Genomic DNA, 110,100 nt, shown 5'->3' with positions numbered 1-110,100 from the left:
AGATAGCGTCAAGCAACTGGTCATTAACAGCTTTGTCGACCTGTGCCGGCCGCTTGGCGAAGAAAGGAGCTGTTACTGCCCCGCCACTGTTCGAGCCCTCCACAGTGCGAAGCAGCTTGAGCAGTCCTTCCCCACCACCCGGGTTGGTTTGCGCGACAGCCTCGGGACCGGAAAGCTTTACGCCCGTTTTGTTCGCTTGTAGCTGACGTGCGGCATTCCAATCGATCTTGTTAGCGTCGCCGACCGCGCTTCTGACCACGCTCTCGGGCGAGCGGAAAGCCTCGACGGCAGCCGGCCCCATATTACCGATTAGCGCTCCGAACAGACGGGCTAGCGGTTCCGCGTCCGGGTACACCTTCTGCGCAACCTTCCCAGCTGTCTCAGACGTTACACCTGGCAAAACCGCGTATTTGAGCATATTGGACGGCGAGATGCCGCCAAAGGCAGCCGCAGCTGGGACGAAGCTCGTAGTTGTCTTGAAATATTCACCGATTGGCGTTTTGGGGGCGTAATTCTCGGATCCAATGGCATTCACGGCCTGATTAACATCACGAGAAGTTGGCGAAGCGAGCGGCGTTTCCGCGTCATTGCCAGCAAGCCAATTATAGCCCTTGCGCATCAGCCACGTGGGCGCGCCGGAGACGACATCGGCTCCGGCCTTGGCATATTCGCCGGCTTGCTTCGCTTCCTCGGGCGAGCCCACATAACTGACAATCTTGCTCACGATGCCGCCGAGTGCATTCGGAACATCGCCAAATTGCCCGACGAGCCCTTCAGCACCTTCGTGCAGGCCTTGCTTCGATGAAAGTGCGACATCCGCGGCTGTGGATCCGAGAGCGGCCAGCTTTTGTGTTACCGTTTGGCCCGCGTTGATGGCATCAGCCCTCTGCTGCGTTGGGCTCGCTTGTTTTCTAGCCTCGGTCTGAGCCTTGGCGACGCGGGCTATTACAGCCGGGTCTGTCCCATCAGGAAAGTTCAGAACGGTCCCGTCGAACAAAGTAGCTTTTGTCATTGGACCAAATTCCCTTCAGCGTCGAAGTGCATTTCAGTGGAGCCCGCAGCAGGCGCTGCAATCGGAGCCGGTTGGCCATCTGGCGTAGGCGCGCGGAACCCGTCGGAAGCGGGTGCTATCTTGCCAAAATCGACGCCCGGATATTTCCGCCGCAACACGGTCGCCAGTTCTTCCGGAACCGCCAAGCCTTTGGCGGCCATCATGGATGCGACCTTGACTGCTGCCTCGCCCGACGTTCCCTGTAACGCAGCGATAGCCAATCGGCGTGCTTCCGACTTGGCCTGCAACAATTCGTCGCCGTCCCCAGGAAGCGGGATGAAAACATCGGAATAATCGGCGAATTCCTTATCTCCGAACGCCGCGCCGGTATCCGGGCGGAGAATGGACATCATAAAATCCTTGGCGTTACGGAAGAAGATTTTGCCTTCTTCCGTCTGTATCATCCGTTTGCCCGTCTGCGGCACCCCGCTAAGCGCCCCGAGCGCAGTCTCGAAATCGCCCGCTCCTGGCCGGTAGCCTGCATTAAGGGCATTATCCATCGCATCGCTGGCAGGCGTGGCGCGAGCGGCAAATGCCGCGTTTTTGGCCTCGACTTCGGTGTTCTTTCCGCCGAAATCCGCCGTGTTGGGCGTGTTCACCTTGCCCGTGACCGTGCCATTCAAAGGAATATCGTTGCCTTGCTCATCGAGCAGACGACCGTCTGGAGTTGCCCGCGCCGTACCCTGGCGCCCATCCGCTGTCTTGTAATTGACCAGATCGGTCTGGCCAGACGGAACCGGCTGCTGGCCGACGGCATCGCTGCGATATTTGATGACGGGTTTGTTGGTGGCAGGGTCTAGCACGGTCTCGACATTGGCCGCGGACAGCGCAAGAGCGCGCTGCTGTTCCGGCGCCAACGCCGACAGGATATCGCCTTTGACTTCAGCCTCGCTCCTTGGGCTCACGATACCGGTTGTGCGCGCTCCGTTGGGGGCGACAATAGTTTGGTCCTTGTTGACCAATACTGGCCCATCCTGGGTCTCGGGCATGCCATATTCCTTTGCGAGCTGCGGTGGCAGCGTCCTGACCGTGTTCGCTGCCTGGGGATCAATAAGCTTCAGTGTTACATCCTTGTCGTTATTCATGGCGGTTGTCCGAAGCGTCGTTCGCGCGTCAACGTCCGTGTTGTAGCGGCGATCGCCGCTCTCGATGTCCTGGCCACGGATAGTCAACTCACGGCCCTGATTTGGCGCGTAGACGCCCAACACCTGTAAGAGCTGGTCTGCCTGCTCCGGGCTTACCGTGCCGCTCTGGACGCCTGAATACACGGCGCCAATCCGGTTGTTGGCGTCATTGGTCTGCCGTGCCTTGGCGATCGAGTACGCGTCGGCCGCGTCCGGGGGAGCGAACAGGCCGGCTAGGTTCTCGAAGGCTTGACCCAATGCCGGGTCTGAATAGTGTCTATTTTGACGGATGGGCATTTTGCGTTGTCCCTTTCAATGCAGCGGAATTGACGGATCGTATGGGGCGTTCATTGCGAGGCGGCACGTCACGAGCCGTTTCAGGAGGTGGCCGCGATGCGCCAACAAGTTCCGGTGATGAAAGGCGGTCAGTTCGGCCAGGAGTACTACTGCCAAGCTGTACCTGTCCTGTCCGAGCCCATCATCTGGACGCAGGAGCCAACCAGCGGCCCCGAGCCCCCACTGAACAAGATTGTTGGCCACCCGCGGAGCGACGATTTCAGCGACGGTTGGCGACACTTCCGCAAGCAGCGCACGCAGCTCGAGTTCCAGATCGGCGATCTCGGTCGGGATTTCGGAATTGGCAGCCCATCGAATGGCGTCGAGCGCCACGATAGTATTGCCAAGCGGGCAGTTCCCGCGTGCAGCCTTGCGGAGCGACTGGAGCGCAAATTCGATATGCTCGAGTGCCGTGTTTTGTGGCTGCTCAGTCATGAAAATATGCTCGGCGTATTGTCTGGCTCGATAGGAGCGGAAAGCCCCATCTCGAGAAAGGAAATCGTTTTCAAACGGGGCTTTTCCAGGCCGTGCAATTCCTCTGCCAGGGCTACGATTTCAGCCACGGCCCGCAGTATCCGTGCGTTGGCGAAATTGGGATAAAAGCCAGCCGCGTCCAGATCGTAACGCTCGGGGTTCGCGCTACCCCAATACTCTATGACCTTGTCTATCGCCTCGAGCGCGGGAGCTGATGTGCAGATGTTCCGCAGGCCCCAAAACGACCGTTCGATCTCGGGCAAAACCTCGGGCAGTGCGTATCTCACTTCTGTCAGCGCCTGCCGCAGCGAGGCCACCTGATGCGGTGCGGGGCGCTGGTCGACGTTTTGTTGTGCATTTGAGAGAATGATGTCTAGCGCCCTATGAAGGTGAAAGGCGGGCTCGCGCCGCAGGCTAACTTTGCTCAGATCGCTACGGGTCTGCTCGACAGCAAAATCCATTTCGGCGCGTACAATCTCTGGGTGGGATCGGGGATACATTTTCGCTCTCAACCGTGTTTCACTCGACTGAGTTTATGGGCTAATCAGATGCGAAAATATGGGGGTCTAAAGTGTCGTATTTCGCATCTACACACGGGACCGCTGTTGGGACACGGGGTCCAGAGGTCCCGATTTGGAGAAAATTCCTCCGCGTATCAGGCGACGTTTTCGACAATGCATCCGAGGTGCCACCAGGGGGTGGCCCGGGGGTGCGGCGGGAGCCAGGTGGCCGCCATGTCTCGTTTGATCCAACGTCTCAAAATGTAAAGAATATGAGAACGTCTATTGACGTGTATCAATTCATGTCTCATAAATGAGTTATCAAAAAGTCTTAAGGAATTAGAGACATGGCAAAGGTAGCATATATTCGCGTGAGCTCAGTCGGACAGTCGCTCGAAGTGCAGCGCGACAAGATGCTGGGCCTGTGTATCGATCGGGAGCACATCTTCGAAGAAAAGCGCAGCGGGCTCGATAACGCCCGTCCAGCATTGCGCGATGCCATTCGCTTTGCCCGCAAGGGTGACGAGTTCGTCGTAAGCCGGATCGATAGGCTTGCCCGCTCAGCATCGGATCTTTTGAATATCGTCAAGGAGCTGGAAGCCAAGGGCGTTACGTTCCAAGTGCTCGATCAACAGATCGATACCAGCACCTCGACGGGGAAGCTTTTGCTGGGGATGCTGGCGCTAATCGCCGAATTCGAGACGGCCATCCGAAAGGAACGCCAAATGGATGGGATCGCCAAGGCGCGCGAGAAGCACGTTCAGTTCGGCCGCAAGAAGCTTGCTACTCCCACGGTCGTTTCGGAGATCGCCACCATGCGCAAAGACGGGATGCTGATCAAGGATATCATGAAAGCCACTGGATTGAGCAAGGCGAGCGTCTATCGCTCTTTGGCTGAAGCGGGAACGGACGCGTAAAACGCTCCAAAAACGGTCATGGAGCGCGTTTTAGCGGTTTCGAGCTGAAACTGGGCTTTGGCCGTTCAAACGCTTCTTGGCGGGCCAACCTCGTGGCCCCAATTAATTGAAAATGCTGTCGTCTGCATCGCGGCGTTGTAGCTGTTCTAGGGACGCGGCTACTTTTGCATACGCGGCGTCCGGTTGAGCCGGCGTCATTTCGGCATACGAGATATCTGGCTGGTCGGTCTCTTTCCGGTCCATATACCCCGCTGCGCGAAGCAAGTTGGCTGCTGCTGAGGCCTTTGCCGCGGCGCTCGCGGACGCGCTTCCACAAATGGCTATACAGCATTCCAGAGCGATGCGCGCGCCATCCTTGAGCAGGGCGTCCGTCTTCTCATCTTCGTCATTATTTGCCATTCGTCAGCTCCAAATTTCGTGCTCTTGGGCAGTCAGTTGATCGAGTGCCGATCTTAGTGCCGCCGCCTGGGCCTCCAGCGCGGCCATACCAGCGGTTTGAGGTCGAGGTGCACTTGACGCCTGCCGCAATGTCTCTCGCATGCTAACGGCCTTCTCTGCCTCGCGGCGAGCCCGCGCTCTCGCTTTCGGATCGCCAGGCTGATGGGTGCGCTTCCACCGTAGATAGGCCGCCCGTTGATCGGGGTCGAACTGCGAGACCTCCTTCTCACGCTTCTCGCGCGAATTAGCCAAGGCATCGAGCTTGCGCTGCATCCGAGCTACGGCCGTTTTTGATTTAAGGTCGAACCGCGGCTTGTGCCACCCGGCGCCCGACGGCGTTCGCCCACCATGAAATCGGCAGGTTCCGTTGGCCATGGCGGGCTGCTGGCAAGGCCCACCCGTAGTCTTCGAACGGGCTGAGCAACGAGGCTTCCTGCGCTTCGCTTCATTCCACGCAAGACACTGCAAGCGAGCCTGCATCCGGTGCTCTGCACTCCCGACCCAGGGGTTCTTTGGACGCGTTTCTCGCAACGCCTATTCTCCTGACAGATATCTAAAGGTATCTCTGCGTAATTTTATACCATAACATTTCCTGACTGCAAAATAGCCACCCATGACCATAGCAGCGTCCCATAGCGTCGCCCCCGTCTCGCTCTGTGTTCCGTCATATGGTGCCCGCATGGTAGCCTCGTTCGACGGTTTCCCTTCTTTTCCGCGCCCGCGGACATTGCGGCTTGCGCGCATGCAAAGATAGATAGATTGAGCAGGAAAGTGGGAGATAGGGAGCGAGTTAAATAAAGAGAGAGTGAAAAGGCTATTTACCTCTGCGTACGCAAGCCGCGATGTCCGCGAATTGCCACCATTTTCAATATTTTTGGTCATTTTCGTCCTCTAGGGACAGTTTGTCCTCGCTAATCAGCGCTTTTTTGGCTGTTGCAGCGGCAATCAATTTGCGCTGTCTGGTTTCGCGATCAGTCTTTTCCCATGCCGCACGCTCAGCAAAACGCTGGTGAACCTTGGGATTGATTGCCCATTTATTCGGACCGGACGCATCGGACGAAACAATACGGACCCACTGCGCCGTATCCAGCTCGGCCATGGCAGACTTCAGAAGACCGGCATCGTCACGGTAGAGCTTGCGAGCGTCGTAAAGGGTTTTCCTGGTTATATGTGCCAAGTCGGGTTTGGCCAAGATGTGCCCGGCAATCCAAACTGCTTCCGATCCTTTTTCTGATTTTCCGAAAAAAGTCTCGTAAAATTTGAGGCTGTGAAGCAGGAGGAAACGGGCGAACTTGACAGCCATCCGTACGGTGCTCTCTTCGACGGGTAGCTCGGGAACGACGCCTTCCAGGGGCCCATTCCACTGCGCGATTGCGTGGAATGCCAAAGTAATGCGGGTTAGGAACTTCGGCCATTTGGCGATATGTCCACGCCACGCCGACGACGCACCCGGCAGATTGGCCAGAGCCTTGATGTCGGCAAGCGCCGCGTTAAACTGTTTATAAGCCGCCGGAGCAAGCTTGATCGGGTTCGAGGTGGAGTAGGTCGTTTCGGCAAAATGCCTAACCATCTCGTAGTAGCCCTTGATTGCTTCAGCATCGGGCGCCTCGTCCAGGTCGGGGCGTTCTACACCGTCGTCCATGATAAAAATAAAACGCTGAAGAACACCGTCCGCACTGAGGTCTTTGACCAGCATTTTTATCTTTTCCGGTTGCGTGCCGGCGATGGTGGACATGAGGGCTGTTTTGGCGCGGGTAGTACCCCGCCCGATACGATCCACGGTAATAGGGCGGCCTTCAAACAGTCGCAAAAATTGGCTGCGATCGCCCTCGCCGCTCTTTTTGTAAGCGCCGAAATCGCCGAGCATGCTCATGAGTTCGTCGGGCGACCGGAGCAAACCGCGCGGATTGTCCGCATGCACCTGGATTTGCTTCTCGGGTGTGACGGCATCGACAAGAATACGTGTGATTTTGGGCTCAGGACGGTCCGGGGCGCCTTTCGGCTTTCGCTTCTGCTCCGCTTGCCAAGCCGCGTGAAGTGCCTCGCCAACGTTTCCACGGAGTTCGTCAAACGCCTGAATGGGCTGCGTTGCCGCCGAGATGATCGGGCTTTTGCCCGCACCTGGCTCGGCGACCAGCGCTGTCCACAAACAACATGGCTCAGCCCAGCCATCGTCTTTTAATCTCGGGCTCAGTTTCAAACTAGTACCGATCGCCGACGCGACTACGGTCAATCCTGATGCTGCGGCAGAGGCTACTGATACGCCTTTCCGGCGCGCCTCACTTGTGGCCCAACTCAAGAGCGGTTCGGGCAATGAACCTTCTGGGGGTGTACCTAAGTTTACGGGGCTTTCGTCGTCAAAGATATCGAACGGCTCTGGCCACGTCGTGGAAGCGGTCCCCGCAACATGCTGGTGATCGCCGTCGCCCTCATCCTCCGATGGCTGCTTTTCAATCACCTCAAACCAAGCGCTCGGTTCATCAGGAAGCAGATACTTGATGCCGCCATGGGCCTGGCTCGAGATGTGGCAGCCGTGCGCTCCGTCTGTGTAAACAATAGCCACGTTGCGACCGCTGCCGTATTCGGGCTCGTTAGGATCGGCGCACGTTGCCCGATTGTACTGCTTGGGGTTGCGCAAAATCTCGCGAACTTCGGTTGGGCCAAATTCATCCAGCTCTATGATGAAATCGCCCGAAAGCTGGTGAACATCGACCGCCTTAGTAACGAGCTTGCGCGCGACGTCGGGCGCTGTGCCCCGTTTAACTAGTTCGGCGACGCGCTTTGTCTCGTAAGCCTGGCGCGCTTCTATCGCTTTCGAGCTGGTCTTGGCGCGCTCCATTGCCGCTTCCTTGATCTCGGCCAGTCGCTCGCGTTCCTCGCTGCTCAAGGGTAGCATCGCAGCAATATCCAGCAGTCCACCTGGTCGGCAACTTGGCTCACGGACGCTGCTCTTATGGCCCAATCGGTCATCGTTGAGGACCGCATCGGCTTCGTAGACCAGCCGCGCCTTGCCTGAGCTTGCGGCTACATCGAAGAGCGTGCGCTCCAACGGTGTACCGGTCTTCGCGATGTAGTGCCAGAGATATCCGGCAAGCATCAATCGATCGGCGAGCGCCCCAACGAATTCACCGATCTTCTGGCCGTCTGAAACGACGAAGTACAGATGATAGCCCGATGAGGTTGGTTCGCCGCCATCGAGAACTATTCCCGAACCGGACGACGCGCGCACCATCATCGAAGCCGTTTCGAATGGTGGGTAGATCATTGCCAAGATGTTTGGGATTTCCTCGTGGGAGCCGATTTTGGCATTGAACGCCGCATCGAATTCCTTGGCGTCGATATCAAGCACAAGAAGCGCGGGGCCACTTGGGTCTGCGAAAAACTTGTCCGTGCGCGTAATCTCGTCCGAATTATTACTATATTCCTTCTCGGTGACGATCTTGCACTTCGCTCGACAATCTGCCGGTGGGGCACAGATGATCGCTTGGTTCGAGCTGAGGGATGCAAGATGAGCGCCGAGCTGCTTCAGGATCGCATCGGGCATGCCGCTCAGCTCGGACCGCGTAGCGGTGCCTTTATAGAGGCTCACGCTGTTCTGTTTCTTTATCCTGCCAGTTCCATCAACGCTCACCGATTTGGTAAGCCGGTCAATGCTTTCCACCGTCGTGAAGGACACCGAGCATTCAGTGCCTTTTAGGGCCAAAGTCACGCTGGAACCTTGCGCAAACGCGCGTTCTGATATATCATCACATTGTTTCACAGTAATGCCTTTCTTTTGAGCCGGTCACGTCATCGCAACGTGGCCGGCTTCTCGTTCAGGTGTTGTCTACGGCGAGCCGAATTCGTGGCTGTTGTGGTTTCAATTTTGACGCGCGCTGCGCCATGCGCTGTTTCAGGGCCATCAGGCTATCGCGGGTCACAGCGGGCTGGCCATTGATTTCCGATGGCACTAAAGGGCCGTGGTTGCGATAAGTGCGGACCCAGGTAATCGAGCGCTTCGCTTCCTTGGCGGCATCCGCAATCAGAAGGCTTTCGTCGGGTAGGACAGAGTGAACTAGTTTCATTTGGAAATCTCCGGTCATGAGACTGAAGAGTGTGCCGCGGGTAGCGCTGCGAAAATAGCCATCTGTTACGAGGCACATTTCGCATATTCCCCGCCCCCATCGTCGGGGTTGATCGGCGTACGCGGGTATTTCTGGAGGTACCGTTTTCTCTGTTCGACCCGACGGATTGCTTGTTTGCAAAAAATCGCCACTGCCGCGGGGTAAAGGCGCCGCTCTATGCTGGCTTCCACCTCACTCCGCCATTCGAACACCAGGCCGCTCTCGATTGCGGCATCGAGCGTAGCAACGTCATATGGTCCCTGACCGGTCTCGGTGAGGCGTTTCCACATCCCCAATAATACTCTGGCTTCTCTGATCATCCCGGAAACGCAGGCAAGGAGCAGCAGACTATGCGAGGATCGAAATGCTACTTGAATGCCGTTACTCCACATAAAGCCATCTATTGCGTTGCGGATATTCCCGCCGTTCACACCGGGCACCGTCACCTGTTTTCTTGTCCCGTCCTCGGCGTTCACAAGCTTTGTCGCGGGAACTCCCCTGTTGAACAAATCTGCGATCGCTTTTCGGTTCGGTTTCCCGAGGAAAAAGCACACTACGAGATGTTCCATTACCTCGCGCTTCGTCTTGTTCGCAGCCGGTTGATAGTGTGCATTCAGGGCGTGCACATATTGAAGCAGCAGGGCGTGTCGCTCTATTAGCGCGTCCTTGCCCCGCAACTCGGCGGCCGTGAGGTGCTGTGAAAGGTCGGTAACGGCAAGGTGGCGAAACCAGTCGAGTTTATGCACGGCTACCGATGCATAATAATTGCGAATTCTGACGGACGCGACATCCTCTGGCTCTGGATAGAAGATGAACTGCCCGTCGCCCATAAGACCATCGTAGCGCGCAAAAACCCTTCCAACTCGGAGCAAGAAATCATTGAACGAGCCAGGTTCGGGTTCGATGAGACTACCTGACATGCGAATGGTCGTACGCGTTGTTTTCCCCATTATGCTGCTCTTTCGACCATTTGGCTCATCCAAGCCTGCACGGCCTTTAGCGACCAGCGCGACGAGCTGCCCAGTTTGGCCGGCCGCGGAAATTCGCCTGCCTGGGCGAGCGCGTAAACCTGGCTGCGGGACAGCCCCACCATCTGCTTCACCTCATCAATTCGCAGGAAGCGATCGGGAGTATCCATGGCTCACTCCCCTCTCGCGCTGCGCTCTGCCGCCCGCTTGGCAACACGGATGGCAGTTGCAGCCTTTGTGCGGCTTTGTGGCGTCCAGTCGACCGCATTGTCGAGAAGGTTGATGAGACTGGCCGTATCGATCATTGTACGGCCTGCGACTGATTTGAATTGCAGATGGCCCAGCTTGGCCTGGCGATAAAGCGATGCGATCGAAACTCCGCTCACTTCAGCGGCCAGTTTCGTCGGCAGAACGGGTCGATCTCTCCAATGAATGGGAGTGGTTGGTAGTTCGGACATATGCCTTCCTTCCCGCGTCCTTGAGAGGGGGCGTGGCTTAAGTTGGCTTCTGGTCAGGAAGCTGGAAAATGTCCTTTCAGGGGTCTGCGAAAGATACTATCCAGAACGTGAATTCACGTCAAGTACCAGTTGACGTTAAGTTATTGATATTAAAGGAAAAGTGACATACACTCGATATACGATTGATATACATATTGCGGAATAAGTGATTGAAATAGCGGCGTGATAAATAGTCCAAAACGGCCAAAATAAATTTTGGCTTACGAGAAAATATCGTGCGTTGGCATACGGAGCTCGTCTAATTCATCCGCCCACCAAGCTGCCATTTTCACCCTCTCATCCCAATATTGAGCGCGGTGGTACGCACGGCGCACGAGGTCAGCGCCAACATGTGCCAGCTCGGCCTCGATAGCGTCCGGGGAGAACTGGCCATTCTCGTTGAGCAGCGTAGATGCCGTTGCACGAAACCCGTGCGCCGTCGCCTCGTCCGTCGCGTAACCCAGCCGGCGCAATGCTGCATTCATCGTGTTCTCAGAGATGGCTCGCACGCGCGATCGAACCGATGGAAAGACCAACTTCCCATCCCCGTTGTGCTTATGCAGTTCGCGCAAAATTGAGATAGCTTGCTTTGGAAGCGGTTTGGTGTGCTGGCGCCGCATCTTGGTGCGGCTCGCGGGAATGGTCCACACGCCCTTATCCAAATCGAACTCTGACCACTCCGCTAAACGCAGCTCCGCGGGCCGAGGGTACAGGCAGGCCATGAGTTGAAGACAAGCGCGCGTCTCGAACTGCCCCTCATAGCCCCAGATCGATCGCAGCAAACCGCTCAATTCGGTTCGAGTGGTAACGGCCGCGCGGTGGGTTATCCGCGGCGTCGTCAATGCGCCGCGCAATCCGAAGGTGGGATCGTTCTCGGCTCGTGAGGTGGCGATCGCATAGCGATAGACCTGACCGATGGTTGAGCGCAGACGTACAGCACTCTCGTAGTTGCCCTTTGCCTCGACCTTGCGGAGCGGGACCAATATCTCCGCTGCGGTAATTTCCTTGATCGGACGGTCGCCCAAGTCGGCCCGAGCCAAGTCGACCAGCCAGCGCACCTTGGACATCGTAGCTTCCGCGCGACCTTCCTTCTCTATCTTTGCCAGCCACTCGTCTGCGATCAGTCCGAACGTCTTCACCTTGTCCGCTTCGGCCTGGAGCCGATCATCCTTCTGCTTCCGAGAGGGATCGATCCCTTTCGCCAGAACGCCCCTCGCCTCGTCCCGCTTTGCCCTTGCATCGGCAAGCGAAACATCGGGGTATTTTCCGAATGCCAGCAATTTTTGCTTGCCATCATAGCGATACGCCATGCGCCAGAGTTTCGATCCGGAAGGGGTTACAAGCAGATGCAGACCTCCTCCATCGCTGAATTTTTTAGCGGCAGGCTGCTTCTTGATGTTCTTTATCTGGGTATCGTTAAGGGCCATTGTTGGTATCGTTGGTATCGCTGAGCGGGTGCTGAGCGTATGGTACCAGCAATGATACCAACAAAATTTATGGCTGCAAGTGGACGCGTATGGACGACGACGGACGGTGACCCCGACAAAAGCCCGTAATTACTGGCCTTTGAAAGCGCGTTAGGCATTCGGTGGATGGGTGTGGATGGGTCTCTGGTGCCCCCTGCCGGAATCGAACCAGCACTCCTCTCGGAACCTGATTTTGAGTCAGGCGCGTCTACCAATTCCGCCAAGGGGGCCGCAAAAGCGTCGGGTGCGGCGAACCGCACCGTCAAAGCCAAATACATGCTGGAGCGGCCCTCGGTCAACACCATTCCGCCAATTTCTCGCGATAACGCACTCGTGTGTTGCCGGTCGCGCAGGCCACAAGTAGAGGCGAAGCAGCCTGGCTGGCAAAAATCGACTGCAGCGATTCCATTTGGGTGAAGTTTGCTCTAAGGATCACCGACTTTCTCGAACAACTTCCCCGGACAGGAACCGCCATATGCTTCGCAAACTCTATGATTGGACGATGTCGCTCGCCGCGCGCAAATCCGCGGAAGTCTGGCTCGCCATCATCGCCTTCGTGGAGAGTTCGGTTTTCCTCGTTCCCGCCGACGTCCTCTATCTTCCCATGGCGCTGGCACGGCCGGAGCGCGCCTATCGTTATGCGCTCGTGGCGACGGTCGCCTCGGTGCTCGGCGGTATTGCCGGCTGGCTTCTCGGCTATTACGCCTATGAGACACTGGCAAAACCCATTCTCGAAATGTACGGCAAGCTCGATGCTTTTGAGGCGCTGCGCGGCTCGACCAGCGCAGATGCGATCCTCCTGCTGCTCATCACCTCCGGCCTTGCGCATCTGCCCCCGATCAAGGTGGTGACGATCCTCTCCGGCGCTGCTGCGATCAACATCTGGGTATTCATCGGATCGGCAATTCTCGCACGCGGGGCGCGGTTCTTCTTCCTCGCCTGGCTCCTGCGCCGCTATGGCGAACCGATCCGCCATTTCATCGAAAAGCGGCTCGGCCTCATCGCCGGTGCAGCCGCTGCGGTGCTGATTTTGCTCTACGCCGTATTCCACTATTATCATCTATAGTTCGAGGACGCTTCGCGCATCATGACAATGGCAACGGCACCCGCGATGAGTTCGACGCATTTCCGGACCGCTTTGTTCCTTCTCGCCGCAATGATAGTGACGGTCGGGTCGGCGCTGGCCTTCCAGTATGTGGGCGGCTACCTGCCCTGCAAGCTCTGCCTCGAGCAGCGCTATCCCTACTATGCCGGCATACCGCTCATGGCGCTTGCCGTCGTCGCCTCTCTCCTGCGCTGGCCGTCAGGCTTGACACGGCTGCTGATCGCATTGGGCGGCATCCTCATGTTGATCGGGCTTGGCCTTGCAATCTTCCATGCAGGCGTCGAGTGGAAGTTCTGGGCGGGACCGACGGATTGCACCGCGGTCGCAATGTCCATCACCACCGATGCCGGCAATCTGCTAAGTGACCTCAACGCAGTCCATCCACCGGCATGCGACACCGCCGCCCTGCGCGTGCTCGGCCTGTCATTTGCCGGCTGGAACGCCATCGCCAGCCTTATTCTGGTTGTCGTGGCGTTTCGTGGAGCGATGAGGCGGGGTTAAGCCCTTGCCAATCTGCTGAGCAAATTATGCATCGCAGAGAGCTCAGCAAAAAATAGCCAGGCTCGGCGCAGGGACCGACTGCCGGAACCCTCAAGGCTCCAGTTCGACATCCCAGTAGAGATAATCCATCCAGCTGTCGTGCAGGTGGTTTGGCGGGAAGAGCCGTCCATTGTTGTGAAGGTCGTGCACCGTCGGCTGGAATGGCTTCTGCCGCGGCCACATTTTGGCGCGGTCTGGCATCAGCCCGCCCTTGCGAAGGTTGCACGGCGAACAGGCGGCGACGACATTTTCCCAGATCGTCTCACCACCGGCGCAACGTGGGATCACATGATCAAAGGTCAGGTCTTCTTCCGAACCGCAATACTGGCACTCGAACCGGTCACGCAGGAAGACGTTGAACCGGGTAAAGGCAGGGTTGCGCGACGGCTTGATGTAGGTCTTCAGCGAAACGACGCTCGGCAGCCGCATGGCAAAGGAAGGCGACGACACCTCGTGCTCGTACTCGGCGACGATGTTCACACGGTCGAGAAACACCGCCTTGATCGCGTCCTGCCATGACCAGAGCGACAAGGGATAGTAACTGAGCGGACGATAATCCGCATTGAGCACCAGTGCCGGCAACCCGTCCGGCGAGACGGCTATTGTCAAGGAATCAACTCCAATCCAACCATCAGGCCCTATTATTGTAAGCTGGACGTGACAAGAATGTGAAGCGAATTGCTCGCTTATGCAGCGAAAAACGCCGCTATATCAAATTCATGCGATTGGTGTGCCGTCGCGGCCACGCGTCGCGGCATAATAGGCCCAGAAAAGCCGGGCCGCCACCCCGCGCCAGGGCGACCATCTTTCGGCAAAACGCTGCAGCGCCTTGGAATCGGGCCGGGCTGATTCGCTGTAGGCGTGGGCATAGGCATGCTGCAGGGCAACGTCGCCGGACGGGAACACATCCGCATGCCCGGCCGAGAACAGGAGGTAGACCTCCGCCGTCCACGGCCCCACGCCCTTGATGCGCGTCATCAGCGCCATGGCCTCCTCGATCGGCCGTTCGCAAAGATCGAGAAGGTCGAGCTCGCCGGCAATGATCGCCTCGCTGATCCGCGCGAGGGTCTCCTGCTTGGCGCGTGAAAGGCCGGCCGCGCGCCACGCCTGCTCGCCGGCCGCAAGGTAGTTTTGCGGCGTCAGCGGGTCGATGAGCCCTATGAGCCGCGACCATATCGATGCGGCGCTCGCCTTGGAAACCTGTTGCGAAACGATGACCGAAGCAAGGCTGGGAAAGCCGGGCTCGGAGCGTCGCAGCGGCAAAGGCCCTGCCCGTTCCGCAACTGCCGCCAGCTCCGGGTGAGCCTTGAGCAATGCGGTCAGGCCTTCGGCCACGTCATCGAGCGTATCTATCCTGCGCATGTCGTCACTTTGAATCGTCGGGAAAACACAGTATCAACCCGCGCATATGGTCACGCAAGGACACCAGTTCACGCTCATGACAGTTCCTGTCTTTCGCTTTGCGCCTAGCCCCAATGGATACCTGCATCTCGGCCACGCCTATTCGGCACTTCTCAACCAGAAGATGGCGCGCGAAAGTGGCGGCCGCCTGCTTCTGCGCGTCGAAGACATCGACCGCGAGCGCTGCTCGCCGGAACTCGAAGCGGCCATGCTCGAGGACCTGCGCTGGCTTGGCATCACCTTCGAGGAGCCCGTTCGCCGCCAGTCGGAGCATTTCCCGGTCTACCAGCAAGCGCTGCAGCGGTTGACCGATATGGGTTTCGTCTATCCGGCGTTTCTCAGCCGCGGTGAAGTCAGGCGGATTGCCGAAACGATTGGAGGCGGCATTCAGCATTGGTCGCGCGATCCGGACGGCGCATTGCTCTATCCGTCCAATGACCGGAAGCTTTCGCAGGACGAGCGTACTCGGCGCATCGAAGACGGTTCTCCCTATGCGCTGCGCCTCGACATGGAGCGGGCGCTGGCGGCGATTCCGGCTCCGCTAAGCTGGCACGAAGAAGGAGCTGGCGAAAGCAGTGTCGAAGCGCGTCCGCAGGATTGGGGCGATGTCATTATTGCCCGTAAGGATGTGCCTACGAGCTACCATCTGTCGGTTGTCATCGATGATGCTGCGCAGGGAGTAACCCATGTCGTGCGCGGCAGGGATCTCTTCCAGAGCACCAGCGTCCATAGGCTCTTGCAACATTTGCTGGAGATTGAGCCGCCGGTCTACCACCATCATACGCTGATACTTGACCGTGACGGCGAGAAACTGTCGAAAAGCCGCAAGGACACGTCTTTGCGGGAATTGCGCCAAGCGGGAGTGACGCGTCAGCAGATTTTCGCCATGGTCGGCCTCTGACCTTTCGCTACGCATCGTTCGGGTATAAACAGCCCTGCTATCCTCGTTCCGCCGGTCTCCCGACATGCCCGTTCGTCTTTTCCCTGCACTTTTCGTTCTGCTCTGGGCCACAGGCTTCATTGGCGCGCGCTATGCGATGCCGTATATGGAGCCGTTCCTGTTCCTGACGCTGCGGTTTCTTATCGCTGGCACAATCCTCGGGGTCTGGGTCGCGCTCACGGGCAATGCATGGCCGGGCAGGCGCGGGGCGATGCATGCCATCATTGCCGGTTGTCTCATCCACGGTGTCTATCTCGGCGCCGTGTTCTGGGCTATTCACCAGGGCCTGCCCGCCGGTATGTCGGCGCTGGTCGTCGGCCTGCAGCCGCTCATCACCGCGCTGATTGCCGGTGTTGCCCTTGGCGAGACTATCCAGCCCCGCCATTGGGCCGGTCTGGCCGTCGGTTTCGCCGGCGTCGCCATGGTGCTCTGGCCGAAGCTCTCTATCTCGGCGGACGGGATCACGCCCGCCACTGTTACCGCATCGATCGTCTCGGTTATCGCCATCAGCGCCGGCACCGTATGGCAAAAGCGCTTCGTCGGCGCGATCGACCTGAAGGCAGGGACGGCTCTGCAATATTTCGGCGCCGCGGTGCTGATGGGGTTGCTGTCCCTGGTCCTTGAAACGCATCAAGTCACCTGGGTCGCCCCGCTTGCCTTTGCGATGTTCTGGCTGGTCTTCGTGCTTTCGATCGGTGCCGTGCTGCTTCTCATGATCCTGATCAAGCAAGGCGCCGTTTCCAAGGTCGCTTCGCTGTTCTATCTCGTGCCGGGCGTCACCGCGCTCATGGCCTATGTATTGTTCGGCGAAACGCTGACGCATTTCCAGCTCATCGGCATGGCGATTGCCACGCTCGGAGTGGCGCTGTCGACGGGTCAGAGACGTTCCGCTGCCTTGCCTTCCCGGTAGCGGATGATCGCCGCATTGACCTCAGCGCCGATGATGAAGATCGCGGCGATGATATAGAGGAAGACGATAGCGACCATGATCGAGGCAAGACCCGCATAGGTCGTCACATAGGAGGCGAAGGTCTCGAGATAGCTTGCGAAAATGGTCGCACCGACGGTCCATGCGATCAGGGTGATGAGAATGCCCGGCAGGATGTCGACGAAGCGCCGCTGCCCGGCCGGCAGCCAGAGGTGCACGACGAGGAGACCTACGACAAGAACGGCTGTGGCAATGACATAGCGCCAGAAGACAATCGTACCCGATACGAGCACAAGTTCCGGTATCCAGCGTGTTGCAATGCGCAGAGCGAGCGGTGCAAGCACGAGCAGGAAACTGATCGCCATGATGCCGATCGTCGCGACCATGACGAAACCGAGACTTTGCAGCCGGCAGAAAATGATCGAGCGCGTATCGATGACGCGGTAGGCGCGGTTGAGGGCAACGCGCAGCGCTTCGATGCCATTGGAGGCGAAATAGGCCGCCGCAATGACGCTGACCGTGAGTAGTCCGCCGCGCTGCACGTTGAGGACGTTGCGGACCTCCTGCGCGATCGGTCTAGCGATGACGTCAGGCCAGGTATCGAAGATGACGTGAACGGCCGTATCGGTGAAGGCGCTAGCGCCAAGAAAACTCGCAAGCGACGTCGCAAAAATTAGGAACGGGAACAGCGCCAGGATGCCGGAAAGGGCGACATGGCTGGCAAGCGCCCAACCGTCATCGGTCAGGAAATGCCCCAGCGCATCGGCGACCACACGCCGGAGAAACCCAAACACTTTACGCATCGGCGATGATTGCCCCCTGTGAAGCCCAAGATTGCAAGGCGCGGTCGAATATGTGAAGTCTTTTCTTGTCTTGGATCAAACGAACAATTTGAAAACATTCAGCAACATGGCCGATTCCAGAACGATTCTCCTTACCGGATGTTCCAGCGGCATCGGCGCGCATTGCGCAAGGGCACTGAAGGCCGACGGATGGACTGTGTTCGCAACCGCGAGGCAACCCGCCGATATCGAAGCCCTCGATGCAGCCGGCCTCACAGGCCTCTACCTCGACTACCGGGAACCGCAATCGATCGCCGCCACCGTCGATGCTGTGTTTTCCCGCACGGGCGGAAAGCTCGGCGCCCTGTTCAACAACGGCGCCTATTCGCTGCCCGGCGCGGTGGAGGATTTGCCCATTGCCGCCTTGCGCGAACAGTTCGACGCCAATTTCTTCGGCTGGCACGAATTGACGCAAATGGTGGTTCCCGCCATGCGCCGACAGGGACACGGACGGATCATCCATTGCTCCTCCATCCTCGGCTTGTTGCCGATGAAGTGGCGCGGCGCCTATGTCGCCTCGAAGTTTGCCGTCGAGGGCTTGATGCTCGTGCAACGCATGGAACTTGCGGGATCCGGCATCGAGGTGTCCCTCATCGAGCCGGGGCCCATTGCAACACGTTTTCCCTTGAACGCGCTCAAGCAATTCGAGACGCATATCGATGCGGAAAAATCGGTGCATCGCGATGACTACCGCAAACTCGTAAGCCGGCTCGGCGGTGGCGGAACTAAATCCCGCTTCAAGCTTGGTCCGGACGCGGTTTATGCAGTGCTCAAGGACGCCTTGGAAAATCCACGCCCGAGGCCGCATTATATCGTCACTCGCCCGGCAAAAATTAGCGCATTCGCAAGCAGATTTCTCAGCGCACGTGCGCTATACGCCATGCTTGCACGCCAATCATAATGAGATCAGCCTATAGTCTGGCCGGTCTGAAAGGAAATGCATCATGGATATTATCTTCAAGTTTCTGGCGGTCGTTGCCATTGCGGCGGTCACGATCGTTCTTCTCATCGGACTGCGCAACATGATGAAGGGAGGCGATGCCAACTTCTCCAACAAGATGATGCAACTGCGCATCTTCCTGCAGTTGATCGCCATCATCCTCATCGTCGGCGCACTCTATTTCCATCGTGCGGCAGGCTAGGTTTCACAAATGGTCAAGCTCAACAAGATCTACACGCGCACGGGCGACGACGGCAGCACGGGTCTTGGCAGCGGCGAGCGGCGCTTGAAGCATGACCTTCGCGTGGAAGCCTACGGTACCGTCGACGAAGCGAATTCCTGCATCGGGCTTGCACGCATCCACACGGGCACCTTCCCGGAGCTTGATGCAATGCTCGCACGCATCCAAAACGATCTGTTCGATCTCGGCGCCGACCTTTCAACGCCCGATACCGGCGAGACACTTGCCTACGAGCCGCTACGCATCATCGACAGTCAGGTCCAGCGCGTCGAGGCAGATATAGACGCGCTCAACGCCAACCTTGCACCCCTGCGCTCCTTTGTGCTTCCCGGCGGATCGCCAGCATCGGCGGCACTTCACCTGGCGCGCACCGTCGCAAGGCGCGCCGAGCGTCACATGGTAGCGCTGTCGCAGAAACCGGACGAAACCGTGACACCGGCGGCGCTCAAATACATCAACCGCGTTTCCGACTTTCTCTTCGTCGCCGCACGGGTCGTCAATGACAATGGCGCGAAGGACGTGCTATGGGTCCCCGGGCATAATCGCTGAGTGCGGAGGGGATAGAGGCGCCGATGTTCATTCCACTGCATGACGCCAACCCTGATTGGCATCAATGTCCTGGTTTTCGCGGTGATGAGCGTTGCCGGCGACGTATCGCAGGCCGCCGCGATCGGCCTAGGTTACATTCCCGCCGTCATCCACCATCTGGTCAACCTCCCGGCGAATTACGATTTCGTGCCGCCGGATGCGACCTACATCACTTATGCCTTCCTGCACGCCGATATCTTCCACCTCGGTGGCAACATGCTGTTCCTCTGGGTGTTCGGCGACAATGTCGAGGACGCCCTTGGACATGTGAAGTTCCTGATCTTCTATCTCCTTTGTGCGGCGGCGGGTGCGTTTCTGCACGGCGTCATACTGCCTGCTTCGGAAATGCCGCTCATCGGCGCGTCGGGGGCAATCGCCGGCATTGTTGCGGCCTATCTGCTGCTCCACCCCCGTGTTCGCGTCTGGGTATTGGCCTTCGGGCGAATCCCGTTGCGCATCCCCGCTATCTACCCGCTCGCGCTGTGGGTGGCGACGCAATTTCTCATGTTGGGGTTCGGCGGCGCTGAACAGGTTTCCTGGCCGGCCCATGTCGGTGGCATCATTGCGGGTGCGCTTCTGATCATCATAATAAAGCGCCGCGGCGTGCCGCTTTTCGACAGGGCGATTGTCTCTCCAAAGGCAGTCATAACCGAAAAGGCGCCCGAGCAGGCAACCTCAAATGTGCCACCGGTCCGTTGGGGGCGTTAGCACCCGAGACATGAGATTTATTCAATCGTTTGAACTTAAAAATCGCCCGCCGCACCAATTGACCTTTACTTCCCTCATATTTACGGTCCGGCGCAATTCCGGCACCTGACGTGTCGTTTTTTTCACCTCAATGTCGGCATCCGGCAAGCGGGTACTATATTGAGGCAGTTAAATCTGCCTTTCTTTTTTGAAGAGGGAGTCCCCATGAAAGTCCTCGTACCGGTAAAGCGGGTAGTCGATTACAACGTGAAGATCAGGGTGAAGGGCGACGGCTCGGGCGTTGAGCTTGCCAACGTCAAAATGTCGATGAACCCGTTCGACGAAATCGCGGTCGAGGAAGCGTTGCGGCTGAAGGAAGCCGGCAAGGTCGAGGAAATCGTCGTTGTCTCCATCGGCCCGGCGCAGGCGCAGGAGACGATCCGTACCGCGCTCGCCATGGGCGCCGATCGCGGCATCCTCGTCAAGGTCGACGACATTGTCGAGCCGCTTGCCGTTGCCAAGATCCTGAAGGGTGTCGTCGAGGCCGAACAGCCCAAGCTCGTCATCCTCGGCAAGCAGGCCATCGATGATGATGCCAACCAGACCGGCCAGATGCTTTCCGCGCTGCTCGGCTGGAGCCAGGGAACCTTCGCCTCCAAGCTTGAACTCGGAAGCGACGACGCCCAGGTGACCCGCGAAGTCGATGGCGGCCTGCAGACCATTGAAATCAAGCTGCCGGCGATCGTGACCACGGACCTGCGCCTGAACCAGCCGCGCTATGCCTCGCTCCCGAACATCATGAAGGCGAAGAAGAAGCCGCTCGACGAGAAGTCGGCCGCTGATTACGGCGTCGACACCAAGCCCCGCCTCAAGGTCATCAAGACCGAGGAACCGGGCGGCCGCAAGGCCGGCGTCAAGGTCAAGGACGTCGCCGAACTCGTCTCCAGGCTGAAGAACGAAGCCGGCGTTCTCTAAGATTTAGGAAAGGAACATAAAATGGCTATTCTTCTGTTTGCCGAACACGACAACGAGACCCTTTCCGACCAGACCGCCAAGGCGTTGACGGCCGCCCTCGCCATCGGCCCCGAAGTGCATGTGCTTGTCGCCGGCAAAGGCGCCAAGGGCGTTGCGGAGCAGGCCTCCAAGCTTGGCGGCGTCAAGAAGGTTCTCCTCGCCGAAAGCGACGATCTTGCCAACCGCCTTGCCGAGGCAAGCGCCGCGCTCATCGTTTCGCTTGCCGGCAACTACGACACGATCATTGCCGCTGCCACCACCAACGGCAAGAACATCCTGCCGCGCGTTGCAGCGCTCCTTGATGTCATGCAGGTCTCGGACATCATCGAAGTCGTATCGCCCGACACCTTCAAGCGTCCGATCTATGCCGGCAACGCCATCCAGACCGTGCAGGCCACCGATGCCACGAAGGTCATCACCGTGCGCACCGCAACGTTCGCCGCCGCCGGTGAAGGTGGTTCGGCATCGGTCGAAAGCGTCAATGCCGCTGCCGATCCCGGCCTGTCGAAATTCATCGAAGCCAAGCTTTCGGGCGGCGACCGTCCGGAACTGACCTCGGCGAAGATCATCATCTCGGGTGGCCGTGCGCTCGGCTCCAACGAGAAGTTCAAGGAAGTGATCCTGCCTGTTGCCGACAAGCTCGGCGCAGCGGTGGGTGCGTCGCGCGCCGCCGTCGATGCCGGCTACGCCCCCAACGACTGGCAGGTTGGCCAGACGGGCAAGGTCGTGGCTCCTGACCTCTATATCGCGGTCGGCATTTCCGGTGCGATCCAGCATCTTGCCGGCATGAAGGATTCTAAGGTCATCGTCGCCATCAACAAGGACGAGGAAGCACCGATCTTCCAGGTGGCAGATTACGGCCTCGTCGGCGACCTCTTCACCATCCTGCCGGAACTCGAAAAAGCGCTTTGAGATCCTTCAAAATTTGAAATGAAATTATCTGGCCGGGGTAGACGATACTACCCCGGCCATTTAGTTTGTATGGTACATATAACAATCGGATGGAAACATGGCTGGCACGATCAAGACTGTAGGCATTATTGGCGCAGGGCAAATGGGTTCGGGCATTGCCCAGGTTTGCGCAGTCGCCGGTTACAATGTTTTGATCCATGACCAGTCTGCCGAACAGATCGAGAAGGGCATCGCCACGGTCAACGGCAACATGGCTCGTTCGGTTTCCCATGGCAAACTCGAGGAATCCGCCCGCGTCAAAGCGCTGTCGCATATCCGTCCCGCCCTGAGCATGGAGGATCTGGCCGGCGTGGATCTCGCCATTGAGGCGGCGACCGAAGACGAAACCGTCAAGCGCAAGATTTTTGCCCAGCTTTGTCCGAATCTTAATCCGGAAGCGATCCTCGCCACCAATACATCGTCGATTTCGATCACGCGCCTTGCCGCCACCACCGACCGGCCCGAGCGCTTCATTGGCATTCACTTTATGAATCCGGTGCCGGTGATGAAGCTCGTCGAACTCATTCGTGGCATCGCCACCGAAAATGTGACCTTCGAGACCGCGCGGGAGTTCGTCGCCAGCCTCGACAAGACGATTACTGTCGCTGAGGATTTTCCCGCCTTCATCGTCAATCGCATTCTGCTGCCGATGATCAACGAGGCGATCTATGTGCTTTATGAGGGCGTCGGTTCGGTAGAGGCGATCGACACGGCGATGAAGCTCGGCGCCAATCATCCAATGGGCCCGCTGCAGCTTGCCGATTTCATCGGTCTCGATACCTGCCTGTCGATCATGCAGGTCCTCTATGACGGCCTCGCAGATTCGAAGTACCGCCCCTGCCCCCTCCTCGTCAAATATGTCGAAGCCGGCTGGCTCGGGCGCAAGGCGGGGCGCGGCTTTTACGACTATCGCGGCGAACACCCCGTGCCGACACGCTGATCCTCCGCCAGCCGCTTGCCGCAAAAGTATATTTCGATCAAACCCTTGCATTGGTCTCCGCCTCTTCCCAACTGAGGCAGAATTGCAGCACCGGGCCCCTCTGGCGGGAGTTACCGGCTCTCTCGTGATGTCGGAGCTGTAATCTGGAACCGATGCCGGCGGATCTTTTTCAACATGGAGCTTCTATTTACCGACGCCATGGGCCAGCCCCTGTGGATGTGGCTTGGCTTTCTCACCCTCGTTCTCGTTCTTCTCGCCCTTGATCTGGGCGTCCTCAACCGTAAAAACCACGACATAGGCATGAGCCAGAGCCTTTTGCTCTCGGCTTTTTATATCAGTCTCGGCCTCGCCTTCGGCGGGTTCATCTGGTGGGAACTCGGCCCCCAGGCCGGAATGCAATATCTCACCGGCTTCGTCGTCGAAAAAAGCCTGGCGATGGACAATATCTTCGTCATAGCGATGATCTTCGGCTATTTCGCCATCCCAAAGCAGTACCAGCACCGTGTCCTCGTTTACGGCATCCTTGGCGTCGTCGTCCTGCGCGGCATCATGATTGCCGCGGGAGCTGCCATCGTCCAGGAATACCACTGGGTCCTTTATCTCTTCGCGGCCTTCCTTGTTTTTACCGGCATCAAGATGCTCGTTTCCGGTGACGGGGAGTATGACGTCTCGGCCAACCCGGTCTTCAAGTTCATGAGCAAACGCTTCCGCGTCACGCCGGAACTGCACGGCGAGAAGTTCATCGTGCGCCGCACCGACCCGCTGACGATGAAACGCCAGACCTGGATCACACCGCTGCTTCTGGCGCTGGTCATGGTCGAACTTGCAGACGTGATCTTCGCAGTCGACTCGATCCCGGCGATTTTCGCCATCACCACCGACCCCTACCTTGTCTTCACGTCGAACATCTTTGCAATTCTTGGTCTGCGTGCGCTCTATTTCGCGCTGGCAAGCCTCATCCACCGTTTCGTTTATCTGAAATACGCGCTCTCACTCGTCCTCGTTTTCATCGGCGGAAAGATTTTCGTCGCCGACGCATTGGGGCTGGCAAAGATACCGCCGATGTGGTCACTGTCGATCACGCTTGGCATACTGCTCGCGGGTATCCTCGGTTCGCTTTGGAGCACCCGGCACGAGCATAAGGCCGAATTGTCACATGATGGAAAAGCCTCCCCAGCCGCCGCTGCCGCTGACACGCCGGGGAAGGTCTGAACCATCGAGCAGGAGGACGCGATGAACGCTGACGGAACACCGTCCGACTGGGACCCGAATGGGTCTCCTGACGAACGGCGCCTCTCTAGCGTTCTTGTCCATCTTGGCGACAGACAGGCGGACAGGATATCACTCGACGATATCCTGTCTGCACTTTCGGAGCGCAGCTTCGGCGCGCTCCTGATCTTGTTTTCGGCGCTCAACCTGGTGCCGCTTCCCCCCGGGACATCGACAATTTTCGGCATTCCGCTCGTGCTGCTCTCGATCCAGATGCTGATCGGTTTCGAGAACCCGTGGTTTCCCGCCTTCATCCGCCGCAAATCCATGCGTATCGAAACTTACCGCGCCTTCATCGGCCGGATACAGCCCATTCTGCTGCGGTTCGAAAAGCTGGCTCGCCCGCGCTACTGGCTGGTGCCGCAGATCATTGTCGAGCGCGTCGTCAGCATTGTCGCGCTGGCAATGTCACTGATCGTGATTTTGCCGTTTCCCCTGATCAACCAGATGCCTGCACTGAGTATCGTTCTGCTTTCGATCGGGCTTGGCGAACAGGACGGATTGTGGCTCGGCACCGGGCTGCTCGTTGCGGCGCTCGCTGCCGGCATTGCCATCGGCCTTGGCGCCTCCGTGGGCCTTGCCGCCTTGCATATTTTCGGCTGAACCATGACCGAGACCAACAAGATCACGATCTATGTCGATGCCGACGCCTGTCCGGTCAAGGCGGAGATATACCGTGTGGCCGAACGCCATGGCGTCAAGGTCTATGTGGTGTCGAATTCCTTCATGGCGATCCCGCGCGATCAGATGATCGAGCGCGTCATTGTCAGCGACGGGTTCGATGCGGCCGACGACTGGATCGCGGAGCGCGTCCACCGGGGCGATATTGTTGTCACCGCGGATATTCCGCTCGCCAGCCGCTGCGTCAAGGCCGGCGCCGACGCGATTTCGCCGACGGGGCGGGCTTTCACCGAGGCCTCGATCGGCAACACGTTGGCGACCCGCAACCTCATGGAGGAATTGCGCCAGGCGGGACAGATCACCGGCGGCCCGCGGCCCTTCTCGCCGAAGGACCGCTCGGCTTTTCTTTCAGCGCTCGACCTTGCCATCGTGCGTCTGAAGCGGGCGGGGTTCGTTTAGCCAACGAATCCGCGCCGCTACAGCGCTTCTAGCGCAGCATCATCACCGCCATAGGCCCTTCTGAGTACAGTCCTATAAAATGTCCGTGTGCGACCAATTTTCACCGCGCGCCTTTCCCTAATGCTTTACCGCCAACGCAAAAAACTAGATCATCGCAGGATTTCCCGAGATGGCCGAGGCGGATTGTCCGCGCGGCGAGCCGCCCGCCATTGACGAAATGCGCGATAAGCTCTACGAGGACGCAACAAAGCTATATGCGTGCCGCTCGTGCTCCCATTGACGCCGAGCCCAGACACCAGCCCAAACCCATACTTGAAAGTTCATGAATGACCATCTTCGATTCTATCGCCCCGGCGTTGTCCGGTGCATTGGCAGCCCGTGGCTATGAGACCCTGACCCCGGTCCAGACCGCCGTGCTCGCTCCAGAGGCACAAGGCGCAGACCTTCTCGTCTCCGCCCAGACAGGCTCGGGCAAGACCGTTGCCTTCGGCATCGCCATCGCACCGACGCTGCTCGAAGGGGCTGAGCGCTTCGAATCCATCGGCGCGCCCTATGCGCTGGTCATCGCACCGACGCGCGAGCTTGCGCTGCAGGTGCGGCGCGAACTCGAATGGCTCTACGAGCAGACCGGCGCGCGCATTGCTTCCTGCGTCGGCGGCATGGACATGACCAAGGAACGCCGCGCCCTGCAGGGCGGCGCTCATATCGTCGTCGGTACCCCCGGCCGTCTGCGCGATCACATTACCCGCGGCTCGCTCGACATGGCGGACCTGCGCGCCGTCGTTCTGGACGAAGCCGACGAGATGCTCGATCTCGGCTTTCGCGAAGATCTCGAATTCATCCTCGGTGAGGCGCCGGAAGACCGCCGGACATTGATGTTCTCGGCGACGGTGCCGAAGCCCATCGCCCAGTTGGCCAAGCAGTTCCAGAACAATGCGCTGCGCATTTCCGCCACGAGCGAAAAGGAACAGCACAGCGACATCGAATACCACATCATGCCGGTGGCGCCGCGCGAGCGCGAAAATGCCATCATAAACGCATTGCTCTACTACGATGCGCAGAACACGATCATCTTCGGTTCGACCCGCGAAGCGGTCAAACACCTGACCAGCCGTCTTTCCAATCGCGGCTTCAATGTTGTGTCGCTTTCCGGCGAACTCAGCCAGGCCGAGCGTACCAACGCCTTGCAGGCGATGCGCGACGGTCGCGCCCGCGTTTGCGTTGCGACCGACGTCGCCGCCCGCGGTATCGACCTGCCCAATCTCGACCTCGTCATCCACGCCGACCTTCCCAACAATTCCGAGACCTTGCTCCACCGCAGCGGCCGCACGGGACGCGCCGGACGCAAGGGCGTCTGCGTGCTGATCGTGCCGCCATCACGCCGCCGTACCGCGGAACGCCTGCTGCAGGGTGCCAAGCTCGCAACATCCATGGTCCCGCCGCCGGACGCCGCAGCCATCAACAAGCGCAATCGCGAACGTATCCTCAACGATCCGTCACTGACCGAAACCGTCGCCGAGGACGAGGCGGATTTCGTGCGCGAACTGCTTGAAAAGCATTCGCCAGAGCAGATTGCGGCCGCCTATCTGCGCCAGCAGATGGCCGCACGTCCTGCCCCCGAGGAACTGTCTTCGACGCCGTCGCATGTGCTCGAACCAATGCGCAAGGGCAGCCGTTTCGACGAGCGTCCGGAGCGGGGCGAACGCGCTGACCGCGGAGTGCGCTCGGCGCGTAATACGGAGTTCGAAAGTGGCGCATGGTTTTCCGTCAGCGTCGGCCGCAAGCAGCGCGCCGAACCGCGCTGGCTCCTGCCGCTGATCTGCAAGGCCGGTGATATCACCAAGACCGATGTGGGATCGATCAAGATTCTCGACACCGAAACGCGTTTCGAGATCACTGCCAGCAAGGCCGACGACTTCCTCGCCCGTATCAAGCAGTACGGCAGCGGCGAAAAGGGCGTGAACATTACCCGCAGCGAGGGCCCGGGCTCTGCTGGTGCGCGCCGCAGCGATGGCGGCGAATACAAGGGCAAGAAGAGCTTCGGCGAAAAGCGCGATTGGGATGACAAGCCGCGCACCCGCGACGACAAGCCGAAAGGCGATTGGGCAGCCAAGCCGGCCAAGGCGAAGCCCGAAGGCTGGACGGCCGAAAAGCCGAAAAAGCAGCCGAAGGAGCGCAAGCCCGGCGAGTTGCATGGCTTTGACAAGTACAAGGCCAAGAAGGCACGCAAAGCCGCCGCCGGCGGGGGCGAATAATAAGCGATACGCCGGGGCTGCCTTGTTCGTCAGCCCAAGGATCGCGGTAGCGATCAGGGAAGCATTTAGCCCTGACTTAGAGAGCCTTTGCCGCGTCGATAAAGCGGGCGGCGTCTTCGCCGGACCATTCGGCGGGGCCGTTCATGGCGGCGATCTGGCAGCCTTCCTTGTCGACAAGCATTGTTACGGGAAGCCCGAAGGCGAGGTTCTTGCGCTTCAGATCGTTGAAGACGACCATCGACGGATCGCGATAGAGCTCCAGCGATTTGACGCCGATTTCATTCAGGAACGTCCTCGGCTTCGTTTCGTCGCCCGTATCAATATTGATCGTCACGACCTTGAAGTCATCGCCGCCTTTCTTCGCCTGTAGCGCGTCGAGCGCCGGCATTTCCTCGCGGCAGGGCAGGCACCAGGTGGCCCAGAGATTGACCAGCAAAGTCTTGCCCTTGAAATCCTCGAGCCGCACCGGCTTCCCGTCGGGACCGGTGAAGCTGAGCGACGTCATCGATTGCGGCGTATCGGCGCCGCGCATCGCCGCCACGGCACCGGTTGCCGACTTGTCGATCGTCTTTGCATTGGCGGTTTTCAGCGCACATTGATCGCCTGTGTTTGTCGCGGTGGCAATATTGCCAGAGGGCCGCTCCATCACGTATACCGCAACCGCACCGGCAAGGATGCCAGCGAGCGCGGCAAGGGAAATGATCCTCCTGCTGCCGCTCCGTTGGGTTTTGCCTGTCTCGTCGCTGCCTGCCATTTTCTACTCTTTCGCTACTCACCAAGGCGCATCATGTCCGACAAGAAGAACAGCAATGAAATGTGGGGCGGCCGTTTTGCCTCCGGTCCCGCCGCGATCATGGAAGAGATCAACGCTTCCATCGGTTTCGACCAGAAACTCTACGCCCAGGACATTCAAGGTTCACTTGCCCATGCTGCCATGCTTGCGAAAACCGGCATAATCGCGGCAGAGGATTACGACAAGATCGCGGGCGGCCTGAACACGATTTTGTCAGAGATCGAGGGCGGAAAGTTCAATTTCTCACGCAAACTTGAAGACATTCACATGAATGTCGAGTCGAGGCTGGCCGAACTCATCGGTGCAGCGGCGGGCCGCCTGCACACGGCGCGTTCGCGCAATGATCAGGTTGCGGTCGATTTTCGCCTGTGGGTAAAGGCGGAATTCGAAAAGGTCGCGGTCGCCTTGAAGAAGCTCATCGAGGCGTTTCTTCGCCGCGCCGAAGAACATGCGGCAACACTGATGCCGGGCTTCACCCATCTTCAAACCGCCCAGCCTGTCACCTTCGGCCATCATTGCATGGCCTATGTCGAAATGTTCGGGCGCGACCTCGGCCGCGTCAAGGATGCGATTGAACGCCTGGACGAATCGCCGCTCGGCGCCGCTGCCCTTGCCGGCACCGGCTTTCCCATCGACCGTCACATGACCGCGAAGGCGCTCGGCTTCCGCGAACCAACCAGGAACTCGCTCGACAGCGTTTCCGATCGCGACTACGCGCTCGAATTTCTCTCGGTGGCGGCAATTGCCGCGACGCATTTATCACGCCTCGCCGAAGAGATCGTGATCTGGTCGACGCCGCAGTTCGGTTTCGTGCGGCTGTCGGATTCCTTCTCGACCGGCTCATCGATCATGCCGCAGAAGAAGAACCCCGATGCCGCCGAACTGGTGCGGGCCAAGACCGGCCGCATTACCGGTTCTTTGGTCGGTCTCCTGACCGTCATGAAGGGACTGCCACTCACCTATTCGAAGGACATGCAGGAGGACAAGGAGGCAGTGTTTGACGCCGCAGAAACCCTCGAGCTTGCCCTTGCGGCGATGACCGGCATGGTCGGCGACATGACGATCAATGTGGCGGCGATGAAGAAGGCCGCGGGCTCGGGCTATTCCACCGCGACGGACCTCGCGGATTGGCTGGTGCGTGAACTCGGACTGCCGTTTCGCGAGGCGCATCACGTCACCGGACGCGCTGTCGCCCTCGCCGAGCAGAAGAAATCCGATCTCGGTAAATTGTCGCTCGCCGAGCTTCAGGGCATTAACCCGGGGATTACCGAGGCTGTGTTCGGCTTTCTGACCGTCGACAAATCCGTGCGCAGCCGCAAATCCTATGGTGGAACGGCCCCGGAACAGGTTCGCAAGCAGATCAAGTTCTGGCAAAAGCGAATTGCAAAACTCTAGGTAGCGGGTGACTCTTCCCTAAGTCGCCATCATGCACTAGACAAGGACAACCGCCCTTCCGGACGACAGGATCAAGACCTATGGCAAGCTGTTCCATTCTGACGACAATTCTGGTCACACTGGCGATTGCGAGCGCCGTTTCGGCTTGCGGCCGCAAGGGTCCGCTCGAATTGCCGCCAGCCTCCGTGACCTCCGCGCCGGGCGAGCCGAAAACGGCCGCCCCTCCCGCCCAGGACAAGCGTTTCATACTCGACCCATTGATCTAGGCCATTGCCGTGAACCATTTCGAATACAAGGACGGCGTTCTACACGCCGAAGGCGTCTGCATCCCCGATATCGCGCGGGTCGTGGGCACGCCGTTCTATTGCTATTCGACCGCAACGATCGAACGGCATTTCAAGGTCTTTTCCTCCGCTTTTGCCGAAATGGATGCGCTCGTCTGTTACGCGCTCAAGGCCAACTCCAATCAGGCTGTGCTGAAAACGCTGGCGAAGCTGGGGTCAGGCGCCGATGTCGTCTCGGAAGGCGAACTGCGCCGTGCCCTTGTCGCGGGCATTCCCGCCGGAAAGATCGTCTTTTCCGGCGTCGGCAAGAAGCCCGGCGAGATGGACTATGCCCTCGCTGCCGGCATCCACTGCTTCAACGTCGAATCCGAGCCTGAACTCGAACTGCTTTCAAGCAGGGCTGTGGCCGCGGGCAAGGTTGCACCGGTATCACTCCGCATCAACCCAGATGTCGATGCCAAGACTCACAAGAAGATCTCGACGGGCAAATCGGAAAACAAGTTCGGCATTCCGCTTGCAAGGGCAAGTGAGGTCTACGCCCGGGCCGCAAAACTTCCGGGACTTAAGGTCATTGGCGTCGACATGCATATCGGCAGCCAGATCACCGATCTCGAACCCTTTGACAATGCCTTCCGTCTCCTCGCCGAGCTGGTCGCCCAGCTCAAGGCCGATGGTCATGACATCCAGCATGTCGATCTCGGCGGTGGCCTCGGCATCCCCTATCATTTCGACAACAACCCGCCGCCGCTGCCGGATGCCTATGCCGAGATCGTTGCGAGGCACATCAAGCCGCTCGGCCTGAAGACGATCTTCGAGCCCGGGCGGCTCATCGTCGGCAATGCCGGTATCCTCGTCAGCGAGGTAATCTTCCTCAAGGAAGGCGACGCGCGCAACTTCGTCATCGTCGATGCGGCAATGAACGATCTGATCCGCCCGACCTTGTACGATGCTTTCCATATCATCCGGCCTGTCAGGGAGGCTTCGGCTTCGCAGCCGCGTATCCGCGCCGACATTGTCGGGCCAGTTTGCGAGACTGGCGATTATCTTGGGCTGGACCGCGACCTGCCGCGGCCGGCGCCAGGCGATCTCATCTCCATCGGTACGGCCGGTGCCTACGGAGCCGTGCAGGCCGGCACCTACAACACGCGCCTGCTCGTGCCGGAAGTCCTTGTCAGTGGCGATCAATTTCATGTTGTCCGCCGACGCACGAGCTATGAGGAACTGATCGGGCTTGATTCAATCCCCGAATGGTTGTGAGTTTTTTACAGACCTAAACACAAAACTATGATCGGTTTTTTCGGCCAAGGCCTCGCCTTTGCCATGATGGATGTTATTGTTCTTTAGGGCCATCATCGTCGATGTTGCCGAGATGGAGTGCGTATGACCGATCAACACCCCGACCAACGGGACGCTGAAGGGGTCAGGTTCGATATTTTCAGGAGTATCGATCGCCTCCGTTTGTCCACATGGGTCGCGATCAGTTTCGAGCGCCTCTGGCCGCTGCTGCTGCCGTTCCTGCTGCTGGGCGGCGTCTTTCTTTGCCTTTCCTGGTTTGGAATTTTCCGGCTGATGCCGGATCTTTTGCGCCTCGGTACGCTGGCGCTTTTCCTAATCGGACTCATGCCGTGCTTCTATTTCCTTTTGAAGTTCCGCCTGCCGGATCAGGAGGAGATCGATGCGCGGCTCGAAAAGGTCAATGCCCTCGACCATCAGCCAATCACCGTGCAGTCGGAAGAATTGGCCACGAGCAGCGCCGACCCCTTCGCCCGCGCACTCTGGGACGAGCACCGCCGGCGGATGGCGGAACGCATTCGCAATCTCAAGAGCGACCTGCCGCAGACACGTGTGCCCGAAATCGACCCGTGGGGTTTGCGCGCAATCGTCGGCCTGTTTCTGGTAATTGCTTTCGCCTTCTCTGGCGGGCCTTTGGGTGGGCACATCAGCGATGCTTTCCGCAGCCATGGCGGTAGCAACGTGGCGCCGCCGCGGATCGATGCCTGGGTCACGCCGCCGCGTTATACCGGGCGCGCGCCGCTGTTCCTGACGTCGGCAGCCAACACCGCCGAGAAACAGTTCACGGTTCCAGAAGGCAGCATCCTCACTATCCGCGTTATTGGCGGAAACGGTACGGAGAAGGTGACACTGCGACCACATGGCGGAATTGCCGCGGACGTTGCTGCCAAGCAGGAAGGCAAGCAGCCTGAAGGCGAGGCCGTAAAGGACAGGCCGCGCAATTTCGAGATGTCGCTCGGCGCTACCAGCAACGTCGCGCTGTTTGTCGATGGCCGCGGCAACGCCGAATGGACCTTCTCCGTCATCCCGGATGAGCCGCCTTCTATCCGCTTCACCAAGGACCCGTCGAGCGCGGCAAACGGGACCATGGAGGTGACCTACGAAATCAAGGATGATTACGGCGCGGTCAGTGCCGTCGCCAGGATGGAACCGGCCAAGCCTGCCGACAATGACGCCCGTCCGCTCTACAATGCGCCGGACCTTCCGCTTGCACTGCCCCGCCGCGGCGAAGCGGCAAAGGAGACCAAGACCACCAAGGACCTTACGGAGCATCCATGGGCGGGCTCCGAAATCCGCATGACGCTTGTTGCCACCGATGACGCCAAGCAGGAGGCGCGCAGCGAAACGAAGACGCTCATCATGCCGGAGCGGCCGTTCGCCAATCCGCTGGCCCGTGCGGTAATCGAGCAGCGCCGCAACCTGGCGCTGAATGCCAACGCCCGGCAGGATGTGCTCAACACGCTGGACGCAATCACGATGTGGCCGGAAGAAACCATCAAGAACGCCTCGCATTATCTTGCCTTGCGCAGCGTCCACACACGGCTCGACATTGCCCGCACCGATGACCAGTTGCGCGATGTTGTCGCCTATATGTGGCAGGTCGCGCGCGGCATAGAGGATGGCGCCCTTTCTGACGCTGAACGGCGGCTGCGTGAAGCGCAGGAAGCGTTGAAACAGGCGTTGGAACGGGGCGCGAGCCAGGAAGAAATCGAACGCCGCATGGCCGAACTGCGACAGGCGATGAACCAGTATCTGCGCGAGTTTGCTGAAAAGGCGCAGAAAAATCCCAACATGGCGCAAGCGCCGAACCAAAACATGCAGGAACTGCGCCAGGAAGACCTCGACCGCATGCTCGACCAGATCGAGGATCTTGCCAAGCAGGGTTCGCGCGATCAGGCGCAACAGTTGCTCTCCGAATTGGAGAACATGCTCAACAACCTGCAGATGGGGCAGAACCAGCGTGGTCAGAACGGTCAGCAAGGTCAGATGCGCCAGCAGATGGACAAGCTCGGCGAGTTGATGCGGCGCCAGCAGGACATGATGAACCAGACCCACCGCCTTGAGCAGCAGCGCCAGAACGGCATGCAGCAGGACTACGGCCAGAATGGTCAACAAGGGCAAAATGGCCAGCAGGGCAACCAGGGCCAGATGTCAGATCAGGAGATCGAGAACGCCTTGCGCGGCCTGCAGGAAGGGCAGAACAAGCTCAGGTCCGATCTCGACCAGATGATGGACGATCTTAAGGGCCTCGGCATCAATCCGGGCAAGGACTTCGGCGATGCCGGCAAATCAATGGGCGATGCCGGCAAGTCGCTCGGCGAAGCTGATGGGGGTCAGGCGCTCGACCAGCAAAGCAATGCGCTTGACGCCTTGCGCCGCGGCGGCCAGGACATGATGAAACAGATGCAACAGGCGATGGGTCAGGAGGGCCAGACCGGACCGGAAGGACGCCAGCAAAACGGCCGGCTCGATCCGCTCGGCCGCGAGCGCCGCACTGGCGGCATCGACGACGGCACCAGCACAAAGGTCCCCGGCGAAATCGATATCCAGCGGGCGCGCGAGATCCTGGATGCCATCCGCCGCAGGCTTGGCAATGCGCTGAGCCCGCAGATGGAAAAGGACTATCTCGAGCGGCTATTGAAGTTCGATTAAGCGTCGTCAGTCACGACGCCGACATAGGGCAGCTGCCGGTACGAGTGGCCGACATCCATGCCATAGCCGACGACGAAATAGTCCGGGCATTCAAAACCCTTGAAATCGGCCTCGATATCGGTCTTGCGCTTGACGCTTTTGTCGAGAAGCACGGCAATGGAAACGCTGCGGGCGCCGCGCGCCAGCATCAATTCGCGCGTGAACTTAAGAGTCTTGCCCGATTCCAGAATATCATCGATCAACAGCACATCGCGTCCATGCACATCGCTGTCGATATCGCGCAAAAGATGCACTTCGCCGCTCTCGGTTCCCTTGCCGTAGCTTGACACCGTTATGAATTCGACATCGGGTTCCGCGCCCGCATCGTGCATGGCGCGGATCAGGTCGGCTGCAAAGATGAACGATCCCTTGAGGATCGAAATAACGAGGAGGTTCTGGAAGTTGCGCCCGACAATGGCCTTTGCCAGTTCGAGGTTCCGCTCCGCAATCGTTTCGGCGCTGAATAGAACGTCGATGTTTCTTCCGCTGACCTTTGGCATGCGTGTCTTTCCGGTTTCATATACGGGGTGGTTGCGCAGATGCGCTCTATAGCCTGATCCTGAGGCAAAAAGCAAAGTTGAACATGTGCGGGCGGCTTACTGTCCGATGAATAGCACGTGCCCGCCGGCGATCCAGAATGCCGACGGGGCCGCCAAAGCGACGACCAGCCAGTAGCCAAAACCGGGAAGGGTTGGACGGCGCGAAACCGCAGGAGTGAATATCGCAAAGCCGCCTGCTATTGCCGCCACCTCAGCATCTGCGTCGATCGCGCTTCCACCTGGCATTATCGTTTCGAACGAAGCGTCTTCGATGTCGGGCATGGCGAATGCCTGCGCCGACGCAATATTCATGGCATCGTTCGCAAGCGGTGCTGCAGATTGTGCATTCATCCGGTTTTCCGCTCACCCTGCCATGTTGCAGTCATGTTTGTCCGAATCATGCGCAGGAGCCTAGCGCGCAAAAATTAACGTTTCGGCTGTTGTTCAGGCATGTTGATGGGTGGTCAAATCTGTTCGCGCCAAATAAAACGGGCATGGATTTGAGATTGGAAAACTACGCTTGATTCGCTTTGAGAATGTCGGACTGCGATACGGGATGGGCCCGGAGGTGCTGCGTGATGTCAGCCTCCATATCTCGCCCCGCTCGTTCCAGTTTCTGACCGGTCCCTCTGGCGCCGGCAAGACCTCGCTGCTGCGTCTCCTCTTCATGACGCTGAAGCCGACACGCGGTCTGATTACGGTTTTCGGCAAGGACATTGCCACCATCTCATCGAAGGAAATGCCGCTACTGCGCCGCCGGATAGGCGTCGTCTTTCAGGATTTCCGCCTTCTCGATCACATGACGACCTATCAGAATGTCGCGCTGCCGCTGCGTGTGCGCGGCAAGGAAGAGGCGACATACCGCGCCGAAGTCGAGGAACTTTTGCACTGGGTCGGCCTTGGCGAGCGCATGCACGTGCTCCCGCCAGTTCTTTCCGGCGGTGAGAAGCAGCGCGCGGCAATCGCTCGCGCCCTCATTGACCAGCCCGAGATTCTGCTTGCCGACGAGCCTACGGGCAATGTCGATCCGCCGCTGGCGCGGCGGCTGTTGCGGCTCTTTGGCGAGCTCAATCGTTCCGGCACCGCCGTTGTCATCGCCACCCACGATCTCACGCTGATGGACCAGATCAATGCGCGGCGCATGATCCTCGATCAGGGGAGGCTCGACATCTATGATTGACGCCGCCCGCCTCAAGGAACAGGCGTTCTCCGCCATTGGCGTCCTTGTCGCGCGTGTGCGCGGCGGCAACGGCCAGGCGCCGATCGTTCCTGCAGGCAATGTCGTCGGACATGCTCTGATGATCGTGATTGCCATCATGACCTTTCTTGCCTGCCTCACAATAGGCGCCGTCAGCCTTGTCCAATCGACAGCGGCCACCTGGCAGAGTCAGATTTCGACTGAAGCCACCATCCAGATACGCCCCGTCGAGGGCGAGGACATGGAAGCGCTGCTCGCCAAGGCAAGTGGTATTGCGCAAGGTTTCGCCGGCGTGAAGGCAACGCGGATCATCGACAGGGCAGCGACGGCGCGGCTGCTTGAGCCGTGGCTCGGCACCGGGCTCGACATTGATGAACTCCCGGTGCCGCGCCTCGTTGTCGTGACGCTCGACGAGGCCGCTATGCCCGATTTTGCCGCCATCCGCGCCGCGCTCGTCAAGGATGTGCCGGGGGCAAGCTTTGACGATCACCGCAACTGGGTGGACCGCCTCGTCTCAATGGCCCGCTCGACCGTGCTCATCGGCACCGCGGTCCTTGCCCTCGTCGTGGCGGCGACGGTGCTGACGGTTATCTTCGCAACGCGCGGCGCCATGGCGGGCAACGGCCATATCATCGAGGTGCTGCATTTCATCGGCGCTGAACAGAAGTTCGTTGCCCGCCAGTTCGAGCGGCATTTCTTCTGGACCGCGCTCAAGGGAGCACTCTGCGGCGGCGCGCTCGCGATAGCCATTTTCCTGATGATTGCGTGGTGGTCGTCGCGCAATCTCGCCACGCCTGAGGCAGATCAGGCGACCGCGCTTTTCGGCAATTTTTCCATCGGATCGAGCGGCTATACCGGTGTTGTCCTTATTATTCTGGCGGTCAGCGTCCTCACGATGATTACAACGCGAATGACGGTCATTGCACATTTAAGACAGGTGGACAGACGCGACGAAACCTAACTTTGTTAATTTAGTTTCAGTAACATGGATTTGGCAAAAGGCCCCTGCAAGGCCGCGGTTGACCTCCATTTGAAAGACATATCTCAGACAAGGCAATTTGCGCGCAAGATGAACGGCGTGAACGACAGCAACGGCAACCAGGATTCCGACGATATGAGACGTGATGGGCGGGTCGTGACATTCGTCCGCAATCGCATCGTCTTGCCTTTGTTCGTCCTCGCAATTCTTGCCCTCGGACTGTTCATCGGCGGCTTCATCATTTTCAGCGATCGGGTGACGATGATGGAACCGCCCGATTTGACCGAGCCGGCCGATGGGATCGTCGTTCTCACGGGCGGTTATTCGCGTATCGAGGGGGCGCTCGACCTGCTCAAGAACAAGCGCGGCAAGCGGCTTTTCATCAGCGGCGTTCATGCCTCGGCCAACCGCGCCGAATTGCAAAGGGTCACGGGCGGCGATGCGGAACTGTTCGACTGCTGCGTCGATCTGGACCGTTCGGCACTCGACACCATCGGCAATGCCGAAGAGAGCGTCAAATGGGCCAATGCGAACAATTACAAGCGGGTGATCGTGGTCACCAACAATTACCACATCCCGCGCACCATGTTCGAACTCACCCATGCTTCGCAGGATATCGAATTCATTCCCTATCCGATCATCAACACCAACCTGCGTGATGGCGACTGGATATCGCGCGGCCTGATCGTGCGCGTACTCTTCGTCGAATACGTCAAATATCTCGGCGCTGTCCTGCGCTCCAATCTGCCCGACAGTCTGTCCGATGCCACCGCGTCACTTCTGCACCGTTTCAAGGGGTAATTTCACGGGCGCCGGTTTGCCGGTTCACGGCCACGCTGAATTGGTATAACGAAGACCGCAAGCCGACAGCACCAGAGACCCTCATGACGATCATCCGGTCACTTCTCTTCAACACCGCCTTCTATCTCAACCTGATCATCCAGATGATCATCTTCACGCCCTTCTACTTCCTCAGCCCGCGCAAGCAAGCCTGGATCATCCCCAAGAATTGGGCAAGATCCAATCTCTGGCTGCAGAAGGTCATTGCGGGCGCGGAGCCGCTGATCGAAGGGTTGGAAAACCTCCCGGACGGCCCCTATATCTGCGCGCCGAAGCACCAGTCGTTCTGGGATACCTATGCCTTCCTGCCGCACATCGCCGACCCGGTCTATATTCTCAAGCGCGAACTGACGTGGATCCCGCTATTCGGCTGGTATATCGCCAAGATGAAAATGGTGCCGATCGACCGCGGCAGGCGTTCAGCGGCGATGAAAGCTGCAGTACGGGGTGCTCGCGATGCCATTGCGGACAACCGGCAGCTGATGATCTACCCGGAGGGTACCCGGACGGCTCCCGGTGCTCCGCCGCATTACAAATACGGCGTTGCCCACATCTATGGCGAACTCGGCGTCCCTGTGGTGCCAATTGCCCATAATGCCGGGCTTTTCTGGCCGCGCCGCAAATTCTTGCGCTACCCCGGAATAATCCGCTGCCGTATCCTGCCGCCGATCCAGCCGGGTCTCGACAACGACGCCTTCCTCAAAAAGCTGGAAGAGGTCACGGAAGCTGCATGCGACGAGCTATTGATCGCAACGGCGAAATCCGACAACCCGCCGCCAATGCCGCCAACGGCGGTCCAGCGGCTGAAGGAACTCGGCGTCGAGGTTTGATTATTCCATATTACGAGTTGCCACGCCCTCGAGCCTCGCCTCAGGACCAGGCGTCAGCCCTGGTCGACAGCAGCCGCGACTGCCTCCATCCAATGGTCCCGAATATCCATCTTGCGCATATGTTCAAGCGTACTGTGCACATAGTCTTCGTTACGGCCGGATTTTCCGACCGAACCGCGGACCGCCATTGCCGCATCTTCAACGGACAGTGCCCCAGCATATTGCACATGGTCGCGGTCCACGATGTAGGTTAGCGCCTCGACCTTGCGGCCGTCCGCAAGGCGTACGCCGAGGCGGCGTTCGAGATAAACATGGGTCACAAGCTCGCGCTCGCGCAGATACGCCACAACCTCATCCTCTAGCTCTCCAGGCACGCGAAACGCCATGCCGAGACATGACCCACCTCGATCAAGCCCGAGGACGAGGCCCGGTCGCTCCGGCGTGCCACGGTGAACGTAGGAACGCACACAAAGCGCGCGCCGATAGCCGTGGAGCCGCGCATGGGTGGTCTCCACATGAGCGAAGCCGGGTTTCCACATCAAAGATCCGTAGCCAAAGACCCAAAAATCGCCCATATCCATCCTGATAGCTGTACTCCCACCCAGCGGAGCTTCCTCATGATCGATAGCGAGAGCCGGACCATGCCGTCAAGCACCCCCGAAACTGTCAAGAAGCCGCGCAGGCTGCTGAAATTTCTTATCGGCGGGCTTGTCGTGCTTGGCGTGATCTACACGGCCGGCTGGTACTACCTCGCCCGCGAGCTCGAGACCCGTGTTGCGACCAACATCGCCGCCTTCAAGGAAAGAGGCATTGACGCGACTTGCGAGAACGCAAGGGCCAGCGGCTTCCCCCTGCGCGTCGGGCTCGATTGCACCAAGGTCGGCTGGGCCGACAAGGCAAAAAATCTTTCAGTGACAGCAGGAAGCTTCCGCTCGGCGGCACAGCTTTACGATCCAATGCGTATCAACAGCGTCATCGAGGGGCCTGCTGCGCTCGATCTGCCGGGGTTTATTCCACTTGATGCCAAGTGGGACGGCCTGACCTCCAGTATCCGTCTCGACCGGCCGCTTCCGAAGGAAATCACGATCGACGGGAAGAATGTCGTCGTGAGCGGGCGTGATCCGGGCGCGGCGCCAATCGCCGTCGTGGGAAGCGGGCAGCTCGACTTTCGCGCCAATGATCCGCAGATGGATGTCTCGCTCAGTTTCAACAAGCTCAAGCTCGCCGATAACGTCGTTCCCAACCGTTCGCTGCCTGAACTCACCGGCGCTGCGGACATCGGACTTGCCAACGGTTTCGCGCTTCTGGGTAAAACCGAGCGCAACCCGACTGTCCTGCGCGGGCAATCAGGCACTTTGCGCAAGGTCGATCTCTCCTTTGAAGACGGCAGCGGCGTCGGCATTACCGGACCGTTCTCGGTGGCTGAAGATGGGCGCATCACCGGCGAATTCCGCGTGACATTGCGCAACCCGGAGGGCTTCGCCAAGGCCGTCCAGGACATCGTTCCCGAGGCCGGCAATACGATTTCGACCGTGCTGCAGGCGCTTGCCTTTGCGCCGCGCGACGCCAACGGTGCACCGACACTGCCGATCAGTGTGAAGAACGGAAAAATGTCCGTCGGCTTTATTAATATCGGCCGCCTGCCGGCGCTGTGACTTTATTGGGACGACGGATCGCCTGCAAAAAGTACCCTCTCATGGTCCATTGTGGACGGCGCACCTGATTCCCCTACCTTGTCGGCCGGTACCGCAGGCGAATTCGGGAAATCCACGATGCTCGCGCATCGCGCCTCCAACTCCTCAAGGAATGTAACCGCTCGCCAGGGATTGTCGTCTGCGATGTAATCGCCAATCGACAATAAGTCGCTTCGCGCGGCGTCTGTGAAGGCAAGCTTCAAAAGCCGCGTTCTTTTGCCATGGCGGTGTAGCGGGCCTTCAACTCGTCGAAGACATCCTGCGCAGGCCTGACCCGGCCCGCCTCAACGTCTTCAAGACCTCGTGCCAGGGCTGCGTCCAGCGCAGCCAGACGCTTCTCACGTTCATCGACGAGGCGAATACCTTCGCGCAGTATCTCGCTCTTCGAATTGTAGCGCCCGCTCTTGATAAGGCGCTCAACGACCGCCTCCAAATTTCCCAGTTCAACACTATGTGCCATGGCTTCACCTCTCGACTATTATGAATAATCGATAATAGTTATCAAGCGCCTTCTATCGATCGCTCTAACTCCCCGGCTGGCTTGCCTTCTGGCGGCCGAAATCGGGGGCGTCGATTTCCTGCCCTGCGTCGATGATGCCGCGGCGCACCGCGCGGGTGCGCGTAAACAGGCTGAAGAGGGCATCGCCGTCGCCCCAGCGGATCGACCGCTGCAACGAGGATAGATCTTCCGAGAAGCGTGCGAGCATTTCGAGGATCGCCTCCTTGTTGTGGAGGCAGACGTCCCGCCACATTGTCGGGTCGGAGGCCGCAAGGCGCGTGAAGTCGCGAAAACCCGAGGCCGAGTATTTAATAACTTCGGAATTCGTCACTTCCTCAAGGTCGCTGGCGGTGCCGACAATATTGTAGGCGATGATGTGCGGCAGGTGCGAGACAATGGCGAGCACCCGGTCGTGGTGCACAGGATCCATCGTATCGAGCCGCGAGCCGCACGCTTCCCAGAATTTCGTCAACCGGTCGAGCGCGTCCGGGTCGGTACCTTCGAGCGGCGTCAGAATGCACCAACGATTGTTGAAGAGTTCGGCAAAGCCTGAATCCGGTCCGGAATATTCAGTACCCGCCAGGGGATGGCCGGGAATGAAATGTACGCTTGCGGGAAGTTCCGGCTGCATCTGTGTAATGACAGAACCCTTGGTCGAGCCGACATCCGTGACGATGGCGCCAGGCTTAAGCGACCCGGCAATCTGTCGCGCAACTTCGCCGGAGGAGCCGACCGGCACGGAAATGATCACCAGGTCGGCCTGCTTTACCGCATCGGCGGTGTCGAGCGTGTAGCTGTCGCCAAGCCCCAGTTCCCTGGCCCGGGAAAGCGTAGAGGCGCTGCGTGTGGAGATGACGACATGATCGGCAAGGCCCTCGCGCTTGATGACGCGCGCAAGGGAAGAACCGATGAGGCCGATGCCGATCAGTGCGATTGTGTCAAAGTGGATTTTGGACATGGTCTACTTCAGAAATTCTGCGAGTGCGGCGACTACGCCGCGATTGGCTTCCTCGGATCCGATGGTAAGGCGCAGCGCGTTGGGGAATCCGTATCCGCCGACGCGGCGCAAAATATAGCCCTTGCTCGTCAGGTAGGCGTCGGCCTTTTCGGCCGACTTTGCCGGATCGGCCGGGAAATGCACGAGCAGGAAATTGCCGACAGATGGCGTGACCCGCAGCCCCAGCGCCGTCAGTTGCTCGGTCAGCCACGGCAGCCACTTCTCGTTGAATGCGACGGCCGCATCGACATGGGCGCGGTCGCGGATCGCCGCGGCGCCGGCGGCGATCGCCGCCGAGTTCAAGTTGAAAGGACCACGAATGCGGTTGACCGCGTCAATGACATGGGCGGGCGCAAACATCCAGCCGATGCGCAGGCCGGCAAGCCCGTGAATCTTCGAGAATGTTCGGGTCATCACCACGTTTTCAAAGTTCGAGACGAGTTCGACCCCGGCTTCATAATCGTTGCGACGCACATATTCGGCATAGGCGGCATCAAGTACGAGAAGAACGTTCTTCGGCAGCCCTGCATGCAGCCGGCGCACTTCCTCGAATGGCACGTAGGTGCCGGTCGGGTTGTTCGGATTGGCCAGGAATACGATCCTGGTGCGCGGCGTCACTGCGGCAAGAATGGAATCGACATGCGCCTGCTCGGTCTTTTCCTTGGCGACGACAGGCGTTGCGCCAGCCGCCATGATGTAGATCTTGTACACCATGAAGCCATGCTCGGTATAAACGGCCTCATCGCCGGGAGCGAGATAGGTCTGGCAGATCAGTCCGAGCAGTTCGTCGGAGCCATTGCCACACAGGATATTGCCGGCATTGAGGCCGTGCATTTCGGCGATCGCCTTCTTCAGCGCGGTCGCCTGCCCGTCCGGATAGATTTCCAGCCGTTCCGCCGCGGCGCCATAGGCTTCGATCGCGTGCCGGCTGGCGCCAAGCGGAGTTTCGTTGGACGAGAGCTTGTGAACCTTCGCGACACCCGGCGCATGTTCCTTGCCGGGCACATAGGCCTCGATGTCGAGCACACCGGCTTTGGGGGTTGGGCGTAGGTCTTTAAGCGTCGTCGTCATGATTCTATGTTCCGTGGCATCGTACGTTTCGAGGGGCAATGCTCGTCGTTCACTGGAAAGCAACCGTGCGGACATAGCCGCACACGGGGCGGATGTCGAGAAAAATGGCATTTCACCTTCTTGGCCTTGATCGCCATGGATGACGGCCAGCACCAAAGTAACCATTGACTTTGTCTCTACCGCAACCATAGCTACCGGCATCTTGCTCAATTTTCGCGTAAAGATGACCAAAGCCAGCCGAGCATCAGCAACGACCGATCAGAAGATTCAGGAGGCGACCAATCCCCATAGTCCCGTGGTGGATTTCGGGGCGGACAAGCCCTTGCATCTTGATAGCGGCGTGTCCCTGTCTCCGTTCCGCCTGGCCTACCAGTCCTACGGCGAACTCAACGCCGACAAGTCCAATGCCATTTTGATCTGCCACGCGCTCACCGGCGATCAGCACGTTGCCAACGTGCACCCGGTGACAGGAAAGCCCGGATGGTGGGAGACGCTCGTCGGACCTGGAAAGCCTGTCGATACAGACCGCTATTTCGTGCTTTGCTCCAACGTCCTTGGCGGCTGCCTCGGATCGACTGGCCCCGCATCGATCAATCCGGAGACAGGCAAGCCCTATGCGCTCGATCTGCCCGTCATAACCATTGCCGATATGGTCCGGGCTCAGGCCATGCTCATCGACCATTTCGGCATCAAGCAACTCTTTGCCGTCATCGGCGGATCGATGGGCGGCATGCAGGTGCTCGAATGGGCGTCGAGCCATTCAGATGGGGTGTTCGCCGCAGTGGCGATTGCGACAGGCGCGCGGCATTCATCGCAGAACATCGCCTTCCACGAAGTCGGCCGCCAGGCGGTCATGGCCGATCCCGAGTGGAAGGAAGGGCGTTATCTCGAAGCAGGGACAGTGCCCCGCAAGGGTCTCTCCGTTGCACGCATGGCTGCGCACATCACCTATCTTTCGGAAGTTGCCCTGCATCGAAAGTTCGGCCGCAATCTTCAGGACCGGCAAAACGTCACGTTCGGCTTTGATGCGGATTTCCAGATCGAAAGCTATCTGCGCTATCAGGGCATGAGCTTCGTCGACCGCTTCGATCCGAACTCCTATCTCTACATGACCCGCGCCATGGACTATTTCGATCTGGCGGCCGAGCACGAGGGGCGCCTTGCCGACGCCTTTGCCGGGTCGAAAACACGTTTCTGCATCGTATCGTTTACCAGCGACTGGCTGTTTCCAACGAGCGAAAGCCGCACAGTCGCCCATGCCCTGAATGCCGCGGGTGCTTCGGTGTCTTTCGTCGAGATCGAATCCGATCGCGGTCATGATGCCTTCCTGCTTGATGAGCCGGAGATGTTTTCGGCCATCAACGGCTTCATTCGTTCGGCGGCGCGCGCCAAGGGGCTCCTGGCCCAATGAGCGTCAACACCAATGCCCGCGTCGATTTCGAAGTCATCGCCTCGCTGGTCAAACCCGGTTCCCGCGTCCTCGATGTAGGATGCGGCGATGGCGAACTCCTCGAATTGCTGCAGAGCGCAAAAAATGTCGATGGCCGTGGCGTCGAGCTATCGCAAAAGGGCGTCAATGAATCGGTGGCCCGCGGCCTTTCGGTCATCCAGGGCGATGCCGACAGCGATCTCAAATACTACCCCGATTCCGGCTTCGACTATGTGATCCTGTCACAGACCCTGCAGGCGACCCGCAATCCGAAAAACGTCCTCACCGAACTCCTGCGCATCGGCGAGCGCGCAATCGTATCCTTCCCCAATTTCGGCCACTGGCGCGTGCGAACTTCGCTTGCCCTTAACGGGCGCATGCCGGTCACCAAGGATCTTCCCTATAGCTGGTATGACACGCCGAACATCCATTTCTGCACAATCAGAGACTTTGTCGACATGACCAGGGAAGTCGGGGCCGAGGTGGAATCCGCCGTCGCGCTCAATGCGCTCGGCCAACGGCTCGGCTTCAACATGCCGTGGGGATTCTGGAACCTATTCGGCCAGCAGGCCGTGTTTCTGCTCAAGCGTTAGATCCCATCCCGCCGGGCACTGGCCGTACCTGACGGTGACAGTACCGGAACGAAAACGCGCCGCGAAGAACGCTGCGCAACCGGCAGGCCCTGGTAGATTCGCTTTTGCGCTTCGACGATGTGAACGCCCGAGAACATCGGCCAGAAGCGCCGGCCCGCCCGCTCGAACAGCGGCGACGGCCGCATGACGGAGCGCCTCGACGACGGCGGAAAGAACAACGCCTCTGCCCAGGGACCCGGCGTGAAGTTTGCCTCGCGCAGGAGCCGCGTCAGCTGCCCGCCGCTATAGGGCCTGCCGCTGCCGAAGGGCGTATGCTCGAAGCGCGCCCACAGGCCGCGCCGGTTCGGCACGACAATGACCAGCCTGCCGTTGGGCGCCAGCACGCGCCACATTTCCTTGAGCGTTTCGCGCGGGTCTTCCGCATGCTCCAACGCATGCACCATTAAAATCCGATCTACGGAAGAATCGGGCAGCGGCAATTCCTCTTCGAAGATCAATGCCGTGGCGGAAGGCTCCGCAGGCGGCCAGCTCGCGGCGCCTTGCCCAGCCGGCATGAAGGCAAACGTACGCTCCGTATCGCCGCGAAACCGGTCGAGATAGGGAACGGCGTAGCCAAGTCCGACGAGCCTTTCTCCCGGCAGTTTCGGCCAGATCGAAGCGAGTGCCATCGTAATCGAACGCTCGGTCAGGTGGCCGAGCGTCGATGCGTAGAATGCGCGGAGATCGATAATGTCGAGATGCATGCGGGCAACCTAAAGCGTTCCTGCCTTAAATAGAAGCAGATACGAGTATCGCCAACATGAACATGAAACTTCTAGGGACAGGTGGGTTGCGCCGCTCAGTAGCAAGGCTATCCTGTTTCGACTCCCCTTTCTCCAAGAGAACGATCATGTCCAATCTCCAAATCGAACAATTCACGGCACGCAGCGATAATTTCGGCGTGTTGATCCACGATCCGGACGCTGGCCTCACTGCGTCGATCGATGCGCCCGAAGAAGCGGCGATCCTCGATGGCCTGAAGCGGCGTGGCTGGAAGCTGACCCACATCTTTACGACGCATCATCATGGCGACCACGTAGAGGCGAACCTTGCCCTCAAGAAACGTTTCGGGTCCGAAATCATCGGGCCCGCCGACGAGCGTTCAAAAATACCGGGGATTGATCGCGCCGTGAAGCACGGCGAGCGCTTTGCGTTCGGCAACTTCGAGGTCGAGGTCATTTCGACACCCGGGCACACGGCAGGCGAGATTTCCTATTACATACCAAACGGCAAGGTCGTGTTCACGGGAGATACACTGTTTTCGCTCGGCTGCGGCAGGCTCTTCGAAGGGACACCATCGACGATGTTTCAGTCGTTGCAGCGCTTGATGGCGCTACCCGGCGAAACCCAGGTCTATTGCGGGCATGAGTATAGCGAAAGCAATGCGCGTTTCGCCCTGACAATCGATCCCGACAATTCGGCGCTGAAGGAGCGCGCCAAGGAGATCATGGCCTTGCGCGAGTCGAGCCTGCCAACCTTGCCGACGACGATCCTGCGCGAGATGGCGACCAACCCATTCCTGCGCGCCCATGATCCCGTTATCCGCAAGAACCTGAAGATGGAAAACGCCAGCGACGAGGCGGTGTTCGCCGAAATCCGCAAGCGCAAGGATGTGTTCTGATGACGCTGACGCCCGAGGCCATCCGCAGCTACCTTAGACTTGCGCCGCATCCCGAGGGCGGCTCCTACGTGCAGACGTTTCGCGATAACAGGCAATGGCCGGTCGGCGGTCGCGGCCATTCGACGGCAATCTATTTCCTCCTCGAAAAGGGCGAGGTGTCGGCCTGGCACCGGGTCAAGGACGCCGCCGAAGTCTGGCACTGGTATGGCGGCGCGCCCTTGTTGCTGGCGATTGCATCTGCCGATGGAGCGCGCGAAACCCACCGCCTCGGTCTTGATCTTGCCGCGGGGGAACGGCCGCAAGCGGTCGTTCCGGCGGGACAATGGCAGAGTGCACAAACAACCGGCGACTGGACGCTTGTCGGCTGCACCGTCGCACCGGGCTTTGATTTTGCCCAGTTCGAGCTTGCGGAGCCCGGCTGGGAACCCTGATGTTTTTTATCGGCGCTTGAACAGCATTTCCTTGGCTGCCAGCACCGCCCCGAGCGTGATGAGCAGGCAGGCGAGCATGACACGCGTGGTCGGCTCCGTCACCCCGGCAATGATGAGGACAAGGGTCGAAAGCAACGGTGCAGCATAGCTTGCTGCGCCCAGCACCTGGATGTTGCCGTGCTTGACGCCGTAATCCCAGACGTAGAAGGCGGCGCCGACCGGGAAGAGGCCGAGGCCGAGCACCGCCAGCCACTGAACCGCGCCCTCCGGCCAAATCGTCTGTTCAAGCATCAGGTGTGAGACGAGCGAGAGGACAGATGTCGCCGCGCAAAAGCCGGTCACGGCATCGGTCGGCACATGGGCGAAGCGCCGCGACAGCAGCGAATAGGCAGCCCATGTGAGCGCGCACAGCCCGGCCATGGCATAGCCGAAGCCATATTGCGCATCAAAGCCGAAGCCGCCACCCTTGGTAATGATCAGCACTGTTCCAGACAGGCCAAGCAGCGTACCGACGATGTGGAACCAGCGCAGCTTCTCGCCCGGCATGAGCGCGGAGCCGACAACGATAAAGAGTGGCCAGAGATAGGCGATAAGGCTTGCATCTACCGCAGGGGCATTCCGAAGCGCGGTGAAATAGAGGAAGTGGTAGCCGAAGAGGCCGGCTATACCCAGCAGCCAGACCTTTGCCGGCTGGCGCAGGTTGCGTGCAGCGCCGGGACGCCAAAGCCAGGAAATCAGACCGAGACTCGTACCGATGGCGAAGGTCATGGCTGTGAGCTGGAATGGTGGCACCTTGCCTGACACATCGGTGAAAAGGGCAAGCATTGCCCACATGATAATCGCAAGAAACCCGACGAACGTGGCCACGCGGCGCCCCCAATTTCGAAACGACCGCCCCCGGCCGCGCTATTTTGTCTTTTCGAAACGGGTCGCGTAAACGGTAACCGTACCGATCTGCGTGCCGATCCTCGCCTGCACGGGCGAATAGATAGCTGACTTGCCCAGCGAAGCAAAGGTGAGACTGATCTTGCTGGAGTTTTTCAGATATTCTATCGCCTTGCGGCCCGCCTGATAGCCGGCGATCGGGACGAATTTCGCGGTACACGTTATGGCATCGCCTTTGAAGCCGCGGGTCGCGAAGGGGGCGACACCACCTGATGGCGACAGCTTGAGATCGACGCGCGTCTGCCCGTCATAAAGATGCAAGGTCTGGGCGCAGACCTCATCGGGACGATCCGCCGCAACCATCACTCCGGATATGGGATCGGCAACGGATTGGAGATCGGCAGGCGTCAGCTCCACCCAGTTCTTCTTCTTGCTATTAATGGGCGGAACGTTGGTTGTATTGGTCACATTGCCATTGGTGAAGGCAATCGAGGTCAGCTTGTCGCGGTCGCCGTGCCGGTACTTCACCTCATAGGAATTCGGCACAGGACCGTTCTTGGCAAGGTGCCCGGTGACGTCCAGATTGCCGTTCGTATCGTCGAAAATACTGGCAAGGCCGGAACTCGAAAGCTTGCCCGTGACCTTGTAGGCACCATTTTCCTCAACGCTGGTCGAAAAACTCGCCTTTGCGATCGACAAGCCATATATCGACACACGGTAGTCGGTCTTGAACGACTGCGCCCCATGTGCCGGCACGGCCCCGATAAGCGCGGCGGCGGCCAACGGAAAGAGAGCTAGTCTTCGGATGGCAAGGTGCCGGGTAGGCTTCATTCTGTCATTCCCGTCGGTGCGCGTCCCTTTCTCCGGTTCGAACGTAGAAAGCAGGCAAAGTTGTGATAAAGATGTGAACTGACGGCCTGCCACGCAAGAGCTGTGCCAAACTTCGCAGCCGGCAGCAGAAGTAGACTTGACGCGCGCGGCTCATATCACTATAGAAACGCGACTTCCCAATAGGCCGCCTGTCCGATAAGCGCGCCGCTGCACGGCGACGTGCGATGGTAACAAGAAACATTCGGGCTATAGGTAATGAAATTTGAAGGTGAGACCCAATGTCCCGCACATGTGAATTGACCGCTAAATCGGTACAGTACGGTAACAATGTGAGCCATGCGAACAACAGAACGCGCCGCCGCTTTTTGCCGAACCTCTGCCACGTTACGCTGATCTCCGAAGCTCTCGGTCAGAGCTTCCGTCTGCGCGTCTCGGCTCATGCCCTGCGCAGTGTCGAGCATCGCGGTGGTCTGGACGCGTTCCTGGCCAAGGCTGACGAGAAGGAATTGTCGCAGCGCGCTCGTCTTTTGAAGCGCCAGATCGCCAAGAAGCTTCTCGAGGCGCCTATTGCTGCCTGATCAGGCAGCGGCTTCCATTTGATTGCCGTAAGGCCAGCTTCGGCTGGCCTTATTGTTGTCATCATCGTTTTGGCTGGTTCCATTACCCAGGATAAAAAAATGCCGCTCAAAAGCGCTTATTCTCCTTCGGATTTCATTCTTCCCGTCCTCGCCATGTGTGCCGTGGTCGCTGCCTCCAATATTCTGGTGCAGTACCCGTTCAACCATTTGGGCCTTGGTGAAATACTCACCTACGGGGCGTTTACCTATCCGATCGCATTCCTGGTCAACGACCTTGCCAACCGCAGTTATGGCCCCGCCTTTGCGCGCAGGGTCGTCTATGTCGGCTTTACGATCGCTGTGGTCCTGTCGATCTGGCTGGCGACGCCGCGCATTGCGATTGCCTCTGGCACTGCCTTCCTGACAGCCCAGTTGCTCGACATCACTGTTTTCAACAAGCTCCGGCAGTTGACCTGGTGGAAGGCCCCCTTCGCCTCGGCGATTTTCGGCTCGCTCCTCGACACGCTGCTGTTCTTCTCCATCGCCTTCGCCGCGAAATTTGCGTGGATCGATGCAGTGACGGGCCGTCCCGACTCGTCACTCGCCATGCCTGTTCCATTCTTCGGCCATGAGATCCCGCTGTGGATGTCGCTGGGCTTCGGCGACCTCATGGTCAAGATCGTCATGGCCGTGGTGATGCTCGTCCCCTATGGCGCCATTCTCGCCATCTTCGCGCCGGCGATCTATTCGGCCAACCGGAATTCCAGATAAAGATTGCGCTGGACGATCGAGTGGTTGTCGTCGGAAACGAGTGACACCCGCGTCGAGCCGTCCTCGGCCTGCCAGACGTCAAGCGCTTCCAAATTGTCGATCTGGTAGCGCATGTCAGCATCAAGAATGACGGGACCTTCCACAGTCGCGCCGGGTACGATGGCGGCGGCGGCTATCCGGCGAATGCGCAGCGCAACGCCGCTCGCAATGCTGAAGCGGCGCTCCAGCAACAGGAGATCGCCGTTCGGCAAAAAATCTCCATCACTAATGTCGAAACCGTCGATGCGCTTGACGTAGAAGATCCCCTTGCGCGGCCCCTCAAGCACGGCTGCAAACATGTCGCCGGCCTTGTTGATGCTCTTCTCGGTAACGGCAACGCGGGCGCCCTGGAGCGGCCCTCTCTCCGGCGCATAGGCGATCGTTTCGATGCCGCGATTACTGCGGAGCTCGTTCTCCGGTATCGGCAGCGGCAGAAATCTTGGCTTTGACGCGAAGTTTTCGAGATCGAGATCGAATTCTGCGATCCGGTGCACGCGTTCGAATGAGACCGTCACCGTGCTGCCCGAAACACTCATGCCTTCGGCGTCGGAATTCCATTTGCCCTCAAGAGGCGCGCCATCCTCGCTCGGGATCGGCGCGAGGCGGAATTTGCCGACCCCGACCGGCCTGCCTTTCTCGTCGCGTTCCATCGTGCCGGCATACCAGAAGCCCGTATCGGTAATGCCGAGAAACGAGCCGCCTTTGTCGAGATAGCGGAACGCCGAAAGGCCGCCGAAGTCGCGATTGGTCGAAGAAAGGTCGAGACCGCCGACGAACTCCAATGCGCCAAATCGGGTTTCTGACGATCCGATCCGAAAGTTACTGATCGGATATGCCTTGATGACAGCGGGCGACACGCCCTCGTCCTGGGCTTGCGCACTCAGGGGAATGAGAATAGCGGCTGATAGCAACGCGCGCCGGAAAGCCAGCGCGGGTCGCCGCATTAACGCTTCCGCGCGGATTTCGGCGCCCGTTCCGGTTCCTCGAACAGCGAGGCGAGTTGCTCGGTCATGGCGCCGGCAAGCTCCTCCGCATCGACGATTGTGACAGCCCGTCGATAGTAGCGCGTGACATCGTGACCGATGCCGATCGCGATCAGCTCAATGGGCGAGCGCGTCTCGATCTCTTCGATGACGGCGCGCAAATGCCGTTCGAGATAGTTGCCCGGATTGACCGAGAGCGTCGAGTCATCGACCGGCGCGCCATCCGAAATCATCATGAGGATGCGACGTTGCTCGGGACGGCCGAGCAGACGCTGGTGTGCCCAAATCAGCGCCTCGCCGTCGATATTTTCCTTCAGAAGTCCCTCGCGCATCATCAGGCCGAGATTGCGCCGGGAACGACGCCACGGCGCATCGGCGCGCTTGTAGACGATATGGCGCAGATCATTGAGGCGCCCGGGATTGGCGGGCTTGCCGCGTTCGAGCCAGGCCTCGCGCGCCTGCCCGCCCTTCCAGGCCTTGGTCGTGAAGCCGAGGATTTCGACCTTTACGCCGCAGCGCTCGAGCGTGCGCGCCAATATATCTGCACAGGTGGCAGCCACCGTGATCGGACGGCCGCGCATCGACCCGGAATTGTCGATGAGGAGGGTGACGACCGTGTCGCGGAAATCCGTATCGCGTTCCTGCTTGTAGGACAGCGGCTGTGTCGGGTCGATGACAATGCGCACGAGCCGCGCGGAGTCGAGATAGCCCTCCTCGAGATCGAAATCCCAGGACCGGTTCTGTTGTGCCATCAGGCGGCGCTGCAACCGGTTGGCGAGGCGCCCGACGACACCGGAAAGATTGGCCAGTTGCTTGTCGAGAAAGGCCCTCAGCCTGTCGAGTTCTGCTTCGTCGCAAAGTTCTTCGGCGTCCGTCGTCTCGTCGAACTCCTGGGTGAAGACCTTGTAGCCGCTTTCGGCGCCGAGATTGGAGAAAGGCGGATTGGGCCGGCGCGCCTCACCCGGAATTTCCGCGTCGGCGTCGCTATCTTCTTCCATCTCGTCCGACGAAGCATCGGTGGCCTCGGTTTCCCCGGCCTGGCTGTCATCGCTGGACGTGTCGGAATCATCGCTTTCGGACGAATCGCTGCCCTCGTCCTGCTCGGAACCGCCCTCTTCGTTCTCCTCCGGATCGGGCGAATCCTCGCTATTGTCCTGGTCCTCGTCCTGCTGGCTGTCCTGGGCGAGATCCTCGGCCATTTCCATGGAGGCGAGCATCTCGCGCACGACGCGGGCGAAGGCATTCTGGTCGTTGATCTTGGCGACCAGGTGGTCGATGTCGCCGGAGGCTTTCTCCTCGATCCAGTCGCGCCAAAGATCGAGGACGTTGCCCGCCGATTCCGGCGCCTTGCGTCCGGTCAGTTTCTCCCGCACGAGAAGCGCCACGGCTTCTTCGAGCGGCGCTTCGGCCTTGTCGGTGATCGCCGGAAAATTGGCCCGCGCATATTTATCCGAAAGCATCGAAGTCAGGTTTTCGGCAACGCCGTCCATGCGCAAGGCGCCGATCGCCTCGACACGCGCCTGTTCGACGGCGTCGAATATCGCCCTCGCCTGCTTGCCTTCCGGTGCGAGCGTCGCGTGGATACGGTCATTGTGGCAGGCTTTGCGCAGCGCCATCGAATCGCCAAGACCGCGGGTGACTGCGATGTCGTTGGCGGACGGGCGCTTGGGAAGGTCCGGAAGGCGGGCGCGATGGCCGGTCAGCGCCGGCTTGTCATTGCCAAAACCGACTTCGAGTTCATGATCGCCGGCAATGGCGCGCATGCAGGCGGTAACGGCACGCTTGAAGGGCTCGGAATCGACCGGGCCTTTCGGATTTGTACGTAAGTTATCTCCCGGACCTGCCATTTCCAACAGCCGCTCAGCTTATGACGACGTTGGCCGTTGATTCGGGCAGTTCCTTGCCAAAGGCGCGCTGGTAGAACTCCGCAACGATCGGCCTTTCAAGCTCATCGCACTTGTTAAGGAAGGTAAGCCGGAACGCGAAACCGACATCCTTGAAGATATCGGCGTTTTCCGCCCAGGTGATAACCGTTCGCGGGCTCATGACCGTCGACAGATCGCCGTTGATGAAGGCCGAGCGTGTCATATCGGCGACGCGGACCATCTTCGAGATGATCTCCTTGCCTTCCTTGTTCTGGTAGTGCTTGGCCTTGGCCGCGACGATTGCAGCCTCGTTGTCATGCGGCAGATAGTTGAGCGTCGTCACGATTGACCAGCGGTCCATCTGCGCCTGGTTGATCTGCTGCGTGCCATGATAAAGGCCCGTCGTATCGCCGAGACCGACGGTATTGGCCGTCGCGAACAGCCGGAAGGCAGGGTGCGGACGGATGACCCGGCTCTGGTCGAGCAGCGTCAGGCGCCCGGACGATTCCAGCACGCGCTGGATCACGAACATCACGTCGGGCCGGCCCGCATCATATTCGTCGAAGACGAGCGCGACATTGTGCTGGTAGGCCCAGGGCAGGATGCCGTCGCGGAATTCCGTAATCTGCATGCCTTCCTTGACGACGATCGCATCCTTGCCGACGAGATCGATACGGCTGACATGGCTGTCGAGGTTGACGCGGACGCAAGGCCAGTTCAGGCGGGCGGCGACCTGCTCGATATGGGTGGATTTGCCGGTCCCGTGATAGCCGGAAACCATGACGCGGCGGTTATATGCAAAGCCTGCGAGGATCGCGAGCGTCGTCTGCTTGTCGAAGAGATAGTCGTTGTCGATTTCCGGCACATAGGCATCGCCCGCCTTATAGGCAGGGACCATCATGTCCGAATCAAACCCGAAGAGCTTGGAAACCGAAACCGTTGTATCCGGCAAATTCGCAATATCGCGATCAACCTTGTTCATCATGCCTCCAGCGCGACTGCACGCGCAGACGCAAAACGATAGTCACACCCTGAAACCTCCGGCGAGGTCTCGAAAAATAAGCCGACAGCGGTCCTAGCAGAAACCAGCCTGCTTAAGCAATTGATAGGCCTGGATTACGTCACGGAAACGATCCTCGGAAGCCCGATCACCGCCGTTGGCATCGGGATGATGGCGCTTCACCAGCTCTTTATAGCGCGACTTGATGTCTTCGCTACTGGCTTTTGCGCCGAGTCCCAGCGTATCCAGCGCTTTCGCTTCCAAGGGTTTCGGCTTGCGCACATGAACCCGCGCCTCATTGAAGACGCTGTTGGGATCACGAAAACGATTGAGATAAGCCGCGCGGCCCGAGCGCAGCTTGGAAAAGTCCGGCGATGTGCGCGCCCCGCCAGCGCTTGCAGCCTGGGCGCTTGCGCCGGCGCCCGTTCCAGGCAGGCCAGCGATGGTCCAGGTCGGGCGGTCGCCTGTCAGGGCTTCCTTCTGATAGCGCGCGACTTCGGCATCGGAGAGACCGGAGAAATAATTGTAGCCCTTGTTATACTCGCGCACATGATCGATGCAGAAGTGGAAGAATTCTCCCTCCTTCATGCGGCCTACGGGGGCGCGATGCGGGCCCGGCTTTTCGCAGCCGTCCCACTGACACACCGGAGTGCGCGATTTTTCCTCTTCCGCCTTCTTCGGCCGGATGCGGATGCTGTCAAAATATTTCGAATTCGAGGTCATCTATCTTTGCTAAGCATGAATTGACATTTGCCCATGGATCGACCTAACGCCTGAAATGGCGGTAAATTTGTGATCATGTACGGATTTGCCAAGTGAAACTACCATATGGGCGCAGGAGAACGAAATGTCCACTCAGTCCGCAATCGAAAACAAACTGAACGAGGCCTTTCATCCCGTTTCTTTGGCAGTCATTAATGAAAGCCACCTCCACGCCGGTCACCATCATTCAGACGGCGATCATCATGGCACATTTGACGGATCGGGCGAAACGCATTTTCGGGTGCGTATTGTCGCGGACGCCTTTACGGGACTGTCGCGCGTCGAGCGCCACCGGGCGATCAACGACGTCCTCAAGGAGGAATTGAACGGGAGCGTTCATGCGCTGGCGCTCGAGCCGGCAGCACCCGGCGAGCCTACACGTAAATAGCGTTCAACACTCCATGAACTGCCTTTCGGGCCTGGCAATCGCGCCCGATTGCGGGGCACAGACCTCGCGGAATGTAGCCGGGTCGCGCCAGTCGCGCTAAAGGAATATTCAGGATTGTCGTGATTCTAGCGGGATTCGGCCTTGTCATCTTCCAGGGGACGGATGCGCAGACGCGTGATGCGGTTTTTTTCCCGCCGCAAAATGGTGAAGCGCTTGCCGTGGAAGGTGAAGGCCTGCTTTTCCTTGGGGATGCTCTGCGTTTCGTGGATCACAAGCCCCGCGATGGTTGTGGCTTCAGCATCGGGCAGGTTCCAGTCGAGCGCGCGGTTGAGGTCGCGAATCGGCACCGAACCGTCGACCAGCACTGAACCGTCCGGCTGCGGCCGGCAGCCCTGCACGTCGATATCGTGCTCATCGGCAATGTCGCCGACGATTTCCTCAAGGATGTCCTCAAGCGTGATCAATCCCTGAACATCGCCATACTCATCGACGACGATCGCTATATGCGCCTTGCGCCGCAAGAACGCATTGAGCTGATCCTGCAATGTGGTCGTATCGGGCACGAACCACGGCTTGGTCGCGACCTTCATGATGTTGATCTTCGCAAAGTCGCGGTCTGCGTCACGAATGGCCCGCACGAGGTCCTTGGCATGGACGACACCAACTATATTGTCGCTCGCCCCCTTCCAGACCGGGATACGTGTGTGATGGCTCGCCAGAATTTCGCCGATCACCGTTTCGACCGGATCGTCGGCATTGACCGAATCCATGTCTGTGCGATGGATCATGACGTCATAGACTTCGAGCTCGCGCAGATCGAGCAGCCCGCCGATCTGGTCGCGGTCGCCTTTGACGACTGAGCCTTCCTTGTGCAGGAGTTCGACCGCGCCGCGCAGTTCTTCCTGCGCCGACAACATGGATGTTCCCGCAGCAAGGTTGATGCCGAAGGCGCCCAGCATCTTGCGCACGATCCAGTTGACGAGGTCAGAGATTGGGCCGAGCACGAAAACCGTGCCCTGGGCGAAACGCACGAGCGCCAGCGCGTGCCGATCCGGGCTCGCAACGGCCCATGATTTCGGCAGGACTTCGGCGAAGATGACAAGCATCACTGTCATGATCGCGGTCGCATAGGCGACACCGGCCTGCCCGAAGAGATCAAGCAGCATGCTTGTCGTCAGCGACGAGGCGAGGATGTTGATCAGGTTGTTGCCGATCAGCATGACGCCGATCAGCCGGTCGCGCTTTTCGATAAGATTGGCAACGATCTTCGCCCGGCCGTCGCCACGGTTGGCGAGGCGATGCATTCGCGCCCGCGATGCCGCTGTCAGCGCCGTTTCGGACCCGGCAAACAGTCCGGAGATCAGGATCAGACCGAAGATGACTCCGCAAAAGATCCAGATTTCCAGGGTCATCTTTGCTGCTTCTCCTGCAAAAAACTCAATACGGCGGATGCCGGCACGTCCTTGGCTATGAAAGACTGGCCGATTCCCCGCGTGAGTATGAAGGTAAGCGCACCGCGCGCCACCTTCTTGTCCTGGGCAATATATTCCATCAGCCTTCCGGCGGGCGGCAAATCACCCGGTATTTCGTGGATTGATGTCGGAAGGCCGACCATGCGCAAATGCGTTTCAACCCGCGCGGCGTCGTCGGGGCTCGCCAGGTTCATCTTGGCCGAAAACTGATGGGCAAGGACCATGCCTATCGCTACAGCCTCTCCGTGCACCAGCCTCGAAGAATCATAGTGCGTTGCCGTTTCAAGCGCGTGCCCGAACGTATGGCCGAGATTGAGCAAGGCCCGGTCACCGGTTTCCCGCTCGTCGCGGGCCACCACGTCCGCTTTGGACCGGCAGGAGACGGCGATCGCCTCCGTCCGCTCCGGACCGCCTTCGAAGATGCCGCGCCAGTTCTTTTCGAGCCACGCGAAGAAATCGGGCCGGTCGATCAGGCCGTATTTGGCAACTTCCGCATAACCGGCGCGGAACTCGCGTGGCGACAGCGTGTCGAGAACATCCGTATCGGCAAGGACAAGCTGCGGCTGGTAGAACAGGCCGACGAGGTTTTTGCCGTGGATGGTATTGATGCCGGTCTTGCCGCCGACAGAGGAATCGACCTGCGCGAGAAGCGAGGTCGGCATCTGGATGAATCCCATGCCGCGGCGGGCGATGCCCGCGGCAAAGCCGGCGAGATCACCGATGACCCCGCCGCCGAAGGCAATCACAATGTCGCCGCGCTCAAGTCGCGCCGAAAGGATAGCGTTGGTCACGGTTTCGAGCGTGGCAAAGCCCTTGGACTTTTCGCCCGGTGCAACGATGATCGGCGTCACGTGAACGCCCGCTGCGTTGAGACTGTGCGTCAGGCGTTCAAGGTGCAGGCCGGCCACCGTTTCGTCGCTGACGATGGCAACGCGCATGGCGTCTGTCCGATCGGCGATCTCACGACCGGCGCGCTCGATAAGCCCCGAGCCGATGACAATATCATACGAGCGGTCCCCGAGCTTGACGGGAACGATCGTTTGCGCTGCGGCGGATGCTTCCGTCATTTACTCTTTTCCTCACCGGTCATCACCACGCCGCCGAGGTGCTCGGCAATTGCCTGCATCGCCTCGAGCGCGATGATCTCTTTCTTTTCTTCGCGCGAATTGATCGTCAGATCGGCCCGGGCATAGATCGGATAGCGCTCGGTCATCAACCGCTCCATGACGCCGCGCGGGTTGTCGTTCTTGAGAAGCGGCCGGTTCTGCTTGCGCGCCACGCGCTGCATCAGCACATCGAGCTCGGCCTTCAGCCAAAGCGAAACGCCCTCCGAGGCGATAGCCCGTCGCGTCTGGTCGTTCATATAGGCGCCGCCTCCGGTCGCAAGCACGATCGGTCCATCCTCCAGCATGCGGGCAATTACCCGGCGCTCGAGGTCGCGGAACTCGGCCTCGCCATAAGCTTCGAAGAGTTCCGGTATCGTCATCGTCGAGACCTTTTCGATCTCGTGATCGGCGTCGAAGAAGGGCAGTTCGACCAATGCGGCAAGCTTTTTGCCGACCGTCGACTTGCCGGCGCCCATCAGCCCGATGAGCACGATGGATTTGTGCCCAAGGCGCTCGCGGATGGACCTTGCAGTCTCTGATACGTCCGTATGTTCTACTTGGTCTTCAGTGGTGTTCATCATTGCGTATCGACAGGAAAACTCTGTTTTCGTCAAGCAAACTATAGTGGTCCCGCCCTTCTTGCCAGTTTCATGAAATCATAAGGTTTCGACGGCAGGATTATGGAACCTCAAATCTGACCATACGAAGCGAAAATGCCTACCCTGACACGATTGATCCTTGTCCTCGCGATCCTCGCCGGGCTCGTCTATGCCGGCATGGTCGCGCTGGTGACCTTCGTGCATCCCAAACAGACCGAAATGACCATTCGCATTCCAAGCGAGAAGCTCAACCCGAAGCCCGACCAGAAGAAGTGACGCCATGCGCGCTGCCGCCGCCATTGAAACATTTCTCGAAATGATGAGTGCCGAACGCGGCGCCGCCCGGAACACACTCGAATCCTATCGGCGCGATCTCGAAGACGCAGCCGCCTTCAGCGCGGCGGCTGGCGAGCAGCTTACAGATGCCGCCAATGCGACGGTTCGCGCTTATCTTGACGATATTTCGGCCCGTGGCTTCGCCGCAACCTCGCAGGCCCGCCGGCTCTCGGCGCTGCGCCAATTCTTTCGCTTTCTGTATACGGAAAATCTCCGGGGCGATGATCCAACGAGCACGCTCGATGCCCCCAAGAAGGAGCGGGCGCTTCCTAAAATCATGAGTGAGGCGGATGTCGAGAAACTGCTTGGACGCGCCGAGCTTGAGACGAACGATCCACAGGCCTCCGTCGCATCGCCGATGCAGGCCCTGCGTCTCCATGCGCTCCTCGAAATCCTCTATGCAACGGGCCTGCGCGTTTCCGAACTTGTCGGATTGCCGGTGGCTGTCGCCCGGCAGGACAGCCGGTTTTTGATGGTGCGCGGCAAGGGCTCGAAAGACCGCATGGTGCCACTTTCGACAAAGGCGCGCGATGCGATGAACCGCTACCTCGCCGCCCGCGATGCACAGCCCAATCTGGCGGACAATTCCTGGCTCTTTCCCGCTGTTTCCGAAACCGGCTTTCTGGCGCGGCAGGTTTTTGCCCGCGAGTTGAAAGGGCTGGCGGCCCGCGCCGGGCTAAAAAGTTCCGCGATCTCGCCGCACGTCCTGCGGCACGCCTTCGCCAGCCACCTCCTTCAGAATGGCGCCGACTTGCGCGCTGTCCAGCAATTGCTGGGTCATTCCGACATTGCGACGACCCAAATTTACACGCATGTGATGGAAGAACGCCTGCACAGGCTTGTCACGGAGCATCACCCTCTGGCAGACTAGGGAGAAGGGCGAAAAAGCATTCAACCAGAGGTCTGTCCATGTGGCACTTGTTGAAGAAGATGATCACCCGACCGGAGCCGCCGCCCGCCGAGGCCGACGGCGAAGTGATGCATTTTCATGATCGGGGCTTCACCCGCACCAGCCACCTCACCCGCTCCATGGGCTGGCGGCAAAGCTGGAGCTGGAACGAGGTAACCGCCTTCGGCTTTACCTTTACGCCCGCCATGTTTCCCGACCCGTGGTTTGGCGACTATATGGAAAGCCAATGGTTCTTTACCGTCGATGACGGCGAGCGCAAGGAACACATCTACTTCGATGTCACCTGGCTCGATCTTGACCGCCTGCCTCCCGGCCTTCTCGATCGTATGCCGGACCTTGACCTCGACATGTTGCGTGAAGGGTTGCAAACCGCAGCTTTGGGCCCGCGCCATTTTGCTGGCGAAGGCCGCTGGATCGGTTGGCAACACGCAGAACCGAAACCGAGGCGGCGCAAGACTGCCGCGCCGCCAAGGCCGCCGAAGCTTGCAAGGCGCAAGCCCGCGGCGAAGTAGCACCACACCTTCGCCTGAATTCCCCCCAATAAGTTGCGCCGCCGGCGCGCCGTTCGGCCATGTTTCTTGACATGCGCCTCGGCAACAGCCAGTTAGAGCAAAATTCACCGTTTGCAGGCAGACATCTCGTCCATGTACAACTACCTTGATTTTGAGAAACCGGTTGCCGATCTCGATGGCAAGATCCTCGAGCTGAAGAAGCTCGCCGAAGAAGGCGACGCGCTCGATACCAATGACGAGATCGCACGGCTGGAAAAAAGGTCGGCCGAGGCCCTGCGCGATCTCTACCGCAAGCTTACGCCCTGGCAGAAGGCGCAGATCGCCCGCCATCCGGACCGTCCGCATTGCGTGGACTATATTTCCAAGCTCTTTACCGACTTCACGCCCCTTGCCGGGGACCGCAATTTTGCCGACGACGACGCAGTGCAGGCCGGCCTTGCCCGTTTCAACGGCCAGGCAGTCGCCGTAATCGGTCAGGAAAAGGGCAACGACACCAAGTCGCGCCTCAAGCACAATTTCGGCATGGCCATGCCCGAAGGCTACCGCAAGGCCGTGCGCATCATGGAACTTGCCGACCGCTTCCAATTGCCGGTGCTGACCCTCGTCGATACGGCCGGCGCCTTTCCGGGCATTGCCGCCGAGGAACGCGGCCAGGCGGAAGCCATTGCCCGCTCCACCGCGGCGTGCCTCAACCTGAAAGTGCCGGTCGTCTCCGTCATCATCGGTGAAGGCGGGTCCGGCGGCGCCATCGCCATCGCCACGGCGAACCGCGTCTATATGCTCGAACATTCGATCTATTCGGTCATTTCGCCGGAAGGGGCAGCCTCGATTCTCTGGCACGATTCGACGCGCGCCAAGGATGCGGCAACCTCGATGCGCATTACGGCGCAGGATCTCTACGAACTGAAGATCATAGACGGCATCATCCCCGAGCCCATGGGCGGTGCGCACCGCGGCAAGGACGCCGCCATCGAGGCGACCGGCAACATCATCAACGTCGCCCTCAAATCCATGGGCAACATGGACGGCGACGCACTGCGCCAGGATCGCCGCGACAAATATCTCTCGATCGGCCGCAATCTTTAGAGCGTTTCTCTCCAAGCAGTAGGCGCTCAAGCCCCTCGCCTTCGACCTTTAATTGAGCAACGGCCGCTTGTCTCCGGGCTTTTTTTTGCGCTGCGCTTCACCGCATGCTGCAGCGAATTTTCTAAGTCGCCGAACAATCCGCGCCGCGACCGCACTGCCGAAAATAGTTTCGGTTTTTTTACGAAGCAGCTTGCAATTCGTTTCCCAACCCATTACGAACCGCGCTGCGCAGACGAACGCGCATAAGTGGTACGCGCCCGTAGCTCAGCTGGATAGAGCACCAGACTACGAATCTGGGGGTCAGAGGTTCGAATCCTTTCGGGCGCGCCATTCTTTCAATATGATCCAATTATGGTTGTGATTGCCAATGTAGGCGAGAGCCTGATTCCGCCTGCATTTACCGTGAGCTGTCAGCGACCTTGTGGCGATGCATCACTTGTGCCAGAAACATTTGGTATTTTTCACTGGAAAAGTTTCAGCTATCAATGGAATTGGTATACCGCAAATTGGATGGAGAGATTTCTCCCGATGCCGCGAATGTTCACTCGGCGCGATATCCCCTTGTCGTCGATCTCGATAAGACGCTGATATTGACCGATACCCTGCATGAGCAGGTGGTAGCCGCAATCTTTACCAAACCGGCAGCGCTCGCCTTCGCAGCTCCGAGTGTGCTGCGCGGGCGCGCCGCGCTGAAAGCCTCCCTTGCGTCGAAGGTTGATCTCGCTTCGACCGTGTTGCCCCTGCGTGAAGATCTGGTCAAGTGGCTGCGTGAGCAGGCCGCGGCAGGCCGCGAAATTCATCTCTGCTCGGCGGCAAATCAAGCGGTTGTCGAGAATGTTTCCCGCCGCGTCGGGATTTTTGCAAGCGCCATCGGTTCGGCGACGGCAAACTTGAAGGGCCGCGTCAAGGCAGAACATCTGGCGCGCACTTTCCCCGATGGGTTCGTCTATGTCGGTGACAGCCGAGCGGACCTTGCCGTGTGGAAGGCGGCTGAAGGGGTTGTTCTGGCTGGCGCGTCGCCCGGCGTCGCCAAGGCCGCGCGCGGTCTCGGCAAGCCGGTGGAAGCGGAGTTTTCCAATCATCCGCTCGGTTTGAAGGATAGCCTCAAAGCGCTGCGGGTCCACCACTGGTCCAAGAATGCGCTCATTTTCGTCCCGTTGGTTCTTGCCCATGCCTGGGGTGATTTTGCCGTTGTGCGTGATACGATCCTCGGTCTTATCTGCTTGCTGATGGTGACGTCTTCGACCTATCTGCTTAACGATCTTGCGGATTTGAGTGCCGACAGGGAGCACTGGTCGAAACGCAATCGGGCGCTCGCCAGTGGGCGGCTTCCGATCGCATCCGGCCTTTTGCTGGCTTGCAGCGGCCTCATAGCCGCCTTCATCGGCTCGTTGTTCCTGTCTCCCTATTTTACGCTTGCCTTGGCGGCCTATCTGACACTCACCCTGGCCTATTCATTCGGGCTCAAGCGCGTGCCCATCCTGGATACGCTCATCATCGGCATCCTGTTCACCACGCGCCTTATCATGGGCATTGCCCTTCTAAGGGTACCCGCGTCGGCGTGGCTGCTGACGTTCTCGGTGTTCTTCTTTTTCTCGCTCGCCATGGCCAAGCGTCACACCGAAATCGTCCGGGCTTCATCGAGCGGCTCCCATAGTCTCGCGAGCCGCGGCTACCTGATCGAGGACGAGCCGCTCACACTGGCACTTGGTGTAGCTTCCGCCGTCGCATCCCTGCTGATCATGGTTCTCTTCATCGTTGAAGAGATGTTGCCCGGTCCGTTTTATTCGCATCCGCAGTTGCTGGCAGGTATACCCGTCTTCCTCGCGATCTGGATCGGCCGTATCTGGTTGCTCGCCCATCGCGGCCGAATGAACGACGACCCCGTCAGCTTCGCCTTGCGTGACAGGCCCAGCATTCTGCTGGGCATACTGATCGCAGTGCTGTTTGTGGCTGCCCTATGACGTCATACATGGTTGCGGATGACATCCGCTCCTGGGGCGGAACGGTAAAAGCGCAGCATTTCGTTAGCCGGCCGAGTTGGCGTGAGCAACTGCCGGAGCTCCTTGCCCGGAAAGAGGGACGAAGCGTGCTCGGTATCGGATTGCGCCGGTCCTATGGCGACAGCGGCCTCAATCCCGATGGCTCGCTTATCGACATGACGGCGCTGGACCGGGTGATTTCGTTCGATCCTGTGACGCGGCTGTTGCGTGCGGAGGCCGGAATAGCCTTTGACAGCATCCTCGAACTCTTCGTACAGCGCGGCTACTTTCTGCCGGTTACGCCTGGCACGCGTTTCGTTACATTGGGCGGCGCCATTGCCAACGACGTTCACGGCAAGAACCATCATTCCGCTGGGACGATTGGCAGATGGGTGCGCCGCATCGGTCTCCTTCGATCCGATGGCACTGAGATCGAGCTGACGCCCGATGATCCAACAGGCTTATTTGCTGCAACGATTGGCGGATTGGGCCTGACGGGCCTGATAAGCTGGGCCGAGATCGAACTTCTGCCGATTGAGAGTGCCATGATGGAGGCGGAGACCATCCCCTTTGCCAATCTCGACGCATTCTTTGCCGTCGCAGCGGAAAGCGATGACGTTACGCATTACACGGTCGCCTGGGTCGATTGCTTGGCAAGAGGTGACCGGCTGGGGCGGGGACTCTTCAGCCGTGCCCGCCACGCGCCTTTAGGAGCGCGACTGACAAAACAAGTAAAGCCAAGGCTCAGCATGCCCTTCGCAATGCCGGGCTTCATGCTGAACCGTACCTCCATAGGTTGGTTCAACAGCCTTTATTTCTACCGCGGCCGCCAGGCTGCCGGACCTGCGATTACTCCATACCCGCCTTATTTTTATCCCCTGGATGCCATCGGCCATTGGAACCGGATGTATGGCAGCCGGGGCATGTACCAGTATCAATCGGTCGTGCCGCCAGGCACGGCGCGCGACGCCACGCGGGAAATGCTCGAGACGATATCCAAGGCTGGCGAAGGCTCCTTTCTCGCGGTGCTCAAGACCTTTGGTGGAGTGCCGTCACCCGGACTTTTATCTTTTCCGCAGGCGGGCACGACGCTCGCACTCGATTTTCCCAACAAGGGCCAGTTGACGCTTGACTTGTTGAACCGGCTCGACGACATCGTCCGGGAGGCAGGCGGGCGGCTCTATCCTGCCAAGGACGGGCGGATCTCCGCATCCATGTTTCGCGCCGGCTATCCGGCGTGGGAGACGTTTGCCAACCATGTCGACCCTGCATTCTCGTCAGCCTTCTGGCGAAGAGTGAGTCAATAACGAAGAGGAATGATTTTTTGCGCGTTATCGTTTTGGGAGCGACATCGGCGATTGCCGAGGCCACGGCCCGCCTCTACGCACTGGAAGGCGCTGATCTGCTGCTGGTAGGCCGCCAGGAAGGCAAGCTTGAAGCCATTGCTGCGGATCTGAAGGTTCGAGGCGCTTCCCGCGTCGAGACAGCTGTCCACGATCTTGCTGTTTCGGACGATGTGCGCACCAGGCTTGCGGAACTTGTTGCGACGCTTGGAGGCGTCGATCACGTTATCGTCGCCTACGGGATTCTCGGCGATCAGAACGAGGCCGAGCGCTCGACGGAGGTGGCGGAGGATATCCTGCGGATCAACTTCAATTCTGCAGCGGCCTGGTGTCTGGCTGTTGCGGATTTGTTCGAAACCCAGGCTCGGGGTTCGCTTGTCGTGCTGGGATCAGTGGCGGGCGACCGCGGCAGGCGCGCGAACTACGTATATGGGGCTGCCAAGGCAGGCCTTGCCGCTCTCGTCGAAGGCATATCGCATCGTTTCGCCAGCAATGGTCCGCGCGCGGCGATTGTCAAGCCGGGCCCGACCATTACGCCAATGACCGATGGAATGAAGCGCAAGGGCGCGTTGTGGGCGACACCGGAGCAAATTGCGACGGTGGTGCGGCGGGCCGCGGATGGCAAAGGCCCCGTATTCTACGCCCCGGCCCGCTGGCGCTTGATAATGCTCATCATCCGCAACTTGCCCACAGCAATCTTCAACCGGATGAGCATATGACCCGCAAGATCATCATCACCGGCGCGGCAGGGCTTGTCGGACAGAACCTCATAGCCCGGCTCAAGGCAAATCCAGACATTGCCATCGTCGGCATCGACAAGCATCCCGCCAACACGGCGTTGCTTCGGCGGATCCATCCGGAAATCGAAGTCATCGAGGCTGATCTTGCAAAGCCCGGTGCCTGGTCGGGCGCGCTCGCTGGAGCAGATGCCCTGGTGCTCAACCAGGCCCAGATCGGCGGCCTTTATGAGCAGGAATTCACCGACAACAACGTGACCGCCACTGAGAACATTGTAGCGGCCATGCGCGAGCACGGAACGCCTTACTTCGTGCAGATTTCATCGTCGGTCGTGCGCTCGCAGGCCGATGATTTCTACACGCGTTCAAAAACGGCTCAAGAGAAGTTCATCGATACCGTAACCGATATTCCGCATTTGATATTGCGCCCGACATTGATGTTCGGCTGGTTCGACCGCAAACATCTTGGATGGCTGCGCCGGTTCATGGATCGCACTGCGGTCTTCCCGATCCCGGGTGACGGCAAGTTTATCCGCCAGCCGCTATATGTCGGTGATTTCGCCGCCATCATCGCTGCCGGATTGGATAGCCGGGCGACGGGTACCTACGACATTTCGGGACTGGAACAAGTCCACTATGGCGAGTTGATTGCACTCATCCACGACATCGTCAAACCAAAGGCGAAGATCGTCCATATACCCTATGGGCTGTTCTGGGCTCTGCTATACGCCTATGGCAAGCTCAACAAAAACCCGCCATTTACGACCAGCCAGCTGGAGGCGCTTGTCATACCAGAGACGTTCCCGGTTATTGATTGGCCAAAAATTTTCGGTGTCAAAGCAACCCCGTTGCGGAAAGCGCTCGAGGAGACTTACCTCGATCCGCGCTATTCCGGTATTGTTCTCGATTTCTAAGGATCGCCATGAGCAGGATCGTCGTCATAGGTGCCGGGCCAATGGGACTTGCGGCAGCACATCGCGCCGTTACCCTCGGTCATGAGGTTGACCTGATCGAGGCGGACAGCAAGCCGGGCGGGATGGCAGCGCATTTCGACTTTGGCGGATTGTCGATCGAGCGTTACTACCATTTTGTCTGCAAGACCGACGAGCCGACATTCGCCTTGATGGAAGAGCTTGGCATTGGCGACAAGATGCGCTGGACGCCGACCTCCATGGCTTACTACATGAAGGGCAAGGTCCATCCTTGGGGCAGTCCGATTTCGCTTCTGATGTTCCCGCATATGAGCCTCATCGCCAAGCTGCGGACAGGCGTTCAGATGTTTTTGACGACCAAGGCGAAGGCATTCGATCGCATCGAAAAGTTGACCGCGCGCCAGTGGATCGAAGGCGGTTCAGGCAAGGAAGTCTACGACACATTGTGGCGGCGCCTCATGCAGCTCAAATTCTATGAACTCTCGGATGATATTTCGGCGTCCTGGATTGCCACTCGCATCAAGCGCATCGGCAATTCGCGCCGCTCCATTTTTCAGGAGGAACTCGGCTATATCGAGGGCGGCAGCGAGACCCTGGTCAAGGCGCTTGCATCCGCCTTCGAGGCAAAGGGAGGTCGACTGCAACTTTCAGCGCCGGCAGAGAAAATCGAGACCGAGGACGGTAAGGTCACCGGTGTTACAGCGGGCGGAAGGTTCTTCCCCGCCGATGCGGTCATCTCCACCGTGCCAACGCCGCTCGTATCTAAGCTGGCTCCGGATCTTCCGGAGGCGTGGAAGGCAAAATACGATGCAATCCGCAATATCGGCGTCGTTTGCCTCCTGTTCAAGTTGAAGCGTTCGGTCACCAAAAACTTCTGGCTCAATATCGTAGACGACGACATCGACATTCCCGGTATCATCGAGTTTTCGAATCTGCGCCCTGTCGATGATACGATCGTCTATGTGCCCTATTATATGCCCACGACCCAGCCGAAATGGCAGTGGACCGACCAGCAGTTCATCGAAGAGGCGTTCGGCTATATAAGCCGCATCAATCCGGCAGTCACCAAAAGCGACCTGATCGATGCAAAAGTCGGCCGCCTGCGCTATGCCCAGCCGGTCTGCGAGCCGAATTTCTACGAGAAGCTGCCCGACGTTCAGACCCCGATTGCAGGACTGCAGATTGCCGACACATGCTTTTATTATCCTGAAGATCGCGGCGTTTCGGAGAGCATTCGCTTTGGCCGGTCAATGGCAGAGGCGGTCATCTGATGCGTGAGCGAGCGATCTCAGTTGTAGGATCTTCCTTCGTGCGGTTTGTTATTTCAGGCGGGATAGCCGCCGCAATCAACATTCTTTCCCGCATCGCTTTCTCGCAGTTCCTGCCCTTTAGTGCAGCTATTGTGCTGGCCTTTCTGGTAGGAATGACGACGGCCTTCATATTGATGAAGCAGTTCGTTTTCGAAGAGTCCGGCAACTCGACTGGAAATGAATATGTGCGCTTTGGACTTGTGAACCTTGTCGCACTTTTGCAAGTCTGGCTGGTGAGCATCATTCTGGCGCGGTGGCTGCTCCCTGCGATCAACTACAATTGGCATGTTGATACAACGGCCCATGTTGTCGGGGTCCTCAGCCCGGTCCTTACCAGCTACGTCGCGCATAAATCATTCACCTTTGCCGGCACCGCACGGTAGAGTCCTACAGCGTTCGTTACGCACGACGGATCGTTTCGCAGTGGCAGGTCGTGGGCTAAAAGTAGGTTAGTTTCCGATGGCGGACTTTATGTGGAAACAATTCCGTGTCCTCGCCAATTTCCCGTAAAGACCAACCTTGGGATCTCAGTGTCATCGGGATTGCTCGTTCAAGCACGTGGCCGTAAGTTCCATCCCTTTGACCGTCCTCTGTCTCAAACTGATCCAAGTCGACATTGGAAAGAATCTCATTCGCGCATTGCGATCGTATCCAAAACATGGTTCCTGCATAGAAACCAAGGTCGTCGGAGGCTGGCGGATTTGATCCTGCCGATGTCATGAACTTAAATACTCGGGCCTGGTTCGAGCCCCAGTATCGCAGATCGCTGACATAGGATCCGCTTGCGCCAATCATCGCCAATTTAGGCGAGTTGCCAAATTCATTGACGATCTTTTGGACACCTGCTTCAGAGGGAATAAGTTCATTCAGCAGATCGCGTCTCCATTTCTCGCCGGTTGGAGAATAGAGGCTACGCTTCCCGTGAATTTTCAGGATTGGGATATTGTCGGGCAATTTGAGAAGAGCGAGTACCTTAAGAAAGGGCAGGACATCCCGCCCTTTGTTTTCGGTAGCCAATACGTCAAGCGAGACCTTGCTTCGTCGCCATCCAGACTTGAACGATGCCAGCACGGACGGACTTGATGACGTAACATGGACCTGGCTTCCATCCGGCAATCGGTCGAGTATCAAAATGAGTTCGTCGACGACTTCTTCATAGTGGCAATGGCAAATGACGATAAGCGGCGGCTTGATAGTCTCTTGCTTTATAGCTGGCACAGGTTGTTGGGTGACTGCCAACTGGGCAATCTCCTTCAGACGAGCGGAATCGCTCAGCGACAAGGGATTTTTGATAAGTCGCTCATATTTGACAATGCCATAACGCAGTTCAACTTCATCGGCGTAGTCATGCGTTGGATTAATTCCTCGCTTGGGTATGACGCGCCTTTGAAGACGCGAAGTATTCGAATCCATAATTGACGAGAAATCGGCACCCATGTCCTTGAGACACGACGATAGTCCAATTTCGTAGGCATAGATCACGTCCAGCCGAGTAGGTTGGGGTCGGACACTACTCATAAATTGCTGAAACGGTCGCCGCGAAAAAACAGAACGATCCACTGCGAAGAGATAACTCTGTCCATGCTCGGTGATCTGGAGCGAACTTGTAAGGAACACCGCCGGATCATTGGACTTGAACAGGAGGTCCAAGGCGTTGGTGAATTTTGACTCGTTGGAAATGAAGAAGCTATCATTGCAGAACAGAATTTTACTTGCGGGACCGGCGCCTTGGATGGCGTCGAACCCAACCGAGTAGCTCATGAAATCGTACCCGACGTTCCCGCGTTGAATGACCGCGTAACCCAGTTGCTTCGCGAAGTCGGAGTCCCGGTCCGATATTCCTGTGGAAACGACAACGGCATCGCTTACGACCGGCCTGAGCGTTCGCAACAGATTGTGCCAGTTGGCGGACTTTTCGCTGTACGGGTCAAAATGGGCGATGACAGCATTAATGCGCAACTTAGAGCCCTCTAACGCTTCGCCCTAAACGATAGCCTGCGCGTGCGATGCGATATAAAATGTTACGCTTCCGCAATCGATTTGCCATTAACGTAGCGAAGGGCACATTGTGTCCGGTCCGTAGTGCCTGTATCTCGCTCAATGCTTCCTTGTATCGATATTCCAGCCCCGACAGATACTTGAAGTCCTTGATGTCGTAGGAGTCGATTGAAGCCAGTGCACCCATCGTCGAATCGTGTGAGGGGGTGGCGGCAATGTATCGATCAGCGTCGACTGCTCGACGAACAGCTTCCAAATGCTGATGGCCATATTTCAGGCATGGCTCCAAATGACAACCCTCCGCCCATTCATTCCACGCGTTGATAAAAACAAACTTTTCCTTGTTTCGATCGTCTTTCAGCGTTTTTACGCTCTGTTGACGCAGCCAGAACTCGAAAAGCTCCGGCGAGGAATTAATGAACGTGAAGGGATCATTCTGACGACGCGCCGTATTGTCCCAGGATGGCATTGACCCATGAAAGAATAGAAAATCATCGTGGGTGCGATCAATCGATTCTGACATCACGGCCCGGTAGTCCATGATATTGCCGCGAAACTCCGGGTTGGTGATCCTTGGAAGTTGAGAAGCAAACGCGTTTTTCAGATATTGATGCGGTGGGAATTCCACCAAAGCATCGCAGCCCCAGTCAGCCGGGTCGAAAATATCATAGAACGCAACGGACGCGATAAAAAGGCCAGGCAAGCCAGCTTCCTTGGCACGCTTTCGCCAATGGTCAAAAGTCGTTTTTGAATCGACCAAAATGTCAGGTCGATAGATTACGATCATGGGTAGGCCGTCATAACGGATGTACCGCTCATCACGCATATAGGGGATCACATCGTCAATGAAGCGATTGTCATTCTCGACGCTATGCTCATTGGCGAGCAGAACTTCATTGTTTCCACCATCCCAGCGCTTCGTCCAATTTTCGTTGGCCCAGCAAAAACAAAATGGCATATCAATCTTGTTGTCCACGAAGACGTCTATCGGCGTTTCGAGAATTCTTCGCCCTGAGAACCAGTAATAATAAAAACAAAAACCATAGATGCCGTTCTGCCTGGCTAGAGCAGCCTGAGCCTGCATCGTCTCCGGCATACGCAGATCATAGAATCCGAGATCTTTTGGAATTTGAGGCTGATAATGGTCTTCAAAGTTGGCCCGCGCTTTTGCGACGTTGGTCCATTCCGTGAATCCGGCGCCCCACCATTCTGAGTTTTCTTTGACGGGATGAAACTGCGGCAAATAAAAGGCAATAGGTTTAATCATAAATCGCTAGTCTTCTGATTAGAAATGGCCAACCCTTAGTGAAGAATCCTGCCACGTCTGTCAAACCATAATCTCCCGCGACCCCTGATTTAGCGCCAGGCCGTCGAAATTCAAACCCGTATCAACCTTGCGAACATATCGATTTCATCTCGCGGGGTTAGAGTTACGACATCCAGTTTAAAGGGTATCCGACCGGTGTAGGCCATCATCCCGATCTCGTGAAAAAATGTCTGGGGCGTAAAAACCCAACAATGACAATCAACGTAATCGTTGACGGATTGCATCGCCTTATCAATTGCGTAGTCTAGCGTATGTACAAGCTTTCCCTCACGCTCGTGCCACCGAAAACTATCAAAAACTTGTGTTGGTGATGGCCTGGTCTGTTTCTGGATAAACGCACCGTAGAAGTCCTTTTCTTCTGAAACGGACCGCCTGCTGTCGAAGGTCTTCTCCTTGTTTGGAATGATGAGTGACAGCACACCTCCCTTCCTCAACACGTCCCCAACGTCACACAGCCAAGAAATAATATCGGGCACGTGCTCGATGACATGCGATGCAATCACGTAATCAAATCTGAGGTTGTTTGGCACGACGCGCGCAAGTGGTCCTCCATCAGTTATAAAATCAACATCAACAATGTTTTGTACGTTCACTGTTGGGGTATGTTGATGGTTTCGCCTCAGATTATCTGTCGAGCAATAGTCAGCGTAATACACTTTTCCCACAGAACGCAGCGCACATGGATTGTCCAATGCGCCAATCTCCAGCCCAATTCCCGTCGCCTGGTCGATCTTCTCGAATAATTGTTCCGGTCTCGATAAAACCCGTTCGACAAGCATGTCCCCTCCAAAAGCGCATTAGATTTCGGCTTCGACTACAATGCACGTTGAATACAACTTTAAGTTATCATAGACGTTGGCGATTCCGACAGGCAAACTAGGGGAAAATTTAGGTGTTGCAATTAGAAAGAGCGGAGACGGTAATCTGCGGAACATGCCTCCCTGCAAGCGTCTATCTGTGGGATCGTTTTCAACCAGCCCTAGAGACGGGACTTGCATGAATGAGTGTTGAGCTTAGGAAAGAACGTCCAACATCGGTACTCGACAAATATCGTGGCACACTCGACTGTATCAGCCCCGCTTCATTTTGGCCCGTCGACAATCTCGTCCGCGAATCTGCGTGGAAAGAATATGCGCCATTTGCATATTGGCTCGCTGAATCTCAAGAACCTCGCACATTTGTGGAACTGGGAACGCACGGTGGCTTTTCTTATTTCGCCTTTTGCCAAGCGATTAAGAAATTGGCGCTGGAGACAAAGTGCTATGCAATTGATACTTGGACAGGAGATGAACACTCTGGTCTTTATGAGGATGACGTTTTTGATACGGTCAAATCCTATAACGACGAGCACTAGATTACGGAATTCAACGTCTTGGAAACTGACGGGCCCCCTTAGATTTTTCGGACGCCTGATCGGTCGCGGTTAGTGAGCGCTCTCATCGATAAGGCAACAAAGACTCTTGCCGCCGAGCTCGGTGACGCGGGTATCGCACGCGAACCTGGAAAGGCCGTACAAGCCTTCCTTGAAACGCGCGAGCCACCAGCTTCTGATTACAACAGTGCCGGCGAGCCTCGAAGATAACGATGGCAAGGTCAGACGCGGAGCATCGTCTTGATTGCCCGGCGTTCGTCCATGGCCTTGTAGCCTTCCGCGACATCGGCAAGGGGAAGCGTCAAGTCAAACACCTTGCCGGGATTGATCTTGCGGGTAAGCACGAGGTCCATCAGGTGCGGCAGGAAGCGGCGGACCGGGGCCGGGCCTCCGAGCATCCCAACCTGCGCGAAGAACAGCGACTGACCATCAAACTGCACGCCGTGCGGCACACCGACATAGCCGATCATCGAGCCGGGACGCGCCACCTGCAGCGCCTGGTTCATCGACTCCTGCGTGCCGACGCATTCAAGGACGGAGTCGGCGCCAACCTTTTTGGTTAGCTGCTTGATCCGCGCAATGCCTTCCTCGCCGCGCTCCGAAACAATGTCGGTCGCGCCATATTCGAGGGCGAGGTCCTGGCGCGTCTTGTGGCGGCTCATGATGATGATGCGACCGGCTTCCATCTGCTTTGCGGCCAGCACGCCCATCAATCCGACAGCACCGTCGCCGACGACCACCACCGTCGATCCCGGCTGCACGCGCGCCGCATCCGCAGCGTACCAGCCAGTTCCGAGCACATCCGAAACCGCGAGCAGGCTTGGGATCAGGTCTTCCTCCGGCTGCGTCTCAGTGGCGACGAGCGTTCCGTCGGCAAGCGGGACGCGGGCATAGGGCGACTGCGCGCCAGTCATGAACTCGCGCTGCTCGCAGGACGACTGAAAGCCGAACCGGCAATGCGGGCAGGTATTGTCGGAGATTACGAACGAGCCGACGACAAACTGGCCAGGCCTGACGGTCTTCACATCGCTACCGACCTCGACCACCACGCCGCAATATTCATGCCCCATCGGCAGCGGCGCCGTCACCTCGTTGGCACCGCGATAGGGCCACAGGTCCGAACCGCAGACGCAACTCGCCGACAACTTGATGACGGCGTCGGTGGGCTTTTCGATTTTGGGCTCGGGCCGTTCCTCGAAGCGAACGTCGCCAGGGCCGTAGAGCATCGTTCCAAACATGACGTGTCCTTTCGTCTACTCTTGTTCTGAGGGTACTCCATCACCATGCGAATGTCAGGCGAAAGCCTCTAAAGCAGGTGACTTGCCTAAACACGGCTGGCCCGCGGACTTTCACGGCGGGGGGCCATCGACACACCCCGCCTTTAAATTGCTTGCGTGGCGCGTGCGTCATCGATCTATCCGCGCCTGGTTCTGGGGTGAATAGCGTTCACCGGTGATCGCTATACCGGAAAGCGCGTCATCGATGGCAGCAAGCTCGGCGGGGGAAAGCGTGATGGCGGCAGCGCCGAGATTCTCCTCAACACGGGCCAGCTTTGTCGTGCCGGGAATGGGCACGATCCATGGCGCTTGCGAAAGCACCCAGGCAAGCGCGAGCTGGGCTGGCGTCACCTTCTTTTCGCGGGCGATGGTGGCAAACGCCTCGGCAAAGACGTGATTTGCGGCAAGATTGTCAGGTGCAAAACGCGGCACCGTGCTGCGGAAATCGTCTTTCCCGAATGTCGTGTCCTTGGCAAAAGTGCCGGTCAGGAAGCCCTTGCCGAGGGGGCTGAACGGCACAAAGCCAATGCCAAGCTCTTCCAGAACCGGAAGTATCTGATCCTCTGGCTCACGCCACCATAGCGAATACTCGCTCTGCAGCGCCGCAACCGGCAAAACGGAATGCGCGCGACGGATGTTTTTGACGCCCGCTTCCGACAGACCAAAATGAAGAACCTTGCCTTCCGCGATCAGTTCCTTGACCGTTCCGGCGACGTCCTCCATGGGCACATTGGGATCGACGCGGTGCTGATAGAGCAGGTCAATGCGGTCGGTTCTCAGGCGCTTGAGCGATCCTTCGACGGCCGCGCGAATGTGCTGGGGCTGGCTGTTCATCGCACCGCCCCCGGCAATGTCGAAACCGAACTTCGTAGCGAGGACGACCTGATCGCGGATGGGGACCAACGCTTCCCCTACAACGTCTTCGTTTTTGTAGGGGCCGTAGACTTCAGCCGTGTCGAAGAAGGTGATGCCGCGCTCAAAGGCTCCGCGGATCAGCGTAACGGCTTCAGGCAACGCCAGCGGCGCACCGTATGACTGGCTGATGCCCATGCAGCCAAGACCGATCGCCGAAACCTCAAGGCCGCTTTTTCCCAAAATCCGCTTTTGCATGTTTCTATCCTTCTTGCTTGTTGTCTGAGCCACTGAACACAATGACCTTGCTCATTGCGGCGCGCCCTTGCCCGCGCCATATTCCTCGTCGGTAACGTGTTGCAGCCAGTCGACGGCCTTGCCATCCAGAGATTCCTGAACAGCGATGTGGGTCATCGCAGTATCGGGGGCCGCGCCGTGCCAGTGCTTTTCGCCGGGGGCGAAGCGCACGACATCGCCAGGGCGGATGTCTTCGATCGGCCCGCCTTCGCGCTGGACACGCCCGTATCCGGCGGTGACGATCAGCATCTGGCCGAGTGGATGGGTGTGCCACGCGGTGCGGGCGCCGGGCTCGAACGTTACGGCATTGGCTGCAGCCCTTGAGGGGTCTGCGACAGCGAAGAGCGGGTCCACGCGCACCGTGCCCGTGAACCAGTCGCTTGGTCCTTTGGCAGAGGGCTGCGTTCCGGCGCGGATGATTTCCATGATTGACTCCTTGCGCCGGGGAAGGTGATCCCAACGCTTCACAGCCAAAATAGACCTCACAGTATTTTTCAACTAGATGATATTATCTGCATGTCCTTATGAATGAGATTCAGTAATGCAGAAGCCTGATTTCAACGACCTTATCGCGTTCAGGGCAATTGCCCGCGAAGGCAGCTTTACGCGGGCGGCGGCGCAACTCGGCCTGTCGCCGTCGGCCCTCAGCCACACCATTCGCCGTCTCGAGACAGTGCTTGATGTGCGCCTGCTGGCCCGGACCACGAGAAGCGTGGCCCTTACCGACGCGGGCGAGCGTTTGCTGCATGAAATAGGCCATCACTTCGATGATATCGACCGTGCGGTCGAAACGCTGATGGCCACGCGCGACAGGCCGACGGGCACGCTGCGCATCAATGCGGGCGAGCATGCCGTCCGCTCCGTCCTGTGGCCGAAGCTCGACCGCTTTCTGCGCCACTACCCCGACATCAAGGTCGAAGTCGATATCGACAACGGCTATACCGACATCGTGGCGGGGCGGTACGACGCCGGTGTCCGGCTGGGGCAGGAAGTAGCCGCCGATATGATAGCAGTCCGAATCGGCCCCGACTGGCGCATGGCGGTGGTGGCGGTGCCCGATTATTTCCGGGAGCATGGCGTGCCTAAATCACCGCACGACCTCACCCGGCACCGTTGCATCAACCTGAGACTGGCGACATATGGCGGCTTTTACGCCTGGGAGTTCGAGCGCGACGGGGAGCCGCTGAATGTCCGGGTGGACGGGCAGCTTGCATTTAACAGCAGCCTGCCGATATTGACGGCTGCCCTGGCCGGGCACGGACTAGCCTTCATTCCAGAAGACATGGCGGCCACCCATATCGCCGAGGGACGGCTGCAGCGCGTACTGCCCCAATGGTGCGCGTCATTCACGGGCTACCATCTCTACTACCCCTCGCGCAGGCAATCATCGCCGGCTTTCCAGCTGCTTCTGGACGCCCTCAGGTTCAAGCCTTGATAAAGAGGTATTGGAGTGGCAACTCCCCGGAACGTGCGCCGACTTGCCTCCAGGTCAACGGCGTATGCGAGGAGGAGCGCGTTTACCCTGAAATGTCGAAAGTGATGCTGTAGCGGCACGCTGCGACAGGCTGTGCCTCGCTCATGAAGGCGACCTTGACCTGATACTGGCCCGACGGCGGCAACTTGCCTATGTATCCGTCGCCGATAGCCCTGGCTTCGACCACCGCACCATCGCTTTCGGGATCGTAGACGTTGAACGTGCAGCTCTCATTATCGGACCTGAATGCGATCGACATTTCCTGGCCGGGCTTGGCCTCGATAATATAGGTGGTGGTTTCAGGCCCCCGTATATCGCCCGACATGGTCGTCGAGCGCATGCCAAGGCGAAATTTGACCAGGTAGGATTGGCTGTCGGCCAGTCCGCTGCCGGCGCAAGCAACACAGGCTGAGAATGCAAGAATGAACAATCGTATCTTCATGTTCGACTCATTCAAGCGAGAATGCAGCCATGCTAGCAGCTTTCCGTTAATGGAAAAGTGCTGCACAAGCCCTGCTATCGGCAAAATACACTAAAAGATTGCCTTGCGTTGCGGCGCATCGGCAATGCGCCGCCTCGCTGCCCCAGGTCCGTGGAACAAATTTTACCAGCCGCTGTTATGGATAGCCGGCGCTCGATGCCGGCTCGCAACGGAGGCACGGCCATGTTCGGGAAGTTATTCAACACCATCGCGAATAAGGTCGCGTTTGCCGCCGGCAAGCCGGTAACATTCATTCTTTGCTGCGTCGTGGTGGTCGTCTGGGGGATCAGCGGCCCTATATTCGGCTTTTCCGATACGTGGCAGCTCATTATCAATACAGGTACGACGATAATAACCTTCTTGATGGTGTTCCTCATTCAGAACACCCAAAACCGGGACGGCATCGCCATTCAGGCGAAGCTTGACGAACTCGTCCGGGTCACCGAGGCGAAAAATGCCTTTATCGGCATTGAGCACTTGACCGAAGACGAAGTCGAAAAATTCCGCCGCCAATGCGAAGCTGCAGCCAAAAAAGCCGACAAGGAGCTCGAGGAACTCAAGAAAACCGAGGCCCAAAAGCGCTCGCAAGGCAAGACCGCAGCCAAGCCCGCAACTGGTCGCGCCCGTACCTCCCGGTCTGCCGCAGCGGCGCGCTGACGTTCCTTTTTATTGTGCAATGCAACCTATGATTTGTTGCATTGCAGCTATGCAAAACTGTCACTCCAAGTTCCTCACCGCCTTGCCTATATCACCGTCAACGATCGGAAAATGATCCAACAAACAAGAAGTTACATAGGTGAGTGAAATGAACTTGATCCGCTCTTACAATAACTGGCGCCGCTATCGTGACACCGTCACGGAACTGAGCCGCCTTTCTGCCCGCGAACTGAACGACCTTGGCATCTCCCGCGGCGATATCGCCTTCGTTGCCAAGCGCGCAGCTTCGGCTCGCTAACAAATTACGACTTGCGTCCGGAGCACTCCTCCTCCCAAGCTTCGGACGTATAAAGACCGGCACTCCTCCTCCCAGCCGGTCTTTACAAATAGCACCCACCGCTCCTCCCGCGGTGGGTGTTGTTTTTTGTGCCTCAGCATCTCCATCCCCAGATTGTTCGCTCGACGGTTTCCCTGTAACGCTCTGCCGACCATGAGGAGGCGAACATGACGGGCGGAATTCACCACATCACGCTAATTACCCGCAAGGTTCAGGCAAATGTCGACTTTTATGTCGGCTTCCTTGGGCTGCGGCTGGTCAAACAGACCGGCGGGTTCGAAGACGCGACCCAGTTGCATCTGCTGTATGGCGATGCGACCGGAACACCCGGCTCGCTTATCACCTTCCTCGTCTGGGAAGACGGCTCGCCCGGCCGCGTCGGCTATGGGCAGCCTAGCGAAATCGCGCTTGCCATCGCACCGGAAAGCATCGGCTTCTGGCTGACCCGGGCCCTCCAGTTCAACATGCCCACCTCCGGTCCGGCGCAAGAGTTCGGCGAACCCGTGCTGCGGCTCAAGGATCCCGATGGCGTTATCGTCAAGCTCGTCGGCACCGATGCTGTCGCTGCCGGCGATGCCTGGGCCATGGATGGGATACCCTCGCCTGACGCGATACGCCGAATCCGCGGCGCGACCATCCTCACCGAGCAGCCGCAAGCCACCCGTGCCTTTCTGGAAGATTATTTCGGCTATGCGGCGATGGGTGAAAGCGAAACGATAACGCGAATGGTGGCAGATAGTGGCGACTGCGTCGATGTCCGCGATGCTTCCGGTTTCTGGAGTTCGGCGCCCGGCACCGGCACGATCGACCATATCGCCTTTCGTTCCCCAGGCATTCCCGAAGTGACAGCCATATTCGATCGTCTCGTTGCAAACGGCGCCGATGCCACCGCCATGCACGACCGCAAATATTTCTCTTCGATCTATGTGCGCGAACCGGGCGGCTCGCTGTTGGAACTCGCGACCGACGGCCCGGGCATGTTGATCGACGAGCCGAAGGACGAGCTCGGCTCGACACTGTTCATTCCGCCGCACTTTGCGAAAGAAGCGCAGAACCTCAAAGTGATGCTGCCGCAGTTCAGCATGCCGAACGAGTGGCGGTTCATCTATCGCGAGCTACCCTTTGTGCACCGCGTCTATACGCCGGAAGAAGCCGGCGGACCCACTCTTGTGCTCCTGCACGGAACGGGCGGCAATGAGGCGAGCCTCATGCCGCTCGCAGCATTGGCGGCACCGCGCGCAACGCTGATGGGCGTGCGCGGCCGCAGCACCGAAGAAGGTAGCGCGCGTTGGTTCCGCCGGTTTGCGCCGCTCACCTTCGACCAGAAGGACATAGGCTTCGAGGCGGATGCCTTCGCTGCCTTTATCGAGGGCGCGGTCGAAGCCTATGGGCTGGACCTTACCAGCACGGTGTTCATCGGCTACTCGAACGGTGGAAATCTGCTTGCGGCGATGATGCAGCTGCATCCGCATCTCGTGCGCACCGCAATACTCCTGCGGGCAACGAAAGTGCTCGACGAGACCCCGCAATCCAACCTTTCGGATGCGCGCATTCTTTTCGTCACCGGCGACCATGATCTCTTCGGCGCCCATGCGCCGGCACTGGAGGCGGAACTTCGGCAGGCCGGGGCCGATGTGACTTCATTAAGCGTGCCGGCCGGGCATGAAACCGGCGATCATGACATCGAGGCGATCCGCCAATGGCTGGCGGAAACGGAAACGGGGCAGATCAGATCTGCCCCGTTTTGAAGTTTATACGAGAGGCTTGAGGCCCGCTTCGATCGATGCGCGTTTCGGTTCGAGGAACGGCGGCAAGGACAGGCTCTCGCCGAGCGTTTCCATCGGTTCGTCCACTGCAAAGCCCGGCGTGTCCGTAGCGATCTCGAACAGGATACCGTTGGGCTCGCGGAAGTAGAGCGAGCGGAAGTAATAGCGTTCGACCTCGCCGCTTGACGGCATGCGGAAGCCCTTCAGCCGTTCGGTCCATTCATGCAGCGCTGCCACGTCGGGAACGCGGAACGCGACATGGTGAACCGCGCCCGCACCCTGCCGGGCGACGGCAAGATCCGGCTGTACAGCGACATGGAGTTCGGCGGCAGGACCGCCCTCGCCCATGGCAAAGACGTGGACATGCCCTACGCCGTCCGGCGATGCATAGTCGCTAACCTTGCGCATGTTCATCACATGCAAGAGAATCGCCTCGGTATTGGTGATGTCAGGCACGCTCAGCGTAATCGGCCCGAGGCCGCGTATCTGGTGTTCGGAAGGAACCGGGCTCTTCTCCCATGGATGCGACGGAGTGGCGCCGCCATCATTGACAAGGCGGAAACGTTGGCCTTCGCCATCCTCGAAATCGAGTGAATCATAGCCGCCCACGACAGCGATCTCGCCGGCCCTGACGCCGAGTTTGTCAAAACGCTCCTTCCACCAGGAAAGGCTTTCCTTGCTGCCGACACGCAAGCCGGTGCGTGCGATGCTGTGCGTGCCGCGCCGTTCCGGCCCGACAGGCCAATCGAAGAATGTGAGATCGGAGCCAGGCGTTGCCTCGCCGTCGGCGTAGAACAGGTGGTAAGCGCTGGTGTCGTCCTGGTTGACGGTCTTCTTGACGAGGCGAAGGCCGAGCGTCTGCGTATAGAAGCGCAGGTTTTCAGGTGCATTTGCGGTAATGGCAGTCAGGTGATGAATGCCTGTAAGTTGCAAGGTCATTGAAGCCTCCTGGATGATAATTGCGGCCCGTTTGCCGTTGGGCTGAATATCTGTCGTTGCCCTCACCTGATAAAGAGCCAATCTGCGCAACCCATGTTCGCCTGTATCGAACAAAAGCAATCAAATCGGCTTCCCTCGCAGCCGACTGTCCGATAAATTGCAACCATGAAATGGCGTTTCGACGATCTTCTCACCTTTCTCGACGTAATGGAAACGGGCAGCATCACTGCGACCGCCGCTCGCCTCAACCTGTCGAAATCCGTCGTCAGCAAACGTATCACCGAACTTGAAGGGGCTCTTGGCATCGAGTTGTTCCAGCGCTCGCCGCGCAAGCTTGTCGCATCCGGAAGTGCCCTGGATTTTGTCGAGCGTGTGCGGCCGCTGGTGCGAGAACTGATCGATGCAGCCGATCGGGTCGGTGAGCGGCACAGCGCCATCCGGGGGACGCTGCGCATCGCGGCGCCCATGACCTTCGGCACGCTCTATCTCGGGCGCATGATCGCCGATTTTGCCCGCCAGTACCCCGAACTTGAAGTGGCGGTGGAATTCGACGATCGCATGGTCGATCTCGGTCGCGGTGGTTTTGACGTCGGCATTCGCATCGGCATCTTGAAGGATTCGAGCCTTATTGCCCGCAAGCTCTGCACCGATTCGCGCGTCATCTGCTGCAGTCCGGATTTTGCGGCAGCCAACGGGTTGCCGAAATCCCTGGACGATCTCGGCAATTTCGCCTGCATCGACTATTCCAATGTAAATACCAGCCAGCTCTGGCAATTCGAAAACCCCGGCCAACCATCAGATCCGATTTCCGTGGCCATGCATGGGCGTATCGTTGCGAATAACGGTGAGGCGATGCGCGATATGGCGATTGCCGGGCTTGGTCTCGTCCTGCTGCCGATGTTCATTGCGGCCGAAGCGCTGCGTGCCGGCACGCTCATTCCGGTGCTGCCGCAGGCAAAGCCCCTCCCTTACAGGATCCATGCCGTCTACCCGCCGACGCGTCATGTCTCGGCGAAGGTCCGCGCTTTCGTCGATCATCTGGTGCGCCATATCGGTGATCCGCCTATATGGCAGATGACCGATGTTCTACGCCAGGAGCCCGCCTGAATTGGCCTCGGCTTGCGCGAATCACCTCTTGGGGTTTTTCCGCCGCCTTGGCGGCCTTGCCCGCCTTTCGTAGCCGGTTTCGCAAAAAACCCTGTAAACACTGGGTATAAACCAGCATTTTGGGCGCTATTGCTGATGACAGGGCGGGAATCGCATGCCATACAGACCCCTCCGATCAACGAATTTACTGAGGAAACCGCCAACATGAATACCTCCGATCTTGTAGAGAAGCTGGTTGCTGATCAGGGTCTTACAAAAGTTCAGTCCAAGGCGATTGTTGACAGCGTTCTTAAGGGTATCACCGATTCCGTCGTAGCTGGCGATGAAGTATCGCTGCCGGGCTTCGGCAAGTTCAAGGTTCAGTCGCGCGCTGCTCGCGAAGGCCGTAACCCTGCAACTGGCGCTACGATCAAAATCGCAGCTTCGAAGAAAGTCGCGTTCCAGCCTGCAAAGGCATTGAAGGACGCGCTGAACGGCTAATCCCGTTCACGATCGACTTCAAAAGGGCGGCGCGGTTGTGCCGCCTTTTTCATTTGTGGCAGCCTTGAGTAACGTTTCGTTCACCATAGATGCGCTCTCCTTGCCAACCGCCAAGCGTTTGCCATAAATCCGCCCTGTCTTGGTCGCAGATCACGATTGCATGATTGAGCAATTTGCATGGTTGCGGTAAGGCTTTATCAACCATAACCGATGCATGCATGTGCTGTGGGTAAGGATCCGCGTGATTTGGGTCCAGGCAATGACACTGACAACAAACTGAAACAGCTTGCGATGAAACTATCGACACGAATCCTTGTGCCCCTCGCGCTCACCGCATTTCTTGCGGCGTGCCAGGGATCGTCCGTCGAGGACATTGTCCCGAACGGCGCGTCGACGCAGCTGCCTGCGAAAATGATCGAGAGCATGAAGTCGAAAGGCATCAGCCTGACGGCGCCTGTCATGTTCCGCATTTTCAAGGAAGAGAATGTCCTTGAGGTCTGGAAGCGCAAGGATAATGGCCGCTACGACATGGTCACCAGCTACCAGATCTGCAAATGGTCCGGAAAGCTTGGGCCGAAATTCATCGAAGGCGATCGTCAGGCGCCTGAAGGCTTCTATGCGGTGCGGCCGGCGCAGATGAACCCGAAATCAAGCTACTATCTCTCCTTCAACACCGGCTTTCCCAACGCGCTCGATCGCTCCCTTGGACGCACCGGCGCGAATCTGATGGTGCATGGCTCGTGCTCGTCGTCGGGTTGCTATTCGATGACCGACGCGCAGGTCGCCCAGATTTATGCCTTTGCCCGCGACGCCTTCAAGGGCGGTCAGGACTCGATCCAGCTCGAGGCCTTCCCCTTCCGGATGACCGCAGCCAATATGGCGCGCTACAAGGATGATCCGAACTATGCCTTCTGGAAAAACCTGAAGGAAGGCTACGACCATTTCGAAATCACCAAGGTGCCGCCGAAGGTCGATGTCTGTGAGAAGAAATATGTCTTCAATCACACCAGCGATCCGAACGCTCCTATCGCCGCAACGAGCGCTTGCCCGCCGTCCGATCAGCCCGATTCGCTGAAGATGGCCTATCAGTCCTACCAGAGCACCTACGATTCGGCGTTTTCGTCGATGGTAAGCAAGGGCCGCGTTCAGCCGCCCGCACGCTCGATCCAGGGCATCGCTGAAGCAAAGATCATCGCCGACTGGAGCTCTCGTCGCGCCCGCGGTGAACGCGTTACAATGGACCCTCCGTCGCTCTCGCCGCAGGACAAGGACAAGGCTTCGAAGCCGCAGGTCATGGTACGCCTCGCATCCGCCGTCGCCGCCGACAAGGCCAAGGAAGAGCGCGAAGCCGCCAAGCGCACGCGCATGTCGAAGGTTCAACTGCCCTCCGCCTCGATGTCGGTCGCCTCCAATGCGCCAGCACCTGCCGTCTCGGCGCAGGCCACCCCGCAGACCACCGGTGCAATCGATACCGCCCCGGCAGCCGCGCCTGTCGAACAGCCTGCGGCAGCACCTGCCAAGAAGGCCTGGTGGAAAATTATCGGTAACTAGGGACGTGCCTGACGAAATCTATGACCTGCGCGGTCTGAACTGTCCCCTGCCGGTGATGAAGACGCGCCGAAAGCTCCTCGACATGCCCGCCGGGAGCCGTCTGTGGGTCGAAACCAGCGATCCGCTCGCCGTGATCGACATGCCGAACTTCTGCCAGACCGAGGGCCATCAGCTGATCGAAACAATCAGCATCGTCGGCGGCCACCGCTTCCATATCGAGCGTGGCGACCCTATCTGAACTTCATGCCTGAGATTGCGAGCGGATTGTCGATGAGCGCCGCACTATCCGGCGTATCGATTTGCGGCTGGTTCAGGAACGCGCTGAAAAGCTGCCGGACATAGCTTTCGGGCAAGTCCTTCACGATCATCACCAGACGGGTCTCGCGCGCGCCATCGGGCCAGGCAGCAAGCCGCGCCGGCGGGTGGAAAATCTGTTGCACGCCATGGATCACGAGCGGACGGTCCGGATCATCAGCAAGCTGCACGATGCCCTTGACCCGCAGCAGCTTCTCGCCATGGGCGGAGCGCAACAGATCGAGGAACATGTCGAAGCTCGACAGCGGCACCGGACGGTCGTGCCTCAGGGAAAAAGAACGGATCGAGGCATCATGGCGGTTGACGTCATGGTGGTGATGATCGTGACCGTTCCCATGGCTATGATGATGGTGGTGATCACCGTCGAGGCCATGGCGCTTGCCTTCGCGGTCCCTGTAGGCCTCCGCTTTCAGCCAGCGCTGCACGTCCACCGTCTTGGTCTCCGCATTATAGATGCCGCATTCGAACAGCGCCGCATAGCCGGTGCGCTCATCGCCGACATCGATCAGTTCAGCACCGGGATTGAGCGCCGCGAGGCGCGTGCGCAACGCCGCGAGACCTGCTGCTGCTTCGGGCAGGTCCGTCTTGGTGATGACGATCCTGTCGGCGACGGCGGCCTGCTTGACCGCCTCTTCATGGGCATCGAGCGTCGCCATGCCGTTGACCGCGTCTACCGTCGTGATCACGCCGTCGACGCGAAAGGCCTGCAGCAGGACCGGATGGCCCATGATGGTGTGGAGAACGGGTGCAGGATCGGCGAGGCCCGTCGTCTCGATAATGACGCGCCGCAGACGCTCCAGCCGCCCGGTCTGCAAACGGTCGATCAGGCCCGCAAGCGTATCGACCAGTTCGCCGCGCACGGTGCAGCAAAGGCAACCATCGGCAAGCTCGATGACGCCGTCGCTGGCGCTTTCTACGAGGAGGTGATCGATGCCGACATCGCCGAATTCATTGATGATCACGGCCGTATCGGCCAATGCCGGATCCTTGAGGAGCCGGTTGAGCAGCGTTGTCTTGCCGGAGCCGAGAAAGCCCGTTAGGACCGAAACCGGGATGGGCGCGTTGCTGGCCATCAATTGACGGCCTTCAGCACATTGCTGGCATCCGTCATCGAAGGCCGATCTGGCCGCGGCGTCGGCAAGGGTATGCTGCTCAGCGGCATGCCTTCGGAGTTAACCTTGGGCGGCAGGACGACGATCGGTTCCGACTTCGGCTCATGGTCGAGCCGCGCGAGGTAGACCGAGCCCTGGACCAGGTGGCCCTCGGCATCCTTGCCGTCCCAGCTGTCGGAGGCATTTGCCTGTTTCGAGCAGACGGTCGGACGCATGTTCACCGCGACATCCCGGGTGGGTCCGCCATAGGGCGCCAGCGTATCGAGTGTCTGGCCGCTGCCCTTGCCTTCGAATGCCTTGCCGAGGAGATCGGCCGCCTTGGTGACCCGCGAGGTAATGGTCATTTCGCCAAGAACCACCGTGACAATCGTCCGACCGTTGCGTGTCGCCGAACCGATGAGATTATAGCCGGAGGGGCATACGAAACCCGTCTTCATGCCGTCGGCACCCTGGAAGCGCCCGATCAGCGCATTGTAGTTGGCCTGTGATTTCTTGGCGCCGTAGTCGATCGCCTCGATATCGAAATAATGGGCATATTGCGGATATTCGCGGCGCAAATGCAGCGTCAGGACCGCGAGATCGCGGGCCGTCGAGTAGTGATCGTCCGAATGCAGGCCGTTCGGATTGACGAAGTGCGTGCCGTACATGCCAAGGCGCTTTGCCTCCTCATTCATCAGTGCGGCAAACTTCTCCTCCGAACCGCCGAGTGTCTCGCCGATGGCCATGGCGACATCATTGGTCGAGCGCACCAGCATGATCTTCAGCGCATTGTCCAAGGTCATTTCCGTACCCGCCTTGTAGCCGGATCGGCTTGGCGGTTCCTTGACGGCATTTGCCGAGATGCGGATTGGCGTGTCGAGCGTCACCTGCCCGGATTCGATCATGCGGAATGCCACATAGGTCGTCATCAGCTTGGTGAGCGAGGCCGGATACCAGCGCTGGAACGCATCCTCCTGCGACAGGATTTCACCGGTATTGGCGTCCACGGTAATGTTTGCGCCGGCAAATGCTGTGGTACCGGCCATGGCCGCAAGCAAACAACCCGATAGAAAAGAAACTACAGTTTTGCGCATTCCTGAGATCCGACCTGTCCTTTTAAAAGCAACCGGGAGGGCATAAGGCATTAAGCCGCGCTTCACGCCGGGCGGCAATGGCCTTATCTATCTTATGTGGCAGGCAAAAGGCAAAGCGCCTTTATGCTGTGCACGAAAATGTCAGACGCGAATTTGGAGTCGCTAACGAATGCCCTTGCTCAACCGTGCCATCGAGATGCAGGACGAGGTTTCAGCGTGGCGTCGCAAGCTGCACGAGAAGCCGGAACTGATGTTCGACGTGCACGAGACTGCCGCCTTCGTCGCCGCGAAACTGCAAGAATTCGGCTGCGACACGGTGGAAACCGGCGTCGGCCGTACCGGCGTCGTCGGCATCATCAAGGGGCGTCATGGCCATGGACCCACGATCGGCCTGCGCTCGGACATGGACGCGCTGCCGCTCACCGAGATCACCGGCAAGCCATGGGCCTCGCAAAACATCGGCAAGATGCATGCCTGCGGCCATGACGGCCACACCGCGATGCTGCTCGGCGCTGCGCAATATCTTGCCGAAACACGCAATTTCAAGGGCACGGTCGCAGTCATTTTCCAGCCGGCGGAGGAAGGCGGCGGCGGCGGGCGCGAGATGGTCAAGGAAGGCATGATGGAGCGCTTCAGCATTTCGGAAGTCTATGGCATGCACAATATTCCGGGGCTCGCCGTGGGCGAGTTCGCCATCCGCAAGGGGCCGATCATGGCGGCGACGGACGAGTTCAACATCACCATCGAAGGCCGGGGCGGGCACGCGGCGCAGCCGCACCGGACCATCGATCCGGTGGTCATCGGCGCGCAGCTCGTCAACGCGCTGCAGACGATCGTCTCACGCGGCACTGACCCGCTCGATTCCGTTGTGCTGTCAGTGACGAAGTTTCATGCGGGTGATGCGCACAACATCATCCCCCAGCGCGCCGAGCTTGCCGGCACGGTCCGCACGCTGCGCGCCGAAATGCGCGATTTTGCCGAAAAACGCCTTACCGAGGTCGCCGAAGGAGTTGCCGGCGCGCTTGGAGCAAGCGCCAGCGTTCACTATGCCCGCAACTATCCGGTGACGTTCAATCATGACCGCGAGACAAGCTTTGCCGCGCAAACCGCCCGTCTGGTCGCCGGCAATCACGCGGTCAACGAAGACGTTGCGCCGATGATGGCCGGCGAGGACTTTTCCTACATGCTGGAAGCTCGCCCCGGCGCCTTCATCTTCATCGGCAACGGCGACAGCGCATCGCTGCACAATCCGGCCTATGACTTCAACGACGCCGCAATTCCACACGGAATCAGCTATTGGGTGACGCTCGCGGAAAGCGCCCTTTCCGCCTCGCCCTGAGGCGGCTTTGGCAACGCAATTTCCTCGCATCTTCAGGCTTGGCGCGCGCGGCGAAAAACAGTATGTCTCAGGTCATGGTCCCGTAGCTCAGTAGGATAGAGCGACAGATTCCTAATCTGTAGGCCACTGGTTCGAATCCAGTCGGGATCACCAATTACCGATGCCCGAGTTAATATGTTTGCTTTATCGCATCGTGCCGCAACCCGCGCATAGCGTCCAGAAATTCCAATCTGGTAGGCTGCTGCACCGTGACGATCCCCAGTTGATGCAAAGTTGTGTACCACAAAAAGCCAGAATTTGTGACAGAGGTTTTCCACGAGTGGACAAAGACGAATTGTGTCAGAACGGATTTACTATCTGTGACTATCGCTATTATGCCCCCAGTAGACTTGGCATTGAGGGGGGATCATGTCACCAAATATAGAACGTATTTTAGCCAGTGCAGATCAAGAAACACCGGAGCTTCCCACGTTCCCTCCGAACGAAGTTCAAGAACGTTTCGTAGGACGGAGCGGACGGTCTGCGCTTGAAGAAGTCGTGCCGTTCCTCTCCCTCATCGCTAAATTTAAACGCCCCAGCAAAGACACGACTGTTGTGGACTTTGGCGCGGGATGGGGGCGAATCGCTCGTTTTTTCCAAGACGTTGTTCCTGCGAACCAACTTTACCTCGCCGATGTTGACCCCGCCGCGTTGGAGTGGTGCAAAAACTGCCGCGTTCAGGGCACGCCTATCCTTCTAGAGAAATCGGGACCGTTGCCGCTGGGCTCGAACTCCGTCGATATCGTGTACTCGTACTCGGTCTTTTCCCATCTCGCCGAATACGCCGCAGAACTTTGGCTCAATGAAATCCATCGGGCATTGAAACCAGACGGCGTACTGGTGTTCACTACTCAATCGCTCAGATTTCTTCATCTCGTGCGGGCTTGCGCCGCTAAGGAGGACGCGAATGATCTCGAGCGTAGCATCGGTGGATACATGGGAGCTGACCCGGAGAAGGCGGTAGCCTCGTACGAGCGAGGAGATCATGCGTACTCTGACGTTAACGGCGGTGGCGGTGGTGGCGTTTTAACCGGCGATTTCTACGGGTGGGCAGCCATCCCAACTGCTTGGTTTGAACGAAAGTTCGGAACTAAATTTACGATTGAAAAGTACGTTGACGATCCTAAGATTCTAGAACAAGCCATTTATATCGTTCGCAAGCGTTAAACTGGTATGATGGATCATCCTGGGACTGACGATCCATCAGCGCCTCTATGCATCACGTAGTTTTCAAAGTCGGATAATTCACGCATAACGAATTGCTGCATCTAAGCTCTCGGCAATCATGGTGACATCGATCGCGGCGAGACTCAAGGAACTGGCTCGACCCTTGTCCAGAAATCGTTGAAGGCGATGCTGTCAAAGAAAGCGTGCGCCTTGCCGATCTTGCCGTCTTTCAGATCGAGGAACCAGGCATAGGTATTTGCATAGGGCTTGCCGTCGCGCGCAGTGCCGCTCGCATCGAAGAAAACGACGACCGTGTTACCTTCTGCATAGATATTGCGAATTGACGGCTTCAGGCCGGCGCTCATGCGCGCGTTGAATGGCCGGATCACTTCACTCATGAAGGCTTCGCGGCTCGGATAGGTCTTGGAAGCAAGTGAATTGCCGGTAATGGTCCACGTCGCATCATCGGCCAGCAAATCGTATGGGCCGCCTGTTCCCGCGGCCCACGCATCGAACGCGCGCTGGATGATCGCCTTGTTCGCATCTGCCGTGTCTGCCCGTGCGTGCGCCAATGGAGCCAGCGCGGCCACGGCGAAGCCTGAGACCGCTACTGCCAACAATGTGCCAAATCCTGCCATGGCTATCTCCTCCACTGGTAATAATCAGTCGCAGTCGTGCACGGGCCGGACCGCCTAGATTTGGTTTTCCCAGGCCGCCAGTTGGTGTTCCTTCAACATATTTTCGATCGCTTTCGGCACCACATTGCGGAATTTGCCGGTGTCGGCGGGCACGACCTCGATCATGCGATCGATCATCTCCTGCGGGTCCATTTTACCCTCGGGCGTTGCGAAGAAGTCGTCGAACCCCTTGCGCAGGTCGGCGCGCTTGGTGAAATTTGTGGAATCGTCCAGCCAACGGAATGGGTTATCGGCCATGGTTTCATTATAACCGGTGTAGTAAGCGCCGGGGTTGATCGTCTGAATCTTGATCCCATAGGCACTGAGTTCCTGCTGCAACGCTTCAGCGATCGATTCCAGCGCATGCTTGGTCGAAACATAAGTGCCCCAGTTGGCCGGGGTAAAAAGCCCGCCCATTGACGATGTGAAGACCACCTTGCCTTTCTTGCCCTGCCTCACCCATTTCTGGACAACGCCCTGCGTAAGCTGAAGGGGCAAGATGACATTGACCTCGAAGTTACGGCGAACAAGGTCGATCGGGATTTCCCAGACCGGACCCGCCTCGCCCATGCCGGCATTGTTCCACAAGACATCGAATTCCCATCCAATGGCCTGTTTGATGTCGTACGGATCGTCGAGATCCAGGCGTTCGACACGGAGGTTGTTGAGGCCGAGCGCAGCCGCTTCTTCGCGCAACGGCGTGACTTGCGAAGACACGTGTGCTGTGGCGATGATGTTATGACCGTTTTTAGCCATCCCGATCGCAGCAGCTTTACCGAAGCCCGACCCAGCACCGGTGATAAGGATCGTCCTGGACATTCCATTCTCCTCTTGTTGGCCTAGTTGATGTGAGTTTTGAGAGCGTCAGTCGAGGCCTGAAGCGGCCGCCCGGGCGACGTCCATGTCCTGTGCTACGGCCCCTCCCGACACGCCTACCGCCCCGAGGAAAGTTCCGTCGGGTGCCGTCAGAGGCAGGCCGCCGCCAAATACCACGAGAACGCCATTGGTCTGCTCAAGCCCTGGCGATCCGCCTCCCGGCTTGCAGAACTCACCAACGGTCTCCGTCGCCATCTGGAAGAGAGCGGCCGTTTTGGCCTTGCCCAGAGCGATATCTATGGACCCGAGCAATGCTCCATCCATGCGGCTGAAAGCTTTGAGGTGGGCGCCATCGTCAAGCACCGCAATATTGACCGCTATCCCGATCGTCTGGGCACGGGCTTCCCCGGCCGCAATGATCGAACGCGCCTGATGAACCGAGATCTGCATGGCCGTTCCCCTCAACGCCAACTGCGGGAGGAATAATATTCAGCATCGCTCGTCCTGCGAGGTACGTGCGTGCTGTTTTGTGTACTGGAGTGCTGATTTGAGGGCGGCCGAAATCACATATGCTTGAATGGGCACGGCCGTCGGCCGTTCGGTCCACTCACAACTTGTGCTTGCGGCGCCATTCGCCCGGGGAGGCCCTGAAGCGCTTGAGGAAAACCTTGGTGAGGTGACTGTGGTCAGCAAAGCCGCAATCGTCGGCGATCGCCTGGATAGTAAGGCTCGTTCCCAGAAGCAACGTCACCGCCTTCTCCAGGCGCTGGTTCTGCAGCCACATCATGGGCGAACTACCCGTGCTGATCTTGAAGGATCGAGCGAGATGAGCGCGGGAAAGGCCGGTTTCCTTGGCGAGAACGTCAAGCCCGATATCGCCTTTCAGGTTCGCGAGCAGAAGGTCCTTAACCCTTCGCTCTTGCCGCGGAGCCAATCCTCCCTTGACCGCGCGGAACTCGGTTGTCTGTTCCCCGTAAAACATCGTCAGATGGGACAGCAGCGTAACAGTAAGCTGGTCAAGGAAGAGGCGCGAGGCAGCTTCCGGCCGCTCGAATGCAGGTACGAAACATTCCATCAAGTTTCGCACGATGATATCTGAATAACCAAACACGTCTCTATCCCGCAGCGTCGAGAAGGGCGCCAGATCGTTCTCCTGGTGGAATTCGGTAATCGAGGTATGGGGCGCGAACATCGAGACGCAGTCGACGTCTCCGGCCTCGACCGCTGTGTAGCGTCTTCTAAGGTCGAGGAGCAGAAATTCGCCGGGATCCAATGATACGGACGTTACCGGCTTCCCATCGATCCAACGTGGCCGCGCCGGAAGATGGTTCCTTTGGTAGCAAATCATGTAGCCGTCCGCCTGCTCCAGCTGGACGGGAATGCCATTGTCATCGTGCCGCCATTTCAGCCTGCCGAAAGTGGCGTCCTGCAGCGTGATATGACTCATCTCGAGTGACGAAGGCCGCTCGACGCCTTGAAACCTGTCCGGACTGGCTATCCCCCTGCGCGCCATCCTTAGCCTCCGCGCGATGTTCCGGATCAATAATAGATTAGCCGAGGCGCCAAATCCACCCGTCCGTTGGCGCCCCCCGGAAGCGGCCGTCCAGCGGCGCTTTGGCGAGCACTGATATGATCAGGCCATTTGGTTCAGGGTATTGCGGACGTTTTTGTTCATTTCGGCCTGGGTCGCGGCGAAATCGCCGACAGAGGTCCAGTAACGCAAGGTTATCGACACGCTGCTATCGCCGAGGTCCGCGACAAATGCGGCAGGAGTCGGTTCCTTTTTCACGCGCGCATCGCGCTCGGCGAGCTTCATCAGCGATTTCTGCATTGCCTCGATGTCATTCGAATTGGGAATCGTGATGGTGATATCGTTCCGGCGCACGCCGTTGCGCGTATAATTTTTGACCGGCAGCGTCCAGAGCGTCGAATTCGGAGCCAGAATGTAGATCCCATCAGCGGCACGCAACCGCGTCGCAAAGAGCCCTATCTCCTCAACAGTACCGGAAACGCTGCCGACTTCGACATATTCGCCGATCCGCAGCGGCCGCAGCGCCAAGAGCATAATACCGGCGGCTATATTCTGCAGTGTTCCCTGGAGCGCCAGACCGATAGCGAGACCTACCGCGCCAATGGCGGCAATGACCGATGCTGTCTGGATACCGAACTGGCCGAGCACCATAACAACCACGAGCCCGAGCACGAAATAGCGCGCGATCTTTGAAAGGAAGCGACGCAAGGTAAGGTCGAAGCCGCCAACGCGGCCGAGACCGGCAAAGAGCCAGCGCTCCACGAGGCCAGCCACAAGAAACCCTATGACCATGAGCAAGATCGCGCCGATCACCGAAAACGAATAGGTGACGACCAGCGCACTCGCCTGTCTTATCCCGGTTTGTATGGCGGAATAGGCGCTTTGAGGATCAAGTTCCATCAGACAGTTCTCCGTTTCGGTGGGAAGGGCTCAACCGTTGGAAGATGCTCCTGGTTCCGGATGCCACAGCGTCGCCGTTTGTTCCGCCTCAAGCCTCCTGGGTCTCGCCGTGACGCCGGCGGTAGCGGATCGAGGAGAAGAAGGCGAACATGATGAGCGCTGCGCCGATCACACCGGTTATCACCTCCGGAATGTGAACCAGCGTCTGGCAATACATGATCAGAGCCAGAACGAGGATCGCGTAGAAGGCGCCGTGCTCAAGGTAGCGATATTGGCCGAGCGTTTCCTTGTCGACCATCATGATCGTCAGCGCCCGCACATAGAAGGCGCCGATGCCAAGGCCTATCGCAATGACGAAGAGATTTGTCGAGAGGGCAAATGCCCCGATAACGCCATCGAACGAGAAGCTGGCATCGAGCATTTCGAGGTAAAGGAAGGCGCCGAGCCCACCCTTGTGCACCGTGTCCATCTGCTCCTGGGTCGCATCGAGAACCGCGCCAAGCCCTTCGACGAAGAGGAACGTCAAGAGGCCGTAAATGGCCGACGTCAGGAACGTCACCGATTCCTCACCCTCGAGCTGGCGCGAGAAGAATATGATGAGAAGCAGCGCAACCGCGACCTCAATACCCTGGATCGAGGCAAACCGGGAGGCATTTGCCTCGATAACCTTGATCCAATGGACGTCCTTCTCGTGATCGAAAAAGAACTTCAGGCCGACCATCAGCAGGAAAGTGCCGCCGAATGCCGCAATGGATACATGCGCGTCCTGCATGATGCGGGCATATTCTTCCGGATTGGAGATGGCGAGTTTCAGCGCCGAAATCGGATCGATCCAGGCCGCAATGGCGACGATTGCCAGCGGAAAGATAATCCGCATGCCGAACACGGCGATTATGATGCCCCACGTCAGGAAGCGCCGCTGCCACGTTGGTGTCATGTCCCGCAAGATCTTGGCGTTGACGATGGCGTTGTCGAAAGACAGCGAGATTTCGAGGATGCCGAGGACAGCACAAATGAAAAGGACCGAAAGTGCGCCCTGTACGGTTCCTGAATAAATGAAACCGATCCAAGTACCGAGCGCGAGACCAACAAATGTAAAAATGAAGGGCCAGGTGAAATATTTATACGTTGCCATGCGCGTTTCCTGCTTGAAACTCCCTGATTGCTATCAAGATGGGAACTCAGAACGGCCATAACCACCGCATAGGCGGGTTTATGCGCCGTTCAATATGATTTCACACTCGATTGCAATCCTCCCACTGTCTTTAAACCCCACAAACCTGTCTCAATCCTGTCTCGTCCACGAGCAGGCGGCGGTCAATTGGTCTTTCGAACCATATAGATCGTAACGGGCAGCGCAGCGCGCCAGGCGTTGAAGCTTCCAAGGGGTTGTGCCTGCGAAACTGCAAGCTTGGTCAGGTCGCCGCCATGCTTCCTGCGCCAATCGACGAGCGTCATTTCGCCTTCGATGGTCACGGCATTTGCGACGAGGCGGCCGCCAGGTTTCAGGTGGGCCCAGCAGGTGGAAAGTACATCGGGGTCGGTGACGCCCCCGCCGATGAAGATCGCGTCGGGAGCCGGCAGTTCGGCGAGGGCTGCAGGCGCTTCGCCGCGAACAAGATGAAGGTCCGGCACGCCCAGCGCGCGGCTATTGTGCAAAATTAACTGCTGCCGCTTGTCGTTGGCTTCGACTGCGAGCGCCCGGCACATCGGGTGGCTGCGCATCCACTCGATGCCGATCGAACCGCAGCCTGCTCCGACATCCCACAGCAATTCGCCGGGAAGCGGGGCGAGATGCGCGAGCGTGACGGCACGGACATCACGTTTGGTCAGTTGTCCGTCATGTTCGAACGCATCATCCGGCAAACCGGCCAGCAGTGGAAAGGTTCGCATTTCCTGGCCGACCACGCCGCAATCGACGGCCACGACATTGAGATCCGCACATCGCGGATGATCCCAGGAACCGGCAACGCCATCAATCCGGCGCTCAACCGGTCCGCCGAGATGTTCGAGCACTGTCAGCCTGGCGGCAGCAAATCCGCGCTGGGCGAGCAATCCCGCCACATTGGCAGGTGTATCGCCGTCATTACTGAGGACGATGAGTTTGCCGTTGGGAACAAAGGCTTTGAACAGCGTCTCGATTGGCCGGCCATGAACGCTCAGCAACTGGCTTTCCTGAATGGGCCAGCCCATTGCAGCCGCTGCGAGCGCGAACGAGGAAGGGGCAGGAAGTATTCGCATCTCGCTGCGCTCGATATGGCGTGTCAGCGCCGCGCCCATGCCGAAATGCATAGGGTCGCCGCTGGCGAGCACCACGACGGGGTGACCGCGTAAAGCAAGCAGCATCGGATAGGCGTCGGAAAACGGTGTCGGCCAGGCAACGCGCTTTGCTTCGAGATTGTCGGGCAGGAGTTCCAGATGGCGCCTGCCGCCAAAAATGGTTCCGGCCTCGGCAAGAGCGCGCCGGGCGGCTTCGCCAAGCCCGCCATAACCGTCCTCGCCGATTCCAATTACCGTCAGCCACTGTGCCGTGATTTCTTCCTCGTTCATGGTCCATGCATGCCCGAAAGCAGACGTGAGGTCAACGAAACCGCCAACTCGCGTGCGGGTCCAGGTCATGGCTGTTGGCACGCTGCCAGCCATCCTGTAAAACCGTCAACCATGAGCCAGCGCGCGCCAATTGCCCCGAATTTTACTGTCGAAGACCGGCGTTCCGCCTGTCCCGGCCTGTTTCGCATGGCCAAGGCGCTTGATGGCGCCATTTGCCGGGTAAAGCTTACCTTCGGCGAATTCAGCGCCGAACAGGCACGGCAGGTGGCTGAAGCGGCGGAAAAGTTTGGAAATGGCATCATCGAGATCACCAACCGTGCAAACCTGCAGATACGCGGCGTTCGCGCGGAAACTGAAGCGCTCCTGATAGCGGCGTTGCTCGATGCCGGACTTGGGCCGCTGACGGATCGCGGTGACGATGTTCGTAACGTCATGGTCAGTCCGGTCGCCGGGGTCGATCATGCGCTTGTCGATGTTCGCCCGCTCGCCTTACGCCTGCTCACGGCCTTGCAACTCAATGCCGGTTATCAGACGCTGTCACCGAAATTCTCGGTGCTCGTCGACGGCGGTGAGACTGTCGCGATGGTTGAACACCCGCACGATATCTGGGTTAGCCCGATCGATCCCGAAAGCAAGACATCGCAATTTGCCTTCGGCATTGCCGGTGTGCCCCCAACGGGGCGGGACGATCGCCCGGCGCTCGGGAGGGTCAACGGCGATGAGGTCTTTGCGGTCGTCACCAGCATCATTGACCTGTTTCTCGAATGGAGCCGGGGCAACCCCGCCGCCTCGCGCATGCGCCACTTTCTTGCGGATATTGGAGAGGCAGACTTTCTGCAACAATTGGAGCGGGGGCTCGGCCATTCGGTAGGACACGATGCTTCTGCCCCATGGTTGAGACGGCAGCCTCGGGCGCATGGACACCTCGGCGTCCTTATTGAGAGTGCAAGCACTTTCCTCATTGGCGCCATGCCGCCCCTTGGCCATCTTGATCCAGATGTGCTCGTCGCCCTTGCTGCGCTGGCTCAAGAACAGGGCAATGGCCACCTGCGCCTGACGCCCTGGCAAAGCATCCTATTGCCGGGGATCGCTACGGCTGGGGCGCAGAGCGTCCTCGCTCGTCTCGAAGCGTTGGGCCTGCATTCAGACCCTGAAACGCCGCTCGCAACGATGATCAGTTGTTCAGGATCAGCCGGTTGCGGTTCCGCCCTCGCCGCCACTCAGGCTGACGGGTTTAAGCTCGCCGCCCTGCTGGGCCCGACATCCGCTTCCCCGCAGATACATGTGAGCGGTTGCATGAAATCCTGCGCATCGCCCGGGACACGTCCCATTACGCTGGTTGCGACGGCGCCCGGCCACTATGACATCTTTCTGCAAGCGACCAATGGACCGTCGCGTTTTGGCAAGCTATTGGCTGCCAATGTCACTATCGAGGAAGCGGCCGATTTGATCGGCAAGAATTTCGGGGCCAGTTAATGCTAGATTATATTCGCGACGGCCAGGCGATCTATGATCGCTCATTCGCCATCATCCGTTCCGAGGCTGATCTCAGCCGCATCCCCGCCGATCTCGAAAAATTGGCCGTGCGCGTCGCCCATGCCTGCGGCATGGTGGACGTCATCGATGACCTCGCCTTCTCCGAAGGTGCCGGGACCGCGGGCCGCAACGCGCTTTTGAACGGTGCGCCGATCCTTTGCGATGCGCGCATGGTGGCCGAGGGTGTCACCCGCGCAAGGCTTCCTGCCAATAACGATGTCACCTGCACACTGAACGATCCGTCCGTGCCGACTCTGGCGCGCGATATCGGCAATACCCGCTCGGCCGCGGCGCTTGAACTCTGGCGCCCGTATCTCCCTGGCGCCGTCGTGGCCTTTGGCAATGCGCCGACCGCGCTCTTTCGCCTCCTCGAAATGATCGATGCCGGCGCTCCGAAGCCTGCGCTGATTCTCGGTTTTCCCGTCGGATTCGTCGGCGCCATGGAATCGAAAGCTGCTCTCGCCGAAAACAGCCGCGGCATACCCTATGTCGTCGTGCATGGGCGGCGCGGCGGCAGCGCCATGGCGGCGGCAGCCATCAACGCGCTTGCCTCGGAGAAGGAATGATGCCGCAAAAGGGACGGCTCTTCGGGCTGGGCGTTGGTCCCGGCGATCCCGAACTCATCACCCTGAAGGCGCTGCGCCTGCTGCAGGGTGCGCCGGTCGTTGCCTATCATGCCGCCAAAGGCAAGAAGGGCAACGCGCTGACCATCGTGGAACAGTATCTCAGGGACAATCAGCTTCTGGTCCCGCTCGTCTATCCGGTCACAACCGAGATCCTGCCGGCGCATATGAATTACGAGGCGATCGTCAGCGACTTCTATGGTGAAATCACCGGCCTGTTGCGCCGCCATCTCGATGCCGGCAGCGACGTCGCCGTGATCGCCGAGGGCGATCCGTTCTTCTACGGCTCGTTCATGTATATCCACGACCGGCTGGCGGAAGACTACGAGACCGAAGTCGTTCCCGGCGTCTGCTCCATTCTCGGCGGCGCAGCGGTGCTCGGCGCGCCGCTGGTCTACCGTAACCAGACGCTTACCGTTTTGTCCGGCGTCCTGCCTGCGGCCGATTTGAAGATGCGCCTTGCCGCCACGGAGGCAGCGGCAATCATGAAGCTCGGTAAAAACCTGAGCAAAGTTCGGGGCGTCATCGAGGAACTTGGCCTCATGGACCGCGCGCTCTACGTCGAACGGGCGACCATGCAAGCGCAACGGATCATTCCGCTCGCCGAAGTCGATCCCGAGACGTCGCCCTATTTTTCGCTCATCCTCGTCCCGGGCGAAAAGTGGCAAGGCAGCGGCGAATGACCGGCCCGCTCAGTATTTTCGTGCTTTCCGTACGCGGCATCGAAACGGCGCGGCGCATCAAAGCGGGTATAGAAGGCGCAACGGTCCTGGGGCTCGAAGGCCGCGTTGAGGGTGCCGACGAGACATTCGCCAATTTCGGCGATACGATCCGCGAGCACCATTCGCGCGGCAACGCTATTCTTGCCCTTTGCGCCGCCGGCATCACCATACGCTCGCTGGCGCCACTTCTCGGCAACAAGACAGGCGAGCCCCCCGTTCTTGCCGGCGCCGATGACGGGTCGGCCGTCGTTCCCTTGCTCGGCGGCACCACCGGCGTCAACGTCCTCGCGAGGCAGATCGCCGCCGTCCTGAATGTTGCTCCGGCGATCACCACCTCCGGTGAATTGCATTTCGGCACGTGCCTGCTCAATCCTCCCCCGGGCTATGTGCTTAAAAATCCGGAGGATGCAAAGACCTTCATCGCGGATCTGCTCGCCGGCAAGACGGTGCGGATCGAGGGCGATGCTCCTTGGCTCGAGCAGGCGCGCCTGCCCGTCGATGAGAACGCAGATCTGCTCATTCGCGTGACCTCCGACAATGCCGCTCCCGGAAAAGGCGAACTCGTATTTCAGTCAGTGCCGCAGAACAGTCCTGCCCCTCGGAAGCGCGGCCGTCTGTCCGTCATCGGTCTAGGTCCCGGTGACCCTGACTTCATGATTCCGGCCGTTGAACAGGCGCTGCAACGAGCCGAAGATGTGCTCGGCTATGAAACCTATGTGCGGATGGCGGGCGCATTCCGGCCGGATCAGACGATCCACATGACCGACAATCGCGAGGAAATGCAGCGCGCTCGCCATGCCTTCGAATTGGCGGCGACCGGCCGTTCCGTGGTGATGATTTCCTCCGGCGATCCCGGCGTGTTCGCCATGGCCGCCGCAGTGGTCGAGGCATTGCACGAATCGCAAGATCCGGCCTGGCATGCCGTCGAGCTCGAAATTCTGCCCGGCGTTTCTGCGGCGATGGCGGCGGCAAGCCGCAGTGGCGCCCCGCTCGGCCACGATTTCTGCATTCTTTCGCTTTCCGACAATCTCAAGCCTTGGGAGATCATCGAGAGGCGGATCGCGCTTGCCGCCGAAGCTGACCTTGCCATGGCCTTCTACAATCCGATTTCCAAGCCGCGCCCGTGGCAGCTGCCGCGTGCGATCGAAATTCTGCGTCAGCATCGTGGTGCCGCGACGCCCGTGGTTCTCGGCCGCGACATAGGCAGGCCGGGCGAAACGCTGCGGACCATTACGCTTGGCGAATTGACGCCGGAGCAAGTTGATATGCGCACGGTGGTGATCGTTGGATCGTCCCATACGGTAAGTTTCCCCCGCGCCGATGGTGGCAGCTGGGTCTATACGCCGCGTTGGTATGGGACGAGGCCGCAATCCTGACTTGCCGCGGGCCCTTTCGGGATAAAACTTATCGTTGAGTGAGGAAAGTTCATTTGACGCTGCCCGCCGATGCCGGAAAAAGGACTGAGCACTTCGCATTTGTATCGCCGCCCTTCAATGGCGCTCACTATGATCCGCCAAGACCAGAATGCCTGCATCCGGAGCTACCATGCCTGACAAGAATTACGTTTTGACCCTGACCTGCGAAGACCGTCCCGGCATCGTCGCCTCGGTGACGACCGAACTTGCCGGCATGGATGCCAATATTGCCGAGAGCAACCAGTTCTGGGACCGGCAGACCAATCGCTTCTTCATGCGCATCGCTTTTACCGCGGCGGAAGGGACGACCAAGGACGATGTCGAACGGGGATTGAAGCCCGCCATCGACCGCTTCGACATGAAGACGAGCCTCGCCGATCAGGCGAAAAAGCCAAAGATCATCATCATGGTGTCGAAGTTCGACCATGCATTGCAGCATCTGATCTACCAGATTCGCGTTGGCTGGCTCGATGCCGAAGTTGCTGCCATCGTCTCCAACCATGAGGACAGCCGTCGTTTCGCCGAGCACGAGGGTATTCCCTATTACGTCCTGCCGGTGTCGAAGGACAACAAGCGCGACCAGGAAGAAACCCTCCTGAAGATCGTCAAGGACAGCGGCGCCGATCTTGTCGTCCTTGCCCGCTACATGCAGGTTCTGTCCGACAACCTTTCGAAGCGGCTCTACGGCAAGGTAATCAACATTCACCACTCGTTCTTGCCGAGCTTCAAGGGCGCTAAGCCCTATCACCAGGCGCATGAGCGCGGCGTGAAGCTGATTGGCGCCACCGCCCACTATGTCACGCCGGATCTCGACGAAGGCCCGATCATCGAGCAGGAGACCGAGCGCGTTAGCCATGCGATGAGCGCCGAGGACTTTGTCGCCACCGGCCGCGACATCGAAAGCCGCGTGCTCGCCCGCGCGGTGAAGAAGCACCTCGAATCCCGCGTCATGCTCAACGGCCACAAGACCGTGGTTTTCGGCTAGGCAGACACGGTACCGGCTGCTACCGCAGCCGGCTTGGGAAAGTTAGTTAGCCCCGAAATATTTTTCGAGGTTCGAGACGACCCGGTCGGCCATTGCCTTCCGGGTTTCGACCGTCGCGCTGCCCATATGCGGCTGCAGCACCACATTATCGAGCGTGAACAGCGCCTCTGGAACATTTGGTTCGTCGACGAACACATCGATCCCGGCGCGGCCCAGTTCGCCTGACTGCAGCAATTCCACGAGTGCCGCTTCATCGACGACGGTACCGCGAGCAATGTTGACGAAAGTTCCCTCGGGACCAAGCGCCTGCAGCACCTGGCGTGAAATAATCCCCTGTGTCGCCGCGCCGCCGGGCAGGATGGCGATAAGGGCGGCGCAGTCGCGCGCCATGGCGACGAGATCATCATAATGGGTATAGGGCGCGTCCGACTTCCTGTTGCGGGTATGATACACGACATCGCAGCCAAAAGCCTCAAGCTTGCGGGCAATGACGCTGCCGATACGGCCGAGCCCCACGAGCCCGACCTTCTTTCCCTCGATGCCGAGGGCAAGCGGTGCATTCTCGCCCCTCGCCCAGCGACCGGAGCGCACAAAGCGATCATTGGCCACAAGATCGCGGGTTGCGGCGAGGAGGAGCACGATCGCCATGTTGGCGGTATCTTCGTTGAGCACGTCCGGCGTGTTCGCGACCTTGATGCCCTTCTTCTCCGCATAGGCAACATCGAGAGAATCGGTGCCGACGCCGAATGACGAAACAATCTCGACCGCCGTCAAAAGGTCGATCATGTCGGCCTTCAGCCCGGTAAACGTGCTCGTTACCGCGGCGCGAAACCGGCTTGCATTCTTTTCGAGGAAACCGAGCGCATCCTTTTCCTCGTAGAGCTTTTCCACCGCATAGCGCTTTTCGAGTTCTTCAAGGAGATAGGGCATCAACGGCCCGAGTACGAGAAGCGGTTGCATTGGCATTCGTCACATCCTGTTCGTTCAATTCAATGGGCTTTCCTGACCATAGCGAAACTGGTGACGCAAACACAAACCTTTACGCAATAATTTATATGTGAAATATGCACCCGTATATGATTAAAACCGTCAGGCGCGGTAATTTGGTTCTGGTGCTTGCGCCACCCTATCAATTAGTATGAAAAGCAAGGACCAAGGCCTCGGGACGAAAAAATGTCAAAATCAGTTGAAATCAATGATCTGAAGCGAATTGCCAAGCGGCGCGTACCGAAGATGTTCTTCGACTATGCGGATTCGGGCGCCTGGACGGAAAGCACCTATCGCGCCAACGAAGAGGATTTTCGCAAGATTCAGCTGCGCCAGCGCGTAGCCGTCGACATGACCGACCGCACGCTGGAAAGCACGATGATCGGCCAGAAGGTATCAATGCCCGTGGCTCTGGCGCCGACCGGGCTTACCGGTATGCAGCATGCCGATGGCGAGATCCTGGCGGCACAGGCGGCCGAAGAGTTCGGCGTTCCCTTCACGCTTTCGACCATGAGCATCTGCTCGATCGAGGACGTCGCCGAAGCGACGACGAAGCCGTTCTGGTTCCAGCTTTACGTGATGCGCGACCGTGATTTCATCTACAATCTTATCGACCGCGCCAAGGCTGCCAAATGCTCCGCTCTCGTTTTGACGCTCGACCTGCAGATTCTCGGCCAGCGCCATAAGGATATTCGCAACGGACTCTCCGCACCGCCAAAATTCACGCCGAAGCACATCTGGCAGATGATGACGCGCCCGCAATGGTGCCTCGGCATGTTGAAGACAAAACGGCACACCTTCCGCAACATCGTCGGTCACGCCAAGGGCGTCGGCGATCTCTCGTCCCTCTCGGTCTGGACGGCGGAACAGTTCGACCCGCGCCTCTCCTGGAGCGATGTCGCCTGGATCAAGGAACGCTGGGGCGGCAAGATCATCATCAAGGGTATTCTCGACGTCGAAGATGCAAAGATGGCCGTATCGACCGGCGCCGACGCCATAATCGTCTCCAATCACGGCGGACGTCAGCTCGACGGCGCGCCCTCCTCGATTTCAGTGCTTGCCGAAATCGTCGACGCCGTGGGCGACAAGATCGAAGTGCTGTTCGACGGCGGCATCCGCTCCGGTCAGGATGTCCTGAAGGCCCTCGCCATCGGCGCAAAGGGCACTTTTATCGGACGCGCCTTCCTTTACGGCCTCGGCGCTGGCGGCAAGCAGGGCGTGAGCGAGGCGCTCGAAATCATCCGCAAGGAACTCGACATCACCATGGCGCTGTGCGGCGAGCGCGATGTGAAGAATCTCGACCGCAACAATCTCTACAAGAGCGGGCTCGAAACCAAACCGCGCATGGCCGAAGTCAAGACCAAGCGCGCATCATAGGCATGAGCACAAAAAGCCCCGGTCGCCCGGGGCTTTTTTCACAATTCAGATCGCCTTCCAGTTGGGATCGACCGCGTCTGCCGCTGATCGCCATTCATCGGCATAATCGACGTTCTGCCAATTCTTGAACCATGGGCCGCCATTGGTGAAATGCACGGCATTGGGATAGCCGCTGGCAGGCTTCTCATTCCAGCCTTCGAGCCAGTTCCATTCGACCGGAACTTCGCCGATCTCATCATCCTTCGCCCACTGCATCCGGTGGAGATAGGCGCCGGTTTCGCGGTTGATCAATTCCGGCGTCAGCTGGCGCGTTGACGGATGCTCGCAGTTGAAGAGCATGAAGGACGACCAGTTCTTGCGCGGATAGCTGGTCTGCACCTTGCCATCCATCTTGGTGCCTTCCTTGGGGGTGTAGTCATGCTTGACGCAGATGACTGCCTTCGATTCGTCGCGGTAATCTAAAAGCTTGGCCACGTCGGAGAAGAACAGGAAATCGCAATCGCAAAACAGTGCCCAGCCCTTGTAGCCGGCAAGCCACGGGGTGAAGAAGCGCGAATAGGTGAATTCTGTTGAAGCCAGCGGGTCGATGTCGCGGGTATAGGCGCCTTTCTCGACAAGCTCTTCCAGCTTGATCGGGATCACATTGACCGGAATGCTCGCATGTTTGAGGATAGTGCTCTTTGCAACCTCGTAGGCAATGGGTTCGCGTGAATCCCAGCCAATATAGATATCAAGTTCCCTGTTCATATGACCTCGCTTCCAGCTTCATACGATGACGTTGAGGATGTTCTGTTCAACCCTGTCCATGACCCATTTGCGCTCGTCGCCCCAGGAGTGGCGGCGCCAGCCTTCCCAGCTGAACCCGCAAAGGACGATCTTCCATTCCGCCGGGTCATAATGTTGGAGGATATAGGTCAGGCCGAAGTAGCCGGTACTCGGGAACACCTCCCGGCGCGCAGCTTCGGGAATACCGAGCGCAGCACAGCCGTCCTTGTAAAACCGGGGAGGCAGAATCAGGATCGATTTGCCCGCAGTGCCAAAAGCGTCGATTGCCTGCAATGTCCAGTCACCGCGCCGGCCCTTGAGCCGCGAGAGCAGATGTGGCTGGCGGAAATATTCGGCGATGATCTGCGGGTGATAGGCAAAAATGACTTCGGACGCGCCCTGGACGATCGGAGAGCCGAAATAATTCGGATCGGTCAGGCGGCGCTGCATCGGCTTGCCTGAATTGCACACGAACAGAATGTCGGCCTTGACCCCGGACATGCCCTTCGATGATTTGGGCTCGTTGAAGCGGACAACACAATCTGCACGATCGACATCCTCGGAGAGATTGTCCTTGATCGGACCGTTACCGACGATGAACATCGTCTTGCGTTCGCTGTGATGGGGAATGGAAGACATTAATGGTTTCGTGTTGCTCGTCCGAGGGTGAACGACCCGATTGATGAAGCTGATCGCCAGCCTCGCATGGACATCCGTTGTACGACTAATGTACGGGGAACTCTCGCAAGTCAACATGGTGTAGTTGAATGCACTAGTCCACATATCACACTGCGTGCAACATTTCTGAAGGAATTCAATGGCGAACGAACTTCCAAGCAGAAAGGCCGTCGCAATCATCGGTGGCGGACCGGCCGGACTGATGGCCGCAGAACTTCTGTCCCCATCGGGGGGCTATACTGTCACCGTCTACGACAGCATGCCGACCTTTGGCCGCAAATTTCTCCTTGCCGGAAAATCCGGGCTCAACATCACGCATTCCGAAGCCTACGCCCGATTTGCCGGGCGATTCGGCGCTGCCTCAGGTCACCTGCGCGCGGCGCTCGATACGTTTACGCCGGACGATGTCCGCCAGTGGGCGGCCGGACTTGGCACTGAGACCTTCGTTGGCTCGTCGGGCCGCGTCTTTCCCAAGGTCATGAAAGCCTCGCCTTTGCTGCGCGCCTGGCTTGCCCGGTTGCAACAGCGTGGCGTGGTGCTCAAGTCGCGTCATCGCTGGACAGGCTTTGCCGAAGGCGGCTACGCATTCGAAACGCCTGAGGGCCCAACGATCATCCACAGCGATGCGACGCTGCTGGCGCTTGGCGGCGCGAGCTGGCCGAAACTTGGCTCTGACGGACGCTGGCAGCCGTTGCTTGCGGCTACGGGCGTGCCGATGGCTGGCCTTCGTCCGGCAAATTGCGGCTTCGACGTCGCCTGGGATGAGGGATTTCGCGATCGATTCGCAGGCGTACCGGTGAAGTCGGTCACGGCAACATCGGATGCAGGCTCCTTGCCCGGCGAATTCGTGATCAGCACCCATGGCATCGAGGGAAGCCTGGTTTACGCCCATTCCGCCGCACTGCGCGACCGGCTTCAACGTGAGGGGCGGGCAGAACTGGCGCTCGATCTTGCGCCCGGACGCAGTGAGGAGCGGCTTGCCCGCGACCTTGCGCGCCAGGATAACAAGGCAAGTTTCAGCAATCGCCTGCGCAAGGGCGCCGGCATTGACGGCGTAAAGTCGGCACTCCTCAGGGCCTATGCAAGTCCGGCCGATCTTGCCCACCCGCTGCGTCTCGCCGCAAGCATAAAGAGCTTGAAACTGCCGCTGCTTCGGCCGCGTCCCATCGCCGAAGCCATCTCCTCGGTCGGCGGCATAAAATGGGAGGGCCTCGACGACAATTACATGCTCAAGTCGATCCCGGGCGTCTTTGCCGCCGGAGAGATGCTGGATTGGGAGGCTCCGACAGGCGGTTATCTCCTCACCGCCTGCTTTGCCACGGGGCGCGCCGCGGCGCACGGCATGGCGGCATTTCTGGACAATTGAAAAACGCCGCTTGGCGATGATTTTTCAGCATATTCCGTCGGTTTGATGTACTCTCCTGAAGGGGGGAAATATCGGTTGGGAGGCTGATATGGACGACCTTCGAGATGCCGCAGCCGGCGGGGAGACACGATGGACGGCGCCGCCGCTGCCGGCAACGTCAGCTGAATACATTACCGTTGTCGCCCACTATCACCGCGCGGAAATGGGCCGCATGGCAGGTTGGCGCGACCGGATAGACCGAACAACCAACTGGGCCATCACCGGCGTTGCGGCAATGCTTTCGCTCTCCCTCTCAACGCCGACATCCCACCATGGCGTCCTGATCTTCGCCATGATCCTGGTACAGCTCCTGCTCCTGATCGAGGCCCGTCGATACCGCTTTTTCGATGTTTATCGTGGCCGCGTTCGCAAGCTCGAAAAGCACTATTTCGCTCAGATCCTCGATCCGATGCCAGATCCGGACACGAAATGGGGCCATCTGATCGGCGAGGATTTGCGCAGACCGAAATTCATGATCTCTACCAGGGCAGCAATGTCGCGGCGGCTGCGCCGCAACTATATCTGGATGTTCCTCGTCCTCCTCCTCGCCTGGGTATTGAAAATATCTACGCCGAAACTGCAGGATGGCGGGGCGGTACATGATGTGGCCGGGTCGCTGGCCGAAATCGTCCGCAACGCCACCTTTGGACCGCTCCCCGGCTGGCTCGTGGTGGCCGGCGTGGTGATGTTCTATGTGTGGCTCGGCTATCTCGCGCTGCTGACCGACCCGGACGAAAAAGAGCACGGCGAAGTCCACGTCTGAGGGACGGGAGCCGATAAAAAATGATGCAAGAGAAGGTGGTACGCCCAAGGGGAATCGAACCCCTGTTTGCGCCGTGAGAGGGCGCCGTCCTGACCGCTAGACGATGGGCGCTTAGCGAGTTGCTTCTGGCGGTATAATCAAGCCGGCGCCAAAGTGCAATAATGATTTGTTACTGTCGTAATCGACAGCCTGCCCTACTTCCCGGGAGCTTCGCCAATGCGCGCCACGACGCGCTTCGTTGCAACGTCATAGACCAGAATCTGCCGCGTGCCGTCGGCAAGCCGCGTTTCGAGCGAAAGCGAATTATTCGACAGATTGTGGGAAAGGATGCGCGTGCCGGGGTCGAGCGTGATCGATTCGCCGGCCAATGCCTCGCCGAGCGGCTGCCCCGGAACCGTATGGTGCGCTGCCGCTGCGACCTCGGGAACCGGCTGGTTAATCTTGTAGACAATCGCCGCCAGCACGGCCATAAGACCCACAACCATGATGCCGATGGATACGGCGAGCAGCCGTATCATCTTGCGGCGCACCCGCTCCATCGCCGGATCGAGCGGCTGTTCTTCCGCATCGAGTTCTTGGTTGATTTGAGCCATTAAGGCATCTCCGAGGTTTCGAAACCAAGCCTCTGTAACGAAGGGACGCGGTCTTTGAAAGAGTTAATTACCGATAGCGAAGCGGCTGGCAAGCGGCTGGATGCATGGCTTTCAGCCCAATTGGCGCCCGATTTGTCGCGCAATCGCATCCAGTCGCTCATCGGCGAAGGCCAGGTCAGCATCGACGGCAAGATTATCCGCGAAGCCAAGCACAAGCTGCGCGAAGGCGCGAGCATCGCGATTGCCGTCCCCGAACCCGAGGATGCAACGCCGAAGGGCGAGGAAATCGCCCTCGATATTCTTTACGAGGATAGCGATCTCATCGTCATCAACAAGCCCGCCGGCCTCGTCGTCCATCCAGGCAACGGCAATTGGAGCGGCACGCTCGTCAATGCGCTGATCCACCACTGCGGTGATACATTATCGGGCATTGGCGGGGTAAAGCGCCCCGGCATCGTCCATCGCCTCGACAAGGAAACCAGCGGCGTCATGGTCGTTGCGAAGAACGATCTCGCGCATCGTCACCTCAGCGCGCAGTTTGCCGACCATGGGCGGACGGGCGATCTGGAACGCGCCTATCTTGCGATCGTCTGGGGCACGCCCGATCGCAAGACAGGGACCGTGGACGCCCCCCTCGGCCGATCCCACCGCGACCGCACCAAGCAGGCCGTGGTACATGAGGAGCGCGACGACGCGCGCCACGCCGTCACCCATTTCGAGGTCATGGAGAAATTCGGTGCGAAGGACGACGCGACCGCCCTTGCTGCCCTGATCGAATGCCGGCTCGAGACCGGACGCACGCATCAGATACGCGTACACATGGCGCATATCGGCCATCCCCTCGTCGGGGATCTCGACTATGGCAGCGCCTATAAGACCAAGGCGAACAAATTGGCCGAACCGCTTCAGGGGATCGTCAAGAGCTTTACGCGCCAGGCGCTCCACGCGCAGCTTCTCGCCTTTGAACATCCTTCGACAGGCGAGGTCATGCACTTCGAAGCGCCCGTGCCGGCGGATATGGCCGAGTTACTTGACGCCTTCCGCACAACTGCGCTTTAATAAGCGGCGGAACATTCTTTGCCATGCCACGTTCTAGTGAACGCACACCCCAAACATGACTCTATTGTTCACGTTTATGTGACAGCTTGTTTCGTCGCTTAATAGATCGTGATTTTGACAAAATAGTACCTATATGTTGATGGCACGAATCCGCCAGCGCCAATTTGTGGGTGGCCGGATGTTGCGGACCTGCCGATAATGGGGGTCGATTTCAAATGAGGAGGGTGCCCTGTGGCCCAAAATCTTCCTAGTGTTCTCGGCGGGGATGGTGGACTGACCCGCTACCTTGAAGAAATCCGACGCTTTCCGATGCTCGAACCGCAAGAAGAGTACATGCTCGCCAAGCGGTATCTTGAGCATTCCGATCCGAAGGCGGCACACAAGCTCGTTACCAGCCATCTGCGTCTCGTGGCCAAGATTGCGATGGGTTATCGCGGCTATGGCCTGCCGATCGGTGAAGTCATTTCCGAAGGCAATGTCGGCCTGATGCAGGCTGTGAAGCGTTTCGAACCGGAGCGCGGCTTCCGCCTTGCAACTTATGCGATGTGGTGGATCAAGGCCTCCATCCAGGAATATGTCCTGCGCTCGTGGAGCCTGGTCAAGATGGGCACGACGGCCAACCAGAAGCGCCTGTTCTTCAACCTGCGCAAGGTGAAGAGCAAGATTCAGGCGCTCGATGATGGCGATTTGAACCCGGAACAGGTCAAGGAGATCGCAACGCGGCTAAGCGTATCGGAAGACGAGGTCATTTCGATGAACCGACGCCTTTCCGGCGATGCTTCGCTCAATGCGCCGATCCGCTCGGCCGACGGCGAGGCAGGCGGCGACTGGCAGGACTGGCTGGTCGACGACCACGACAGTGCCGAGGATATGCTGATCGAGCAGGACGAACTCGAAAGCCGGCGCGAAATGCTGTCCGGTGCGATGTCGTCGCTCAATGATCGCGAGCGCCGTATCTTCCAGGCGCGGCGCCTTGCAGATGATCCCGTTACGCTCGAGGATCTGTCGACCGAGTTCGGCATCAGCCGCGAACGTGTACGCCAGATCGAGGTCCGCGCTTTCGAAAAGGTGCAGGATGCCGTCAAGGCAGCCGCCATCAAGCAGCAGAAGGCGCTCGTCTCGATGAGTGACAGCCGCTAGTTTCTCCCAACTGGATGCAAAAAAGGCCGCTTCAAGCGGCCTTTTTCATATCATCAAGCGTAGTCCTAACCGCCGGCCTTGTCTGCCCAGGATTTCAGGACGTCGTTGAAAACCTTCTCACCGGGCAGGCCCTTTTCGAGCGTGATCAGCGCCCGGCGTCCGGTCTTGTAGGCAATCGGAATATCGATCCACGATTGGCGGCCCATCAGTGCCATGTTGGTATCGACCGCCGTCTTGGCGTCGTTCATCGCAATGATGAAGAAATTGTCCGCGATCTTCGCCGGTATGGCGACGAGCGGGCTGCCCGGCGCCTGTTCCGTATCCTTGAAGGTCATTCGCGAGACATTTTCGATCGACCCGCCGGGGAAGCCCTCAGGAACCGTAAAGATCATCTCGACCAGATGGCTCGCGGGCAAGGTCTTGTCGCCATTGCGCCGGATGATCATGCGCAGGTTTATGCCTCGGCCAGGAATGGTGACCTCAGCCTTGATCGCAGGTTCCGGCGGCAGGTCGTTGCCGGGGGATTCCTGCACCACCGACCAGACGACCGCGCCAGCGTCGGCGGTTCCGGCTTCCTGACCGGAGCGTTCCTCATAGAAGAAGGCTTTCTGTCCGATCGGCAGGGCGACCGGTTGCTGTGTCTGGCCCGCGGCCTGCTGTTCGGCCGGGGGTGCAGCCGGCTTTGCCGATTGGTCCGGTGTCGATGCCGCAACGGACGTTCCCTCACCGAGCGAAGGCTTGTCGTTGGCCGGGCCGGGATTGACCTCCTGCCCATCCGGCATCAGGCGCTGCGTCAGCTTCGGCTCGGGTTTGGGCTCGGTGCTCTCCGGCGTTGCGACCGGCGCAGTGGCTTGCGGCGTCGGTGCAGGCGTGGCTGGCTCGGCGGGTGTCGTGGCCGGCGCATTGTTGGCGGTTTCTGCAGGCGCTTGCAGTTCGGTCTTGGAACTGGTCAGGCTGGCAAGCCAGGTCTTGGCCGCTGAAGCTTGTTCGGAAAGCTTGTCCTTGTAGACCCATCCTGCATAGCCGCCACCGGCAATGACCAGCAGAAGGCCAAGAATGGCAAGGAGCGGCACCAGCGACTTCTTCGGCGCCGAGCGCTTCAGGGGGCCGCGCGTGTACACGCCATAATCGCCCGCCCCGCGATCTTCCGCGGCGACCGTCAGATCGTTTTCGTCTTCTTCTTCCGGGCCTCGGCCAGATTTATTGCCTGCGGCAAACCCGGTTGCGGATTCTGCCAATACATCTTCGTCAGGAAGCCTGTCGTCCTCAGGCTCGCTCCGCTTGTTGATCCCGGCGCCGTGGCTTGTCAGAAAATCTTCAAGCGCATCAGGCTGCGAACCTATCTTTGTGAAGCCAGGCGTTACGCTGGGCGCGGGCTTGGGTGGCTCCGGCGGTGCAGGC

General features: G+C 58.9%; 117 protein-coding genes and 4 tRNA genes (2 of these 121 cut by a window edge). 65 read left to right on the top strand and 56 right to left on the bottom strand.

The features are described from left to right. The 4 genes in view from BR48_RS24365 to BR48_RS0111145 are tightly spaced (at most 15 nt apart) and all read right to left on the bottom strand, a layout consistent with a single transcriptional unit that may run on beyond the window. Positions 1-1,012: the beginning of a hypothetical protein gene (locus BR48_RS24365; RefSeq protein WP_051614776.1), read on the bottom strand. 1,103 nt of this gene lie to the left of the window's left edge; only the first 1,012 of its 2,115 coding nucleotides appear in the window; its start codon is at positions 1,010-1,012; the stop codon falls past the left edge of the window. Beyond that, positions 1,009-2,472, bottom strand: a complete 1,464-nt coding sequence (locus BR48_RS0111155) for a hypothetical protein (RefSeq protein ID WP_155810840.1) — start codon at positions 2,470-2,472, stop codon at positions 1,009-1,011. The genes BR48_RS24365 and BR48_RS0111155 overlap by 4 nt, the downstream gene beginning before the upstream one ends. A gap of 15 nt (positions 2,473-2,487) precedes the next feature. Continuing rightward, on the bottom strand, positions 2,488-2,946 hold the full coding sequence (locus BR48_RS0111150; RefSeq protein ID WP_027231376.1) for a hypothetical protein: 459 nt from the start codon (positions 2,944-2,946) through the stop codon (positions 2,488-2,490). Beyond that, positions 2,943-3,446, bottom strand: coding sequence for a hypothetical protein (locus BR48_RS0111145; protein WP_155810839.1), 504 nt, complete (start codon positions 3,444-3,446; stop codon positions 2,943-2,945). The genes BR48_RS0111150 and BR48_RS0111145 overlap by 4 nt, the downstream gene beginning before the upstream one ends. A 386-nt stretch (positions 3,447-3,832) precedes the next feature. On the opposite strand from BR48_RS0111145, the gene BR48_RS0111140 reads away from it, so the two are divergent. Further along, entirely contained in the window at positions 3,833-4,402 is a 570-nt protein-coding gene (locus BR48_RS0111140; RefSeq protein ID WP_027231374.1) for a recombinase family protein, read from the top strand. 102 nt (positions 4,403-4,504) lie between these two features. On the opposite strand, the gene BR48_RS0111135 is transcribed toward BR48_RS0111140, so the two are convergent. From BR48_RS0111135 to BR48_RS0111095, 8 genes are all read right to left on the bottom strand, one after another. After that, complete coding sequence (locus BR48_RS0111135; protein ID WP_027231373.1) at positions 4,505-4,801, bottom strand: hypothetical protein; 297 nt, start codon at positions 4,799-4,801, stop codon at positions 4,505-4,507. Positions 4,802-5,705: 904 nt separating this feature from the next. Next, positions 5,706-8,516 carry a DUF3987 domain-containing protein gene (locus tag BR48_RS0111125; RefSeq protein WP_027231371.1) on the bottom strand — a complete coding sequence of 937 codons (2,811 nt, stop codon included), beginning with the start codon at positions 8,514-8,516 and terminating at the stop codon, positions 5,706-5,708. A 139-nt stretch (positions 8,517-8,655) separates the two neighbouring features. After that, positions 8,656-8,904 carry a hypothetical protein gene (locus BR48_RS0111120; RefSeq protein WP_155810838.1) on the bottom strand — a complete coding sequence of 83 codons (249 nt, stop codon included), beginning with the start codon at positions 8,902-8,904 and terminating at the stop codon, positions 8,656-8,658. 65 nt (positions 8,905-8,969) lie between these two features. After that, positions 8,970-9,893, bottom strand: coding sequence for a hypothetical protein (locus BR48_RS0111115; protein ID WP_155810837.1), 924 nt, complete (start codon positions 9,891-9,893; stop codon positions 8,970-8,972). Continuing rightward, on the bottom strand, positions 9,893-10,081 hold the full coding sequence (locus tag BR48_RS0111110; protein ID WP_027231368.1) for an AlpA family phage regulatory protein: 189 nt from the start codon (positions 10,079-10,081) through the stop codon (positions 9,893-9,895). The genes BR48_RS0111115 and BR48_RS0111110 overlap by 1 nt, the downstream gene beginning before the upstream one ends. A 3-nt stretch (positions 10,082-10,084) precedes the next feature. Then, positions 10,085-10,369: a hypothetical protein gene (locus BR48_RS0111105; protein ID WP_155810836.1), complete on the bottom strand. Its 285-nt coding sequence runs from the start codon at positions 10,367-10,369 to the stop codon at positions 10,085-10,087. Between the two features lie 260 nt (positions 10,370-10,629). After that, complete coding sequence (locus BR48_RS0111100) at positions 10,630-11,835, bottom strand: integrase arm-type DNA-binding domain-containing protein (protein ID WP_027231366.1); 1,206 nt, start codon at positions 11,833-11,835, stop codon at positions 10,630-10,632. Between the two features lie 184 nt (positions 11,836-12,019). Then, positions 12,020-12,104 (bottom strand) — tRNA-Leu (locus tag BR48_RS0111095). 245 nt (positions 12,105-12,349) lie between these two features. Between BR48_RS0111095 and BR48_RS0111090 the strand changes: the two genes are divergently transcribed. Together BR48_RS0111090 and BR48_RS0111085 are read left to right on the top strand one after the other, a co-directional pair. Further along, positions 12,350-12,940: a YqaA family protein gene (locus tag BR48_RS0111090; RefSeq protein WP_027231365.1), complete on the top strand. Its 591-nt coding sequence runs from the start codon at positions 12,350-12,352 to the stop codon at positions 12,938-12,940. Between the two features lie 27 nt (positions 12,941-12,967). Further along, positions 12,968-13,480 carry a disulfide bond formation protein B gene (locus tag BR48_RS0111085; protein ID WP_244532754.1) on the top strand — a complete coding sequence of 171 codons (513 nt, stop codon included), beginning with the start codon at positions 12,968-12,970 and terminating at the stop codon, positions 13,478-13,480. Positions 13,481-13,570: 90 nt separating this feature from the next. Here the strand turns inward: BR48_RS0111085 and BR48_RS0111080 are convergent, their stop codons facing one another. Both BR48_RS0111080 and BR48_RS0111075 read right to left on the bottom strand, forming a co-directional pair. Then, complete coding sequence (locus tag BR48_RS0111080; protein WP_027231363.1) at positions 13,571-14,128, bottom strand: HNH endonuclease; 558 nt, start codon at positions 14,126-14,128, stop codon at positions 13,571-13,573. 108 nt (positions 14,129-14,236) lie between these two features. Then, the gene (locus BR48_RS0111075) at positions 14,237-14,881 is read right to left on the bottom strand and encodes a DNA-3-methyladenine glycosylase (RefSeq protein ID WP_027231362.1); all 645 of its coding nucleotides are present in this window, start codon (positions 14,879-14,881) and stop codon (positions 14,237-14,239) included. 76 nt (positions 14,882-14,957) lie between these two features. Here BR48_RS0111075 and gluQRS point away from each other — a divergent pair, with 76 nt between their 5' ends. After that, the gene (gene gluQRS, locus BR48_RS0111070; protein WP_027231361.1) at positions 14,958-15,821 is read left to right on the top strand and encodes a tRNA glutamyl-Q(34) synthetase GluQRS; all 864 of its coding nucleotides are present in this window, start codon (positions 14,958-14,960) and stop codon (positions 15,819-15,821) included. 64 nt (positions 15,822-15,885) lie between these two features. After that, positions 15,886-16,770, top strand: coding sequence for a DMT family transporter (locus BR48_RS0111065; protein WP_027231360.1), 885 nt, complete (start codon positions 15,886-15,888; stop codon positions 16,768-16,770). Here the strand turns inward: BR48_RS0111065 and BR48_RS0111060 are convergent. Beyond that, positions 16,737-17,591 carry a YihY/virulence factor BrkB family protein gene (locus BR48_RS0111060; RefSeq protein WP_027231359.1) on the bottom strand — a complete coding sequence of 285 codons (855 nt, stop codon included), beginning with the start codon at positions 17,589-17,591 and terminating at the stop codon, positions 16,737-16,739. The two genes, BR48_RS0111065 and BR48_RS0111060, sit on opposite strands and share 34 nt — an antisense overlap. A 106-nt stretch (positions 17,592-17,697) precedes the next feature. Here BR48_RS0111060 and BR48_RS0111055 point away from each other — a divergent pair, with 106 nt between their 5' ends. The 11 genes from BR48_RS0111055 to BR48_RS0111005 all read left to right on the top strand — a co-directional run bounded on the left by BR48_RS0111055 (position 17,698) and on the right by BR48_RS0111005 (position 27,595). Further along, positions 17,698-18,531, top strand: a complete 834-nt coding sequence (locus BR48_RS0111055; RefSeq protein ID WP_027231358.1) for an SDR family oxidoreductase — start codon at positions 17,698-17,700, stop codon at positions 18,529-18,531. 43 nt (positions 18,532-18,574) lie between these two features. Next, on the top strand, positions 18,575-18,772 hold the full coding sequence (locus tag BR48_RS0111050) for a twin transmembrane helix small protein (protein ID WP_027231357.1): 198 nt from the start codon (positions 18,575-18,577) through the stop codon (positions 18,770-18,772). 9 nt (positions 18,773-18,781) lie between these two features. Further along, positions 18,782-19,360, top strand: a complete 579-nt coding sequence (locus tag BR48_RS0111045; protein WP_027231356.1) for a cob(I)yrinic acid a,c-diamide adenosyltransferase — start codon at positions 18,782-18,784, stop codon at positions 19,358-19,360. Positions 19,361-19,399: 39 nt separating this feature from the next. Beyond that, the gene (locus BR48_RS24360) at positions 19,400-20,107 is read left to right on the top strand and encodes a rhomboid family intramembrane serine protease (RefSeq protein ID WP_155810835.1); all 708 of its coding nucleotides are present in this window, start codon (positions 19,400-19,402) and stop codon (positions 20,105-20,107) included. 204 nt (positions 20,108-20,311) lie between these two features. After that, a complete protein-coding gene (locus BR48_RS0111035) occupies positions 20,312-21,061 on the top strand; it encodes an electron transfer flavoprotein subunit beta/FixA family protein (protein WP_027231355.1) in 750 nt (249 codons plus the stop codon). A gap of 21 nt (positions 21,062-21,082) precedes the next feature. Next, the gene (locus tag BR48_RS0111030; protein WP_027231354.1) at positions 21,083-22,012 is read left to right on the top strand and encodes an electron transfer flavoprotein subunit alpha/FixB family protein; all 930 of its coding nucleotides are present in this window, start codon (positions 21,083-21,085) and stop codon (positions 22,010-22,012) included. A gap of 97 nt (positions 22,013-22,109) precedes the next feature. Further along, on the top strand, positions 22,110-22,991 hold the full coding sequence (locus tag BR48_RS0111025) for a 3-hydroxybutyryl-CoA dehydrogenase (RefSeq protein WP_027231353.1): 882 nt from the start codon (positions 22,110-22,112) through the stop codon (positions 22,989-22,991). Positions 22,992-23,165: 174 nt separating this feature from the next. Then, on the top strand, positions 23,166-24,203 hold the full coding sequence (locus BR48_RS24355; protein ID WP_081815822.1) for a TerC family protein: 1,038 nt from the start codon (positions 23,166-23,168) through the stop codon (positions 24,201-24,203). A gap of 21 nt (positions 24,204-24,224) precedes the next feature. Continuing rightward, positions 24,225-24,863, top strand: a complete 639-nt coding sequence (locus tag BR48_RS24350; protein ID WP_051614770.1) for an exopolysaccharide biosynthesis protein — start codon at positions 24,225-24,227, stop codon at positions 24,861-24,863. Positions 24,864-24,866: 3 nt separating this feature from the next. Continuing rightward, positions 24,867-25,340 carry a YaiI/YqxD family protein gene (locus BR48_RS0111010; RefSeq protein ID WP_027231352.1) on the top strand — a complete coding sequence of 158 codons (474 nt, stop codon included), beginning with the start codon at positions 24,867-24,869 and terminating at the stop codon, positions 25,338-25,340. Positions 25,341-25,666: 326 nt separating this feature from the next. Next, positions 25,667-27,595 carry a DEAD/DEAH box helicase gene (locus BR48_RS0111005; RefSeq protein ID WP_027231351.1) on the top strand — a complete coding sequence of 643 codons (1,929 nt, stop codon included), beginning with the start codon at positions 25,667-25,669 and terminating at the stop codon, positions 27,593-27,595. A 76-nt stretch (positions 27,596-27,671) separates the two neighbouring features. On the opposite strand, the gene BR48_RS0111000 is transcribed toward BR48_RS0111005, so the two are convergent. Beyond that, the gene (locus BR48_RS0111000; protein ID WP_027231350.1) at positions 27,672-28,349 is read right to left on the bottom strand and encodes a TlpA disulfide reductase family protein; all 678 of its coding nucleotides are present in this window, start codon (positions 28,347-28,349) and stop codon (positions 27,672-27,674) included. Between the two features lie 33 nt (positions 28,350-28,382). Here BR48_RS0111000 and argH point away from each other — a divergent pair, with 33 nt between their 5' ends. From argH to BR48_RS0110980, 4 genes are all read left to right on the top strand, one after another. Next, a complete protein-coding gene (argH, locus tag BR48_RS0110995) occupies positions 28,383-29,783 on the top strand; it encodes an argininosuccinate lyase (RefSeq protein WP_027231349.1) in 1,401 nt (466 codons plus the stop codon). A gap of 80 nt (positions 29,784-29,863) precedes the next feature. Next, a complete protein-coding gene (locus BR48_RS0110990) occupies positions 29,864-30,049 on the top strand; it encodes a lipoprotein (protein WP_027231348.1) in 186 nt (61 codons plus the stop codon). 9 nt (positions 30,050-30,058) lie between these two features. Continuing rightward, complete coding sequence (gene lysA / locus BR48_RS0110985) at positions 30,059-31,324, top strand: diaminopimelate decarboxylase (protein WP_027231347.1); 1,266 nt, start codon at positions 30,059-30,061, stop codon at positions 31,322-31,324. A gap of 123 nt (positions 31,325-31,447) precedes the next feature. Next, positions 31,448-34,012, top strand: coding sequence for a TIGR02302 family protein (locus BR48_RS0110980; RefSeq protein WP_027231346.1), 2,565 nt, complete (start codon positions 31,448-31,450; stop codon positions 34,010-34,012). Here BR48_RS0110980 and hpt read toward each other — a convergent pair. Together hpt and BR48_RS0110970 are read right to left on the bottom strand one after the other, a co-directional pair. After that, positions 34,009-34,551, bottom strand: a complete 543-nt coding sequence (gene hpt, locus BR48_RS0110975) for a hypoxanthine phosphoribosyltransferase (protein ID WP_027231345.1) — start codon at positions 34,549-34,551, stop codon at positions 34,009-34,011. The genes BR48_RS0110980 and hpt overlap by 4 nt on opposite strands. A 96-nt stretch (positions 34,552-34,647) precedes the next feature. Further along, positions 34,648-34,941: a hypothetical protein gene (locus BR48_RS0110970; RefSeq protein ID WP_027231344.1), complete on the bottom strand. Its 294-nt coding sequence runs from the start codon at positions 34,939-34,941 to the stop codon at positions 34,648-34,650. Positions 34,942-35,146: 205 nt separating this feature from the next. Between BR48_RS0110970 and ftsE the strand changes: the two genes are divergently transcribed. The 4 genes from ftsE (at position 35,147) to BR48_RS0110950 (ending at position 38,437) form a co-directional block, all read left to right on the top strand. Then, a complete protein-coding gene (gene ftsE / locus BR48_RS0110965) occupies positions 35,147-35,770 on the top strand; it encodes a cell division ATP-binding protein FtsE (RefSeq protein ID WP_027231343.1) in 624 nt (207 codons plus the stop codon). Further along, positions 35,763-36,749, top strand: coding sequence for an ABC transporter permease (locus tag BR48_RS0110960; protein ID WP_027231342.1), 987 nt, complete (start codon positions 35,763-35,765; stop codon positions 36,747-36,749). The genes ftsE and BR48_RS0110960 overlap by 8 nt, the downstream gene beginning before the upstream one ends. 117 nt (positions 36,750-36,866) lie before the next feature. After that, positions 36,867-37,568, top strand: coding sequence for a YdcF family protein (locus tag BR48_RS24345; RefSeq protein ID WP_245273365.1), 702 nt, complete (start codon positions 36,867-36,869; stop codon positions 37,566-37,568). 83 nt (positions 37,569-37,651) lie between these two features. Then, entirely contained in the window at positions 37,652-38,437 is a 786-nt protein-coding gene (locus BR48_RS0110950) for a 1-acyl-sn-glycerol-3-phosphate acyltransferase (protein ID WP_027231341.1), read from the top strand. A gap of 53 nt (positions 38,438-38,490) precedes the next feature. Here the strand turns inward: BR48_RS0110950 and BR48_RS0110945 are convergent, their stop codons facing one another. Beyond that, the gene (locus BR48_RS0110945; RefSeq protein WP_027231340.1) at positions 38,491-39,012 is read right to left on the bottom strand and encodes a gamma-glutamylcyclotransferase; all 522 of its coding nucleotides are present in this window, start codon (positions 39,010-39,012) and stop codon (positions 38,491-38,493) included. Between the two features lie 42 nt (positions 39,013-39,054). On the opposite strand from BR48_RS0110945, the gene BR48_RS0110940 reads away from it, so the two are divergent. Next, positions 39,055-40,092 (top strand): DUF2125 domain-containing protein, encoded by a 1,038-nt coding sequence (locus BR48_RS0110940; protein ID WP_027231339.1) that lies wholly within the window; start codon positions 39,055-39,057, stop codon positions 40,090-40,092. 2 nt (positions 40,093-40,094) lie between these two features. Here BR48_RS0110940 and BR48_RS24340 read toward each other — a convergent pair whose 3' ends face one another. The 4 genes from BR48_RS24340 to hisC form a co-directional block, all read right to left on the bottom strand. Next, positions 40,095-40,334 carry a type II toxin-antitoxin system RelE/ParE family toxin gene (locus BR48_RS24340; RefSeq protein WP_051614768.1) on the bottom strand — a complete coding sequence of 80 codons (240 nt, stop codon included), beginning with the start codon at positions 40,332-40,334 and terminating at the stop codon, positions 40,095-40,097. Further along, the gene (locus BR48_RS0110930; RefSeq protein ID WP_027231338.1) at positions 40,331-40,591 is read right to left on the bottom strand and encodes a type II toxin-antitoxin system ParD family antitoxin; all 261 of its coding nucleotides are present in this window, start codon (positions 40,589-40,591) and stop codon (positions 40,331-40,333) included. Before BR48_RS0110930 ends, BR48_RS24340 begins: the two co-directional genes overlap by 4 nt. 64 nt (positions 40,592-40,655) lie before the next feature. Next, positions 40,656-41,588: a prephenate/arogenate dehydrogenase family protein gene (locus tag BR48_RS0110925; protein WP_027231337.1), complete on the bottom strand. Its 933-nt coding sequence runs from the start codon at positions 41,586-41,588 to the stop codon at positions 40,656-40,658. Between the two features lie 3 nt (positions 41,589-41,591). After that, positions 41,592-42,698: a histidinol-phosphate transaminase gene (gene hisC / locus BR48_RS0110920; RefSeq protein WP_027231336.1), complete on the bottom strand. Its 1,107-nt coding sequence runs from the start codon at positions 42,696-42,698 to the stop codon at positions 41,592-41,594. Positions 42,699-42,921: 223 nt separating this feature from the next. Here hisC and BR48_RS0110915 point away from each other — a divergent pair, with 223 nt between their 5' ends. After that, positions 42,922-44,109 carry a homoserine O-acetyltransferase gene (locus BR48_RS0110915; RefSeq protein WP_051614875.1) on the top strand — a complete coding sequence of 396 codons (1,188 nt, stop codon included), beginning with the start codon at positions 42,922-42,924 and terminating at the stop codon, positions 44,107-44,109. Next, positions 44,106-44,720, top strand: coding sequence for a methionine biosynthesis protein MetW (metW, locus tag BR48_RS0110910; protein WP_027231334.1), 615 nt, complete (start codon positions 44,106-44,108; stop codon positions 44,718-44,720). The genes BR48_RS0110915 and metW overlap by 4 nt, the downstream gene beginning before the upstream one ends. Here the strand turns inward: metW and BR48_RS0110905 are convergent. Next, positions 44,717-45,463 (bottom strand): class I SAM-dependent methyltransferase, encoded by a 747-nt coding sequence (locus BR48_RS0110905; RefSeq protein ID WP_027231333.1) that lies wholly within the window; start codon positions 45,461-45,463, stop codon positions 44,717-44,719. The genes metW and BR48_RS0110905 overlap by 4 nt on opposite strands. Before the next feature lie 146 nt (positions 45,464-45,609). Here BR48_RS0110905 and gloB point away from each other — a divergent pair, with 146 nt between their 5' ends. Beyond that, on the top strand, positions 45,610-46,380 hold the full coding sequence (gene gloB / locus BR48_RS0110895; RefSeq protein ID WP_027231332.1) for a hydroxyacylglutathione hydrolase: 771 nt from the start codon (positions 45,610-45,612) through the stop codon (positions 46,378-46,380). After that, positions 46,380-46,811, top strand: a complete 432-nt coding sequence (locus BR48_RS0110890; protein ID WP_027231331.1) for a cupin domain-containing protein — start codon at positions 46,380-46,382, stop codon at positions 46,809-46,811. Before gloB ends, BR48_RS0110890 begins: the two co-directional genes overlap by 1 nt. A 6-nt stretch (positions 46,812-46,817) precedes the next feature. Here the strand turns inward: BR48_RS0110890 and BR48_RS0110885 are convergent, their stop codons facing one another. Beyond that, positions 46,818-47,678, bottom strand: coding sequence for an EamA family transporter (locus tag BR48_RS0110885; RefSeq protein ID WP_027231330.1), 861 nt, complete (start codon positions 47,676-47,678; stop codon positions 46,818-46,820). 39 nt (positions 47,679-47,717) lie between these two features. Next, positions 47,718-48,527, bottom strand: a complete 810-nt coding sequence (locus BR48_RS0110880) for a DUF3108 domain-containing protein (RefSeq protein ID WP_027231329.1) — start codon at positions 48,525-48,527, stop codon at positions 47,718-47,720. Positions 48,528-48,805: 278 nt separating this feature from the next. On the opposite strand from BR48_RS0110880, the gene rpmB reads away from it, so the two are divergent. Beyond that, positions 48,806-49,105, top strand: a complete 300-nt coding sequence (gene rpmB / locus BR48_RS0110875) for a 50S ribosomal protein L28 (RefSeq protein ID WP_027231328.1) — start codon at positions 48,806-48,808, stop codon at positions 49,103-49,105. Positions 49,106-49,204: 99 nt separating this feature from the next. Further along, positions 49,205-49,855 carry a queuosine precursor transporter gene (locus tag BR48_RS0110870; protein WP_027231327.1) on the top strand — a complete coding sequence of 217 codons (651 nt, stop codon included), beginning with the start codon at positions 49,205-49,207 and terminating at the stop codon, positions 49,853-49,855. Here BR48_RS0110870 and BR48_RS0110865 read toward each other — a convergent pair. From BR48_RS0110865 to BR48_RS0110850, 4 genes are all read right to left on the bottom strand, one after another. Further along, a complete protein-coding gene (locus BR48_RS0110865) occupies positions 49,828-50,838 on the bottom strand; it encodes an esterase-like activity of phytase family protein (protein WP_027231326.1) in 1,011 nt (336 codons plus the stop codon). The two genes, BR48_RS0110870 and BR48_RS0110865, sit on opposite strands and share 28 nt — an antisense overlap. Then, positions 50,838-52,724: a cobaltochelatase subunit CobT gene (cobT, locus tag BR48_RS0110860; RefSeq protein WP_027231325.1), complete on the bottom strand. Its 1,887-nt coding sequence runs from the start codon at positions 52,722-52,724 to the stop codon at positions 50,838-50,840. The genes BR48_RS0110865 and cobT overlap by 1 nt, the downstream gene beginning before the upstream one ends. A gap of 13 nt (positions 52,725-52,737) precedes the next feature. Beyond that, positions 52,738-53,724 (bottom strand): cobaltochelatase subunit CobS, encoded by a 987-nt coding sequence (gene cobS / locus BR48_RS0110855; RefSeq protein WP_027231324.1) that lies wholly within the window; start codon positions 53,722-53,724, stop codon positions 52,738-52,740. A gap of 93 nt (positions 53,725-53,817) precedes the next feature. Then, on the bottom strand, positions 53,818-54,465 hold the full coding sequence (locus BR48_RS0110850; RefSeq protein WP_027231323.1) for a J domain-containing protein: 648 nt from the start codon (positions 54,463-54,465) through the stop codon (positions 53,818-53,820). A gap of 124 nt (positions 54,466-54,589) precedes the next feature. Here BR48_RS0110850 and BR48_RS0110845 point away from each other — a divergent pair, with 124 nt between their 5' ends. Further along, the gene (locus tag BR48_RS0110845) at positions 54,590-54,892 is read left to right on the top strand and encodes a BolA family transcriptional regulator (RefSeq protein ID WP_027231322.1); all 303 of its coding nucleotides are present in this window, start codon (positions 54,590-54,592) and stop codon (positions 54,890-54,892) included. Positions 54,893-55,017: 125 nt separating this feature from the next. Here the strand turns inward: BR48_RS0110845 and BR48_RS0110840 are convergent, their stop codons facing one another. The 3 genes from BR48_RS0110840 to BR48_RS24335 are packed head-to-tail and all read right to left on the bottom strand — an operon-like array spanning position 55,018 to position 58,048. Next, complete coding sequence (locus BR48_RS0110840) at positions 55,018-56,304, bottom strand: HlyC/CorC family transporter (RefSeq protein ID WP_027231321.1); 1,287 nt, start codon at positions 56,302-56,304, stop codon at positions 55,018-55,020. Further along, positions 56,301-57,431 (bottom strand): 3-dehydroquinate synthase, encoded by a 1,131-nt coding sequence (gene aroB, locus BR48_RS0110835; RefSeq protein ID WP_027231320.1) that lies wholly within the window; start codon positions 57,429-57,431, stop codon positions 56,301-56,303. Before aroB ends, BR48_RS0110840 begins: the two co-directional genes overlap by 4 nt. After that, positions 57,428-58,048, bottom strand: coding sequence for a shikimate kinase (locus BR48_RS24335; RefSeq protein WP_036814191.1), 621 nt, complete (start codon positions 58,046-58,048; stop codon positions 57,428-57,430). The genes aroB and BR48_RS24335 overlap by 4 nt, the downstream gene beginning before the upstream one ends. A 135-nt stretch (positions 58,049-58,183) precedes the next feature. On the opposite strand from BR48_RS24335, the gene BR48_RS25480 reads away from it, so the two are divergent. The 11 genes from BR48_RS25480 to BR48_RS0110775 all read left to right on the top strand — a co-directional run bounded on the left by BR48_RS25480 (position 58,184) and on the right by BR48_RS0110775 (position 67,600). Further along, positions 58,184-58,345 carry a hypothetical protein gene (locus BR48_RS25480; RefSeq protein ID WP_051614764.1) on the top strand — a complete coding sequence of 54 codons (162 nt, stop codon included), beginning with the start codon at positions 58,184-58,186 and terminating at the stop codon, positions 58,343-58,345. A 4-nt stretch (positions 58,346-58,349) separates the two neighbouring features. Beyond that, complete coding sequence (xerD, locus tag BR48_RS0110820) at positions 58,350-59,276, top strand: site-specific tyrosine recombinase XerD (RefSeq protein WP_027231319.1); 927 nt, start codon at positions 58,350-58,352, stop codon at positions 59,274-59,276. A gap of 38 nt (positions 59,277-59,314) precedes the next feature. After that, complete coding sequence (locus BR48_RS24330; RefSeq protein WP_174208184.1) at positions 59,315-59,827, top strand: hypothetical protein; 513 nt, start codon at positions 59,315-59,317, stop codon at positions 59,825-59,827. Positions 59,828-59,959: 132 nt separating this feature from the next. After that, complete coding sequence (locus BR48_RS0110810) at positions 59,960-60,913, top strand: acetyl-CoA carboxylase carboxyltransferase subunit alpha (protein ID WP_027231318.1); 954 nt, start codon at positions 59,960-59,962, stop codon at positions 60,911-60,913. Between the two features lie 253 nt (positions 60,914-61,166). Further along, positions 61,167-61,243: transfer RNA gene (locus BR48_RS0110805), tRNA-Arg, on the top strand. Positions 61,244-61,398: 155 nt separating this feature from the next. Next, positions 61,399-62,877: a UbiA family prenyltransferase gene (locus BR48_RS24325; RefSeq protein WP_051614762.1), complete on the top strand. Its 1,479-nt coding sequence runs from the start codon at positions 61,399-61,401 to the stop codon at positions 62,875-62,877. Positions 62,878-62,885: 8 nt separating this feature from the next. Continuing rightward, complete coding sequence (locus BR48_RS0110795; protein WP_027231317.1) at positions 62,886-64,202, top strand: FAD-binding oxidoreductase; 1,317 nt, start codon at positions 62,886-62,888, stop codon at positions 64,200-64,202. A gap of 17 nt (positions 64,203-64,219) precedes the next feature. Beyond that, complete coding sequence (locus BR48_RS0110790) at positions 64,220-64,957, top strand: SDR family NAD(P)-dependent oxidoreductase (RefSeq protein WP_036813696.1); 738 nt, start codon at positions 64,220-64,222, stop codon at positions 64,955-64,957. Then, positions 64,954-65,889: an NAD-dependent epimerase/dehydratase family protein gene (locus tag BR48_RS0110785; RefSeq protein ID WP_027231315.1), complete on the top strand. Its 936-nt coding sequence runs from the start codon at positions 64,954-64,956 to the stop codon at positions 65,887-65,889. Before BR48_RS0110790 ends, BR48_RS0110785 begins: the two co-directional genes overlap by 4 nt. 8 nt (positions 65,890-65,897) lie before the next feature. Beyond that, positions 65,898-67,178, top strand: a complete 1,281-nt coding sequence (locus BR48_RS0110780) for an NAD(P)/FAD-dependent oxidoreductase (RefSeq protein WP_027231314.1) — start codon at positions 65,898-65,900, stop codon at positions 67,176-67,178. A 38-nt stretch (positions 67,179-67,216) separates the two neighbouring features. Continuing rightward, positions 67,217-67,600 carry a GtrA family protein gene (locus tag BR48_RS0110775; RefSeq protein ID WP_245273364.1) on the top strand — a complete coding sequence of 128 codons (384 nt, stop codon included), beginning with the start codon at positions 67,217-67,219 and terminating at the stop codon, positions 67,598-67,600. Positions 67,601-67,655: 55 nt separating this feature from the next. Here the strand turns inward: BR48_RS0110775 and BR48_RS0110770 are convergent, their stop codons facing one another. The 3 genes from BR48_RS0110770 to BR48_RS25475 all read right to left on the bottom strand — a co-directional run bounded on the left by BR48_RS0110770 (position 67,656) and on the right by BR48_RS25475 (position 71,321). Further along, entirely contained in the window at positions 67,656-69,176 is a 1,521-nt protein-coding gene (locus tag BR48_RS0110770; protein WP_027231312.1) for a rhamnan synthesis F family protein, read from the bottom strand. A gap of 1 nt (position 69,177) precedes the next feature. Next, the gene (locus tag BR48_RS24320) at positions 69,178-70,482 is read right to left on the bottom strand and encodes a glycoside hydrolase family 99-like domain-containing protein (RefSeq protein WP_051614758.1); all 1,305 of its coding nucleotides are present in this window, start codon (positions 70,480-70,482) and stop codon (positions 69,178-69,180) included. A gap of 110 nt (positions 70,483-70,592) precedes the next feature. Beyond that, positions 70,593-71,321, bottom strand: coding sequence for a class I SAM-dependent methyltransferase (locus tag BR48_RS25475; protein ID WP_051614755.1), 729 nt, complete (start codon positions 71,319-71,321; stop codon positions 70,593-70,595). 221 nt (positions 71,322-71,542) lie between these two features. On the opposite strand from BR48_RS25475, the gene BR48_RS26180 reads away from it, so the two are divergent. Then, positions 71,543-71,896, top strand: a complete 354-nt coding sequence (locus tag BR48_RS26180) for a class I SAM-dependent methyltransferase (RefSeq protein ID WP_155810834.1) — start codon at positions 71,543-71,545, stop codon at positions 71,894-71,896. 239 nt (positions 71,897-72,135) lie between these two features. On the opposite strand, the gene BR48_RS0110755 is transcribed toward BR48_RS26180, so the two are convergent. The 3 genes from BR48_RS0110755 to BR48_RS0110745 form a co-directional block, all read right to left on the bottom strand. Further along, complete coding sequence (locus BR48_RS0110755) at positions 72,136-73,152, bottom strand: zinc-dependent alcohol dehydrogenase family protein (protein ID WP_027231311.1); 1,017 nt, start codon at positions 73,150-73,152, stop codon at positions 72,136-72,138. Between the two features lie 168 nt (positions 73,153-73,320). Beyond that, on the bottom strand, positions 73,321-74,301 hold the full coding sequence (locus BR48_RS0110750; protein ID WP_027231310.1) for an aldo/keto reductase: 981 nt from the start codon (positions 74,299-74,301) through the stop codon (positions 73,321-73,323). Positions 74,302-74,352: 51 nt separating this feature from the next. Beyond that, complete coding sequence (locus BR48_RS0110745; RefSeq protein WP_027231309.1) at positions 74,353-74,766, bottom strand: cupin domain-containing protein; 414 nt, start codon at positions 74,764-74,766, stop codon at positions 74,353-74,355. Positions 74,767-74,881: 115 nt separating this feature from the next. Between BR48_RS0110745 and BR48_RS0110740 the strand changes: the two genes are divergently transcribed. After that, positions 74,882-75,775 (top strand): LysR family transcriptional regulator, encoded by an 894-nt coding sequence (locus BR48_RS0110740; protein ID WP_027231308.1) that lies wholly within the window; start codon positions 74,882-74,884, stop codon positions 75,773-75,775. 82 nt (positions 75,776-75,857) lie between these two features. Here BR48_RS0110740 and BR48_RS0110735 read toward each other — a convergent pair whose 3' ends face one another. Further along, a complete protein-coding gene (locus tag BR48_RS0110735; protein WP_155810833.1) occupies positions 75,858-76,256 on the bottom strand; it encodes a hypothetical protein in 399 nt (132 codons plus the stop codon). A 222-nt stretch (positions 76,257-76,478) separates the two neighbouring features. Between BR48_RS0110735 and BR48_RS0110730 the strand changes: the two genes are divergently transcribed. The 3 genes from BR48_RS0110730 (at position 76,479) to BR48_RS0110720 (ending at position 79,037) form a co-directional block, all read left to right on the top strand. Next, positions 76,479-76,952, top strand: coding sequence for a low affinity iron permease family protein (locus tag BR48_RS0110730; RefSeq protein WP_027231306.1), 474 nt, complete (start codon positions 76,479-76,481; stop codon positions 76,950-76,952). A 148-nt stretch (positions 76,953-77,100) separates the two neighbouring features. Then, a complete protein-coding gene (locus BR48_RS25830) occupies positions 77,101-77,250 on the top strand; it encodes a DUF1127 domain-containing protein (protein WP_081815820.1) in 150 nt (49 codons plus the stop codon). A gap of 206 nt (positions 77,251-77,456) precedes the next feature. Continuing rightward, positions 77,457-79,037, top strand: a complete 1,581-nt coding sequence (locus BR48_RS0110720) for a VOC family protein (RefSeq protein WP_027231305.1) — start codon at positions 77,457-77,459, stop codon at positions 79,035-79,037. 3 nt (positions 79,038-79,040) lie between these two features. On the opposite strand, the gene BR48_RS0110715 is transcribed toward BR48_RS0110720, so the two are convergent. Then, on the bottom strand, positions 79,041-79,994 hold the full coding sequence (locus BR48_RS0110715) for a ring-cleaving dioxygenase (RefSeq protein WP_027231304.1): 954 nt from the start codon (positions 79,992-79,994) through the stop codon (positions 79,041-79,043). A gap of 165 nt (positions 79,995-80,159) precedes the next feature. Here BR48_RS0110715 and BR48_RS24310 point away from each other — a divergent pair, with 165 nt between their 5' ends. From BR48_RS24310 to BR48_RS26635, 4 genes are all read left to right on the top strand, one after another. Continuing rightward, on the top strand, positions 80,160-81,101 hold the full coding sequence (locus tag BR48_RS24310; protein ID WP_036813690.1) for a LysR family transcriptional regulator: 942 nt from the start codon (positions 80,160-80,162) through the stop codon (positions 81,099-81,101). Between the two features lie 204 nt (positions 81,102-81,305). Then, positions 81,306-81,581, top strand: a complete 276-nt coding sequence (locus tag BR48_RS0110705) for an HU family DNA-binding protein (RefSeq protein WP_027231303.1) — start codon at positions 81,306-81,308, stop codon at positions 81,579-81,581. 291 nt (positions 81,582-81,872) lie between these two features. Continuing rightward, positions 81,873-83,132, top strand: a complete 1,260-nt coding sequence (locus BR48_RS26640) for a murein L,D-transpeptidase family protein (protein WP_027231302.1) — start codon at positions 81,873-81,875, stop codon at positions 83,130-83,132. 55 nt (positions 83,133-83,187) lie between these two features. Next, positions 83,188-83,370: a sulfurtransferase TusA family protein gene (locus BR48_RS26635; protein WP_051614871.1), complete on the top strand. Its 183-nt coding sequence runs from the start codon at positions 83,188-83,190 to the stop codon at positions 83,368-83,370. Here BR48_RS26635 and BR48_RS0110690 read toward each other — a convergent pair. Further along, a complete protein-coding gene (locus tag BR48_RS0110690) occupies positions 83,363-84,520 on the bottom strand; it encodes a GTP-binding protein (RefSeq protein ID WP_027231300.1) in 1,158 nt (385 codons plus the stop codon). The two genes, BR48_RS26635 and BR48_RS0110690, sit on opposite strands and share 8 nt — an antisense overlap. Further along, a complete protein-coding gene (locus tag BR48_RS0110685; protein WP_027231299.1) occupies positions 84,520-85,632 on the bottom strand; it encodes a D-alanyl-D-alanine carboxypeptidase family protein in 1,113 nt (370 codons plus the stop codon). The genes BR48_RS0110690 and BR48_RS0110685 overlap by 1 nt, the downstream gene beginning before the upstream one ends. Positions 85,633-85,801: 169 nt before the next feature. Between BR48_RS0110685 and BR48_RS0110680 the strand changes: the two genes are divergently transcribed. The 3 genes from BR48_RS0110680 to BR48_RS25470 all read left to right on the top strand — a co-directional run bounded on the left by BR48_RS0110680 (position 85,802) and on the right by BR48_RS25470 (position 88,177). After that, positions 85,802-86,971 carry a M20 aminoacylase family protein gene (locus BR48_RS0110680; RefSeq protein WP_027231298.1) on the top strand — a complete coding sequence of 390 codons (1,170 nt, stop codon included), beginning with the start codon at positions 85,802-85,804 and terminating at the stop codon, positions 86,969-86,971. Positions 86,972-87,047: 76 nt separating this feature from the next. Continuing rightward, positions 87,048-87,124 (top strand) — tRNA-Arg (locus tag BR48_RS0110675). Between the two features lie 255 nt (positions 87,125-87,379). Beyond that, the gene (locus tag BR48_RS25470; protein ID WP_081815818.1) at positions 87,380-88,177 is read left to right on the top strand and encodes a class I SAM-dependent methyltransferase; all 798 of its coding nucleotides are present in this window, start codon (positions 87,380-87,382) and stop codon (positions 88,175-88,177) included. A gap of 143 nt (positions 88,178-88,320) precedes the next feature. Here BR48_RS25470 and BR48_RS0110665 read toward each other — a convergent pair whose 3' ends face one another. From BR48_RS0110665 to BR48_RS0110635, 7 genes are all read right to left on the bottom strand, one after another. Further along, positions 88,321-88,815 carry a nuclear transport factor 2 family protein gene (locus BR48_RS0110665; protein WP_027231297.1) on the bottom strand — a complete coding sequence of 165 codons (495 nt, stop codon included), beginning with the start codon at positions 88,813-88,815 and terminating at the stop codon, positions 88,321-88,323. A gap of 54 nt (positions 88,816-88,869) precedes the next feature. Next, positions 88,870-89,673, bottom strand: coding sequence for an SDR family oxidoreductase (locus BR48_RS0110660; RefSeq protein WP_027231296.1), 804 nt, complete (start codon positions 89,671-89,673; stop codon positions 88,870-88,872). Between the two features lie 45 nt (positions 89,674-89,718). Next, on the bottom strand, positions 89,719-90,120 hold the full coding sequence (locus BR48_RS0110655) for a heme-binding protein (protein ID WP_036813687.1): 402 nt from the start codon (positions 90,118-90,120) through the stop codon (positions 89,719-89,721). A gap of 157 nt (positions 90,121-90,277) precedes the next feature. After that, a complete protein-coding gene (locus tag BR48_RS0110650) occupies positions 90,278-91,183 on the bottom strand; it encodes an AraC family transcriptional regulator (RefSeq protein WP_027231294.1) in 906 nt (301 codons plus the stop codon). A gap of 120 nt (positions 91,184-91,303) precedes the next feature. Further along, positions 91,304-92,101, bottom strand: coding sequence for a mechanosensitive ion channel family protein (locus BR48_RS24300; RefSeq protein ID WP_036813684.1), 798 nt, complete (start codon positions 92,099-92,101; stop codon positions 91,304-91,306). 88 nt (positions 92,102-92,189) lie between these two features. Continuing rightward, positions 92,190-93,236: a DUF475 domain-containing protein gene (locus BR48_RS0110640; protein ID WP_027231293.1), complete on the bottom strand. Its 1,047-nt coding sequence runs from the start codon at positions 93,234-93,236 to the stop codon at positions 92,190-92,192. A 182-nt stretch (positions 93,237-93,418) separates the two neighbouring features. Further along, on the bottom strand, positions 93,419-94,651 hold the full coding sequence (locus BR48_RS0110635; protein ID WP_027231292.1) for a bifunctional cobalt-precorrin-7 (C(5))-methyltransferase/cobalt-precorrin-6B (C(15))-methyltransferase: 1,233 nt from the start codon (positions 94,649-94,651) through the stop codon (positions 93,419-93,421). A gap of 111 nt (positions 94,652-94,762) precedes the next feature. On the opposite strand from BR48_RS0110635, the gene cobG reads away from it, so the two are divergent. From cobG to purU, 5 genes are all read left to right on the top strand, one after another. Beyond that, positions 94,763-96,127, top strand: a complete 1,365-nt coding sequence (cobG, locus tag BR48_RS0110630) for a precorrin-3B synthase (protein ID WP_051614752.1) — start codon at positions 94,763-94,765, stop codon at positions 96,125-96,127. Next, positions 96,127-96,753, top strand: a complete 627-nt coding sequence (locus tag BR48_RS0110625; protein WP_027231290.1) for a precorrin-8X methylmutase — start codon at positions 96,127-96,129, stop codon at positions 96,751-96,753. The genes cobG and BR48_RS0110625 overlap by 1 nt, the downstream gene beginning before the upstream one ends. Further along, positions 96,753-97,493, top strand: coding sequence for a precorrin-2 C(20)-methyltransferase (locus tag BR48_RS0110620; RefSeq protein WP_027231289.1), 741 nt, complete (start codon positions 96,753-96,755; stop codon positions 97,491-97,493). Before BR48_RS0110625 ends, BR48_RS0110620 begins: the two co-directional genes overlap by 1 nt. Continuing rightward, positions 97,490-98,908 carry a precorrin-3B C(17)-methyltransferase gene (gene cobJ, locus BR48_RS0110615; protein ID WP_027231288.1) on the top strand — a complete coding sequence of 473 codons (1,419 nt, stop codon included), beginning with the start codon at positions 97,490-97,492 and terminating at the stop codon, positions 98,906-98,908. The genes BR48_RS0110620 and cobJ overlap by 4 nt, the downstream gene beginning before the upstream one ends. Before the next feature lie 169 nt (positions 98,909-99,077). Then, positions 99,078-99,932: a formyltetrahydrofolate deformylase gene (gene purU / locus BR48_RS0110610; protein ID WP_027231287.1), complete on the top strand. Its 855-nt coding sequence runs from the start codon at positions 99,078-99,080 to the stop codon at positions 99,930-99,932. Positions 99,933-99,974: 42 nt separating this feature from the next. On the opposite strand, the gene BR48_RS0110605 is transcribed toward purU, so the two are convergent. After that, the gene (locus tag BR48_RS0110605) at positions 99,975-100,898 is read right to left on the bottom strand and encodes a 2-hydroxyacid dehydrogenase (protein WP_027231286.1); all 924 of its coding nucleotides are present in this window, start codon (positions 100,896-100,898) and stop codon (positions 99,975-99,977) included. Positions 100,899-101,105: 207 nt separating this feature from the next. Between BR48_RS0110605 and BR48_RS0110600 the strand changes: the two genes are divergently transcribed. Then, positions 101,106-102,296 carry an alpha-hydroxy acid oxidase gene (locus BR48_RS0110600; protein ID WP_027231285.1) on the top strand — a complete coding sequence of 397 codons (1,191 nt, stop codon included), beginning with the start codon at positions 101,106-101,108 and terminating at the stop codon, positions 102,294-102,296. Between the two features lie 45 nt (positions 102,297-102,341). Here the strand turns inward: BR48_RS0110600 and BR48_RS0110595 are convergent, their stop codons facing one another. Both BR48_RS0110595 and BR48_RS0110590 read right to left on the bottom strand, forming a co-directional pair. After that, positions 102,342-103,043 (bottom strand): hypothetical protein, encoded by a 702-nt coding sequence (locus tag BR48_RS0110595; protein ID WP_027231284.1) that lies wholly within the window; start codon positions 103,041-103,043, stop codon positions 102,342-102,344. A gap of 18 nt (positions 103,044-103,061) precedes the next feature. Next, entirely contained in the window at positions 103,062-103,700 is a 639-nt protein-coding gene (locus BR48_RS0110590) for a hypothetical protein (protein ID WP_027231283.1), read from the bottom strand. A gap of 178 nt (positions 103,701-103,878) precedes the next feature. On the opposite strand from BR48_RS0110590, the gene BR48_RS0110585 reads away from it, so the two are divergent. Continuing rightward, positions 103,879-105,105 (top strand): TIGR03862 family flavoprotein, encoded by a 1,227-nt coding sequence (locus BR48_RS0110585; protein WP_027231282.1) that lies wholly within the window; start codon positions 103,879-103,881, stop codon positions 105,103-105,105. Between the two features lie 88 nt (positions 105,106-105,193). Then, entirely contained in the window at positions 105,194-105,907 is a 714-nt protein-coding gene (locus BR48_RS0110580) for a DUF2270 domain-containing protein (RefSeq protein ID WP_027231281.1), read from the top strand. Positions 105,908-105,943: 36 nt separating this feature from the next. Here the strand turns inward: BR48_RS0110580 and BR48_RS0110575 are convergent. Further along, positions 105,944-106,018: transfer RNA gene (locus BR48_RS0110575), tRNA-Glu, on the bottom strand. 83 nt (positions 106,019-106,101) lie between these two features. Beyond that, on the bottom strand, positions 106,102-106,500 hold the full coding sequence (locus tag BR48_RS0110570; protein WP_027231280.1) for a hypothetical protein: 399 nt from the start codon (positions 106,498-106,500) through the stop codon (positions 106,102-106,104). 54 nt (positions 106,501-106,554) lie between these two features. Between BR48_RS0110570 and BR48_RS0110565 the strand changes: the two genes are divergently transcribed. Both BR48_RS0110565 and rpoH read left to right on the top strand, forming a co-directional pair. After that, on the top strand, positions 106,555-107,559 hold the full coding sequence (locus BR48_RS0110565; protein WP_036813677.1) for an RluA family pseudouridine synthase: 1,005 nt from the start codon (positions 106,555-106,557) through the stop codon (positions 107,557-107,559). Positions 107,560-107,790: 231 nt separating this feature from the next. After that, entirely contained in the window at positions 107,791-108,699 is a 909-nt protein-coding gene (gene rpoH / locus BR48_RS0110560) for an RNA polymerase sigma factor RpoH (RefSeq protein ID WP_027231278.1), read from the top strand. 65 nt (positions 108,700-108,764) lie between these two features. Here the strand turns inward: rpoH and BR48_RS26835 are convergent, their stop codons facing one another. After that, positions 108,765-110,100, bottom strand: partial view of a hypothetical protein gene (locus BR48_RS26835; RefSeq protein ID WP_027231277.1) — the 3' portion only. The gene runs 341 nt beyond the window's last position; the window shows 1,336 of its 1,677 coding nt (coding positions 342-1,677); the start codon falls outside the window, past its right edge; it ends in the stop codon at positions 108,765-108,767.

This window comes from Phyllobacterium sp. UNC302MFCol5.2 (genome assembly GCF_000686005.1).
Classification (GTDB): domain Bacteria; phylum Pseudomonadota; class Alphaproteobacteria; order Rhizobiales; family Rhizobiaceae; genus Phyllobacterium; species Phyllobacterium pellucidum.
Note: the sequence above shows the minus strand (reverse complement) of the source record. Positions and strands in the feature narration are given on the sequence as shown.

What these genes read in the sequence shown, in the direction of transcription:
- BR48_RS0111155 (WP_155810840.1), bottom strand. Translation starts at nt 2,472, where the DNA reads ATGCCCATCCGTCAAAATAGACACTATTCAGACCCGGCATTGGGTCAA.
- BR48_RS0111150 (WP_027231376.1), bottom strand. Translation starts at nt 2,946, where the DNA reads ATGACTGAGCAGCCACAAAACACGGCACTCGAGCATATCGAATTTGCG.
- BR48_RS0111145 (WP_155810839.1), bottom strand. Translation starts at nt 3,446, where the DNA reads ATGGATTTTGCTGTCGAGCAGACCCGTAGCGATCTGAGCAAAGTTAGC.
- BR48_RS0111140 (WP_027231374.1), top strand. Translation starts at nt 3,833, where the DNA reads ATGGCAAAGGTAGCATATATTCGCGTGAGCTCAGTCGGACAGTCGCTC.
- BR48_RS0111135 (WP_027231373.1), bottom strand. Translation starts at nt 4,801, where the DNA reads ATGGCAAATAATGACGAAGATGAGAAGACGGACGCCCTGCTCAAGGAT.
- BR48_RS0111120 (WP_155810838.1), bottom strand. Translation starts at nt 8,904, where the DNA reads ATGAAACTAGTTCACTCTGTCCTACCCGACGAAAGCCTTCTGATTGCG.
- BR48_RS0111115 (WP_155810837.1), bottom strand. Translation starts at nt 9,893, where the DNA reads ATGGGGAAAACAACGCGTACGACCATTCGCATGTCAGGTAGTCTCATC.
- BR48_RS0111110 (WP_027231368.1), bottom strand. Translation starts at nt 10,081, where the DNA reads ATGGATACTCCCGATCGCTTCCTGCGAATTGATGAGGTGAAGCAGATG.
- BR48_RS0111105 (WP_155810836.1), bottom strand. Translation starts at nt 10,369, where the DNA reads ATGTCCGAACTACCAACCACTCCCATTCATTGGAGAGATCGACCCGTT.
- BR48_RS0111100 (WP_027231366.1), bottom strand. Translation starts at nt 11,835, where the DNA reads ATGGCCCTTAACGATACCCAGATAAAGAACATCAAGAAGCAGCCTGCC.
- BR48_RS0111090 (WP_027231365.1), top strand. Translation starts at nt 12,350, where the DNA reads ATGCTTCGCAAACTCTATGATTGGACGATGTCGCTCGCCGCGCGCAAA.
- BR48_RS0111085 (WP_244532754.1), top strand. Translation starts at nt 12,968, where the DNA reads ATGGCAACGGCACCCGCGATGAGTTCGACGCATTTCCGGACCGCTTTG.
- BR48_RS0111075 (WP_027231362.1), bottom strand. Translation starts at nt 14,881, where the DNA reads ATGCGCAGGATAGATACGCTCGATGACGTGGCCGAAGGCCTGACCGCA.
- gluQRS (WP_027231361.1), top strand. Translation starts at nt 14,958, where the DNA reads ATGACAGTTCCTGTCTTTCGCTTTGCGCCTAGCCCCAATGGATACCTG.
- BR48_RS0111065 (WP_027231360.1), top strand. Translation starts at nt 15,886, where the DNA reads ATGCCCGTTCGTCTTTTCCCTGCACTTTTCGTTCTGCTCTGGGCCACA.
- BR48_RS0111060 (WP_027231359.1), bottom strand. Translation starts at nt 17,591, where the DNA reads ATGCGTAAAGTGTTTGGGTTTCTCCGGCGTGTGGTCGCCGATGCGCTG.
- BR48_RS0111055 (WP_027231358.1), top strand. Translation starts at nt 17,698, where the DNA reads ATGGCCGATTCCAGAACGATTCTCCTTACCGGATGTTCCAGCGGCATC.
- BR48_RS0111050 (WP_027231357.1), top strand. Translation starts at nt 18,575, where the DNA reads ATGGATATTATCTTCAAGTTTCTGGCGGTCGTTGCCATTGCGGCGGTC.
- BR48_RS0111045 (WP_027231356.1), top strand. Translation starts at nt 18,782, where the DNA reads ATGGTCAAGCTCAACAAGATCTACACGCGCACGGGCGACGACGGCAGC.
- BR48_RS24360 (WP_155810835.1), top strand. Translation starts at nt 19,400, where the DNA reads ATGACGCCAACCCTGATTGGCATCAATGTCCTGGTTTTCGCGGTGATG.
- BR48_RS0111035 (WP_027231355.1), top strand. Translation starts at nt 20,312, where the DNA reads ATGAAAGTCCTCGTACCGGTAAAGCGGGTAGTCGATTACAACGTGAAG.
- BR48_RS0111030 (WP_027231354.1), top strand. Translation starts at nt 21,083, where the DNA reads ATGGCTATTCTTCTGTTTGCCGAACACGACAACGAGACCCTTTCCGAC.
- BR48_RS0111025 (WP_027231353.1), top strand. Translation starts at nt 22,110, where the DNA reads ATGGCTGGCACGATCAAGACTGTAGGCATTATTGGCGCAGGGCAAATG.
- BR48_RS24355 (WP_081815822.1), top strand. Translation starts at nt 23,166, where the DNA reads ATGGAGCTTCTATTTACCGACGCCATGGGCCAGCCCCTGTGGATGTGG.
- BR48_RS24350 (WP_051614770.1), top strand. Translation starts at nt 24,225, where the DNA reads ATGAACGCTGACGGAACACCGTCCGACTGGGACCCGAATGGGTCTCCT.
- BR48_RS0111010 (WP_027231352.1), top strand. Translation starts at nt 24,867, where the DNA reads ATGACCGAGACCAACAAGATCACGATCTATGTCGATGCCGACGCCTGT.
- BR48_RS0111005 (WP_027231351.1), top strand. Translation starts at nt 25,667, where the DNA reads ATGACCATCTTCGATTCTATCGCCCCGGCGTTGTCCGGTGCATTGGCA.
- BR48_RS0111000 (WP_027231350.1), bottom strand. Translation starts at nt 28,349, where the DNA reads ATGGCAGGCAGCGACGAGACAGGCAAAACCCAACGGAGCGGCAGCAGG.
- argH (WP_027231349.1), top strand. Translation starts at nt 28,383, where the DNA reads ATGTCCGACAAGAAGAACAGCAATGAAATGTGGGGCGGCCGTTTTGCC.
- BR48_RS0110990 (WP_027231348.1), top strand. Translation starts at nt 29,864, where the DNA reads ATGGCAAGCTGTTCCATTCTGACGACAATTCTGGTCACACTGGCGATT.
- BR48_RS0110980 (WP_027231346.1), top strand. Translation starts at nt 31,448, where the DNA reads ATGACCGATCAACACCCCGACCAACGGGACGCTGAAGGGGTCAGGTTC.
- hpt (WP_027231345.1), bottom strand. Translation starts at nt 34,551, where the DNA reads ATGCCAAAGGTCAGCGGAAGAAACATCGACGTTCTATTCAGCGCCGAA.
- BR48_RS0110970 (WP_027231344.1), bottom strand. Translation starts at nt 34,941, where the DNA reads ATGAATGCACAATCTGCAGCACCGCTTGCGAACGATGCCATGAATATT.
- ftsE (WP_027231343.1), top strand. Translation starts at nt 35,147, where the DNA reads ATGGGCCCGGAGGTGCTGCGTGATGTCAGCCTCCATATCTCGCCCCGC.
- BR48_RS0110960 (WP_027231342.1), top strand. Translation starts at nt 35,763, where the DNA reads ATGATTGACGCCGCCCGCCTCAAGGAACAGGCGTTCTCCGCCATTGGC.
- BR48_RS0110950 (WP_027231341.1), top strand. Translation starts at nt 37,652, where the DNA reads ATGACGATCATCCGGTCACTTCTCTTCAACACCGCCTTCTATCTCAAC.
- BR48_RS0110945 (WP_027231340.1), bottom strand. Translation starts at nt 39,012, where the DNA reads ATGGGCGATTTTTGGGTCTTTGGCTACGGATCTTTGATGTGGAAACCC.
- BR48_RS0110940 (WP_027231339.1), top strand. Translation starts at nt 39,055, where the DNA reads ATGATCGATAGCGAGAGCCGGACCATGCCGTCAAGCACCCCCGAAACT.
- BR48_RS0110930 (WP_027231338.1), bottom strand. Translation starts at nt 40,591, where the DNA reads ATGGCACATAGTGTTGAACTGGGAAATTTGGAGGCGGTCGTTGAGCGC.
- BR48_RS0110925 (WP_027231337.1), bottom strand. Translation starts at nt 41,588, where the DNA reads ATGTCCAAAATCCACTTTGACACAATCGCACTGATCGGCATCGGCCTC.
- hisC (WP_027231336.1), bottom strand. Translation starts at nt 42,698, where the DNA reads ATGACGACGACGCTTAAAGACCTACGCCCAACCCCCAAAGCCGGTGTG.
- BR48_RS0110915 (WP_051614875.1), top strand. Translation starts at nt 42,922, where the DNA reads ATGACCAAAGCCAGCCGAGCATCAGCAACGACCGATCAGAAGATTCAG.
- metW (WP_027231334.1), top strand. Translation starts at nt 44,106, where the DNA reads ATGAGCGTCAACACCAATGCCCGCGTCGATTTCGAAGTCATCGCCTCG.
- BR48_RS0110905 (WP_027231333.1), bottom strand. Translation starts at nt 45,463, where the DNA reads ATGCATCTCGACATTATCGATCTCCGCGCATTCTACGCATCGACGCTC.
- gloB (WP_027231332.1), top strand. Translation starts at nt 45,610, where the DNA reads ATGTCCAATCTCCAAATCGAACAATTCACGGCACGCAGCGATAATTTC.
- BR48_RS0110890 (WP_027231331.1), top strand. Translation starts at nt 46,380, where the DNA reads ATGACGCTGACGCCCGAGGCCATCCGCAGCTACCTTAGACTTGCGCCG.
- BR48_RS0110880 (WP_027231329.1), bottom strand. Translation starts at nt 48,527, where the DNA reads ATGAAGCCTACCCGGCACCTTGCCATCCGAAGACTAGCTCTCTTTCCG.
- rpmB (WP_027231328.1), top strand. Translation starts at nt 48,806, where the DNA reads ATGTCCCGCACATGTGAATTGACCGCTAAATCGGTACAGTACGGTAAC.
- BR48_RS0110870 (WP_027231327.1), top strand. Translation starts at nt 49,205, where the DNA reads ATGCCGCTCAAAAGCGCTTATTCTCCTTCGGATTTCATTCTTCCCGTC.
- BR48_RS0110865 (WP_027231326.1), bottom strand. Translation starts at nt 50,838, where the DNA reads ATGCGGCGACCCGCGCTGGCTTTCCGGCGCGCGTTGCTATCAGCCGCT.
- cobT (WP_027231325.1), bottom strand. Translation starts at nt 52,724, where the DNA reads ATGGCAGGTCCGGGAGATAACTTACGTACAAATCCGAAAGGCCCGGTC.
- cobS (WP_027231324.1), bottom strand. Translation starts at nt 53,724, where the DNA reads ATGAACAAGGTTGATCGCGATATTGCGAATTTGCCGGATACAACGGTT.
- BR48_RS0110850 (WP_027231323.1), bottom strand. Translation starts at nt 54,465, where the DNA reads ATGACCTCGAATTCGAAATATTTTGACAGCATCCGCATCCGGCCGAAG.
- BR48_RS0110845 (WP_027231322.1), top strand. Translation starts at nt 54,590, where the DNA reads ATGTCCACTCAGTCCGCAATCGAAAACAAACTGAACGAGGCCTTTCAT.
- BR48_RS0110840 (WP_027231321.1), bottom strand. Translation starts at nt 56,304, where the DNA reads ATGACCCTGGAAATCTGGATCTTTTGCGGAGTCATCTTCGGTCTGATC.
- aroB (WP_027231320.1), bottom strand. Translation starts at nt 57,431, where the DNA reads ATGACGGAAGCATCCGCCGCAGCGCAAACGATCGTTCCCGTCAAGCTC.
- BR48_RS24335 (WP_036814191.1), bottom strand. Translation starts at nt 58,048, where the DNA reads ATGAACACCACTGAAGACCAAGTAGAACATACGGACGTATCAGAGACT.
- BR48_RS25480 (WP_051614764.1), top strand. Translation starts at nt 58,184, where the DNA reads ATGCCTACCCTGACACGATTGATCCTTGTCCTCGCGATCCTCGCCGGG.
- xerD (WP_027231319.1), top strand. Translation starts at nt 58,350, where the DNA reads ATGCGCGCTGCCGCCGCCATTGAAACATTTCTCGAAATGATGAGTGCC.
- BR48_RS24330 (WP_174208184.1), top strand. Translation starts at nt 59,315, where the DNA reads ATGTGGCACTTGTTGAAGAAGATGATCACCCGACCGGAGCCGCCGCCC.
- BR48_RS0110810 (WP_027231318.1), top strand. Translation starts at nt 59,960, where the DNA reads ATGTACAACTACCTTGATTTTGAGAAACCGGTTGCCGATCTCGATGGC.
- BR48_RS24325 (WP_051614762.1), top strand. Translation starts at nt 61,399, where the DNA reads ATGGAATTGGTATACCGCAAATTGGATGGAGAGATTTCTCCCGATGCC.
- BR48_RS0110795 (WP_027231317.1), top strand. Translation starts at nt 62,886, where the DNA reads ATGGTTGCGGATGACATCCGCTCCTGGGGCGGAACGGTAAAAGCGCAG.
- BR48_RS0110785 (WP_027231315.1), top strand. Translation starts at nt 64,954, where the DNA reads ATGACCCGCAAGATCATCATCACCGGCGCGGCAGGGCTTGTCGGACAG.
- BR48_RS0110780 (WP_027231314.1), top strand. Translation starts at nt 65,898, where the DNA reads ATGAGCAGGATCGTCGTCATAGGTGCCGGGCCAATGGGACTTGCGGCA.
- BR48_RS24320 (WP_051614758.1), bottom strand. Translation starts at nt 70,482, where the DNA reads ATGATTAAACCTATTGCCTTTTATTTGCCGCAGTTTCATCCCGTCAAA.
- BR48_RS25475 (WP_051614755.1), bottom strand. Translation starts at nt 71,321, where the DNA reads ATGCTTGTCGAACGGGTTTTATCGAGACCGGAACAATTATTCGAGAAG.
- BR48_RS26180 (WP_155810834.1), top strand. Translation starts at nt 71,543, where the DNA reads ATGAGTGTTGAGCTTAGGAAAGAACGTCCAACATCGGTACTCGACAAA.
- BR48_RS0110755 (WP_027231311.1), bottom strand. Translation starts at nt 73,152, where the DNA reads ATGTTTGGAACGATGCTCTACGGCCCTGGCGACGTTCGCTTCGAGGAA.
- BR48_RS0110750 (WP_027231310.1), bottom strand. Translation starts at nt 74,301, where the DNA reads ATGCAAAAGCGGATTTTGGGAAAAAGCGGCCTTGAGGTTTCGGCGATC.
- BR48_RS0110745 (WP_027231309.1), bottom strand. Translation starts at nt 74,766, where the DNA reads ATGGAAATCATCCGCGCCGGAACGCAGCCCTCTGCCAAAGGACCAAGC.
- BR48_RS0110740 (WP_027231308.1), top strand. Translation starts at nt 74,882, where the DNA reads ATGCAGAAGCCTGATTTCAACGACCTTATCGCGTTCAGGGCAATTGCC.
- BR48_RS0110735 (WP_155810833.1), bottom strand. Translation starts at nt 76,256, where the DNA reads ATGAAGATACGATTGTTCATTCTTGCATTCTCAGCCTGTGTTGCTTGC.
- BR48_RS0110730 (WP_027231306.1), top strand. Translation starts at nt 76,479, where the DNA reads ATGTTCGGGAAGTTATTCAACACCATCGCGAATAAGGTCGCGTTTGCC.
- BR48_RS25830 (WP_081815820.1), top strand. Translation starts at nt 77,101, where the DNA reads ATGAACTTGATCCGCTCTTACAATAACTGGCGCCGCTATCGTGACACC.
- BR48_RS0110720 (WP_027231305.1), top strand. Translation starts at nt 77,457, where the DNA reads ATGACGGGCGGAATTCACCACATCACGCTAATTACCCGCAAGGTTCAG.
- BR48_RS0110715 (WP_027231304.1), bottom strand. Translation starts at nt 79,994, where the DNA reads ATGACCTTGCAACTTACAGGCATTCATCACCTGACTGCCATTACCGCA.
- BR48_RS24310 (WP_036813690.1), top strand. Translation starts at nt 80,160, where the DNA reads ATGAAATGGCGTTTCGACGATCTTCTCACCTTTCTCGACGTAATGGAA.
- BR48_RS0110705 (WP_027231303.1), top strand. Translation starts at nt 81,306, where the DNA reads ATGAATACCTCCGATCTTGTAGAGAAGCTGGTTGCTGATCAGGGTCTT.
- BR48_RS26640 (WP_027231302.1), top strand. Translation starts at nt 81,873, where the DNA reads ATGAAACTATCGACACGAATCCTTGTGCCCCTCGCGCTCACCGCATTT.
- BR48_RS26635 (WP_051614871.1), top strand. Translation starts at nt 83,188, where the DNA reads ATGAAGACGCGCCGAAAGCTCCTCGACATGCCCGCCGGGAGCCGTCTG.
- BR48_RS0110690 (WP_027231300.1), bottom strand. Translation starts at nt 84,520, where the DNA reads ATGGCCAGCAACGCGCCCATCCCGGTTTCGGTCCTAACGGGCTTTCTC.
- BR48_RS0110685 (WP_027231299.1), bottom strand. Translation starts at nt 85,632, where the DNA reads ATGCGCAAAACTGTAGTTTCTTTTCTATCGGGTTGTTTGCTTGCGGCC.
- BR48_RS0110680 (WP_027231298.1), top strand. Translation starts at nt 85,802, where the DNA reads ATGCCCTTGCTCAACCGTGCCATCGAGATGCAGGACGAGGTTTCAGCG.
- BR48_RS25470 (WP_081815818.1), top strand. Translation starts at nt 87,380, where the DNA reads ATGTCACCAAATATAGAACGTATTTTAGCCAGTGCAGATCAAGAAACA.
- BR48_RS0110665 (WP_027231297.1), bottom strand. Translation starts at nt 88,815, where the DNA reads ATGGCAGGATTTGGCACATTGTTGGCAGTAGCGGTCTCAGGCTTCGCC.
- BR48_RS0110660 (WP_027231296.1), bottom strand. Translation starts at nt 89,673, where the DNA reads ATGTCCAGGACGATCCTTATCACCGGTGCTGGGTCGGGCTTCGGTAAA.
- BR48_RS0110655 (WP_036813687.1), bottom strand. Translation starts at nt 90,120, where the DNA reads ATGCAGATCTCGGTTCATCAGGCGCGTTCGATCATTGCGGCCGGGGAA.
- BR48_RS0110650 (WP_027231294.1), bottom strand. Translation starts at nt 91,183, where the DNA reads ATGGCGCGCAGGGGGATAGCCAGTCCGGACAGGTTTCAAGGCGTCGAG.
- BR48_RS24300 (WP_036813684.1), bottom strand. Translation starts at nt 92,101, where the DNA reads ATGGAACTTGATCCTCAAAGCGCCTATTCCGCCATACAAACCGGGATA.
- BR48_RS0110640 (WP_027231293.1), bottom strand. Translation starts at nt 93,236, where the DNA reads ATGGCAACGTATAAATATTTCACCTGGCCCTTCATTTTTACATTTGTT.
- BR48_RS0110635 (WP_027231292.1), bottom strand. Translation starts at nt 94,651, where the DNA reads ATGAACGAGGAAGAAATCACGGCACAGTGGCTGACGGTAATTGGAATC.
- cobG (WP_051614752.1), top strand. Translation starts at nt 94,763, where the DNA reads ATGAGCCAGCGCGCGCCAATTGCCCCGAATTTTACTGTCGAAGACCGG.
- BR48_RS0110625 (WP_027231290.1), top strand. Translation starts at nt 96,127, where the DNA reads ATGCTAGATTATATTCGCGACGGCCAGGCGATCTATGATCGCTCATTC.
- BR48_RS0110620 (WP_027231289.1), top strand. Translation starts at nt 96,753, where the DNA reads ATGCCGCAAAAGGGACGGCTCTTCGGGCTGGGCGTTGGTCCCGGCGAT.
- cobJ (WP_027231288.1), top strand. Translation starts at nt 97,490, where the DNA reads ATGACCGGCCCGCTCAGTATTTTCGTGCTTTCCGTACGCGGCATCGAA.
- purU (WP_027231287.1), top strand. Translation starts at nt 99,078, where the DNA reads ATGCCTGACAAGAATTACGTTTTGACCCTGACCTGCGAAGACCGTCCC.
- BR48_RS0110605 (WP_027231286.1), bottom strand. Translation starts at nt 100,898, where the DNA reads ATGCCAATGCAACCGCTTCTCGTACTCGGGCCGTTGATGCCCTATCTC.
- BR48_RS0110600 (WP_027231285.1), top strand. Translation starts at nt 101,106, where the DNA reads ATGTCAAAATCAGTTGAAATCAATGATCTGAAGCGAATTGCCAAGCGG.
- BR48_RS0110595 (WP_027231284.1), bottom strand. Translation starts at nt 103,043, where the DNA reads ATGAACAGGGAACTTGATATCTATATTGGCTGGGATTCACGCGAACCC.
- BR48_RS0110590 (WP_027231283.1), bottom strand. Translation starts at nt 103,700, where the DNA reads ATGTCTTCCATTCCCCATCACAGCGAACGCAAGACGATGTTCATCGTC.
- BR48_RS0110585 (WP_027231282.1), top strand. Translation starts at nt 103,879, where the DNA reads ATGGCGAACGAACTTCCAAGCAGAAAGGCCGTCGCAATCATCGGTGGC.
- BR48_RS0110580 (WP_027231281.1), top strand. Translation starts at nt 105,194, where the DNA reads ATGGACGACCTTCGAGATGCCGCAGCCGGCGGGGAGACACGATGGACG.
- BR48_RS0110570 (WP_027231280.1), bottom strand. Translation starts at nt 106,500, where the DNA reads ATGGCTCAAATCAACCAAGAACTCGATGCGGAAGAACAGCCGCTCGAT.